Source organism: Cellvibrio sp. KY-GH-1, from assembly GCF_008806975.1.
Taxonomy (GTDB): domain Bacteria; phylum Pseudomonadota; class Gammaproteobacteria; order Pseudomonadales; family Cellvibrionaceae; genus Cellvibrio.
In genome coordinates this window covers 1,095,760-1,211,102 of sequence record NZ_CP031728.1, presented here as the reverse complement: position 1 = coordinate 1,211,102, position 115,343 = coordinate 1,095,760, and the positions used below count along the sequence as shown (strand labels likewise).

The window sequence follows — 115,343 nt, the reverse complement described above, 5'->3', positions numbered from 1 at the left end:
ACCAATCTGCCCGAAGTCTCGCGGGGAATAAATCCTATCTGCTGGGGCTTATTTATGGTCATCCCAGCGCACATTATGTGCTGGATATCCAGGAGGGTGTGCTTGAGGTTTGTCGTCCCCAGCGCTACGAGCTACTTGTGCACCCGGCTATCCATCGCGATCCTAATGTTTTAAATGAGGTAACCGATTTAATTTTAGAGAAGCGGGTAGATGGTGTCATGCTGACGCCGCCACTCTCCGACAATATGACGGTTATCAATTCCCTTAAAAAAATGAATATCCCTTTCGTCCGTGTCGCACCGACAGAAAATAAATCCTTATCTCCGTACGTTGAAACTAATGATGAGGAAGCTTCGTATGATATGACCTGTCAATTGATTGCTTGGGGGCACACACGCATTGGCTTTATTTGTGGTCACCCGGACCACCGTGCTATGTCCTTGCGCTACGAAGGGTACAAAGCTGCACTAATTGAAAATGACTTGCCCCTGATAAAAGAATTGGTAGAGCAAGGTGATAACTCATTTGAATCGGGTGAAGAGTGTGGCAAAAAACTTTTGCTGCATGCGCAGCGGCCAACCGCTATTTTTGCTGCAAATGATGATATGGCTGCGGGGGTGATGATGGTTGCCCATCAATCGGGAGTTAAAATACCGGCGCAATTATCGGTCGCAGGATTCGACGATACTCCCGTTGCACACCAATTATATCCATCGCTCACTACCATTCGGCAGCCCATTCGCCAAATGGCGAAAAAAGCTACGGATCTGCTATTAAAACAATTGAAGGGACGTGAAATTCAGCTGCCCGCCAGCATGTTGAGTTCAAGCATTATCGTGCGCGACTCTACCGGCCCAATAATCAAAGCGAAAGAAAAGCACTAACGGTCGGATCTAACCACGTCAATAAAAAATGCACCCTGGGGTGCATTTTTTATGACGGGAATGTATTGCGGGTTATGCGTTTTTTAGCGCTGGCGTATTGTTGATTAACCAAGCTGCGGAACCAACCAGTGCTGCTTTGTCGTTCACAATGAGGCGGATGGAAATGTCGCTCACATAACCAGCCATTGGGCCTTTGTTTTTGTAGCGCTCAAGGAAGTGAGATTCCGGCAAAAGCCCAACCAATTTTGGGGTGATCCCGCCGCCGATTACGACACCGCCTTTTGCGCCTAGAGATAAAGCTTTATCGCCAGCGACTTCACCCAGTACATCGCAGAAGGTTAAAACAGCTTCACGGCATAAATCATCTTCATCTGCCAAACCTTTGGTACTTACATCTGCCGGTGTATAGGCTTTTGCTTCTACGCCGGAGTTGTGTGCGAGAGCACGGTAGAGGGTTACCAAGCCACCGCCGGATAGAATATTTTCAACCGAAACATGGCTCTGTTCTTTCAATAAGAAGGATTTGATATCCAGTTCTTTTTCATTTGTGGGGGCAAAGCTGGCGTGACCACCTTCAGTTGGAATGATTTTCCAATTGCCGCCATCCGGCACAAGTGCTGCCATGCCAAAACCGGTGCCTGGCCCCATTACCACGATGGGAGCATCCGGGTTTGATTTTCCAGATTCGTATAACGTTACTAATTCATCGTCCTGTAAAAAGGGTACAGCGTACGCAAGAGAAGCAAAGTCATTGATTACGTGGAGGGTTTTCATCCCCAATTGGTCGCGCAGACCATCAATGGAAAATTTCCAGTTCAGGTTGGTCATGGCGGCCTGTCCGTTTTCAATAGGGCCAGCGATGGCGAGGCACGCGTGTGCTGGAATATCAATGCCAAACTCCGTACAACAGGCCTTGATCATAGTTGCCATGTCTGCGTAATTTGCACATTTCAGGGTGATTTGGCGTTCAGCTGTGTAGTTGATCTTGCCGCGTGCGCGATTTTTTTCCGCGTCGAATTCGACCAGACCAAAACGGCCATTGGTGCCGCCGATATCTGCAACCAGTAACAGGCTCATGTGACTCCTCAACTTCTCTTATAAAGAAGATCAAATAGTTATGGATGGTGTGTTTGTAGTAATGGTTAGGTGCGGGAGGATACCACTAATCCCAAAAGGCGGAAAATCACTTTAATGACTCGCATTCACTTCTTTTTGGTCGCACCAGTCCTTGTTTTCCATCAAGTTTTATTAATTTTGGTGCCATATGGTGTGATTTATGAGACGATTTTACTCGAATCATGCTGGGCGCTTTGCCGTCATTGACAGCGCTGTCAATAAGTAGTAGTTTGCGCCAGCCAAAAAGCGCCCGGTTACTCGTTTTCCGGTATGAATAAGAGATGTATTCGGTCAATACCGCTCAACGATGAGCGTCCCCAGCTTGCCAGGCTAGATCGCATTATGCGCGGTTTAATGTGCAGGTTTTCTCAAGGATTCTGCGGCTTTCATTTTCAAGTTGATTAATAGTGCTCATAAATGGAAAGCACCTATGCTTAGGGTTATGCCTTACAAGCGTGGGTAAATCTGATTAATGTTTTTTAGCCAAAACCTGTGGAGGTTGCAAACGTGCAGTGGCCTAGTATCACCAGCAAGCTGAAGAAAGATCCGGCGCTCGAAGCAAAAATTGAAGATTTGCTCGTGCAAATGAGTCTGGAAGAGAAGATCGGCCAACTGATTCAACCCGAAATCCGTCATCTTACCGCCGCCGATGTTAAGGAGTACCACATAGGTTCGGTACTTAATGGGGGAGGTTCTGTTCCCAATGGAAACCGCTATTCCAAAGCGGCGGACTGGCTGGCAATTGCTGATGCTTACTACACCGCGTCTATGGATGATAGCGATGGCAAGTTGGCAATCCCGATTATGTGGGGCACTGACGCTGTGCATGGCGTGGGTAATATTGTTGGTGCGACGCTGTTTCCCCACAACATTGCCTTGGGCGCAGCACGCAACCCTGAATTGATTAAGGAAATTGGCCGCATTACTGCCACTGAAATTGCTGTTACCGGGCTTGATTGGGATTTTTCACCCACCGTTGCGGTAGCGCGCGATGATCGTTGGGGGCGCACCTATGAGTCCTGGTCAGAGAGTCCTGATTTGGTTCGCGACTATGCCGGCCAAATGGTTGAAGGCTTACAAGGTGACGCTACTGGCAAAGAGTTTCTGTCGAAATACAAAGTCATTTCTACGGCAAAACATTTTATCGCAGATGGAGGTACTTTGAACGGTATCGATCGCGGTAACTGTATTGATGATGAAGAAAGCCTGTGCCGTATTCATGCGGCGGGATATTACAGCGCAATCGAAAATGGTGTGCAGACCGTAATGGCTTCTTTTAATAGTTGGCAAGGCGAGCATATGCACGGTCATCGCTATTTGTTAACGGATGTATTGAAGGAGCAAATGGGTTTTGATGGTCTTGTGGTTGGTGATTGGAATGGTCATGGCTTCGTAGCCGGAGCTACGCCTTTAAACTGCCCGCAGGCGTTAAACGCCGGTTTGGATATCTACATGGTTCCAGATCCTGAGTGGAAACAGTTGTATCGCAACACCTTGGCTCAAGCGCAAGACGGTACTATCCCGATGAGTCGCGTTGATGATGCGGTGCGTCGCGTATTGCGGGTGAAACTGCGTGCAAACCTTTGGGAAAAGGGGCTACCTTCTTCACGCCCATTGGCTGGCCGCGATGATTTATTGGGGGCAGTAGAGCATCGCGCTGTTGCTCGTCAGGCTGTGCGTGAATCCGTTGTTTTGTTAAAAAATAAAAATAATTTATTACCCCTGTCGCCCAAGGCAAAAATTCTTGTTGCAGGCGATGGCGCGGACAATATTAGTAAGCAAACCGGTGGTTGGTCGATTAACTGGCAGGGCACTGGTAATACGATGGCTGATTTTCCCGGCGCAACTACCTTGTGGATGGGGATTGAATCAGCAGTGTCAGCGGCTGGCGGCTCAGCACAATTAAGTGTGGACGGTTCGTACACTGAAAAACCTGATGTGGCAATCGTCATTTTTGGTGAAGATCCCTATGCTGAAATGCAGGGCGATATTCAACATCAATTGCTTAAGGCGGGCGACACTGCCGATTTACAGTTGCTGCAAAAATTAAAGGGCGATGGGATTCCTGTTGTTGCGTTATTCATAACTGGTCGCCCTATGTGGATTAACCGAGAGCTCAACGCGTCCGATGCTTTTGCGGTTATCTGGCAGCCGGGAACTGAAGGTGCTGGTATTGCTGACGTTATTTTTAAAGCTACCGATGGTTCGATAAATTTTCCGGTAAAAGGTCAGTTATCGTTTTCATGGCCCAAGCGTCCTGACCAAGGTCCCTTAAATGTTGGTGATAAAGATTATGACCCTTTGTTTGCCTATGGCTTTGGTTTGAAATACGGCGATAAAGATACCTTGAGCGATAGCCTTTCAGAAGAGGGCATTAGTTTTGAGGCGACCTCACACGTACTGGAATTATTCAATCGTCGTCCTCTGGGAATTTATGGGATTATTCTGGAGGGTAAAAATAATGATCGTGCAGCGCTCAATGGCAATATCGCGAGCGTATCGACACTGACTGTGACCTGTGTGGATCGCGATGTTCAAGAGGATGCTCGTCGCGCACTCTGGAATGGCGATGGGGAAGGTTTGGTGGCTATCTCGACGCCTAATCGTCAAGTGTTAAGCGATTATTATGAGTCTGATTCAGCATTGGTATTCGATATCAAAGTGGATGCCGCACCCGAGGCTCAGGCGTGGGTACGCATTGGTTGTGGCCCATCTTGCTATTCGCAAGTGGAGATTACCAAAGAGTTGACTGCGATAACCGGTAAAGGTTGGAAAACCCTGTCAGTGGATTTAAAAGATTACCCGGATGCCGGAACTGACTTCGGTTTGAAACGCACGCCGCAAGAGTTGTTTGCCTTGATTCTGGAGCCATTTACCTTGGTGGCCAATGGCAAGCTGGATGCTACTTTTTCGCAGGTCCGTATTGAGAAGGGCTTGGCAAAAGGTATTGGTGTGCAAATCGTGTAACCGTATTAGCTTTTTTTCTTGAAGGGCCATTTGCGCAAGCAAATGGCCTTTTTTGTGTGCGTAAGCCCCCCTCCGAAGAACTGCTGCTGAAAAATAATTGCTGCGCCTGCCTTCTTATAGTGCATTGCAAAAAAAAGCTGTGCATTTCTTTGCATTTAATTTGTGCGTGTTTTTTTGTGTGTTTGTTTGCAAATGACGCATGAGTCATTCGTCCATCACCACAAGTGTGCAACTCCAAAAAATGCTTAAAATCACGCAATAAAATTCCAGAAATTATATCTCCTTGATTAATAATGAATTATTCCTTAAAAAAAACCTGAAAAAAACGATTGGCATAAGCCTTGCTCAACTGGAATTAAGTCACACACCTGTTGTGCCAGTGATTTCAATAAATGTTTTTTTAGTGCATGACAAAACGTAGTTTCCAAGACCTGTTTACGTTGATGGTGTTGATGTTTAAACCACACACATTTATGCAAAAAAATTGGAGAAGGCTCTATGAAAAAAAATACACTTTATCTTTTTGTGGCTGCGGCGAGTTCGCTGGTGTGCGCGGCTCCAGGTGTTTCTGCAAAAACTTTTACTGAGTCTATGCAACAGGGTAGTGTGGTTAAAATAAATTTTCGTACTCGCTTTGAAGATGTGACAGAAGATTATTATGCGGTGGATCCAGTGACGAAAGTGCTGGGTAAAAAAGGCGAGAGAGAAGCGGATGCCTGGACTACTCGCTCACGCATTTCCTATCAGTCAGGCGCTTGGAATGGATTCGGTTTTACGGGTGAGATGGATAACATTAGTGAGATGACAAATGATGTTGACTATCGTACATCTGCGCATAGTTCAGATCCGTTGAATGGACAAAGCAAAACTGTTGCTGTAATTGCAGACCCTGTTGGTACTGAGGTTAATCAAGCGTTTATTTCCTACACCAATTTCAACAATCAGGTGAAATACGGTCGTCAACGTTTAGTGCTGGATAACTCACGTTTTATCGGCAACGTAGGTTGGAGACAGAACGAACAAACGTATGATGGTCTATCTTGGACCAATAAAACAATTCGCTACACCAATTTTACCTACGCGTACATCAAGAATGTAAATCGCGTGTTTGGTGAAGATAATCCCGCGTTAGGCGATTTGCATATGGATAGCCATGTACTCAACGCCAGTTACACTGGATTAGATGCCGGTAAACTGATTGGTTATGCTTATTTGCTGGATGTGAATGACCCAATTGCACAACTTGGTTTAACGAGTGATACCTTTGGTGTTCGTTGGCAAGGAACCGTAGGTGAGTCCTTTTTGTATAACCTTGAATATGCAAAGCAGCAAGACGCTGGCGCTGCGAAAATGTTTGAAGCAGATTACACCTTGGCTGAGGCAACGTATAACGTAAGTCGTTTCAGTTTTACCTTGGGTTATGAATTGTTGGGGTCCGATGATGGCAAATATGGTTTTGCTACACCACTGGCAACACTGCATGCGTTTCAAGGTTGGGCGGATAAATTTCTGGCAACACCTGCTGCTGGTTTGGAAGATACTTATTTGAACGTGGGTGTTACCGTGGCAGGTGCGCAAGCAGTTGTGAGCTACCACAAGTATGATTCTGATGCGGGCAGTATCGATTTCGGTGACGAAATAGATTTAAGTCTGAGCAAAAAGTTTGGTGCAGTGGTGTGGACTGCAAAATATGCCCAATACTCAATGGGCGATACTAATGCCAGCTTCACGGATACTACGAAATTTTGGTTAATGGCTGATTGGAACTTCTAATAAGAATATTAGATATCCATGTGGCTCTTTAGAAAAAGCGCCAAGGCAACACTGTAAAAAAGAATGGTTGTAAGAAGGAGGCAGTAACATATTGGGTTTCGATATTGAACTTCAATAATGTTAGCTGCTTCCTTTTTCTTCGGATTATTGCTTGCAATGCATAAAAGATATACATATGCTCTGCGCCAGTGTTTGTCCTGATGTATGTTTGTCCTCCCGCCTGTACCAGATACCCCTGTGCTAGTCGTTGTATTGATGTAACGGGTTTTTTGTACCTGCAAATGACAACGTTGACAATCGCAACCAGGTGAATGTTGCAATTAGCCAGCGACGGTGAGAGAGCCAGCTGTATTCGCCTGTTCAACTTCCAAAACCAACGATAATGAAAGGATAGGTAACTTTGATGAAGAAAATAATCCCACTGGGGGCGCTGCTTGGCGTTTCCCTGTTATCAACAGAAGCATTCGCTGTAAATTGCACTGGCTTACCGCAATGGAATAGCGCCAGTACTTACACTCAGGGAAATAAAGTTCAGCATTTGAATCGCGGTTATACCGCGAATTACTGGACTCAAGGCAACAACCCGACAACATCCTCCGGTCAGTGGCAACATTGGACCGACAATGGGGCCTGTGATGGTACTACTTCCAGCGTGGCGCCCAGCTCAGTAGCGCCGAGTTCTGTTCCATCCAGTGCGCGTTCATCCGTTCCAAGCTCGGTGGCTCCGAGTAGTGCGCCAACAACCAGTGCTGCGTCATCTGTAAAATCAAGCGTCGGTAGTTGTCCAGTCTATGTCGCAGGAACCAGCTACAGTCAGGGTGCGGTCGTCACTAACGCTGGCGGTGTTTATACCTGTCAGGTTCCGGGTTGGTGTTCATCAACCGCTACCTGGGCTTACGCACCCGGTACTGGTACCTATTGGCAACAAGCCTGGGCTGCGGGTGGTAGTTGTCCGGGTGTGAGTTCATCCAGTGTTGCAACGTCACGCTCCAGCTCTTCTGTAATAAGCAGTGTTGCGCCGAGTTCTGTCGCCTCTTCGTCGCGCTCCAGTGTTTCTTCAGTAATTAGTTCAAGTGTGAGCTCAGTAACGCCACCGACCGGAAAAGAGTTGGTTGGTTATTGGGAAAACTGGCATTGGCCATTAGAGGAAATGACCTCAATTCCTAATTACACAGTGCTGAATATTTCTTTCCCAAAAATTAATACTGATGGCTCACTCTTCCTGAGTAATGACGGTGGCTATCAAAACAATCCCACCGCACAACAAATTGCTGCCGCTAAAGCACAAGGCAAGAAAGTGTTGTTGTCGATTGGCGGAGCTAACGCGACTTTCGTATTGAATAACCAAACGCAAGAAGATAATTTCGTAAATTCTTTCATTGCGATTAAAGATCAGTATGGTTTGGACGGTATCGATATTGATACTGAAAAAGGTTTGCATACCAATCCCAATGCGCAAATTAATCTGACTAGCCCGCAATACTCTGCAGATTATCTGGCGCGCGCGATCAAGCGGTTGAAGGCGCGTTATGGCGCAAGCTTCCTGCTGACTATGGCTCCGGAAACTGCACATACCATTGGTGCAAACCTGCCCGGTAACTGGTTGGGTCAATACAACTGGGGGGTGTACTTGCCATTGATGAATGCGCTTCGTGATGATATTAGCTGGATTCAGATGCAGTACTACAATACAGGTTCAATGCCGGGTAAAAATGGCCAGTTCTACAACTCTGCCACGCAAGATGGTTTGGTTGCCTGGACCGAGGCGTTAATCGAAGGCTTTCAGATTGGCAGTACCGGTGTGAACTATCTTGGTTTGCCTGCCAGCAAAATCATCATTGGTTTGCCTGCCTCTACCGCGCCAACAGCAGCCGGCAGCGGTTATACCAATCCAACAGTTGTGAAAGCGGCAATGCGCTGCTTGCGCTCTGGCGATTGTGGTACCGGTTATAAGCCGGCAAAAACATATCCGGATTTGCGCGGCATTATGGCTTGGTCTACCTGGGAAGATAACGTCACTGGTTATGCGTTCTCCAATGCGGTTAAAGCCTGTGCGTTGAATAACCAGTGTAATTAATTGGCTGTTTAATTTTACGGTTGTTTAAAAAATCCCTGTCGATTATATCGGCGGGGATTTTTATTTGGGCGTGGTATTATTGTGCTTATTGTGCTTATTGTGTGTTTAGTTCAGGCAAGGACGGTTTTCTCAATGGCTTCCATGTAAGATCTGTAGCTGAGCGCCATAACCATTCCACTGGGCCATAATTAAAGTATTTTAACCACCAGCGACAGATAAAAATTTGTATTCCGAAAATTGCTATACAGAGCAGCGCGTTTTGGCCTGGACTGGTTAGGGTAAAGAGCCCGAACCCAATATTAAAAAACAGAAATACGCCGATAATTGATTGACTCAAATACGTCGTTAAGGCCATTTTTCCTACGCTAGCCAATGGCTTTAGTCGTGCTTCCCATTTAGGTTTTAGCATTAATAAGCTGATGCCGGTGATATAAATTAGCGTTAGGCTGGTGTTAAAAAACTCCAGGATAAATCCACCTGCCCAACCCGCGAATGGGGCGTTCTGAAAATCAATCTTCAGGATGAAGCTGCTCGCACCCAGGATTACTCCTGCGAGCAAGGCAATTACTAATACCCAACCACTTCTTTTTAACACCAGTTTAAAAAAAATGCGGTGTTGCTCAAGGTGAGAGAACCAATGCATGCGCCCGGCAAGCATGCCTATCAAAAAGAAACCAAAGGTGATAAAGCCGCGCCCACTGTTGATTTGGTAATTCAATTTCTCCGAAGCGGCGCTGATATTATGCTGAACCATTTGAGCGAAATTGCCCTGGCTGATAATTTCGTAATAGGCTGCACCGGCTGCTTTGGGGTCTTCCTGAATCAATTGCAATTGGTCGCGCACGAGTATTGAAACAAACTCTGCGAATTTGGTGGGAATGTTTAATACCAGTAGCGAACCCACTATTAACAACGTTTTATTGTTCAGATTACGAAAAAATAACAGCAGAAACCCGAGTGGGACATAAATGGTTAAAATATCCGCCCGCCAGAAAATGTGATGCAAAATGCCGATAGCGCCGAGTATCGCTAAACGCCAACCAAAGCGCATAAAGATCGGTTGGTGACGCTGCACCAGTTTGTCGATCTGGATGTAGAAGCTAAGGCCAAATAAAAATGAAAATATCGAAAAAAACTTGCTGATGATAAAAATCATGTAGATGCCCATGGCTATACCGCTGCCAGGGTCCTTGTAAAGTTGGTAGGTTGCCTCTGGCAATGGGCCGCCTGCATACCAGAAAATCATATGGGCATAGAGAATGCCAAAGAGCGCAAAACCTCTCAGTACGTCGAGCGTAACTATTCGTTCAGCATTCGGGTTAAACGGCAGGCTCATAAAAATAGTCCTTTTTGTAAATGTAAGACGGGTAAATGTGATTCAGGTAGGCGCGATACTGGAATGATGCAAAATATCGATAATTTGGACGCGTCTACGCCGCGATTGGATTCACCGCACCTTATCTTTTTTGACGAATCAGGTCTTGTTACAAATGTAAGTCTTTGGGAAGCTCCAGGTGAATAGGTTTGTTGCTAACAGGACAGCGGAACTCCAGTTTGTAGGCGAGAAGTTGCAGTGGAAGTTTACTGGCGCTGCCGTAAAGTCGATCACCGACAATAGCATGGCCTATCCCGGAAAGATGACGGCGTATCTGATGTTTGCGCCCTGTCTCAATTAACACTTCCACCAAGCTGGATGTTTTACCATCGTTAATTTTAAGGGTATTGATGATGCTGATGGAGTCTTTGCCGTCAAGCGGTTGGTCTATACGCAATTCTGTTGCATTCAGTGCGCCAGTCACATTTGCGAGATAATATTTTTTCAAATCGCGTGATTGAAAGAGTTGTGAGAGCAGGGCGGCAGCCTTTGAATCGTGCGCAATCATCATTAGGCCGGCCGCATCCGCATCCAGTCGATGAACCAGAAAGCATTCGCGTTTGTGTTCGACTTCCACCCACCGCAGCAGGCTGCAGTGGTCACCCCACTGAGAGCCCTGGGCCAACATGCCATGGGGCTTATACCAAACACTGTAGCGCCCCTGGTCGAGCATTAGTTGTCCTGCGGCTGGTGTTCGTGAAAGAACCTGGTCATCGTAATAGAGCTGTATGCGGATACCAGCGGGCAAATCCTTGCTGGCACGGCGCAGGCGCAGTTGTTTACCTTTTAGAGTCCACCAGCAGGCGCCCTTGTTCATTGCATCTTTGATGCGCGCTTTTGGAAGTCCGGTTTTTTCAGCGAGAAAATCCACAGCGGTTTGCGTGGAAGTAGTGGTGGTAAAATCAAAAGTGCTTGCCATTTTGGTAAACTGCGATCCTGGTTGGATGGCCGGATAGAGTGGCCGAATTGAATATCTACTATTGATGCGAGGCATTTGTGGCCGAAAAAGCGACAATTTATAAAGCGAACCTGACCCTGTCGGATATGGATCGCAATGTGTATGGCGATTTTAATCTGACTATCGCCCTGCATCCTTCCGAAACTGTCGAGCGCATGATGGTGCGTATTCTAGCCTTTTGTTACCGCGCGGCGGAAAATTTAACTTTTACCAAAGGGCTTTCGTCGACGGAAGAGCCGGATCTGTGGTTAAAACACGATAATGGGACTTTGCTGGAGTGGATAGAGGTTGGGCAGCCAGCGCCGGATCGCTTGAAAAAGGCATCGGGTCAATCGCAAGCAGTAAAGGTATTTAGTTATGGTCGTGGTATGGACGTCTGGTGGAAGACCAATGCCGCCGCTATTCGCGCCTTGCCCAAGGTGGAGATACATTGTTTCGCCGCCGATGAGTTACAGCAGTTAGTTACCCTCGCTGATAAAACCATGAACCTTACCGTCACTATTACCGAAACCATTGCCTATATTTCTTCCGCAACTGAAAGTCTCACCATTCATTTGCGCGAGATGGAGTAATCACGATGTTAGACGCAGTAAATAGCACGCAAACCGCTATTGTTGATATCACCCTGGAAAATGCCCAGCAGTATTTAATTGACGAATCTTTCAAGCGGCCGGTTGTGATTGATTTTTGGGCTGACTGGTGCGCGCCCTGCAAAAATTTAATGCCAATATTGGAAAAGCTTGCCAATGAATACGCGGGTGCATTTTTATTGGCGAAAGTGAATGCGGACGCCCCCCAAACTCAAATGATTGGTGCGCAATTTGGGGTGCGTAGTTTGCCAACAGTTATGATTATGCAAAATGGCCAGCCCGTAGATGGCTTTGCAGGTGCATTGCCCGAAGTGCAAGTGCGTGAAGTACTGGCCAAATATTTACCCAAGCCATGGGAAGCGGCGCTTACTCAGGCGCAGGCGCTGATGGCAGAAAATAATTTTGCTGATGCACTACCGTTATTGCGTCAGGCGTATGAGATCTCCGGGCAATTGGCCGCGATTAATTTATTAATGGCGCAGTGCTATCTGGAATTAAATCGCGTAGATAATGCGGAAGCGATTTTGTCGACGATAAAGATGGCTGATCAGGATGCACTTTATGAGCAATTGCAATCGCGCATCGCACTGATGAAGCAAGCAGCGAAAACCCCCGAGCTCGCTGCACTGGAAACAGCGCATTTAGCAGCACCGGATGATTTACAAATCCGTTTTGAGTTGGCATTGCAATACCATCAGGAAGCTCAGCATCGCCCGGCGTTGGAGCATCTCTTACATGTGTTGCGCAAAGACCGTAACTTCGCTGATGGTGAGGTGCGCAAATCGTTTAATGGCATCCTCACTGCACTGGGCAAGGGCGATGCATTGGCAATTGAGTTTCAGCGCAAGTTATTTACGTTGCTTTACTAGGTTTTACCCCTTGGTAAATGGTCGATGCAACTAAAAGCCGTTACACTGCCGAGGTGTGTAAATATAACGGGTTAGCTGTTGCCAGCGAGTTCGTTGTAATCGGTTGCCTGTAGGGCAAGTCAGTTTTCCTGGTGGTTATCGCCAGTGCCAGAGGGCCAAGATCCACAATGTTGAAATGCTATTCCCTGATTGCACTCCTGAGTCTGTGTACGGCGCTCATGGGGTGTAACAAAGACAATCAGGATCTGTCCGAGCTTCCTGCGTTTTGTAAGCAGGAAAAAGGTAAGTTGTATCTCAAGCAAGGTGCTTTGCGTATGGAGATCATGCCAGACGTGGCTGGTCGGGTCTCCTCTTTGAAATACGAGGGGCATGAACTGTTAGTGCCTATTGTTGATTTTGATAAAAATACCGATTGGGGCACCGTACTCTGGTCTAGTCCGCAGGCTGAATGGCAGTGGCCCCCAATTGATGTACTGGACAGCAAACCCTATAAACTGAGTGTGAAAGGTGATCGGGTTACCCTCACTAGTGAGATTGACCCCAAGACTGGTTATCAATTCAGCAAAACCTATATGCCTGCCGGCGATGATCGGGTGGCGGTTACCTATAGAATTTTCAATCATTCCAAACACGAGAAAAGTGTTGCTCCTCTAGAGGTGACACGCTTGCCATCGTCCGGGACTTTGTTTTATCCGCGTGGTGATACCGACCCCATTAGTGGCATTTTTTACCCGCTCGATGTTCAGGCGATTGACGAGTTGACCTGGTTTGATTACGACAAGAAAAAAATCCGCACCGATCACCATAAAATTATGCAGGACGGCAAAGAAGGTTGGGTTGCCTATGTCGACAAAGGCTACTTGTTGATGAAAGAGTTTGTCGATAATCCTCCCTCGGCGATTGCAGAAGGGGAGCGCGAGATAGAACTATTTGCCCATGTCGAACATGTTTTTATTGAAATGAAACAGCAGGGTGCGGCTGTGACCTTGAATACTGGGGAGCATTTGGAGTGGACGGTTATATGGCATGTGAAAAAATTGCCAGCAGAACTGGTGAATAACCCTGAACCCCATGCGCTGGCTAGTTACGCGCGCAGCCTTTTATAAATGCCTGTAACGTAAAATAGTGACAGAAAAATCGCCGCAATTAGCGGCGATTTTTTTTGGTTTTCAGTTTGCGAATTCGATCAGCTTCTTCTTTTTCCAGGCGCTTTTTCTCGTCATCTGCTTTGGCTTGAACGACCTCAGCTTCAGTCATTGCCGGCGTCTCCCAGCTGATTGGCCCCAGCAAGCCTGAGCGCAATTCGTTAATTAATAGTGATGAAACTTTCTGGATTTCTACTCCGCCACCTCTGCGCGTACATCCACGTTTAACGCCGATTGCATCCAGCAACTCTAAATCTGTCTCGGGCAGTTCGGTTAATCCGTAACGTGCTCTTAAGGCATCGGGATAGGCTTTTAATAAATATTCGGCGGCATAGAGGGCGATGTCGGCGTAATCAAACACCGTATCTTTTATAGCGCCGGTAATTGCCAACCGATAGCCGCACGAAGGTGGTGATAATTTTGGCCACAAAAACCCGGGGGTGTCGGTTAATAAAATACCGTTTTCCAATTTTATTTTTTGCTGCGCTTTTGTCACGCCGGCTTCATTCCCCGTTTTTGCAATCACACGGCCCGCGAGGGTATTGATAATGGTTGATTTGCCGACGTTGGGGATGCCCATAATCATGGCGCGTGCCGGGCGAACCTCTTTTTGTCTCGCACTTACCAAACTGGTGCACAGGTTGAGCAGATTGCGAATTTGCTCCGGGCGCTGCTGGCTCACGGGTAAGGCCTTAACGCCTTTTTCCGCTTCCATTTTTTCCACCCACAGGGCGGTAATTGCAGGGTCCGCCAAATCGGCCTTATTCAATAATTTAATCAGCGGTGTATCGCCTCGCAGGCTTGGAACCAACGGGTTTTCGCTAGAGAAGGGGACGCGTGCATCAATAACTTCAATCACCACATCCACGTGTGGCATAACTTCCGCAATTTCCTTGCGGGCTTTGTGCATATGGCCGGGAAACCAATTAATTGTGGACATGAATTACCTGAACAACAAAAGAGTAAATAGAATTAAAACGACTCGAGTTTTTCATTGGGGTCGAAGTGGTGGAGCAGTCGGCATTCATCTTCATTTTCATCGTCGCATATCACAACGCAAAAGGGGGCCAATTTTGGAGCGTATTCAGCGTCCGCGAATAAAGGCTGCTGGAGTTCCTGCCACAGCTGGGCGGGAAATTCGGTAAAAAAATTGAAGCTTAAAAAGAGTTTGCCTTTTTCTTCAATGGCGTCCACTTCGGGTGAGCGTACCGGCCTTACGCGGCGCAAAAACTCGGCGCGGTCAAACTCACGGGCAAATTTGGGTTGAATCTGGAAGCTGATGCAATACATGGCAAATCTCGCAGGTTTGCTGGGAATTCTGTGAATTATACGCAATAGCCGAGGTTAAGAATAATTAAACCTTGTACCGTCAATATAGAAAGAAACCGGTTTCGGCTATGATGCGCGCCTGATATTTCCCTAATTTAGACGGTCATTATTGTGTCTTCTCCACTCTTCAAGCCTTTGGCGCTGGGCATTTATGCGCTTTTTTTTACCGTTGGCTTGGTCGGGGCGCTGGTGCTGCCCACTTTCAGTTTATTTCTCGCAACGGAAATTCAAGTGCGCCCCCTAATGGTGGGAGGAGCCTTTGCTGGCCTGGCGTTGGCGAGCATTGCTTATAACCACTGGATTGGGCATTGGTCTGACCGGCTGGCAGACCGTCGTCCGTTGGTGGCGTTCTTCTGTTTATTGGGGAGTATTTCCTGCGTAATCTTTGCTCTTTCGCGTAATTATTGGCTGGTGGCTTTTACCGCGATTTTTTTATTGAGCCTTTCGATGGTTTCATTTTCCCAAATTATGGCCTACAGCCTGGATTATGCGGAGGCTGAAATTCCCACAGAACGTATTCCGCTTTTCAATGCCATTATGCGGGCACAAATTGCATTTGCCTGGGTTGCAGGGCCGCCAATGGGTTTTTTATTGGCCACTAACTTAGGCTTTGATGTGAGCTATGGTGTCGCGGCGGTTTTGTATATTTTGGTTGCGCTTGCCAGTTTCAAATTGTTACCGCGTTTACCGGCGAAGCAAAAACAGCTGGCTGAATCTGGCGAGAAGCCTTTTCTTGCACCTCTCGCTCCCTCAGTAAAACAATCATTGTGGATATGTGCAATTGGTTTTTCGTTACTCTGGGGCGTTAATAACGCCTACCTGATTAGTCTGCCAATTCACTTGAAGGACAATTTGCGCCTGGATGCACAATGGATGGGCTGGGTAATGGGAACCACAGCGGCTCTTGAAGTGCCTTTTATGTTATTGGCAGGGCATTACGCAAGCCGGTTTCGTTTAATTTCGCTGGTTCGTTGCGCGGGAATTGCTGCGTTGTTGTTGTATATCGGTGTGTATTTTGCGAATCAGCTGTGGCATTTGTTTGTGCTGCAAATTTGCAATGCCATTTTTATTGGTGTGTTGGCGGGGCTTGGAGTATCCGTCATTCAGGATTTAATGCCGGGTCGTTCTGGTGCTGCGTCCGGGCTGTATACCAACACTACTCATATTGGTAATTTGCTAAGTAGTTTAATGGTTGGGGTTGTGGCGGATTATTTTGGTTATCACCAGGTTTTCCTGGCCAATATCCTTTTGGTGTTTGTAGCAATTTGGGCCTTCGGTAAAGTGAAAACCTCGCGCGAGCTTGCGGTAGGCAATTAGTAGTTGCGCAAGTTGATTTTCAATCTTCTTCTTCGTTGAGTAGCTTTTCCAAATCATCAACGCTCATTGCAAACAGCCTATGCCGCAATTCGCGCTCGACCTGCGGCATCAGGCTTTTGAGTACATCATCAACGAGTTGTTGGCGCTGTTTGCCGGTTTTTGGGGTAATCGTCTTGGTTGCGCTGATTATTTTTTTCGCTGCTTCATATTCAAACAATGGTGGTGGATTATTCCCGTGCAGGCGCTCGCGAATATGCTGGGGAAGAAAGGGGTTTTCCCCAGTTGCTTTCACCGGTGTGCGCGCTGGATGGGAGTGAGCCGATGTCTGTATGTGTGATGCAAAGCCCTGCTTTTTAACGTTTGGGTCTGCGCTATCTGCAGTCGCGAGTGAGTCCTGTGTTTGCGAATGGTTGCTGTGCGAATGGTTGATGTGCAAGTGCGATGCGTGAGCCGCTTCATCAAATAGAGATCCCTGACCCGGCAACACTGACTCGTGTGTTGTGTAGGGGGAGGTCTGTTGTATGGTTGCTAGTGTTGCAGGATGGGCCGTTTCCTCAATGATCAGTTCGGCGTCCTGCAAAATCGGGATGTCATCTTCTTCTAATAAAAGTCCCTTGATGGATTCAAGTTCCTGCAAAATTTCGGCTTTGGTTTTATTCGTATTGGCCATGATATTTACAAGTATCCAGTTATCAGAGTTTGCGGGTTTCTATCGGGTATCCCCGGCTTTTATAAAAACTGTAGCGCTCGCGACTGGTCGCGAGCATTTGTGGCTCCTGAATAACGACTTCACTCACGCGTTCAAAGCGACTGAACGATGACGGTATTGTGTTGCTCAAGTTAAGCAATAATCCCTGATGATCGCCAGACTGCTCGTTGAAGGTTATTTCCACCGGTGCCGGTTTGCCACCATTGATCAGTTGATGAGGTACAAAACTTTCAGGCTTGAAAGTCCACAGAAGTTCATCCAGTTGCCGTGCGTCGGCTTCAGTATCCACCGCAATCAGTACGCGCATGCCCATGCGCTGTACTTTTTCTGCCAGCTTACACGCAAACAACCAGCGGGCTTCGCTGGTTGTTTCAGGCAATACGTAGAAATCAACTTTAGTCACGCCATCACGCCTGATTTAGAAGGTATTGAACCAGCAATGGAACAGGGCGACCAGTAGCCCCCTTGGCTCCTCCAGAGCGCCACGCGGTACCCGCGATGTCCAAGTGCGCCCAGGCGAATTTTTTAGTGAATCGCGACAGGAAGCAAGCAGCCGTTACACTTCCTGCTTCACGACCACCAATGTTGGCGATGTCTGCAAAATTACTGTCCAGTTGCTTTTGGTACTCGTCCCAGAGTGGCATTTGCCAAGCGCGATCAGCACTTTCTTCACCGGCTTTCAGAAGGGACTTTGCGAGATCATCATCATTGCTGAACAGGCCAGTGGCGTGGTTACCAAGGGCGATCACGCAGGCGCCGGTAAGGGTGGCGATGTCTACCACCGCTTTGGGTTTAAAACGTTCGGTATAGGTGAGGGCATCACACAGTACTAATCGGCCTTCGGCATCAGTATTCAAAATTTCAATGGTCAACCCGGACATGGAGGTCACGATGTCACCTGGTTTGGTCGCGGCTCCGCTCGGCATGTTTTCAGTCGTGGCGATAACGCCGACCACGTTAATGGGTAACTGGAGCTCAACAAGAGTCCGGAAGGTACCCAACACGCTGGCGGCACCGCACATGTCATATTTCATTTCATCCATAGCGGGGCCAGGCTTAAGGCTAATGCCGCCAGTATCAAAAGTGATGCCTTTGCCGACTAACGCTACGGGTGCATCTTTTTTGTTGCCCCCCTTGTACTCGAGCACAATGAGTTTGGCGGGTTGCTCGCTGCCGGCGGCAACAGATAAAAAAGAACCCATGCCCAACTCTTTCATCTGTTTTTCTTCAAGCACATTAACGTTGAGCTTGGCTCGGTCTTTGGCTAATTGTTTTGCTTGCTCGGCCAGATACGTTGGGGTGCAGATATTGCCCGGCAGGTCGCCCAGCTTGCGGGTTAAATTAATGCCTTGGGCAATGGCCAGGCCCAACGCCAAACCCTTGGTGGCTTTGGCAATCAGGTTCTTGGTGGTACCCACCTGTACTTTTTTCAATTGCAGACTGATTTCGGCGGGTTTGCTTTTCAGGTGATCAGCGCGATATTCCAATTGGCCCAGGCTTTCGGCGATTTGGCGTGCCTGCCAATCAGCTTCCTGACCAGTAACGCTCACGTCATCCAGGGCAACAGTGATTTCCGTGCAAGGTGTCGGTTTGAGCGATTCGCTAATTTTTTGCACGACGCGACGGAAGTTGTCGACGCTAACACTGCCATCTTTCTGGCTTCCGAAACCCAGTACCAGCAAGCGGTCCGCGGCGATGCCTTGCGGGTTCAGCAGCAGCAGGCTTTGCCCGGCTTTGCCCTGAAAGCCTTCGCGTTTTAATAGCGCAATTAGTTGGTGGGCATCTGCAGCGTCGACGCTGCTCGCTGCTGGCGATAATTTGAGCCCTTCGTAAACGCCAACCACCAAGCATTGTGTGGCGTACTTTACCGGATCAATCACTTTGGCTGAAAACTGGATTCCGGCGGTTTTGGGTGTGGGTGCATTTCTGCTGGTGGTTTTCTCAGCAGTTTTTTTGACAGCTTTTTTAGGGGAACTGGAAGCAGAGGTCATAGAGAATCCTTGAGGGTAGGGCAATCGGTAATTCGCTCAAGACAAATCGGGCGTTGTGCGTGATAATGCCATAATTTTTAGTGACTATGGCGGCGAAATTACGCTAAAAAGCGGAACCCCGTCGCTGAATGTAAGTCAGTAATGCCATTGTAGTTGATGATTCAGTTGCTATTGATCGTCATGCACAGAACCTGCTTTTTATTTGCACAATTTTAAAACAGCAAGGTTTAATCAATTTTTTAGTAAATATCAACCTGCAGGAATATGACGTTGATTATTTTTCGTTATCTCTCACGGGATTTGTTGCTCACCTGTTTTGCGGTGAGTGTGGTTCTATTGGTGATTTTTTTAACTCAGAATTTTAGCCGTTACCTCGATGATGCTGCCGAAGGAAAGTTAGCGGTTGATGTGCTTTTCAAAGTCGTCGCGTTTCGAATGCCGTACCTATTGGAGTTAATTCTCCCCTTGGGTTTTTATCTTGCGATATTGCTGGCGTACGGGCGCATGTATATTGAAAGTGAAATGGTAGTGCTGTCTGCTTGTGGAATGAGCCACTGGCAGTTACTGCGCTTAACGCTGGTTCCGGCAGCATTGGTGGCGGCAGTTGTGGCGGTATTTAGCTTTTGGTTAAGTCCTGCTGGAGCGCAGATGACCGAGCAGACATTAGCGGAGCAGCGCAACCGCAGTGAGTTTGAAAGTTTGCAGGAAGGGCGTTTTCAGGCGATAGGGCAGGGCAAGGTTATGACCTATGTTGAAAATGTCAGCGATGATAATCAGCGTTTGGATCAGGTTTTTGTCGCACAACGTGATTCGGACACTGCATCCTCTGTGGTGGTTGCCAAGACGGGTGAGCAGGCCTACATCAGCGATTATGGTCAGCGGTATTTGGTGTTGCATCAGGGCTATCGTTATGAAGGTCGCCCTGGAACACGCGAATTTAAAGTTACTCAATTCGATGAGTGGGGAAGGTACTTGCCTCCAACTACCAGTGTGGCGGAGTTTGAACGGGAGTCGGATGCAAAAACTACCGCGCAGCTATTGGGCGCTTCTGATGCAGATAGTCAGGCGACCTTGCAATGGCGCATCTCCATGCCGCTGATGGTATTTATTGCGACGTTGCTGGCGGTGCCGCTGAGTAAAACCAATCCTCGCCAGGGCCGCTATTTAAAAATGCTACCGGCTATTTTGATCTATGTGTTTTATCTGGCGTTTTTGATTAATGCGCGCGGTGCAATTGCAGAAGGTGATTTGTCTCCCGGTTTGGGTTTGTGGGTAGTGCATTTACCTTTTGCGGTGATCGCTTTGTTTATGTTGAATTGGCAGGCGTTAATGCAACTACGCAGTATGCCGGCGAAGGTGGCTCATGGATAAAATTACCCGTTATGTATCGCGCACCGTATTTACTGCCATCGCGTTAACACTGTTGGTATTTCTAGCCCTGGATTTTATTTTTGGCCTTATTAGTCAATTGGAAAAGGTCACGGAAAATTACACCGCATTTGAAGCTTTTAAATACATGGTTTTTACCATGCCGCGCCGCTTATATGATTACATTCCCTATTCCTGTTTGATTGGCTGTCTTGCTGGTTTGGGGTTGCTGGCTAGCAGTAGCGAACTCACTATTATTCGTGCTGCTGGTGTCTCGGTAAAGCGTATCGCCTGGATGGCGCTTCGCCCGGCTCTGGTATTTATTTTGATCGCGATGACAGTGGGTGAATTTGTCGCACCATACACTGAGCAAATGGCAGACAATCGGCGCAATTTCCTTCGGCATAATGCGATGCAAAAGGCGCCGCAAAATATGTGGAATCGCGAAGGTAGTGAATTTATGTATGTTAATGCGGTGTTGCCTAATGGTGTTGTCTATGGGTTAACGCGCTATCAGTTTAATGACCAACATCAATTGGAATCGGCGAGTTTTACCCGCCAGGCAACCTATCAGGATAATGTATGGCAAGAGGAAGATATTTCCATCACTTATTTGGCGGGAGATTCAATTCGTAATGAAGTTATCCCTTCGCGTCGATGGGAGACCAACCTGACGCCAAATTTATTTAATATTTTGGTGCTGGCGCCGGAAGATATTTCATTGCGCAACCTGCATTACTACATTGATTACCTAAACAAGCAAAACTTGACCTCCAGCAGTTATAGTCTCGCGTTTTGGCAAAAAACCTTGCAGCCTTTGGCTACCGCTGCTTTGGTGTTGGTGGCGATTTCGTTTATTTTTGGCCCCTTGCGTAGCGTGACTATGGGCCAAAGAATTTTTACGGGGGTCGTGTTTGGGATCGTCTTCTTATTGATGCAAAATCTATTGGGGCCGTCCAGTTTGGTGTTTGGGTTTCCTCCACTTATCGCGGTGATGATTCCTATAGTGCTTTGTGTGTCCTTGGGGATTTATTTGCTGAATCGAGCGCGCTAATGCGCGCTGCAAGATTATTTTTTGGTTTTTTCCTGCAGTAAAATCCGCGTTTTACTTAGCTTGTCGTGCAGTGTTTGACGCTCCGGATTCAGATATATCATCCAATAACCCATACCGAGTAACAGTAGCGAAAATGGTGCGTAGCAGCAACGAATAACGCATTGTGAATAGCTTGGTAATTGCATGCTGCTGGCATCATACATTTTCATTCGCCAGGTTTTCATGCCCAGTGTTTGGCCGGATTTTTTCCAGAAATAACAAAAGAAATAGCCGAGCGTAAGTATCCAGCCAATAAATACAATTATTCCGAATGCGCCCCAGCTAACTCGCTCACCGGTTGCGGGTACACCTTTAATTGCGATATTAATTCCGGTGGCGATAGCACCGTACAGAATGCTTATCGCTGCCAGCAACAGAGTGTCGTAAACCATGGCGGCAAAGCGGCGCATCAAGCTGGGTGTTGCGTATTGCGGGGTCGTTGGTTGAGCGGATGCTTTTTTGTTCATAGCAATAATCAGGCTTTAAAGCGAATAATGCAGCTGGATGCAGAGTCAATTTTTTGGCCTAGCGTAATTTGGCCTTTGCCCTGCAGAGGTAATTCTTCGCGGCGCAAATAAATCGGGTTTTGTTCTTCAAGGTACACATAAGTACCGTTGGTGGAATGGTCGATCAGTACATACTTACCGCGGCGAAATTCAATGTGGCAGTGCTCGCGTGATGCCAATTCGTTTTCAACAACCAGATGGGCTTTAACTGGATCGCGGCCAATGTGGTAAGGAGTTTGTTCTGGGAGCAAAAAAATATCGCGGTCGTTGAGGTTAAGGACTAACTGGAATTTATCAACAAAACTGGCCACATCGTGAATCGGCATCACCATGGTTGCGCGATTATCTTTACCGGAGCTTTCCCATTCCAGACGATAAATCAATGTATGTTCGGTTTCGCCCTTGATATTGATGCGGTCAAACATTTGGCAATCTTGCTTTAATGAGTTGCCGAGTGTGTCCACGATAGATTGCGTAATAACAATTTGATTGGCACGGGCAATGTGGGCAACGCAGGCCGCATCGTTAACCCGGTCCCCAAATACGTCGTTATGGGTAATCAACACATCCCCATAAGCTAGGCCAATTCTGATGCCTAAATCTTTTAGGTGAGGTTCCTTTATGCAGCGCTGCTGAATCGCTATGGCCGCTTCACAGGCCTGATAGCCCTCATTGAAGCGCGCCATAATTTCGTCGCCAATTGTTTTTACCACAGTGCCATCATTTACTATGGTAATCGCGGTCATAAAATGTACGGCTTCATCGATAATCGCTTTGGCTTGCTCATTCCCAACCCGCTTGTAAAGCGCCGAGCTGCCAGAAACATCGGCGAACATAATGGCTTGATGTTGGTTGTGTTGATTCATGCGATCCGTGACTTGATTAGTGGGCGGGATAGAGTGGTTATGATAAGCAGTTTGCGGTGCGTGGGCAAAAAATGATTGAGTAAAATATTTCCAGCTTAGCTGGGGCAATAAAAAAGGGCTTACATTGCTGTAAGCCCTTTCGGATTTGGTGCCAGTGGTCGGACTCGAACCGACACGCTTTTAAGGGCGCCGGATTTTGAATCCGGTGCGTCTACCAATTCCGCCACACTGGCGAGTGGTGCGCATTTTAATGATTTAGGCTTGGCTGTCAAACACTAATTTCGAAATTTCTTTAAATCTTTCAATAAGTAAGCAAGTTGGTCAAAAAGCGGTTTGCCAAAAGCCATAAATCCTGTGGGGGCTGTGTTTTTTAGTCAGCGTTGGCGCTGAGTGGGTGCTTGGCGTGAGGAGCAATCAAATGTCTGGTTATCGAATAGGTGCGGCAATATTCCATACATGGCCAGCGGGATCTATGATTCTGCCTACCCTGTCTCCCCAAAATTGATCTTCGGCGGGTAGAACGACTTTTGCGCCTAATGTTATTGCTCGATCCATGATTCCATCAACATCATCGTCATAGAGGTAGGTAACGACAGGTGAGCTGCCATCATCAAGTGGGGCTCGGCTGGCCAAGTGTGGGGATTCACTGTGCACCATGATCAGCGATTGATGCACCGCCAGTGTGGCATGAATAACGCTGCCGTCGTGGGCGTTGCGGCGTGATAGTTCAGTTGCGCCAAAGGCGTGGATGCAAAAGTTAAGCTCTGCTTCCGCGTCGCGACAGACAAGCATGGGAATAATCATTTTGGGTTTCACGTACGATTCCTTCAAATAGGCTAGTTTTTTCGGGTTATACGATGGCTTTATACAGTCGCGTTACATTCCCTACGCGCAACCCGTCTTCGCGCTGGATTAGATAGCGGTTATTGAGATATTCAGGTCCTATATCTTCGATAGAGGAAAATCCCGAGTTCATTAATTTTTGTGCAAGTGTTTGTGGATCAAAAAAACTTTTTAGTGGTTCGCCTTGTTTTGCGAGCTGGGCGGAGAGCAATTTCAATGCAAGCTGCTCCATTTCATTCAGCCTTTCTGGCGTAACAATATAATCGAATACCAGGGTAGAACCCCGTGCACAAGACGCGATTAATTTTAAGATGTTATTGATCGTGGGTTCATCCAGATAGGGTGCTACCCCCAGCCAGGAAAAGAAGGTCTTTTGGGCTTTATTAAAGCCTGCCGCCAACAATCTATCTTCCAGTGTATTTTCTTCAAAGTTACAGGCTACGTAGCGAGTGGGGCAGTTGGGATTAATTTCCAGTTGCTCTAGTCTGACAAGTTTTGCTGCTTGTGTTGCGGGTAGGTCAACTTCATAAACATACTCGTGTTGATGTTTGCTGCGATAAGCGTAAGTATCCAGCCCGGCGCCAAGAATGACGTACTGAGCTGCGCCTGCTAGTAAGGATTTTTCTCGCTCGTCTTCGGTAAGGCGGCTGCGCACTGCGATAGCAACGCGCATGGCTGTAGTAAGTGGATCTTTATGCGAGTCCTGCTTTTTAACTAATTCGGCTTTTGCGGTGGCGAGGATAGGTAGCGCTAGCGGATCATAAAAAATAGGCGGCTGCTCTAGCAACTGATGTGCCGCCCGCCAAACGGCAACTGCGTGACAACTGGGATTGGGTGTATCCAATTGTTCGTCGGTGCAAAACTGCTGTTGCATAACCGTGGAAATAGTTTCGTACATAAGGTTTCCTACAGGTGAGGTGGGTGGAATTCAATCGCTGCGGCCACCTTAAAACCTTACGTTACGTTAGGTTCAAGCGTTTATTGATAGGTTATCTATTGCTTGGCGAATAAATTGGAAGAGTGTCTGATCAAGTCCGGTACCTTGGATCAGCAGTGGCTCACGCTCATAAGCCTGGCGCAATCGTTCGGTGATATCGGGATCGCCGCCGGTAACAGATCTTTCGTAGAGTGTTTTCCATTGGCGAGCGAGCGGTTCGACTTCGGCGCTTGTTGCGTTAGTGCCATTGTTCATTTTTTTGCGTAGGGCCTCAATTAACGGTGGCCAGGCATCCTGATGTTGTTGGCGATTTTTATCTAGCTGCTGCATTTGTTCTGGCGAAAGATATTGCGTAAAAATATGGCGATGTAATTGGCCCATGGCTTTCAACAAGTATTCCGTCATCTGGGGGGTAATACCTCGTTGTCCTTGGATTTCTATTTCGTTGCGCGACATTGCGTAAACTTTTAGCAGCAGGTTGGGGTTATGTCCTGTTAGCCGCTCCAGCATTTCCGTCCAGCGAATAATAAAAGCGCGCACTTGCTCGTCGTCGGGTGATATTTTTTGGATCACAAAGTGTTGCAATTGCTTAACCATGTCGGGCCAATCCTGTTCCAACTCCTGTTTGGCTGCTATTGCATAGCTGTTGATTGCTTCAATTTCATCCGATGTTAAATATTTTTCATAAATATTCATAAGTGCAAGGGTGTCGAGCCAGCTAGCAGTGTCGGGCTCATGGTTCGCCTGTAGATTGCGCTGCAGCGCCTGGAGTTTGTTTTTGAGTTGTGTTGCTTGCTCTATTTCTAGATCAAGGTTTGCAATTTGCTGCGCGATGATCTCGGGCAATAGTCGTTGGTCATTTTGCAGTAGCTCACTAATTTGGTGTAACGAAATACCCAGCTGTTTGAGCGCTTGTATTCGGTGTAGGCGTGCAATATCTGCGGTGTTGTATAGGCGGTGCCCGGCCTCGGTGCGCACGGAAGGTGACAGCAAGCCAATGTCATCGTAGTGATGAAGCGTTCGCACACTTAAACAAACTTTTTTGGCCAATTGGCCGACTTTTAGCAACACACTCGCTCCCCATCGCTTAGCGCTCGTGAATACACAAATGCCAACAGGATAGATTAAGCGTTTTGGTCAGGCCAGATGGTTATCGCCATACATCATTTTGCAACTCCCCTAAATTGAGTTAACCTGCCGACCTTTTTTACGCCAACCCCCATCAAGTTGCCTATTTGTTATGCGTCGCCAGGATTTCCACTACCAATTACCCGATGAACTTATTGCGCGTGTTCCCGCTGCCCACCGGCGGGGTAGTCGGTTATTGCAGTTGGATGGTGTGACGGGGCAGTTAACCCACAGCCAATTCCCGGATTTGCTTGGTCTGATCGAACCGGGTGATTTAATGGTGTTTAACAATACCCGTGTGATACCCGCGCGCCTGTTTGGCCAAAAAACGTCAGGTGGGCAGGTGGAAATACTGGTAGAGCGGGTGCTGGATAACCGGCGTGTACTGGCTCATACCCGCGCCAGTAAAGCGCCGAAGATTGACTCTATCGTTAATCTGCAAGACGGTACTAAAGTGCGTTTGATCGCTCGCCATGATGCGTTGTTTGAGTGGGAATTCCTCGGCGATGATCCGGTGCTGACCGTGTTGGACCGAATTGGCCACATGCCGCTGCCTCCTTATATAGACAGAGACGATGCTGCCGCCGATCGCGAGCGCTACCAAACTGTGTACGGTGAAAAGCAGGGGGCTGTGGCAGCGCCTACTGCCGGGTTGCACTTTGATGAGCAGATGCTGGAAGATCTGAGAGTTAAAGGTGTGCAGGTGGCATTTGTGACCCTCCATGTGGGTGCGGGTACTTTTCAAAACATGCGCGTGGATAATATTGCCGAGCACCAAATGCATTCGGAAATCATGGATGTATCAGAAGAAGTGTGTGAATTGGTACGTGCAACCAAGGCGGCGGGCAAGCGTGTGATCGCCGTTGGTACAACGAGTGTGCGCAGCCTGGAATCTGCTGCTCAGGGCTACGCAAACCCAAGTCAACGCGGGGCAATTCATCCTTATCAGGGTGAGACAAATATCTTCATTTACCCCGGGTACGAATTTCAGGTGGTAGATGCCCTGGTAACCAATTTCCATTTGCCCGAATCCACCTTGATTATGTTGGTGTCGGCCTTTGCCGGTTTTCGTTTTACCATGAATGCCTATCAGGAGGCGGTTGCCCGACAATACCGCTTTTTCAGTTATGGCGACGCCATGTTTATTACCCGCAATCCTGTCGCTGCTTTGCAAAAAGTTGGCGCTACGCAATCAGAGAATGAATCGTGACTGATCTCGACCCAAATCAGGCTGGCCCTGATGTAAACAGTGCTGATGCAACTGGTCAGTGTTTTATGCAATTTGAGCTGGATGGTCAAATCGGGCGTGCTCGGCGCGGCCGGCTGAAGTTCCCCCGTGGTACGGTGGAGACTCCTGCATTTATGCCAGTGGGAACTTACGGGACGGTAAAAGGCCTGACCCCGCGTGATGTGGAAGATATAGGCGCGCAGATTATTCTCGGTAATACCTTTCATCTAATGTTGCGTCCCGGCACCGAGGTGGTGAAAGCCCACGGTGATCTTCATGACTTTATGCAATGGAAAGGGCCAATTTTGACGGACTCAGGTGGCTTTCAGGTGTTTAGCCTGGGTAAGTTGCGCAAAATTACGGAAGAGGGCGTTACTTTCAAATCGCCGATTAATGGTAGCAAGGTGTTTCTCGACCCTGAAACCTCGATGCAGGTGCAGCGCGATCTGGGCTCAGACATTGTAATGATTTTCGATGAGTGCACACCTTATCCAGCGAGCATCCATGAGGCCCGCGACTCAATGGAGTTATCCTTGCGCTGGGCTAAACGCTCCAAGGCTGCTCATGGCGATAATCCTTCTGCGTTGTTTGGGATTGTGCAGGGTGGCATGTATGACAATCTGCGCGGTGAGTCCTTGCGCGGCCTGACTGAAATTGGTTTTGATGGCTATGCGATCGGGGGGTTGTCGGTCGGTGAGCCGAAAGAGGATATGTTACGCATTTTGGAAAATCTGACCCCGCAAATGCCTAAATATAAGCCGCGCTATTTAATGGGTGTGGGTAAGCCGGGTGATATAGTGGAGGCGGTGCGTCGCGGTGTGGATATGTTTGACTGCGTAATGCCAACGCGCAATGCGCGCAATGGTCATCTGTTTACCAGCGAAGGTGTTGTTAAGCTGCGCAATGCCAAATACCGTGACGATACTGGCCCGCTTGATTCGTTATGTGATTGTTATACCTGCAAAAACTTCTCCCGTTCCTATCTGCATCACTTAGATAAATGCAATGAAATGCTGGGTGCGACCCTGAATACCATTCATAACTTGCGCTATTACCAGCGCATCATGGCTGATATGCGTAAGGCGCTCAGTGAAAACACCTTTGATGAGTTTTTGAACGAGTTTTATGGTCGTCAAGGGCTCGAAGTTCCACCGGCACCACCACAATGAGTGTTTCACCGTTGTTGCCGGTGAATTAAAGGGTATAATCCGGCGCCCTTGACCATACCGCAGCCAGGGTAACGGCTGTGCGCAAGTAAATTAGAAAGGCGAAGTGATCGCCGCTGACAATGGGATATCCCTATGCTAAATCGCTACCCTCTATGGAAATACTTATTGCTAATCTTCGTGACGGCAATCGGTTTTGTTTATTCCATTCCCAATATTTACGTACCCGACCCGGCAGTTCAGGTTTCTGGAGACTCCAGTGCAAAAGTGCTGGATGAAAGCGTGCTCAAAAAAATGGAGCAATCGCTGAAAGAAGCGGGCATTGAATACTTTGGTGCAGAGGTAAATCCAAAGACGGCGATGGTCAGATTGACTTCCCGCGAAGAGCAAATGCATGCGCGTGCTGCGATTCAGCGGTCGCTGGGTGATGGCTTTGTGGTTGCGTTAAATAACGCATCAACTACGCCGGGCTGGTTGCGTTCAATGGGTGCTGAGCCAATGAAGTTAGGCTTGGACTTGGCTGGCGGTGTGCATTTCCTGCTGGAGGTAGATACCGAGTCGGCGGTTGCCAAGCGTCAAGAAATTAACGCGGATGAAATGAAAACCAAACTCCGCGAAGCCAAAATTCGTTATGCGTCAATCGACGCAAATAAAGACAACCAAATTGCTGCTCGTTTTCGCTCGCTTGAGGCTCGCGATAAAGCGTTGAGCGAATTGCGCGGCGATTATCCGAATTTACTATTTAGCAAACCCGACGATAGCGAAGGTGCAACTGAATTCGAATTTAGTGCCACGTTCTCCGAAGCAGCAGTGCGTGAGATTGAAGATTATGCATTGGGCCAAAACCTGATTACGTTGCGTAATCGTGTGAACGAGTTGGGTGTTTCTGAGCCAATGGTTCAGCGTCAAGGTCGCAATCGGATCATTGTACAGCTAGCGGGCATTCAGGATCCTGCAGAAGCCAAGCGTGTGATTGGTAAAACAGCAAATCTCGAGTTCCGTTTGGGGGCTGACGCGAATACCTTAGTTTCGAACAAAGAGTCGTTCCCCTACAAAGATGAGCTTATGCAAATGCAACGCGGAAACGCGGAGCTGGAACGTAAAATTATCGTGACTGGCGATCGAGTCTCTAATGCGACCAGTAGTTTTGACCCTGAGTCAAACCAACCGCAAGTGAACATCACGTTAGACAGCATGGGCGGCACCCAAATGCATCGCGTAACACGCGACAATGTTGGGCGTTCAATGGGTATTCTGTTTATTGAGTACAAAACGCGTACCCAAGTTGTTAAAAATGCAGCGGGTGAAGAAATAGAAAAAACGTCTCAGTACGTCGAGCGTAAAGTAATTAGTTTGGCGACTATTCAAAGTGCCTTGGGCGTGCAGTTCCGTATTACCGGTTTGGATAGTCCAGCTGAAGCTTCCGAGTTGGCGCTGTTGTTGCGCGCTGGTGCTTTGGCTGCACCAATGCACTTCGTTGAAGAGCGGACTATTGGTCCATCACTCGGTGCTGAAAATATTGAAAAGGGCTTGCAAGCAACATTCTGGGGTATGGGTGTAGTTGTTCTGTTTATGGTGGTTTTCTACGGAATGTTTGGCGTGTTTGCGAATATCGCGCTTGCGCTTAACGTATTGTTAATTCTTACCGTCCTTTCGATGTTTGGTGCCACGCTCACGCTGCCAGGTATTGCCGGTATCGTACTGACGATTGGTATGGCTGTAGACGCCAACGTGTTGATCTTCTCGCGGATTCGCGAAGAGTTGAAAAATGGAGCGTCTCCGCAACAGGCCATTTACGCGGGCTATGAGCGTGCGTTTATCACCATTCTTGACTCTAACCTCACAACATTGATCGTGGCGGTAATTCTTTTCGGCATTGGTACTGGCCCTGTTAAAGGTTTTGCGATTACCCTGACCGTGGGTATTTTGACCTCCATGTTTACGGCGATTGTGGGTAGTCGAGCGATCTGTAACCTGGTTTATGGCAGTCGCAAGAATTTGCAAGCTATTGCGATCAATGCATTACCTCCTTTTAACCGTCTGCAGTAAGAGATTTCACTCATGGCTCAAGAATTAAAAATTATTGATTTTATGGGTGTGCGGAAACTGACCTCCGGCATCTCAATTTTTTTAGTGGTAGCTTCGTTGTTATCCATTTTTTTCAACGGAATTAAAGGTGGTTTGGATTTCACCGGCGGGACTCAATTGGAAGTTCTTTTCGATAAGCCGGCGGATCTGGACAAAGTTCGCCACCTGTTAGAAGAGAAGAAAATTACCAGCCCTATCGCTGTCCTGTTCGGTTCCGATAAAGAAGTCATGATTCGGACTCAGGATGAGATGAAGGTCAAAGGGCGTCATGCAGCTGAAGCCAGTTTGTCTGCCGCGGGAGGTTTGTTGGAAGCGGTGGAGCGCCCGACCCGTGAATATGAAGGTTTTGGTGATGTATTGGTAATTGCAAACCTTACTCGTGATGCCATAGAGCAAAAAGGTTTGTTTCCAACAGCGGAGTACGGCCGCATAGAGTTTGCTGTGCGCGAAGGGAAAACACTGGTGGTATTGGAAAAATCATTGGATTCAGTTTACGTAAAACACTTAATTGAAGATCTTGAACAAGCAACTGGCGCAAAAATTCAATTGCGCAGTGCTGAATTTGTTGGTCCGCAAATTGGTGATGAATTGCGCGATCAAGGTGGGTTAGGTTTGCTGACCGCCTTTGCGTTGGTATTTCTTTATGTTGCTGTTCAGTTTCAGTGGAAGTTTTCTGTGGGCGCGATAGTTGCATTGATTCATGACGTGACTATTACCTTAGGTTTTTTCTCCTTCTTCCAATGGGATTTCGATTTAACTGTGCTCGCGGCCATTCTGGCATTGATCGGTTATTCAATTAACGACACCATTGTTATTTATGATCGTATTCGCGAAAACTTCCGCGTGTTACGTAAAATGGATCCGCTCGAAGTAATCAATATTTCGATTACCCAAACCTTGGGGCGGTCGGTTATGACGTCAATGACCGTATTTATCGTTCTCGTCTGCTTGTTTGTATTTGGTGGTGAGTTGCTGCGTGGTTTTTCCACTGCCTTGATTGTCGGAGTAATCGTTGGTACTTATTCGTCAATTTATATCGCGGCGAACATTACCGTTGCCTTGGGTATCGGCAAAGAAGATTTAATGCCCAAAGCCAAAGAGGGTTCAGAGGTTGACGAAATGCCGTAAGGCCTTTTTGTTTAACTACAACAACAGCGCCTGAAGGCGCTGTTGTTGTTTTTGGGGATTGAAAAGCTAAGGCAGGCGCGATTGTTTAATCAAATAATCTGGGGTATCGTCGAGGGTATTCTGTTCAGGGTAATTTCAAATGAATAATCGCAATCCCATGATTGAACACATCAGTTTCAACCCTGCTTTGCAAAATAGTGATGATTTGGCATTGTTGCGTTCAACGGTGGGTCGCTTTCAGCGAATATTCAACGGTAGCGGTTACGGTTTTTGGGAGTGGGATTTACACAGCCAGCACATCGAATGGTCAGGTGGATTCTGGATGCGCCTCGGCTACGGGCCGGAAGATGCTGCAGATATTTGTGATGCAACCAAAGTGCTTATGTATATCCATCCGGACGACCGCGAATTTGCGATAGAGGCGACGCGCCAACATCTGCGCAGTGGCAAGCCCATGGATGTTTCCTATCGTATTAAAACCAAATATGGCGATTACATTTGGACACAGGTGCGCGCAGATTCCCTGCGCGATGACAGTGGCCAGGTGACTGTGATGTCGGGTGTAAATTTCGATATCACCGAAATTAAAAAAGTGGAAGCGGCGTTGCGTGAAAGTGAGGCGCGACAAGTTCGGATTATCCAGGCGTCAAGCGATGGTATTTGGGAGTGGTATGCCGATCGCGGTGGTTTTCATTTTTCACATCGCTGTTGGGAATTGTTGGGGTATGACGACCTGGATGACGTGCTCACCGAGGGTGAAGATCGGTTGAAAATTTGGCGCCGTCATATTTACCCGCAGGACTTAGCCAAGTTCGACAGCGCGTTGGTAGAGCACATGGCTGGGCGCGCACCTTTTGATGTGGAATATCGCCTGATTAGCGTAAAAGGCGAGGTTCGCTGGGTACGTGGCCGTGGGCGCGCGGTATTTAATGAGAAGGGTCAGCCGATCATGATGTCCGGTACCAATTTGGATATCACCGAAGTAAAACGCGCAGAAGAGCGAGTATTGCAGGCAAAAGAACAAGCTGAAAAAGCTAACCGCGCAAAATCTGAATTCCTCTCCAGTATGAGCCACGAATTGCGTACGCCACTGAATGCCATTCTCGGGTACACGCAGTTGTTTGAATATGATGGTAATTTGAAAACGCAACAAATTGAAAACGTACGCGAAATTCGCAAAGCCGGCGAACATTTATTGCAGTTGATTAACGATGTGTTGGATTTAGCCAAAATCGAATCGGGCAATATGACGGTTTCACTGGAGCCGGTGTTGGTATCGCGCTTGTTGGATGAATGTTTCACCCTGGTTCAAACGCAGGCCGATGCCCGCGGTATTCGTTTAACAGCGAGCGTCTCAACGTTTTCAAATACCTATGTCATTGCCGATCATGTGCGTTGCAAACAAGCGCTGCTGAATTTGCTGAGCAACGCGGTGAAATACAATCGTGTGGGCGGCGAAGTTGAAGTTACGCTGGTGGCGCAAGATGAAAAAAAATTGCGCATTAGTGTGCGTGATACCGGACGTGGAATTCCCCTGCAACGGCAACGTGAAGTCTTTCAGCCTTTTAATCGCTTGAGTGCCGAAAACAGCAATATTGAGGGGTCAGGTGTTGGATTGGTAATTACCAAGCAATTGGTGGAGATGATGCACGGCAAGTTGGATTTTGCCAGTACCGAAAACGTTGGAACTACCTTCTGGATGGATTTCCCAGTGGCGGCAGAATGGAATGTGGAGACCTTGCCCCAAAGCAGCAAGAAAGATTACAGCCCGGCTATGCTACAGGTTCAGCGTAAATGCAAAGTCCTTTATGTGGAGGATAATCCGAGCAATATTCGGTTGTTGCAGCAAATTTTTGCGCGCTATCCACAGTTGGAGCTGGATATTGCTGAAGAAGCTTTTTTGGGAATCTATAAAGCGCGCAGCAATAACCCCGATCTGGTGATTCTGGACATTAACTTGCCGGGTATGGACGGTTATGAAGTTCTGTCTGTATTGAAAAATGACCCATCTACCAGCAAGGTTCCGGTGATTGGCTTATCTGCCAATGCAATGCCTTATGATATCGAGCGCGGCCGTAATGCGGGCTTTTTCGATTACCTGACCAAGCCAGTTGATATCAATCAGTTAATCGACGTTTTCAATAAACTCCTGTGCGACTGAACGGGAGTTTTCGCTCAATTTCAATTACCCGCGGTGTTTTTTTCTAGTTATTTCTCAAGGTTACACAATCGTTAATTAATGAAAAGTTACTGGTTTTTCATCAGTTTGACTTTATTATGGATAAAAATGAACAAATGTTCATTATCCGTTTTCCATTGTGTCCCTGGAGTTAGTCATGAGGTCTCGCATTCGCTTTAGGTCAGTGTTGCTGGTGTCCCTGTTGGGCTTGGTGTTGTCGGCGTGTGATGAGAAAAACCAGGCAGCTAAGCCAGCAGGCGGTCCGGTAGAGGTTGGGGTAGTCCCGGTGATTCGTGGTGATGTACCGCTGGAGGCAGAACTTCCGGGTCGAACCAATGCGTTTCGCAAGGCAGAGGTTCGCCCACAAGTGAGCGGAATTATCCAGAAGCGGTTGTTTACAGAGGGTAGTGTGATCAAAGCGGGTATGCCTTTGTATCAAATAGATCCTTCTAGCTATGAGGCTGCCTTGAGCAGCGCCAAAGCAGAGCTGGCGCGCGCTGAAGCTAATTTGGCGGCCGCTGTTGCGCGTGAGTCCCGCTATAAAAGCCTGGTGGCAATCAAAGCCATTAGTCAGCAAGAGTATGACGATGCCCTGGCGACCCTTGGGCAGTCCAAAGCCGGTGTGCAAGTTGCAAAAGCAGGTGTAACTACGGCCAAAATTAATCTCGATTACACCCGCGTGCTGGCTCCGATTGACGGTGTTATTGGCAAGTCCAACGTTACTGAAGGTGCCTTGGTGAATGCTGGTCAAGCGGATGTGCTGGCGGAAATTCAACAGGTTGATCCAATTTATGTCGATGTTTCTCAATCCGCTGATCAGCTTGTACAACTTCGTCGCCAAATGGCAGAAGGAAGTGTCGCCGCTCTGAATTCGGCAAAAGTTCGTTTGTTGCTGGGCGATGGTACTGCCTATGAGCATATAGGCAGTTTGCAATTTGCCGAGGTTGGCGTGAACGAATCCACTGGCACCGTTATTTTGCGTGCGCAGTTTCCCAATCCGGATCGTCTATTGCTGCCCGGTATGTTTGTACGGACTACCTTGGAAGAAGGTATCCAGGCTAATGCTATGTTGGTTTCGCAGCGCGGCGTAACGCGCGATCGCACTGGTAACGCCACAGCCATGATTGTTAATAAAGAGCGTGTGGTTGAAGTGCGCAATATTACCGTTGCTCGTACTGTGGGGGATCAATGGCTGGTATTAACCGGATTGGATGTGGGTGACCAGGTAATTGTGGAAGGCCTGCAAAAAGCGAAGCCCGGTGCTCCCGCAAAAGCGGTTGCTGCAGCTAGTAGCAAAATCGGGGAGTAACCGATCATGGCAAAATTCTTTATTGATCGCCCGGTATTTGCGTGGGTAATTTCAATCATCATTATGTTGGCGGGGCTGCTATCAATTGCGAAGTTGCCCATTGAGCAATACCCGGAAGTTGCGCCACCGTCGGTAAGTATTAGTGCTAATTATCCTGGTGCTTCAGCGCAAACGGTGCAAGATACCGTAATTCAAATTATCGAGCAGGGTTTAACGGGTATCGATAATGTTCAGTACATGTCAGCCACCAGTGATTCTAGTGGTCGCGGTGAAGTGACGGTAACTTTTCAGGCGGGCACTGATCCCGACATCGCTCAAGTGCAAGTGCAAAATAAATTGCAAACGGCGATGCCCCTGTTGCCGCAGGAAGTGCAACAACAGGGAATTCGCGTTACCAAATCATCTGCTGGTTTTTTGATGGTAGCGGCCTTTGTATCCTCCGATGGCCGCATGGATAAATACGATATTGCCGACTATGTGGCGGCGAACGTGCAGGATCAATTAAGCCGTGTGAATGGCGTGGGCCAGATTCAATTGTTTGGTTCGCAGTACGCCATGCGCGTCTGGTTGGATGCTAACAAACTCGCCACTTATAAATTAACTACGGTAGATGTTGTTGCTGCTATACGCGCGCAAAATGCACAAATAGCCGCAGGGGAATTGGGTGGAACTCCAGCGTTACCGGGGCAGCAGATTAACGCCAGTATTGTGGTACAAACCCGATTAAACACCCCTGAGCAGTTTCGCAATATATTGCTTCGCGTTAATCAGGACGGTTCGCAAATTCGGTTGGGCGATGTTGCGCGTGTTGAGTTAGGGGGCGAGAATTATCAATTTGAGACTGAATATAATGATCGCCCAGCAACCGGTTTGGCGGTAACGCTTGCATCGGGCGCTAACGCGCTAGATACCGCTGACTCAGTTCGCAAACGCATTGGGGAATTGGAAAAATTTTTTCCGCAAGGGTTAGAAGTTGTTTATCCCTACGACACCACACCCTTTGTAAAACTCTCGATTGAAAAAGTAGTACATACACTTATCGAAGCCATAGTGTTGGTGTTTTTGGTGATGTATTTATTTTTGCAAAATTTCCGTGCAACCCTGATCCCGACCATAGCCGTGCCGGTAGTGTTATTGGGTACCTTTGCGGTATTGCAAACTTTCGGATTTTCTATCAATACGCTCACCATGTTTGCAATGGTGCTGGCTATCGGTCTGTTGGTGGACGATGCCATTGTGGTGGTGGAAAACGTCGAGCGGGTAATGGCGGAAGATGGCCTCTCGCCGCGCGAGGCAACGCGCAAATCCATGCAGCAAATTACCGGTGCATTAATTGGAATTGCTCTGGTGCTCGCCGCGGTATTTGTACCTATGGCATTTTTTGGCGGCTCGACGGGTGTTATCTACCGTCAGTTTTCTATTACGATCGTTTCGGCCATGGCGTTGTCTGTCATCGTTGCGCTTACGCTTACGCCTGCGCTTTGTGCAAGCATGTTAAAACCGGTTGATGCAGATCACTATCATAAGACCGGCTTTTTCGGCTGGTTTAATCGTAATTTCAATCGCGCAACAGATAAATATCAAACCGGTGTGAAATCTATGCTGGGGCGCACTGGCCGCTACATGTTAATTTATGTAGGGATTGTGATGGTGTTAGGGTTGCTGTTCACTCGTTTACCGGGTTCGTTTCTGCCCGACGAGGACCAGGGGGTTTTATTTACCCAAATGACTTTGCCGGTCGGTGCAACTAAAGAACGCTCCATCGGTGTGATGAATCATGTAGAGAAACATTTTTTAGAAACTGAAAAGGCCAATGTTCGGTCGGTGTTTTCGGTTATTGGTTTTAGTTTTAGCGGCCGGGGCCAAAATAATGGCATCGCGTTTGTAGGTTTGCGTGATTGGAGTGAGCGCAGTAGTGACACTCAACACGTAAAAGCGATTGCAGCTAGAGCAATGGGTGCATTCACGCAAATTAAAGATGCCATGGTGTTTCCATTTGTGCCACCCGCGATTACGCAATTGGGCACGTCATCCGGATTTAATTTGCAATTGCAGGATTTGGGTGGTTTGGGGCACGAAACCTTGATGCAAGCGCGCAATCAATTTTTGGGGGCGGCCGCACAGGATTCTCGTCTGGTGGGTGTGCGTCCCAACGGACAGGACGACAATCCGCAATTTAAACTGGATGTCGATCAGGAAAAAGCGGCCGCGTTAGGTGTTTCCCTTAGTGATATTAACAGCGTTTTTTCCACCGCGTGGGCGGCTAGCTATGTGAATGATTTTATTGATAAAGGGCGAGTGAAAAAAGTATACGTACAAGGCGAGGCTCAATATCGCATGTTACCGGAGGACGTAAAAAACTGGTACGTGCGCAACAACAAAAATGAAATGGTGCCATTTTCTGCATTTACGTCCGGTCGTTGGATTTTTGGTTCGCCGCGTCTAGAGCGCTACAACGGTGTGCCTTCAGTCAATGTTTTGGGGCAGGGGGCGCCTGGCGTAAGTTCGGGTGATGCAATGTTGGCTGCAGAAGAAATTGCTGCAAAATTGCCGGCGGGTATTGGTTATCAGTGGACAGGAATGTCATTACAGGAACGTGAATCCGGTAACCAGGCACCTATGTTGTACGCACTGTCGATTTTAATTGTGTTCCTTTGTCTTGCAGCGCTTTATGAAAGCTGGTCAGTGCCGATTTCGGTGATGCTGGTTGTGCCCTTGGGTGTGATTGGTGCGGTGCTGTTCGCGATGGCGAGAGGGTTGTCTAACGATGTGTATTTCCAGGTTGGTTTGTTAACAACAATTGGTCTTGCTGCAAAAAATGCAATCTTGATTGTTGAGTTTGCCAAAGCACTTTATGAACAGGGCATGGATTTGTTGGAGGCAACTATGGAGGCGGTACGGATGCGTTTACGTCCCATCGTTATGACCTCCCTCGCGTTTATGCTCGGTGTAACACCCTTGGTACTTAGCACGGGTGCAGGCTCAGGCAGCCAGAATGCGATTGGTACCGGCGTATTTGGCGGTATGTTTTCCGCCACTGTGTTGGCCATATTCTTTGTGCCGGTGTTTTTCGTAGTGGTATTTCGCCTGGCCAAGCGCTGGGCACCAGCGAAACACCTGGAGTAATGTAAATTGATGACTAGTAAATGCGAAATAATTTTGGCTGCAACCTTGAAACTATTGGCTAGTAAAGGTTTTCATGGGTTTTCGGTGCGCGATGTTGCTAAAGAAGCTGGTGTTGCAACCGGCACTTTGTATTTGTATTTTGACGATCGTGAAGACCTGATCAACAAATTACATGGTCAAATTATTAATCGGGTAGCGGCCGAGTTGCGCGCAACGCAACAGCATGGTTTGTCGTTAGCGGAACAGTTTAAAAATCTCGGACAAACCTTTTGGCAACTATTTATGCGAGAGCCGGAAATTTTGCTCAGTAAAGGCCAGTTTGATCATCTTCCGCCGGATTTGTTACGCAGCCTGCACGAAGTTGCGCGGCAGGAGCTCACGCCCTTATTTGAGTTTTTCTCACAAGGACGTGATCGCGCCCTGTTGAAAGACTTGCCGGACGATATTTTATTTTCTCTTGGCTTTGAACCCATTTTTGAAATCGCACGCAAGCGTCTACTGGGGTTGATTGACGTGGATGATGATATGTTGGAAAAAATTGTTGCGGCGAGTTGGGAAGCTATTGCACAAAAAAGTTTGTGATCTTTAGTGGAGGCATACGCGTCGAATTTTGAGCGAGCAACTTAATCCCACCAAAGCTCGACTCGGTTTCCTGGTGCGGTAATCATTTGCTTAATTAATTCCACATCCTCAAGGTCCATGCAAAACTCCAGAAGTTCCTGTGCAAATGCATTCAAGTCATCGGGCAAATGCAACAGCATGAACCCCACCGAGTCTGTTTCGGCGCTGTAAATGCGAATACCGAAACGGCGGTCATAATCTTGCAGGGTTTGGATAATATCTTCGGTGTCGAGATTATGGTTAACTGCGTCGGTGCGCGCGATGCGCAAACAGTCGAATTGTGACTCGGCTTGAATTGCAACCAGCTCTGCCATGCCGTCGTACTTTTCTTCTCCCAGCCAGCGCGTAGAACCGATAAAGCAGCGCCAGCCTTGGGGTAGGGCGCGTGTCAGTTTGTGTTGCAGGTGCAGTGCTTGTGTTTCTGGTACTAACACCATGCTGACGCTTTCATCACGCGCGCGGCCGAAATTGTAAGTCGCGTAGCGGTACAGTTGGCCATCCGTGACCTGTTCCATCAGCATATCTATTGTTGCGCGAGCATCGCGGGGTGGCTCACGATGTTTGTTCTCCGTAACCAATTCCAGATTGCGGCGCGCAGACTGCGTGTCGGGATGGTTTTTTCCGAGCCTTTGTTCGCGACTGGTCAATACGTTTTGCGCCATTTCTGTTGCGCGTTCGAGGTCGCCATTTTTGCAATAAATGGAGCCGAGGTTGTGTCTTGCACTTTCAAGTGAGGGGTGGCCTGCTGGTAGGTGTTTTACTTTTATTGCAAGTGCGCGCTCAAACATTTGCTGTGCCTGAGGCAGTTTGCCGAGTTGTTCAGACACTATCCCCAAACCATTGAAGCTGCTTGCGATGGTTAGAAGCGGAATTTCCGCGCCCGCTTTCTTGCTCTCCAGGACCTTTTTGTAAAGACGTCCAGCTTCCGGTAGACGCTTAAGGTTAATGAGCGTAATGGCGTAGTTGTTGAGCGTATCTGCCCATGCACTCGTTGCGACATCGTCGCCCTCTGGTGAGAGTGCCAAAGCGTCGGCATAGGTTTTTGCCGCCGCTTCGTTATCCCCTTGATTGGATTGACTGACAGCCAGGTTGTTCAACGCGTTGAAGCGCGAGCCTGTGCTTACGTGAACGCTCTGCAGTAGTTCCATCTGTTGCGCGCGCATCTTTGCAGAGTCTTCAGCTCGGCCGCATTCATCGTAAAGCAGGGCCAAGTTGTTAAACGCTGCACGAAGCCCTTCTGCGCCGTTTTCACGCTTTTCTTCTTCAGAAATTAATTGTTTGAATTGTGTTTCTGCATCTTCCAAGCGGTAATTTCGGCGCAGCATTTCTGCCAAATTACCTCGACAAACAAAGGTGGAGTCGGCATCTGCTCCGAAGGCTACCGCAGAAAGTAGCACGGCAGATTCGGCTGCTTGCCATGCAACAATTAGGCGGTTTTTGTGTAGCGCTTTTGTGAGTGTTGCATTAGCTTCGTTGGTTAATTGTGCCACTAATTCCTTATCGAGCTTTTTCGCAGTTGAAGTAATGTCCTCCCGCAGTGGTTCTGCTGCAGCTGGCTGCTCCAGATTGAGCGATAACAGCTTGCATTGCGCGCGCAATAGCGCTTGGTCGGGAATGCTGATGCGTCGGAGTTTTATTTCCCTGCGAAGCAGCTGCATGGCGTCGCGCGGTGCGTTCAATTGTATGTGCAGCTCTGCAAGTTCGCTTATCGAATTGGCGAGATCGGCACGCTGGCCTGGCAGCTTTTCTTGCAAAAGGATGCTGCGTTGTAGATAGGGCATGGCCTGAAGCGGCTGGCCAGCAATCTGGTGAAAATTGGATAAGGCGCTTAGCAGTGGCAAAATGACTTCCGGGTCATCCCCGAAATGGGTTTCAGAGAGTATCAGCATCTGTTCGCTGATCGTTATTGCTCGAATGTAATCATCCCTGTTGATAGCGTCGCCCATTTGTTGTTGGAGTGCCTGAATTTCGGCAATCACCTGTTCCATTCCTTCGTTATCTGCAGCAGCTTCCAGTTGTTCCTCGCGCGATTGCTGTGTGCCGCGATACACCCATAGCCCCCACAGCAACAAGGCGCCGACAAAGATCAGCACTGAGAGAATATCCATTCACCATTCCTGCTTATTATTTTTTGGCTATTAAATGGAAGTAATCGGGCCAGGTGAAAATCTAAATGGGGAGTTGCGTGGTGAATTTCACTTGTTTTAACGCAAACGCGGAGTTGATTGAGCCGATATTGGGCAAATGAATTAGCGTTTGCTTCATGAGGCGTTCGTAGTGCTCAACGCTCTCCACGACCACACGCAGGACGTAATCTTTCTCACCGCTGGTTGAATAGCATTCAACTACTTCGGGAATAGCTTGGACAGCTTGCTCGAAAGCTTCTAACGAACTGGCATCATGGTTTTTGATCGTAATGTACGCGTGAACTGTAACCCCGAGGTTGAGGAGTTTGGGGTCTAGCAAGGTTACCTTGCCGCGAATCACACCTTCGGTTTCCAGGCGTTTGAGCCGGCGCCAGCAGGGAGTGTGGGATAACCCAATCATATTGCCCAGGTCAGCCATGGAATAATCGGCATTTTCCTGCAGGGCGCGCAATATCTTGCGGTCGTATTCATCAAGTTCAATGGTAGTGGACATGGTCGTATCCTGATTGATTGTAGTTATCCGGTCATTCTAGGATGAAAATTTTCCATGGGCAATGAAATGAGGATGCGTTTCATAATGTTTGTGCTTATAAGCTGGTTATAAGTAAAAAATCCTTTCGAACTGGCGTTTTGCTAGGAAGATGCTTTACCCGGATATTGTGATTGGCTTTCCGGGCGTGTATCGTAACGCCTCTTTTGTAGGGCGTTTTATGCCGGTGTTTCGTGGTCAAGGGCAGCCTGAATTGCTTCTTGGTCCGATAAAAATAATGCTGAGGAGCAATCCGAGATGAGAGTAATACTGTTGGGCGCGCCAGGGGCAGGCAAGGGTACTCAAGCGCAATTGATTATGGAGAAGTTTGGTATTCCACAAATTTCTACCGGCGATATGCTGCGCGCTGCTGTAAAAGCTGGCACCACCCTGGGTTTGCAAGCCAAAGATATTATGGCAGCTGGTGGTCTTGTGCCCGATGATTTGATTATTTCCCTGGTGAAAGAGCGCATCGCTTCAAGCGATTGTTCAAACGGTTTTTTGTTTGATGGCTTTCCTCGCACTATTCCACAGGCCGAAGCGATGCTTGATGCCGGTGTCGATATTGATCACGTGATCGAAATTCATGTTCCTGATGAAGAGATAGTGTCCCGTTTAAGTGGCCGTCGTGTCCATGAAGCTTCAGGTCGTGTTTACCATGTTATCCACAACGCTCCTAAAGTTGCCGGCCATGATGATTTAACCGGCGAACCTCTGATCCAACGTCCGGACGATAAAGAAGAAACAGTGCGTAAGCGTTTAGGCGTTTACCACGATCAGACTGAGCCGTTGGTAGGCTTCTATCAGGATCTGGCTGCATCGGGCACTAGCAAAGCGCCCAAATATACTCGTATTAGCGGTATCGGCAGTGTTGACGGAATTCGCCAGCAGTTGTTGACTGTATTAGGCTAGTTTCTCCCTGCCACATTAAAAAAATAGGCTCTACGGAGCCTATTTTTTTATGGAATTTTTACTAATTTATTCATCTTAGTCTCAGTGCTAGTGCGCGGGATGTCAGATATCGATTAATGGTTTGTTATGAGTCTTATTCTCGCCCTGGATTCGTCTACCGATGCTTGTTCTGTTGCCTTGTATGCAGATGGAGCAGTGACTTCTTTGTTTGAATTGGCGGCCAAAAGCCATACCCAGCGGCTCTTGCCAATGGTAGATGAACTCTTGCGAGCGAAAGGTTGTGAACTGGGTGATCTGGACGCTATTGCTTGCGGACGTGGGCCGGGTTCATTTACCGGGTTGCGTATTTGCGCCGGCATTGTTCAGGGGTTGGCGTTTGGGGCCAATTTACCGGTAGTTCCTGTGTCCACGTTGGAAGCTATGGCCCTCGGCTTTTATCGTAATAACCAAGAGTCCTTGCCGGTGCTGGTGGCGCTGGACGCGCGCATGAATGAGGTGTACTGGGGGCTGTTTGTTCGCAATGGCGATTTGGTTTCGGTTTTAGCGGAAGAAGCCTTGATGCCTCCAGAGTTGCTGGTCGATCAACCTCAAATTCTGGATCAACAACAGCGATACGTTGGTATTGGTCCAGGTTGGCATTATCCAGCGATGCAGGTGTTGAATCCCGTTGCGCAATTTCAGGATGTGCATCCCCATGCTGAAAATATGGCCTGGATTGCGGCGGCAAAATTTAGTGAAGGACAAACTGTCTCAGCGCAGGATGCACAGCCAGTGTACCTGCGCGATTCGGTTTCCTGGCAAAAGCGGCAACGAATTCGTAACTCCAATGATTTTCTGGTGTGAGACCTATGGCAAATTCCCTTTCTCTCAATGATTTCAATGCGGGATTGATGCAATTCCTGCAGGCGTCGCCAACCCCTTTCCATGCTACGCGCAATCTCGCAAATCGGTTGTTGGCAGCCGGTTTTATCCCACTCTACGAGGGTGATTCCTGGCAGTTGGAGGTTGGCAAGCGCTACCTGGTAACCCGCAATGATTCGTCCATTATCGCGTTTGTGTATGGCAAATCGCCGTTGGTGGACAAAGGAATTCGCATGCTGGGCGCTCACACGGACAGCCCCTGTTTAAAAGTGAAACCGCGTGCAGAGTTGAATCGTCGAGGTTACTTCCAGTTAGGTGTAGAGGTTTACGGCGGAGCGCTGTTGGCACCTTGGTACGATCGTGATTTATCCATGGCGGGTAGAGTGTCATACCGTAATCAAGAGGGCGAAGTTGCCAGTGTGTTGCTGGATTTTTCTCGCGCTGTTGCCATTATTCCTAGTCTGGCGATCCATTTGGATCGCGAAGCCAATAGCGGTCGCTCTATTAACGCCCAAAAAGACATAGTTCCATTAGTACTACAACTTGCCGCCGAGGATTTGCCCTTGCCGGATTTTCGCAGTCTGCTTCATGCTGAGTTACAACAACAATTTCCGGATTTAGCCGTTGAGCAAGTACTGGATTATGAAATCAGTTTTTACGATACCCAGGGGCCCACATTTGTAGGCTTGGAGCAAGACTTTATTGCCAGTGCAAGACTGGATAATTTATTGAGTTGTTTCATTGGCTTGGAGTCGATTCTTCAAGCTGGTGATGAGGTATCGAGCCTATTGATTTGTACGGATCATGAAGAGGTTGGTAGTGCGTCTTGTTGTGGCGCCAAGGGCCCAATGTTGCAGCAGTTTTTAGAGCGACTTTTACCGGAGGTAGATACGCGAGTGAGAGTCATTGAGCGTTCCATGATGATCTCAGCCGACAATGCTCACGGTATTCATCCAAACTTTATGGACAAGCATGATGAAAATCATGGCCCCTTGCTGAATCGCGGCCCCGTCATCAAGGTTAATGCCAACCAGCGTTATGCAACCACGAGCGAAACCAGTGCCTTGTTTCGCCTGTTTTGTGAAAAAGCGGGCGTTCCCGTGCAGGCGTTTGTGGCGCGTACCGATATGGGTTGCGGCAGTACTATCGGCCCAGTCGTTGCCTCTGAAGTTGGTGTTAAAACGATTGACGTTGGGTGCCCGACCTTTGCGATGCATTCAATTCGTGAGTTGGCGGGAACTAAAGATGGTTGGTGGTTGTACCAGGCAGGAGTAGAATTTTATAACTATGCTAAAGCGCCTATCGCCTTGGTAACCTTGCCTGGATAAAGTTGCGCTTTCACACGGTATTTCGGGCGGTTGTTGGTTGTGGATGAACGCGCAATCGCTCGCATCTAGTTTGTGACCCAGTGCTAAGACTGGGTAGGAGTCTGCCCTTTGTTTCAGGGAGATGTTTATAATCGCGCCGATTTCTCTAATAAAAATGCTTTTGCCTTAGCTGATTTCTGGTTGGGGCGAGTGAGTTAGACAAGCGGAGCTGAAAAATGGCGATTAGCCTTGATGTATTAGCGTCCTTCGCACCTTTCAATACTTTGAGCCACGAGTACCTGGTTCAAGTCGCAGAGAAGGCCAATCTGCGGGAAGTCTCCAAGGGAACGATTATCTTCAAGCGCGGGCGACCATTTCCTGAAAAAGTATACCTGGTAGGTGGAACAGTCGATCTTATCGATTCCAGCTTCCAGGTAAGTACCATTAATCCGGCGAGTGAGTCCCGGCGATCCCCTTTGAATATTACCCAGCCAACCCAGGTGTCAGCGGTTGCTAAATCTGACGTGACCTTGCTTGCGGTAGATAGTGATTTTATCGATCTGGTTTTGGCTTGGAGTGAATCCAGCGATGAGGATGTGGATACCTCTGGCGTGAGTCTGCATGACGATAATGACTGGATGTCCTCACTTTTGCAGTCACCCCTTTTTAGTCGTTTGCCCCCGGCCAATATTCGCCAATTGTTTATCCGTTTTAGCGGGCACAAAGTCCAAGCGGATGAAGTGGTGATCAAGCAAGGTGAGCGGGGTGATTACTTTTACGTGCTGGAGTCCGGAAGTGCCATGGTGATGGACACAGCAGGAAAGATCTTGGCGGCGTTACGCCCAGGGAACTATTTTGGTGAAGAGGCTCTGGTGGGTGATACCACACGCAATGCCACCGTAAAAATGATTACCCCTGGCAAAATTATGCGTTTGAAAAAAGAGGATTTCCGTGAGTTGTTGCAGGAGCCAATTCTCAAGTTTGTTACAGCGGATGATCTGAAAAACCGAGCCCCTGAATTACCCGCGTATCAAATTCTGGATGTACGTTTGCCATTAGAACGGCGTATGCAATCAGTACCCGATAGCCGAAACATTCCCTTGAATCAATTGCGCAACCAGTTAAAAAATCTGGATGATGCGGTGACTTACGTCGTGACCGATGATTCCGGACGCCGCAGTGATGTCGCTGTGCATTTATTGACCCAAGCGGGTTTTGATAGCTGCGTTTTGCGCAACGCGGCACAATATTACGGCGGTATCTAGGCTTTTCCCTCGCGTCCAACACATCGGTTAAGCTGCAAATTGTTACGGCTTACCTGTATGATGTCGCCCTGAATTTTTTACCCCTTTGATCATTGGCAGACAGGGCACTATGAACAAACATCGTGTTTTAACCGGAATTACCACCACAGGCACTCCGCATTTGGGTAACTACGTAGGCGCAATCCGTCCTGCAATTCAAGCCAGTCAAAAAGCGGAGGTGCAATCGTTTTATTTTCTAGCGGATTTCCATGCATTGATCAAATGCCAGGAGCCGGATCTGGTTCATCAATCAACCCGTGAAATCGCGGCCACCTGGTTAGCGTTGGGGTTGGATACGGATAATGCGATTTTTTATCGCCAATCAGATGTACCGGAAATTCCGGAACTTTGTTGGGTGTTAACGTGTAATGCTGCCAAAGGTTTGATGAATCGCGCACATGCTTACAAAGCGTCAGTTGATGCGAATCTTGAAGCCGGTGAGGACCCTGATTACGCCATTACGATGGGTTTGTACTCGTATCCGATTTTGATGGCGGCAGACATCTTGATGTTTAACGCCCACAAGGTTCCGGTGGGGCGTGACCAAATTCAACATATTGAAATGGCTCGCGATATAGCTGCGCGCTTTAATCATCATTATGGCGAGCACTTTGTCCTACCTGAAGCTGTGGTGGACGATAATGTAGCGGCGGTATTGCAAGGGTTGGATGGCCGCAAGATGAGTAAAAGTTACGGAAATACCATCCCGTTATTTCTCCCTGAAAAACAATTAAAGAAATCGATTAATAAAATTCTTACCAATCTATTAGAGCCAGGCGAACCAAAAGATCCCGATACTTCTCCGGTATTTCAAATCTGGCAGGCATTTGCAACACCCGATCAAACCACTTACATGCGTGAGCAATTTGCTGCAGGTATTGCGTGGGGTGAAGCCAAAAAGCAATTGTTTGAGTTAATTAATGGCCAGCTTGCAGAGGCCCGTGATAAGTACGAAACATTGCTGGCCAACCCCGCTCATATTGAAGAAGTTTTACAGCAAGGGGCAGAAAAAGCGCGAGCTTACAGTAAACCGCTTCTAGAAAAAGTGCGCGAGGCTGTTGGAATTCGCAAAATCAAATAACTGTATTTGTTAATAAAAATAAACCCCGCAAATGCGGGGTTTTTTGTATTCAAAGGAACGCATATTGTTAAAGGGGAATTGCTTCAAGAAAATGTTGCTACGAAAAAGTTTTATTGCGCCTGTAGGGCGACAACTTTTAATACAGCAGAGGTCAGGCGACTTAATTGTTCGCTATTGATTACAAATGGCGGCATTAAATAGACAATTTTTCCAAACGGGCGAATCCAGACTCCATGTTCCACGAATAGCGGTAGGAGCTTGCTGGTATCTATATCGTCCGCGAGTTCAACTACGCCGATTGCGCCCAAAACCCGCACATCAGTCACGTACGAAAATTCTTTGCACGGCGCAAGCTCTTCGCGTAATTGTTGGCTGATCGCCGCTACTTTTTCCTGCCAATTGGAGTTGAGTAGTAGGTCGATACTCGCGTTGGCAACAGCACAGGCAAGTGGATTGGCCATATAGGTTGGGCCATGCATAAATGCCGGATTTTCGCCGCTACTAATTCCGTTGCTGACTTTATCGTTACACAGTGTTGCAGCGAGGGTGATGTAACCCGCGCTCATGGCTTTACCCAGGCACATAATATCGGGACTAATCCCTGCATATTCACAGGCAAATAATTTTCCAGTGCGGCCAAAGCCGGTTGCGACTTCATCCACAATCAATAAAATTTCATGTTTGTCACAAAGCTCCCGTACCCGACGCAAATAATCTGGTGAATAAAAACGCATGCCACCGGCGCCTTGAACTATCGGCTCAACAATAACCGCTGCAATTTTTTGGCGATGTTGCTGGATGAGTTGAGCAAATTTGCCAATATGGGATTCCTGAAAGGGTTCATCAAACTTACAGGCCGGGGCATCGGCAAACAAATGGTGCGCAAGTGAGTGATGAAATAAATGGTGCATTCCCGAGTGCGGATCGCATACCGACATAGCGCCAAAGGTATCACCGTGATAACCACGCTTAAGCGTAAGAAAGGTTGTCCGCTGCGGTTGGCCCTGTGCGTGCCAGTATTGGATCGCCATTTTCAGCGCAATTTCCACCGCTACTGAACCAGAGTCAGAGAAGAAAACTTTGTTTAATCCTGCTGGTGTGATTTTGGCGAGCGTGCTGGCCAGTTTTACCGCGGGTTCGTGGGTAATGCCGGCGAACATCACGTGCGCCATTTTACCTAACTGATCAATAACGGCTTGGTTCAATACCGGGTGATTGTAGCCGTGCAAGGTGCTCCACCAGGACGACATTCCGTCGATCAATACACGACCATCGGCCAAGTGCAGCTCTACCCCTTGCGCATGGCTGATCGGAGTAATTGAACCCGGCTGATTAAAATTGGTATAGGGGTGCCAGACGTGGGCACGGTCCAAGCGTAGTAAATCGTGGTGGGCAATTTCCTGATTATAAATCATGGTGGTTCCGGCAATATTCATACAGATTTCATCATAACATCACTAAGCTTAACGCCAATTATCTGAAAGACCAGAATAAGTAACGTTAATCCGCAGGCGATTAATTAAATCTGACGATCAAATCCAACTGTTTTTGCGATAGCTTTTCCATTTCACCGTTTAATTCGTCTGCGGCACCTATTTCTTGTTGGGTTTGGTTCGAAATGCTGGCAATCGATAGAGTGTTGCGTTCAATTTCCATCGCCATCGACGATTGCTCTTCGGCGGCAGCGGCGATTTGGTGGGACATTTGATCAATCGCATTAACAGAATCAGAAATAGAGGCGAGGGCGGCGTTAACATTGCCCATTTCACTAACACTGCGGTCAGCTAACGCGAGGCAGTTTTTCATATTGGCGCTTGCATCCTCAGTTGCTTTTCCCAGAGCCGCAATAATTTGCTGAATATCACCCGTAGATTCCTGGGTGCGCTGCGCGAGTGAACGAACTTCATCCGCAACCACCGCAAAGCCGCGGCCCTGTTCGCCGGCACGGGCCGCTTCGATGGCAGCATTTAACGCCAACAAATTGGTCTGTTCGGCGATTCCGCGGATGACATCGACCACACTGGCAATCCTGCTACTGTCTTCGCTCAGTTTATTCAGCACATTTCCCAGATTGCTAACGGTTTTTGAAAGATTATCTATGGCGTGGCGCGCGCCTTCAATTACTCCATTGCCTTTATTGACCTCGTTAATCGCTGTGCCCGTTGCGATGGATGTCTGATTGGCGCCACTCGCCACTTCCTGTACCGCTTGCGCCATTTGTTGCATCGCGCTGGCAACACCGGCAGTTTCCTGTTGTTGCGCGGTCATACCTTCATAAGTTTTACGCGCTTGATTGTGCGCGGCTTCGGCTTTTTGTTGCAGCTCGCGAGATGACTCGCCAAAGCGTCCAAGCGCGGTGCGTAAACGGGATTCAATCGCATGTTGGGCAAGGCTAATTTCACCCAGTGCGTCACACCGACCTGTGTAAATGTACGCGGCGAGTGGATCATGAATAATAGCTCTGGCATCTTTTAAGGCTTGGGCGATACGACTTTGTTGTAACAGCTGCGCTACCAGGCCAACAACCAACGAAACAACGACCGAGCCGATAATTCCACCGGTAGTTATCGAGCTGGAAACTGCGGCGGCTATGACTAATAAAATTAAACTGGACAGCGCCACGAGGGTGCTGTTGCCACAGCTGCTCCATAGTTTTTCGAACGTTGAATAAGCAGGCTTGCCTTGATTAAGGCGGATATAAACTGCCTCAGCACGGGCAACCACTGCTGGGTCTGCTTTTACTCGTACGGATTCGTAGCCATAGATTTGGCCATTTTGGCGCAGCGGGGTGATATAAGCATCTACCCAATAGTGATCACCGTTTTTGCAGCGGTTTTTAACAATTCCCATCCAAGGGTTGCCCGCCTTTAACGCAGTCCAGAGCATACCAAAGGCGGCTGCCGGCATATGAGGGTGACGGAGGATATTGTGTGGCTGCCCAATTAATTCATCATGGCTGTAACCGGAAATGCGGCTAAAAGTCGCGTTACAGAACTCAATATCGCCCCGCAGATTTGAGGAGGAAACAATTTCATCTTTGGTGTGCAAATGAACTTCGCGTCCGGTGACATTGCCATTGTTGCGCATAGATAGATCCTGTTGTTCAAAAGCAAAACGAGTAGCCTAGACATTAAAGGCTAGACCAAAGTCGAGAAAACTCTAGTAATTATCTGATTTTATTACTGTTTATCAGGCTGCTGCGAATCGCTCAGGTGCTTTGTGTGCTCGGCTTGGGTACGTAAATTCCGGCTCGCCGGTAGTTCGAAATTGGGATTCGAACAGAAATCGGGTCAGCGCCGCGCGCTTTTCCTCCTCCAGGTCCAAAAACTCAATACTGATTTGGGTGTGACGGTAAGGGCTCCGTCCCATACGAAACGCGCAGATGCGCGCCTTACAGCGGATCTGCAATTCATCGGTTAAGTTGACTTCACACAGCGGCAGGTGCGCGCCGTGACGCAGAAAGGGAAGTAGGTTGCCCGCGACTATTAAGCGCAGGCCGCCGCTGGAAATGTCCTGCAAGGTACCGAAGCAAGGCTCTTGTCCGAGGGTGCGAATTTTTACGCTCAGCGGCGATTGATGGCCGATGGCATAACGTGGTGCGCTACGTCTTGGAGTGTAAACAGCGAACTCAGGTAGCTCTATCGCGAAGCCTGCGGCACCATAGTTTGAACCCAGGGCGACCACCGGGGCGCGAACTACCAACTGCTCGCCGTTGCGATGGTGGCGCAGGGTGATGTCGTCGCCTGCATCCAGAATCAGTTGTTGGGGGAATAAATCATCCAGCCAGAGCAGGCCGCGATCTATATCTACCGCGAGGATCATGCTTTGGTAGACGCGGCTGGCAGAGCCAATCTTGATTTCGAGTAGCTGTCGCGTTTTTTGCAGCTCCCACAATGGTAGGTATTGATCGGGAACCTGAATGTCAGCCGATAACCCCGTTTCACCGCTGATTGAATCAGCAGGAGCAGCGATTTTCTTCTCACTGGAGTTGCGCCCAGTTTTTTTAAAGAATTTATCGAACAACGACATTACGACCTCCTCGCGGCAATTATTCTCCCCCAGACGAGCTGTTCCAGGGGGGCTAACCAGGTTAGAGCAAGCCCTGTGCCATAGAGATTTTTAATAAAAAATCAGACGATTGTGAACGGAATTTGTAGCCAAGGATCGTGATTGGTTGAGGTTCAAGGCGCATTTGCTTCAATTTTGTCCAGTTGTCCAAGTATAGACCGGCAAGCCGTTGCCGCGTGGCAGATTGATTTCCACTTGCGGGTAAAATCCGTACAATGCGCGCCTCGCCGATTTACCGCGCGGTTATGCCTTTAAACATGAGCCTTACCCCATGAAAGAGTTACACGAACGTAAAGACCGTCTTGAATTCAATAAACTGCAGAAACGCCTGCGTCGTTTGACCGGTTCGGCGATTGTCGATTACGGCATGATTGAAGAGGGCGACAAGGTAATGGTGTGCCTGTCAGGGGGTAAAGATTCCTACACTATGCTGGATATTCTGCTGAGCCTGCAAAAAACTGCGCCCATTTCGTTTGAGTTGGTGGCGGTGAATATGGATCAGAAGCAACCTGGTTTTCCTGAGCACATACTTCCTCAGTATCTCACTGAGTTGGGCGTGCCTTTTCATATTATCGAGCGCGATACCTACAGTATCGTGAAGGAAGTGGTTCCCGAAGGAAAAACTACCTGCGGACTTTGTTCGCGTTTGCGTCGTGGTACCTTATATGGATTTGCAGATGAAATTGGCGCTACCAAAATCGCCTTGGGTCATCACCGCGACGACATTATCGAAACCTTGTTTTTGAATATGTTTTATGGCGGCAAGATCAAAGCTATGCCGCCTAAACTGCTATCCGATGATAAACGCAATATTGTCATTCGTCCGCTTGCTTACTGTGCGGAAGAAGACATTGCTCATTTTGCGGAGCTGAAAGGCTTCCCGATTATTCCCTGTAATTTGTGCGGGTCTCAGGAAAATTTACAGCGGCAGGTCGTAAAAGACATGTTGCATCAGTGGGAGCGTCAGTATCCTGGTCGCACCGAAACAATTTTCTCTGCCATTCGCAATGTGCAGCCATCGCAATTGGCGGACGTGAAATTATTTGATTTCCTGAACCTTGAGTCGCAGCAAGTGAGCGATACAGAGGGTGAAGACGCCTGCGGAATTACACCTCAAGCGATGCGTCGCGATGAAGGTGTACAGTTTATGGATGTACTGGATATTCAATAAACGCCAGTGAGTTTTATGCAACCAGTTTATGGTTGTCTTCTGCATTCATTGTTGAGCAATATGTGGAAATAAATTCTTCCGCATTACGAACGCAACCTGTGCCATTGTCAAAGCACTTGGCCCAGAGTTGCGCTAAACCGTTTACGTCAACTGTTTTACCTAGCTCAGTATTGTTTGATTTATAAATCATCCAGGCTATCGCCGTTGCGTAACCCCAATTGCTAATTAATTCCTGGTGTGGATTTTTGAGAAATTGCTGCTGGCTTGCAAAGCCGCGCACCGAGGACGCCAGTTCTGGAAATTGGATTAAGTACTTATCCCACACGTCGCGATGTTTTTCCGACGTAATCCGGTAAATGCCCAGCCCCTGTCGCTCCGCATAATAGTGATGCTCACGCAACAGTGATTCCTGTGTAGCCGTTCCCAGCAGCAAATCCGCATTGCTGTCGGAGAAATCGCCCAATGCTTCCAGGCAAGGTTTAATTATTTGTGCGCGCAAATCACTCACATAAATGCTCATAACTACCTCGTTGCTCCATTTTTTGTCACAAGCCTGCCCGATTTGTCAGTTCGCTATCGATAACTGACAAGTTGCGCAAACTCTTTAACTGGAACTGTGTCAAAAAACACTCGTTAACTCTGTACCAGCATAAGTTGCGCCAACTTTGTGTTTCGCTCGGTGGTCAGCAATTTGTATAGGGCATTGCTTAAAAATTCCGTCTTCTCCTGAATTGAGTATGGATCAATCCGGCGGATTGATATAAACATTTTTTCGCGAAAAATTGGTGGTGCTAAGAGATTAAACATCTAAAAACACTGACTATACTCGATGTAATGGTGCGGACAAAAACGGGATGCAGATATGCATATTGGAGTTCCCAAAGAAATAAAAGTCGGTGAAAACCGCGTTGCTTTGACGCCAGCAGGTGCTGCTGAACTGCATTCAGCCGGGCACGACGTTTATGTGATGCGTGGTGCCGGTGTTGCAGCGGGTTTCAACGATGCTCAGTACCAGCTTGCCGGTGCGCAATTGTGTGATTCACTGGTTGATCTTTATAGCGTTGCCGAACTGATCATTAAAGTGAAAGAGCCGCAAGTGCAGGAATATACATTGTTAACCGCTCGCCACTGTTTGTTTACCTATCTGCACCTTGCTGCGAGTCGCGCATTGACGGATGCGTTGCTTGCGTCAGGCGCAACTTGCATCGCGTATGAAACCCTGACGGATGCCCAAGGGCGTTTGCCATTGTTGGCACCTATGTCTGAAATCGCGGGCCGCGTGGCGGTGCAGGCGGGGGCGCATCATCTGGAGGCGGCACAAGGCGGGAAAGGTGTCTTGCTCGGTGGAATTCCTGGTGTGGCTCCTGCCAATGTTTTAATTCTTGGCGGTGGTGTTGTGGGTGCCAATGCGGCGGCTATGGCGGTGGGATTGGGCGCGCAGGTTAGGGTGATGGATAAATCCATCGCGCGATTGCGTCAGCTGGATGATTTATGGCGTGGCCGGGTTCTTTGCGAATATGCAGTTCAGGAAAAAGTAAATGAATATGCGCGCGCGGCAGATTTGATTATTGGTAGTGTGCTAAACACCGGCGCCAGCGCGCCCCGGCTGATTGATCGTGCGCTTATTCGCACTATGGAACCCGGTAGCGTGTTGGTGGATGTTGCTATCGATCAGGGCGGTTGCTTTGAAAGCTCAAGGGCGACAACCCATCAGCAACCAACCTACGTTGAGGAAGGGGTGATCCATTATTGTGTGGCCAATATCCCCAGCGCAGTTGGGCGCACCGCAACCCTTGGATTAACCAATGCAACGCTCGCCTACGTACTTCGGTTGGCGAATGAAGGGCTTGCATGCCTGAAGGCGGATTCAGGTTTTCGCGCCGGGTTGAATATTTGTCGCGGTCAGCTTACCCATGCTGGTGTAGCTCAATCATTTGGGGTAACAGCAGTGGATCCGCTTTCGCTCTTGTAAGTTGATTTTTCTATAGAAAATAAAGCTATTGATTCGGGCGGCTTGGGCAATATTGATCTATACTCGAGTCAGGTTTGTGATGTTTTAGCTGCCAAATGGGGGGCAAGGTTGTCCCCAATAACAGTATCCAAAATTATACCCAGCTCCCGGAAATCCAACATCGATGAGAGATAAAGCCCCATCCTTTTTCAATGGCATCTCTTTCCAGCTTGCCAAAATTGGCATCATTTTGGCGTTTGTTCTCAGCTTTTTATTGAGCTCCGTCCAGCTTTACCTCGATTTTCTCAATCAGGAAAAAGAGCTCGAGTCGTTAATTGATCGCGTTGTTAAAGTGGCCACTCCGCCGGCGGTGCGCTCGGTTTCCACCTTGGACGATGAATTGTCCTATGAAGTTGTAAACGGTTTGCTGCGCTATGGATTTATTTATGAAGTGGTAATTTATGACGATACTGGCAATGTGTTGGCGCAGGGTAGTAGCACTCGCCCGGAAGTAAAAACGCGTTGGTTAACCAGCAAAATTACCGATAATACCCGTGAATATACCGAAAATCTGCTGTTGCCAGGTTATACCGATGGTACGGCCGGCAGTATTCGTTTTTCGGTGGATATGGACCTGGCGCTGGAAGGTTTCTATAACCGCTCCAAAACGGCGTTGTTTACTGGTTTGTTGCGCAACATGTTTCTGGTGCTGCTGTTGTTTGTGGTGTTTTATTACACCCTGACTAAACCTTTAGTTCGTTTATCGCGTGAAATTAACAACATCAATCCGGATCACCCCGGCGTTAATCGCCTCACGCAGCTGCCCGCTCAGCGTAGAGACGAATTGGCCCAACTCATTGCAAGCTCCAATCAATTATTGGATGTGGTTGAGCTTTCGCTCGCCAAACGTCGCGCCGTGGAATTGGCATTGCGTAAAAGTGAAGAACATTTGCGGCAGATTATTGACCATCTGCCGGTAATGATCGGCGCGCGCAATATTGCTGGCTACTATTTGTTTGCCAATAAAGCGTTGGCGACTGAGCTGGGTTATACACCTGAACAAATGCGTAATTTGCATGTACGCCAGCTGCTGAAAAACTCCGTCTTTGATATAGACACCATGCTGCAAAATGATTACCGCGTAATTCGCGGCAACGAAGAGCTGGACGTCGTCGAGGAGCGATTTGTCACGGCAACAGGCAAACAATTATTTCTGCAAACCCATATCATGCCGTTGGCGTTCTACGACGAAAAAGTTGCGCTCATTGTTTCGGTAGACATAACCGAACGCAAAAACGCGCAAGCCAAAATGGAGTTTATGGCTCACCACGATGCATTGACTGGTTTGCCCAACCGCGTGCAATTGGTAGAGCGCCTTGAACACGAACTCCGGCGCGCTGAACGCCATGGTTATTTTGGGGCTGTGCTTTTTATCGATCTCGATCAATTTAAAACGATTAACGATTCGCTTGGGCACCCCGTGGGTGACCGTGTATTGGAAGTGGTTGCATCGCGCTTGCAGCAATCGGTGCGCGAGGAGGACCTGGTGGCACGTTTGAGCGGTGATGAGTTCGTCGTTGTGCTCACAGTGCTGGATCAAAATATTGAGACGGCCGCCTTGCGTGCCGGTGAAATCAGCGAAAAAATCCGCTCAATTATTTCGCAACCCTATATGTATGACAGCATGGAGTTGCGTGTGACCTGTAGCGTAGGCGTAGTCGTATATCCGGATAAAAATAATTCTGTGCATGAATTATTGCGCTATGCCGACACTGCTATGTATCAAGTGAAAGAAAAAGGTCGCGATTCAATCGAATTTTTCAACGAAGAAATGGCAGATAAGGTTAGCCGACAATTAACGATGGAAGGTGATTTGCACCGTGCATTGGAAGAAGGGCATTTCCAGCTTTATTACCAGCCGAAAATCGATATTAAAACCAATCGTGTTGTGGGAGCAGAAGCGCTGTTGCGTTGGCATCACCCCACGAAGGGAATGGTGTCGCCGGTCGAGTTTATTCCGGTGCTGGAAACCTCGGGCATGATTATCGAAGTCGGTCAGTGGGTGCTGGAAGATGCCTGTAAAACCTTGGTGAAGTGGCATCTCGCCGGTTTGTGGCAAGATGGAATGCGCTTGAGTATCAATATTAGTCCCCGCCAATTCCGTCGTGTCGCGTTTGTGGATGATGTTATTGCTACCTTGGAAAAATACAAGATTCCAAAAGATTCATTGGATATGGAAATTACGGAGGGTATTGTTATCCAGCGCGTTGACGATGCCATCGCAACTATGACCACACTCAGTGAGCACGGAATTAGTTTTTCTTTGGACGACTTTGGCACCGGGTATTCATCAATCAGTTACTTAAAACGATTGCCTGTGAGTACGCTGAAAATCGATCGTGGTTTTGTGCGTGATATTATTGAGGATCGCAATGATCGCGTACTGGTAGAAACCATTATTACTATGGGGCGGCTGTTGGATATGGAATTGGTGGCAGAGGGTGTAGAAGAAGTTGAACAATTGGCTATTCTGAAATCGTTCGGTTGCGACTATTATCAAGGCTACTTATCCAGTCAGCCTATTCCTATTGAGCGTTTTGAAGCTTTCCTAAGCAGAGAATAAAGAACAGTTTTGCAATTCCCCTCGTGGCCGAAGTGAGGGGAACTCAAAAAAATTAAAATAATCTGCCTAATAAATAGGGAATTGCAGTTTCCACCCGCATAATCCGCTCACCCAAATGTACTGCATCAAAGCCGATTTTTTTCAGCAGATCGATTTCATACGCAATAAATCCACCTTCCGGGCCAACCGCAAGGCTTAGCGAATAATTGATACTACGCGGACACTCGGTTTCCGTGTACGGATGAGCCACCAGTGCAGTGGTATTCGCGATAATCCCGGGTAATTCATCTTCTACAAAAGGCTTGAAGCGTTTGTGCAAATGCACTTGCGGAACCCGTGTATCGCAACCTTGCTCAAGCCCTAACACCAGTTGTTCACGAATTGCTTCCTCTTCCAAAAATGGCGTTTGCCAATAGCTTTTTTCTACGCGATAGGAGTTAATCAAATGCAACTCTTTAACACCCAGCGTAGCAATCGTCTGAAAAATACGGCGCAACATTTTCGGCCGGGGTAACCCCAGAATCAGTTTCAATGGCAGAGTTTTCGGTGGGGGAGTGTGTAGCGATAGTTCAAATTCCAGTTCATTATCTGCAATGCGTACTAAGGTTCCGCTGCCCATATTTCCGTTTAGTAAACCGACTTTGTAAGTTTCCCCTTCGTTAGCGGCATGAACTTCGCGAATATGGGCGAGGCGGCGCGAGTCGCGAATCAAGGCTCGATCCGGTGCAATCAGATCGTCTGAGGTGAGCAAAATCAGATTCATAAAATATCTGGTGAATAGCAAATTGAGGTGGCTATTGTAGCGCTTAAGCATGCGACTTTGGAAACAAGGGTATGCGTCGAGAATGCCCCTTTGAAAGATGTCGGAATTTTCTTATAGTTTGTAGTCCGCCGATAAGGCAAATCGTCAATATCTAAAACAGAGAATAAATTATGAGATGGACTTGGTTGTATCAGTTGGGCTCTCCGACATGGTTTTATCAGAAAACCAGTACCTGGTTACCCTACATGTATTTTGTGTCTCTGGTTTTATTGCTGATAGGCACTGTTTGGGGGTTGGGATTCGCGCCGGTGGATTCAAAGCAGGGGAATAGCTACCGCATATTATTTATTCACGCTCCAGTGGCACATATCGCCGAAGTTGCCTATGTGGCCATGGCAATAATGGGGGCTGCGGGTCTGATTTGGAAAACAAAACTCTCCTTTATGGCGATGAAGGTCTCCGCGCCTCTAGGGGCTGTGTTTACGTTTATTGCTTTAGTGACTGGCTCCATTTGGGGAAAGCCCACCTGGGGTGCCTGGTGGGTATGGGATGCACGAATTACATCCATGTTGATTTTGTTCTTTTTATTTCTGGGTGTTTATGCCTTGCAAGAGGCGTATCAAAATAAAGATGCGGGCAATAAAGCGGCGGCTGTTTTGTCTCTGGTCGGCGTTGTAAATATTATTATCATTAAAAAATCTGTTGAGTGGTGGAATACTTTGCACCAACCTGCCTCTATTACAAAGGGAGCCATTGATATTTCTATGTTGGTGCCACTGCTTATTAATATTCTCGGCATGTACATTCTTTATTTGGCCTTATTGACGGCGTGGACTCGATTGGAAATATTGCGGCAGGAACGGAAAAAACAGTGGGTAAATGAATTGTTCAGTGCTAGCGGTCAGCGGTAGTCGCTAGTTGAATCCGATCTATAACAACATCGGCCATTCGTATTCGTCAACGAGAAGGGCGGATCCATTCATTGTCCAACAGCTAGCCGATTTACTGGGTATAAGTGCGGAAAAGCAGTTTCTGGATTTAGCCTGCGGTACCGGCAATTACACGAACGAATTGGCGTCCTTGGGCGGTCGTTGGCATGGTGTGGATATTTCCAGCGTTATGCTCGCCCAAGCTAGCGCAAAAAATGCCCGAATTAATTGGTGCTTGGCTGGCGCCCATCAATTGCCATACGTTAGTAATTTCTTTGATGGGGTAATTTGTACACTGGCGATCCATCATTTTTTTGATCTGCCTGCCGTTTTTACTGAAGTCGCGCGCGTGCTCAATTGTGGCCGATTCATTGTATTTACGGCTTTCCCCGATCAAATGAGACAGTATTGGTTGTACCACTATTTTCCTGGAATGATGAAAAAGTCGATAAGCCAAATGCCCGAGCAATTGGTAGTTATCCAGACATTACAGTCCGCTGGCTTTTCGATTGACAAGCTAATCCCATTTCACGTGACCAATCAGCTGAACGATTTATTTTTATACGCAGGGAAGGAAAGGCCGGAGCAATATTTGGACCCAAGGGTGCGTGCAAACATTTCTTCGTTTGCTTCACTGTGTGAGGCCGATGAGCTTGAACAGGGTTTGCGATTGCTGCAGGAAGATCTTTCAACAGGTAGGTTTGATCAGGTAGCGGAGCGTTACCCATCTAATACCGGAGATTATGTATTTATTTCTGCTTCAATTCGATGAGTTTATACGCTGTTTAAATGGCGTCCCCGGCGGGAATCGAACCCACATCATACGCTTAGGAGGCATACGTTCTATCCGATTAAACTACAGGGACGTCGCCGCGCATTATATTCAAAATTTCACGTAAAGAACCAATTTCTTAAGCGCTTTTAAATCTATTGGGTCACGAAGGTTGGGGATTCCCGCGGAGGGTGAAAATTGATCAGTGCCTGGGTTCGAGTTTTTACGAAGGGCAGCGGGCAGACGATAAACATCTATTAAGTGGCAAGTGATCTCAGTTACTTTTATGTGGTAGTTCCTTGGGTGAACTCACTCACATTATCGGGTTTAATCGACAAAACCTCTACGAAAAATCTGCAAAAAAACTTTAACTATTTACAGTCTAAAAGAATTCCACGGAATTCTACCAATTCCATCGCCTTGATTTTGCTACTTTCGCACCGGCTTCAATAACACAACCCTCCTTGATTCTAAAAGGTTCCGAAGCCTAAACAACGACTCTAATCCTGACGATTATCTCTAGGACTTAACCATGAATAACAATAAAAGTGGTATCTACAAGGCTTTGCTTTTATCGATTGCCGGAGCTTGTTTCGCTTGCTCCGAGGCAATAGCTCAATCGGTAAGTGTTAACGCGTCTACCGAGTATCAAACCATTACCGGGTTTGGCGGGATGAATGGCGTAGGTTGGATTGGCGATTTAACCGCCTCTCAAATTGAAACCGCGTTCGGTAACGGGGAAGGTCAGCTGGGCCTGAGCATCATGCGCCTGCGGATTGACCCAAACTCCGCGAACTGGAACCAACAAGTCACATCGGCTGTTCGCGCACGGCAGCTGGGTGCCAAACTATTGGCTACGCCTTGGTCACCACCGGCCTACATGAAGACCAACAATAGTCTGATCAATGGAGGAAAGCTTAAGCCGGAATATTACGATGAGTACGCGACTCATCTTTTAAACTTTGCGGATTTCATGTCGCGCAACGGAGCCCCACTGTATACCGTATCTGTTCAAAACGAACCGGATTGGCACCCGGACTATGAGTCTGCAGACTGGTCTGGTGATGATTTCGTAAGCTTTTTAAATTCGGAAGGCGCTCGCTTCGGTTCAAACCTGAAGGTAACTGTCGGTGAGTCTGTGGGTTTTGCAAAGCGGTTCACTGATCCGGTTTTGAACAGTGCAACCGCCGTTCAGCATGCGGATATTATTGCCGGACACCTTTATGGCGCTGTCCCGCAGGATTACCCATTGGCGCGCGCCAAGGGTAAAGAAGTATGGATGACCGAACATTACACTGATAGCAAAAATGATGCGGATGTGTGGCCGCTCGCGTTGGATGTAGGTACCGAGTTGCATCGCAGTATGGCCGCAAATTTCAACGCCTACATCTGGTGGTACATTCGCCGCTCTTACAGCTTTATTAAGGAAAACGGACAAGTGAGTAAGCGCGGCCATATCATGGCGCAGTACGCCCGTTATGTTCGTCCGGGTTTCAAGCGCATAGGTGCGACTGAGAAGCCATATTCAGATGTGGCGGTTACCGCCTTTAAAGGCCCGGACAACAAGATTGTAATGGTCGTCGTTAACACAGGTACTTCATCGCGCAGCCTTAATCTCACGTTGCAAAACGCCAGCGTAGGGAATCTTGTTAAATACAGTACCTCAGCAACCCTTAACGTTGGGTACGGCGGTACGACCAAGGTAAATAATGGCACGGCAACCGTAATAGTTGAGCCACAAAGCGTTACTACATTCGTCAGCGAAGGCACTGCGGCGTCTAGTGTTTCCAGTTCATCATCCAAAAGTTCTGTAGCACCTAGCACTTCTTCCAGAAGCTCGACGTCCTCCAGCGTGATTCGCTCAAGCGCTTCCAGCATTGCTTCTTCCGTTATTTCTTCTGCTCCTCGTTCTTCCAGTAGCAGTTCTTCTAGCCGCAGCTCTTCCCCAGCAAGCAACAATGCAAATTGTAGTTATGTGGTGACTAGCGATTGGGGGAATGGATATACCGCTGCGATTCGTATTAAAAATAATGGAACTAATGCGATTAACAGTTGGAGTGTAAATTGGAATTACACCGATGCTACGCGTATTACCGGTTCGTGGAATGCCAATCTCTCTGGTAGTAATCCTTATTCGGCGAGCGGTTTGAGTTGGAACTCTTCAATTCAGCCGGGGCAAACGGTTGAGTTTGGGTTCCAAGGCACTAAAAATGCGGGTACAGCACAAGTGCCTGCAATTACCGGCAGTGTTTGCCAATAACCCTACGACTATGTTTGGTGGGTTACGCCCAATATTTATTGTGCAATCAATAGCAAACCATGCAACGGCTTAGTTGCATGGTTTGCTGTTTGAACCCATTTATAAAAATAACGCGGTTTCAAGTAATAACGGCAATTCAAGAAATCGAGTTTTTAAAATTAGCGACGTGCTAACAAAAATTGTTGCCCTTCATTGTTAACGCTTCACTAAAGTTCCCCGCTTGAATATCAATATTTCTGCGTGGTGCCGGTCGCCATTCGCATAAAACTATCGAACGCTCTGTCGGAAAGAATCGCCTTCAAAAACAACGTGGGTTTTGTCTGAGCTGGATATGATCCGTTTCCAGAGCTTTTGAGCGGTTTTTCCGCAGCAATATCAGCCCATTCGCTGGTGATTCCGCCTCGCTTCACGACGACAACATCAATACGGAATAGCTCCACGCGATGCGTAATTAATCGCTAATAGCAATTTGAAGAAGAAAGGTGCACCGCACGGGAGGTGCGGTGCTGAGTTGGATGCCGGAGTCGTTACGCTTTGGCTACGGTATATGACGAGGAGTGTTGGGTTTGCGTGCCTTTTGCCGTGTAGAGCGAGGGTGCAGCAACTTTACCGCGCAGCAGGTTCAGTAAATGATTGAGCGTTTGCTGGGAACGAGCAATCATCTTGCCATTCACGTCGTTCATTTTTTGGCATTCTTCAAAATCGCTTACCAGGTTTTTCCACTCGTCGCGTAGGGGTAGGGTAGCCGTATTGCGCTGTAAGAAGGTATCCCAGCCGCTGGCATTGGTTGATAGACCTAGTGCGTTGAGTATTTGGTTGCGAATTCTGGCGCTGTTATTTAAATGATCGATAACTGCTGCTTTGCGCTCAATGATCTCTTGCAAGCCTTCTTGTTTGCGTTGTTCAAGCAGTTCGCGCTCGTTGGCAAGTAGTTGCTTGAGTTGAGTGAGTGCGGCGGAATCCTGCGCGAGCATTTGGCGCAGTGCGGTAATATCAAGAGACATAGCAACCTCTTTTGTGTGTCGATGAAGGGTGATAGCCAGGTGCCGGGGAAGAACCTGTCTGCCACCATTCGGTCAATAAAACGGTTTTAAACTTTTCGATTTAACCCAACAAATCCTGATTCAACATGTTTTCTGCGATGCGTTCAGGGTTAATTTCGAAACGCCCCTCGGCAATTGCACGGCGAATTTCTGCCACTTTGTCCAGGTTTACATCTGGCGCACTGTCGATCTTGCTTTGCAAGCGACCCAGAGTTTGTGCTTCCTGACTGAGTACTACCTGATCACCAGCGTTGCCGCTTGGTGCTGGAGTACTGGCAGGCGCCTTGGCTTCTGGAGCACTGCTAGTGCTGGGCTTGCTTCGAGTGCTTTTGGCACTCACGGAGTCCAGTGAATTGTTGGTGTTAAAGTTCATTTGTTTTCCCCTGTTCGCCGTGTGGCGATTTGTACAAAAATGTCACGGTTGCTATGTCGGGACACCGTGGAAGGCTCTGATTGGAGCCTCCCTAGCCAGTTTATCGGCGGTAGTCCGCTTAACTTTAGCAATATTTTAAAAAATCTTTCATCTGCGTGTAGTCTGTGTCTAGTCCAATCAGAGTGTCTGGACTAGGCCCTGACCTTTTACGATTCCCGATATAACTCTTTCCGACGAGCTGTTTTTTACCCGGATTTTTTGCCCCAAGCGACCGTCGCTCATCGCGGTACCTGAACTGCTGACTTTAATGGCGCCCGCGATGGATTCGAGCATCACCACCTCGCCCCGTCTCACAGTAGTGGGGGAATCCATTTGATTGGTTTTGAACACTTCGCCTTTGCCGATGTTGCGTTTTGCTTCCCGGCCAACGATGGCTTGGGGGTATCTGCGAACCCTTGGCGAATACTGCTGACATTGACCAGTGCGCTCGTCAGGTGTGAGCCGGAGATGGATTGGCCGCGGGGTATATCCATGGCGGCGACGGGAATTTCCCGATAAATCATCACTTGCGCTGGAATGTGTACGGTCCAGGCAATTTGCCCAACGCATTGGGCTTTCACACTGATGTTGCCGCCCAGGCCGGATTGATCCTGAGCATTAAACTTCACTGGCGTTGGGCATTGCGCTAGACGTAACCGATCATCGAGGTTGCCAACATTGATATCTATGCGTTCATGGACGGTTCTTCCGTATTCCTCCGCCAGAAAATTGGCTGCATCCTGCTTTAACTGAAGTTGGCTATACAAACCGGATGCGTAACTCTGACCCCAGGGACAAGAAACCCCTAAAAACAGCGTAAAAGCACAAATGTTTAGCGATTTGAGGGGCTTTTGAGCATTTACTGGGAATGATGTTCTTTGGCGCAAAATATTCTTCGCGAAAGTTCTATAAAAACTAGGAAGTTCCATATTTTGTCCTATCCTCAAGTTTATGAACTTGAGGTCAGCCGAAATCGAGTGGTTAACGACTAAAGTCTGACACTTTTTTGCCGCTAACCAGTTTTACTAGCACCAAAGCAAATACCATGCCGTGATCCTGACGGCTGATGCAGGTTGGTCTTCCGTATAAAAGCGACTGGATAAGAATGAGGTAATTGCATGGCCGGCGTAATGGATAGTGTCAATCAGCGCACCCAGCTGGTTGGTCAAAACCGTCTTGAACTCCTGTTGTTTCGCCTTGGTGGCCAGCAGTTATATGGCATCAATGTTTTCAAGGTGAAAGAAGTCTTGCAGTGTCCCCAATTGAACGCGATTCCGGGACGTAGTTCGGTTGTACGTGGGGTGGCCCATATTCGCGGCGGAACCTTGCCGATTATGGATATGAACCTGGCAATTGGTCGCCGCGAGTTGCCAGATATTGAAAGCTGCTTTGTCATCATCACTGAGTACAATCGTACGGCCCAAGGCTTTTTGGTTCGCTCGGTCGAACGTATCGTGAATATGAACTGGGGTGATATTCACCCGCCACCCAAAGGTGCCGGTAAGGAGCATTACCTGACCGCGGTTACTCAAGTTGATGGCCAGTTGGTGGAAATTATCGACGTCGAGAAAATTCTTGCCGAGGTTGCCCCTCCTCGCGAAGAAGTCAGTGCAGGTGTTATTGAAGACGGCATTGCTGATCGCGTAGTGCAAAAACATGTGTTGATCATTGATGACTCCACCATTGCACGTAAACAAATCCAGCGTGTGGTGGAGGGCATGGGAATTCGTACCACCTTGAAGAAAGATGGTGCAGAGGGATTCAACTACCTGCAGGATTTAATGAAAGAGGGTAAAGATCCTTACGCCGAGCTCATCATGATTATTTGTGATATCGAGATGCCGGAAATGGATGGTTACACCTTTACGGCGGAAGTTCGCAATCATCCGCAACTTAAAAACCTGCATATTGTTTTGCATACATCGTTAAGCGGTGTGTTTAATGAAGCTATGGTGCGTAAAGTGGGTGCGGATGACTTTTTGGCAAAATTCCACCCCGACGAGTTGGCTAAACGCGTGAATGATCGCGTTCTGGCGATCACTGGTGAGAGCCTCCTGCCGCCCGAGCAGGCTTGATGGAAATAGCGCAGGGGAGTGCGGTTATGAGTTGCGTTGAGTAGTTATGATTAATAAAGATTCGCCTTTTACTAAACCTGTCGCTGGTCGAGATAATCTGGATCAGCAAGAGTTTGATCAATTTCGTCAGTTCCTTGAAGATGCCTGCGGGATTTCCCTGGGTGACAACAAACAGTACCTGGTGACCAATCGGATTCGTCGTATCCTGGAAGAAAATAATATTGCTTCCTTTGGCGAGTTGGTTAAGGTACTTAAACAAGGCTTTAATCGTAAATTAAAGGACCAGGTCGTTGATTCGATGACCACCAACGAAACCTTCTGGTTTCGCGATAATTATCCCTACGATCATTTAAAAAATACGCTGCTCCCGCAATTAATGGCGCCCAACAATCGTATGTTTGGACCTATTCGCGTTTGGTCGGCTGCCTGTTCTTCCGGGCAAGAGCCTTATTCGATTAGCATGATGGTGGAGGAATATAAGCGTCAGGCTATGGGCAATTTGCCACGCGCTGTGCAAATTGTAGCAACGGATTTATCCTCGACCGTTTTGGATCAGGCAAAGCGTGGGGAATACGATAAGTTGTCAGTTATGCGTGGTTTATCGGCAGATCGTTTGGAGCGCTATTTTGACAATCCCATCCCGACAATGTGGCGGGTAAAGGGGTTTGTGAAAGAGCGAATTGATTTCCGCTCACTCAATTTAATGGATTCCTACGCGAGTCTCGGCAAGTTTGACATTGTGTTTTGCCGTAATGTGTTGATCTATTTCAATGCCGATTTAAAGCGGCAGATTCTGCAAAAAATTCACGCATCACTAAAGCCGCAGGGCTTATTATTCCTTGGTTCCTCTGAAGGTTTGGCGGGCGCAGCGGATCTATTTGAAATGGTGCGCTGCGAACCGGGAATTCTCTACAAGGCAATTTAATCTGCCCGTCTTACACGCTGAAATGCCCGCACTTTGCGGGCATTTTTGTTTATGGGTCTTTTCTGCAATAGCGCGGAAGTCGGAGCGGAAATCCTTTGCCGCTTTGCCTTTGCCGCTTTTTGAAGAACCGCTTGGCGATAATAAAAAAACTATGTAAATCATATGGATAGAGAATTTTTTGGCCGTTGGCACAGGGGTTGCTTTGGTGTTGGTAACCGTAAAAAGTGGCTGATCCAATTTGCCACCTACCAATCACCGGGTTGCTGATTATGTCTATCTCGTTCGATAAAGCCTTGGGAATTCACGAAACGGCGCTGCACTTTCGCTCTGAGCGCGCATCGGTATTAGCTAATAACCTGGCCAATATCGACACCCCAAATTTCAAGGCTAAAGATCTCGATTTTAAGCAAGCCCTGCAACAAAAAATGAATTCGTCGCAGGGGTTTGATATGTCTACTACCCAGGACCGCCATATCGAGGCACAAGGGTTTGATGCCGTTGAAGGTGATGTGTTGTATCGCACACCACAGCAACCTTCGATTGATGGAAATACGGTGGAAGATCAAATTGAACATGCTGAGTACATGAAAAACGCGTTGGCATTTCAAGCCAGTTTTCAATTTTTGAATAGCAAATTTACCGGATTGCGTAGCGCAATTCGCGGTGAATAATTTAATCGGAACCACATGGGTAAGTGATCATGGCACTTGGAAATATTTTTGATATCGCTGGTACTGGTATGAACGCGCAAAGTTTGCGCTTGAACACCACAGCCAGCAACTTGGCAAATGCGCAATCTGCCAGTTCCAGTGTAAATGAAGTTTATCGCAGTCGTCAGCCAGTGTTTGCGGCAATTCAACAACAGGCAATGCGCGATAGTGTTGTTGAAGGCACTTACAGTGACAATGAAGTGGATGCTGCCGCTGGCGTGCAAGTGCTGGGCATCGTAGAAAGTGATGCGCCGCTGCAACGCCGTTACGAGCCGGATCACCCAAAGGCCGATGAACAAGGTTATGTGTACTACCCGAATGTAAATCCGGTGGAAGAAATGGCCAATATGATTGCGTCATCACGAGCATTTCAAATGAATGTTGAAGTGATGAATTCGGCCAAGCAAATGGTTCAACGTGTATTGACCTTGGGTCAGTAATTAGCGAGGGAGAAAGATTATGACTACTGTTGGCAGCACTAATAGCAGTTCCAGCGTTACTGATAACCTGAGTATCAACAAGAAAACTGAAACCAAAAAAAATAACAACGAATTGGGACAGGCCGCATTTCTGGAGTTGATGATTACGCAAATGAATAATCAAAACCCGCTGAGTCCGCAAGATAACAGTGAGTTTGTTGCGCAGTTAGCCCAGTTCAGTTCGGTGGAAGGTTTGGAGCGTTTAAACAAAACGTTTAATAGCTTTATGTCCAATAACGCATTGCAAGCATCATCATTGGTTGGTCGCAGTGTCACCGTTGAATCAGATAAGAGCACTTTAACCAAAGGTGGAATTGTTTCAGGAAGTGCAGATCTTGCCTATTCAACCGATAATCTGAAAATGAATATTTATGACGAGAGCGGTGCTCTGGTACAAAAAATTCCAGTGGGCAAGGTTTCCCAAGGTGAAATGGTTTTCCGTTGGGATGGACAAAATTTGGAAGTGAATGGCGAATTACTGGATTGGGAGGCAGGTGATGCTGCTGCCGCTGCCGGTGAATATAAGTTTGAAATCACCGCCGATCAGAACGGTAAAAATGAAGCCCTGAAAACTTCACTGAGTGCGAATGTGAACAGTGTAACTATCGGTGAGAACGGTGCATTAATTTTGAATCTTGCCGGCGTTGGCGCAGTAGATGCCAGCAAAGTAAAACAGTTTAATTAATCGAGTTGTAATTAAAATTTTCAGCCATTAGTCCCTATGGTCGAGGTGTAATATGTCGTTCAATACAGCGTTAAGCGGAATTCGTGCAGCAAATACTGATCTGCAAGTGACCGGTAACAATATAGCCAATGCGAGCACCATTGGTTTTAAAACTTCGCGCGCTGAATTTGGCGATGTATACACAAGCACTTTATTGGGTGGTGGTTCTAATACGCCCGGTAGCGGTGTAACCATTCAAAATATTCGCCAACAATTTACCCAAGGCAATTTGAAATTCACCCAGAATGAATTGGATTTGTCGGTGAATGGCGAAGGCTTTTTTGTGGTAGAAAAAAATGGCGAACGTTTGTTTACCCGGGCAGGTACTTTTGGCTTGGATAAAGACGGGTATATCGTGAATGGTACCGGTGCGTTGCTGCAAGGCTTTGCTGCGGACGACGCGGGCAATGTGAGCGGAATTCTGGGTGATTTGCGCGTTGATGTCAGTTCGCAAGAGCCGCGTCAAACTACCGCGGTGGATGCATCATTTAATCTGGATTCGAGCGAAGTGGTGTTGGAAACCACGGGATCTCGTTTTGCCACTAACGGTTCGGGTATTAATGAGGCGCAGCTAGGTGCGAAAGTTGCCACCACCACTACCTTGAACTTGGGGGCGATAGCAACGCCACTGACGTTCAGCGCGGCAAATACAACGGCGTTTACCCTGTCGCGCACTGACCCGGTGAGCCTTGCAACCGACAGCGTTTATCTAACCCTGAATACTGGTTCTGCAACATCTTTATCGGCGCTGGCGACCTTAATTAACTCCGCGAACTTTGATTCCGCCAGCCCGGTCAACGTGGAAGCCTATGCGGACAATACCACTAATGAATTAAAATTCCGCGATTTGGCAACAGGCACACCGTCCACGGTTACTGTGACAATTGATGCTCCCAACTCTGATCCAAACGCATTGACGACTGCAGTAACTACCGTGAGCACTGCCGCGGGTACTCCACATGCAACGGCACACGATGCGGGAATTCCAGAGGTGACCAACAACTATGGATCGCATACGTTAGTCATTCGCGGGCCTAATGGAAAAGATGTGCCCTATATCAGTAAATACGGCGCAAGTGCAGACGAAACTGCGTCTGAACTCAATAAACTTGCGGGCGTTTCGGCGACCGCGCGCACCACGGCAGTTTTGTATGCGTCCGATGCGTTGGCTGTGCCTCCCAAAGTGTTTACCAATAACGGTTCTTTCCGTTTGAATGGCGTTAACTTGACCTCTACCGGTGCTCCAGACATGACTGCAATGCGCGATGAGATCAACGCGTTAAGTTCATCGACGTTGTTGGGGATTAGTGCGACGCTGGATTCAGACGGCAACCTGGAAATCGTATCTGCCAGTGGTAAAGATTTGGAATTTACCTTTGACACTGCCGGCGGCGTTGCTGAAGTACAAGGTAATCAGGGGACATCGCAAATCGTAAACAACACAACCGATGCAATTAAAATAGGTGGTGCTGTGACAGTTACTATGCAAGAAGGCTATTCGATTGCAAGTAGTGCTCCCACAGTTCCTGTATATGGCGGCAGTATGTTCGGTTCGATTAATGTGCCCAACTTTTTTACGCCTGTTCCGATTAATGCGTTTAACCCTATCGATCAAAAAACCTATAACCATGCAACCACTACGACGATTTACGACAGTTTGGGTAATGCGCATTCCATGCGTCACTTTTTCGTTAAGCAAGAATATGACCCTGCAGATCCACTGACATCACCTAATCATTGGATTATGTACGTACAAATTGATGGTCAGAATGTAGGTGATCCGGATCCATCATTGCCATCGCCACAGAATACTGAGCCAACCATGGCGTCATTCAATATTCATTTCAATTCGGACGGTACTATTGATCCATTCACCACTGACTCAATGCTGATTTCCAACTGGACGCCACTGGGTGAAGATGGCGACCCAATCGGTGCGCTAGGCCCACTCAATGTATTGCAAGGCGGTACAGTTCCCGTTGCTGAGCCGCCGGCCAGTTCCAACTTTTTAATTGATTTGGCGGGCAGTACACAGTTTAAAGGTGACTTCGCCGTTGAGCAGTTAGATCAAAATGGTTACGCCACTGGCCGCCTCGCTGGTTTGGATATCAGCAATACCGGTATCGTGTTTGCGCGTTTCACCAACGGTGAAGCTCAGGTTCTGGGGCAGGTGGCGTTGGCCAACTTCAGCAGTGTTGACGGCCTGAAACCGGTAGGCGATACCATGTGGGCACAAACCTTTGAAACGGGTGAAGCAATTATTGGTGCTCCCGGTTCCGCACAACTGGGTAACATAACAGCGGGTGCAATAGAAGAATCCAACGTAGATTTGTCCGAGCAATTGGTGAATTTGATTATCGCCCAGCGCAACTATCAAGCGAATGCGAAAACCATTGAAACCGCCAATGCGACAACACAAACCATTATCAATTTGAGGTAATAGCTGGCCGGTAATGCATGCGGACGCAATAAAAAGGGAGCAATAAATTGCGCCCCTACAGATTAAAATTACATTCACACAGCGGCAAAGAGCGGAAGCTCTTTGCCGCTTTCTATTCGATGATTTGGTTAATCATCAGGGCGCAATAAATTGCGCCCCTACGTAAGCGGAAAAAATCTTTAATTTTCAATATATTAAATCACATCCACAGATTGGCACCGCTCTTGCAGAACTTCCGGTAACGGCAAATTCGCCAAAAAACTAGCGCTAGTAGTTAGTGCTGGAAACCGGAGTAAAAATCGTGGACAGAGCCCTGTTTATTGCCATGAGCGGTGCCAAGAACAATATGTTGGCCCAGGCTAATCGCGCCAACAATTTGGCGAACCTCAGTACCACAGGTTTTCGTGCTGACTTTGAACAATCGCGCAGTATGGGTGTGTATTACGGGGAAGGTCAGCCCACTCGCGCCTATGCATTGACTGAATCACCGCGTTCAAATTTTGAGTCCGGCCCGATGATCACAACTAATAATTCGTTGGATGTCGCCATTCAGGGTAACGGCTTTATCGCGGTGCAAGCGCCGGACGGTTCAGAAGCTTACACCCGCTTTGGCAATCTCGCTGTTGATGCGAACGGCATGTTACGCACTTCCAATGGCTTGCCTGTGCTGGGCGCGGGTGGCCCCATCAATATTCCCGAAAATGAAAAGGTTCAAATTGGCTCTGATGGCACTATCTCGATTGTGGGGTTGGGCCAGGGGCCGGAAGCCATGGTGCAGGTTGGCCAATTGAAATTAGTGAATCCCGATATCAAAACCATTGAAAAAGGCGATGACGGTTTATTTCGTCAGCGCGATGGTTTGAATGCAGCGGTTGCACCTGAAGTCGTTATTCGCAGCGGCATGTACGAGGGGAGCAATGTCAACGCTGTGGAAGAATTCACGCAAATTTTGAGTCTCTCTCGCCAATATGAAATGCAAGTAAAAGTAATGAAGACGGCTGAAGAAAACTCAGCAGCGTCAGCGCAGTTATTGCAAATGTCGTAATTTTTTAATGCGTTTTGTTAATGCATTTAACCTGAGGAATAGATCATGCACGCCGCACTCTATGTCAGTAAAACCGGATTATCAGCACAGGATCGTCAGCTCACTACCATCTCCAATAACCTGGCAAATACCAGCACGATTGGTTACAAGCGCGACCGCGCTATTTTTGAGGATCTGCTGTATCAAAACCAGCGTCAGCCAGGCGCACAGCAAACGCAAGACACCGAATTGCCGTCCGGTTTGCAATTGGGTGCGGGTGTGCGTGTTGTTGCAACGCAGAAAGAGTTTACCCAGGGTAATTTACAAGTCACCGATCAGTCGCTCGATATTGCGATTGATGGCCACGGTTTTCTGCAATTTCTGCAACCGGATGGCAGCATCGTTTATTCGCGTAATGGCCAATTGCAAATTAATGGTGAAGGGCAAGTGGTGAATGCCGATGGTTTATTGCTGGAACCCGCCATCGTAATTCCTGAGGGCACCAACAAAGTCACGATTGGCACTGATGGAACTGTGAATGGTTACACAAATGGACAAGTGGACCCGCAACAATTGGGGACCATTACCATGGTGGATTTTGTTAACCACTCAGGTTTGCAACCAATTGGCGGGAACTTGTTTGTAGAAACGGTAGCCAGTGGCAACCCGGTGCAAGGTACACCCGGTGAGAATGGTATGGGTGTTATTAAGCAAGGGATGTTGGAAAATTCCAACGTGGATATCGTGGAAGAAATGGTGAACATGATTACTACCCAGCGCGCGTATGAAATGAATTCCAAAGTGGTTTCAACGGCAGACCAAATGCTGCAGTTTATCACGCAGAATCTTTAATCACGTTTTTACCTTGAGTGCCGCATCATGAACCTGCAATTTTCTTTCTCAAGCGTTCAACTTATCAGCCTGGTTGCGGCGATTGTTGTGCTGAGTGGCTGTGCTAACAGAAAACCTATGGCGGATGATCCTGCGTATGCACCGACTATCGCTGCCAATATGCCAGTTCCACAGCGCACGGAAGGTTCTTTGTATCAGGATGCGTACGGTATGAATCTATTTGATGATCGCAAAGCGCATTTCGTCGGTGATGTCATTACCGTAACCCTGAGTGAACGCACTGTGTCCAGAAAATCCTCTGGCGTAACTACCGGGAAAAAGAGCGGTGTGAATTTTAATGCAGGGCCGTTGTTGGGGGTAAATCCCACCATTAAGGGCAACGAATTAACCACGACGATGGAACAGGATCGCACCTTTGACGGCAGTGCGGATGCAGACCAGAGCAATAGTTTGCAAGGCAATATAACCGTGACAGTGGCAGAAATTCTGCCCAACGGAAATTTAATTGTGCGTGGTGAAAAGTGGATTACCTTGAATCGCGGCGATGAATTTATTCGCATCAGTGGCATTGTGCGCCCGGAAGATATTGCGCCAGACAATACTATCGTTTCTACGCGTTTAGCGAACGCCAAAATTTCCTACAGTGGCACTGGCGAATTGGCTAGCACCCAACAAATGGGTTGGTTGTCGCGCTTCTTTAACAGTGATTTGTGGCCGCTTTAATTGTACGCCTGGCGCTAATCTAATTGGTCGTAGATGTGCGAGTAACATTTTGGTTGAGGTATATATGCGTAATTTTTGTTGGTTAGTCATCGGTGTGTTGATGTGGGCGAGCACTGCTGCCAAAGCCGAGCGCATTAAAGACATTGCCAGTGTTGCCGGCGTGCGCGCGAACCAATTAGTAGGTTATGGTCTCGTGGTTGGGCTTGATGGTACCGGCGACCAAACGACGCAATCTCCGTTTACTGTGCAGTCCTTTAATTCCATGTTGAAACAATTTGGCATTACTGTACCGGAAGGTGCGCGCATGCAAATGAAGAACGTCGCAGCGGTAATGATTCAAGCTGAGCTACCGGCGTTTGCCAAACCTGGTCAAACTATTGATGTAACAGTTTCTTCCATCAGTAATGCGAAAAGTTTGCGTGGCGGTAGCTTGTTAATGACACCGTTAAAAGGTTTGGATGGAAAAGTGTATGCCGTTGCCCAAGGTAATCTGGTTGTTGGTGGCTTAAGCGCTTCGGGTAACGATGGTTCAAAAATTACCGTGAATATTCCGAGTGCAGGTCGTATTCCCAGTGGTGCAACCGTAGAGCGAATGGTGGAAACCAATTTTGCGGGAGGCCAACCGATTGTATTTAATTTACATCGCGCCGATTTCACTACCGCCAATCAATTGGCAAAAAGTATTAACGCGATGTTGGGGCCAGATGTAGCGCGTCCGTTAGATGCCGTTTCTATTATGGTGAATTCTCCGGCAAATCCTGCGCAACGCGTGGATTTTATTTCCATGCTCGAAAATGTCGAGGTAACTCCCGGTGAGGAGGTTGCCAAGGTCATTATCAATTCACGCACCGGCACAATTGTTGTTGGTAAAAATGTACGCGTGTCACCAGTCGCGGTTACGCATGGAAGTCTTACTGTTTCCGTGGCAGAAAGTTTAACCGTGAGCCAGCCAAATGCATTGGCCGGTGGTCAAACCGTTGTGGTGCCGAGTAGTAATGTTAAAGCGGATGAAGAAACTAACCCAATGTTCAAGTTTGCACCTGGCGCCAACCTGGATGACATAGTGAAATCCGTTAATAACGTGGGTGCATCACCCAGCGATTTAATGGCGATTCTGGAAGCGCTCAAAGAATCGGGTGCACTTAAAGCAGAATTAGTGGTGATCTAAAATGTTAACTGTCGATACCGGCGTAAAAACACCTCAGGTGCAGGATACTTATCTTGACGCTAACTCACTTGATTCTGTCAAGGCGATGGGGCGCGCCAAAGATCCACAGGCATTACAAGAAATCGCCAAAAAATTTGAAGCCATGTTTGTACAACAAATGCTAAAAACCATGCGCGAAGCCAATGATGTGTTTTCACAAGGCAATTACTTCGATAGCAGTACTACGCGGTTTCATCGCGATATGCTCGACCAGCAAATGGTGTTAAACCTGACCAGTGGTCGTGGTATTGGTTTGGCAGATCATTTTTATAAGCAAATGCTACACGCCTATGGCGGTAGTATGAAGCCGGATACCCGTAGTTCATCTACAGGGGGTTTATCTGCAGCCAACACTGGTGAGTTGCCTGCCGCTGTGGTTCATAAAGATTCTGCGGCGGCAGTTGCCGATGCTGAAAACGAGGTTTTCGCTAACGACCTTGAGAACCTCGAATCCTGGGTTGTTGATTTCATGCGCATGAGCGATAACTCCAATAACTCATTGTTGAACCCTGATCAAGGTGAGGTGGAAGCGCGAGATTACCCGATTCTCAACTCCGCTTATATTCCTGCGTTGTTGAGTAAGCCCCAAACGATGAATTCTCGTGCCGGGCAAAAATCCAGTGTGAGTGAAAGCCAGGAAAATTTTGTCATGATGATTAAGCCGCATGCAGAAAAAGCGGCTGCCGAATTGCAAATTAATCCCGACGTGTTAATTGCCCAGGTCGCATTGGAAACCGGTTGGGGCAAACACGTTATTCATGACCAGAAAGGGAATAACAGCTTTAATCTTTTCAATATTAAAGCTAACACTGGTTGGGAAGGTGGAAAGGTAAATATCGCGACCCTCGAATACCGCGATGGAATTGCGGCGAGTGAAAAAGCCGATTTTCGTAAATACAACGATTATTCGGAAAGTTTTTCTGATTATGTGAAGTTAATGAAAAACAATCCTCGCTATCAGGATGCGCTGGAGGCAGGAAATAATTCGTCTGCTTATGCGGAGGCTTTGCAATCGGCGGGTTACGCGACTGATCCATTGTATGCCAAAAAAATTAAAAGCCTGCTGAACTCTGACGCAATTCGCTCTGTGAGCGAAGTGGCGCAGGCGGCACAATCGTTTATTTCCAATGCGGCCGTCGCTGGCCGGAAATTAGTGGAGTAGTCCTATGTCCGGTATTCTCTCCAACGCTATTTCCGGTTTGCAGGCCAGTCAAAATGCGCTGCGTACGGCCGGTCACAATATTTCCAACGCTAACACCGCCGGTTATACTCGTCAGGAAGTTAACTACGCAACGCGACCAGAACAAAATATTGGCGCTGCTGGGTTCATAGGTTCCGGTGTTAACACGACTTCAATAGAGCGAGTGGTCAATGAGTTTGTTACCGCACAGCTGCGATTGGATACTTCTACCTATAACCAGTTAAATAAATTTAATACCAATATCGGCAAGGTCGATAAATTGTTTGCCGACATTAGTACCGGGCTTACTGGTTCGCTACAAACTTTTTTTGCTGCTATGCAAAATGGTTCCAATGACCCTGCCTCAACTCCTGCGCGCCAATTAATTGTTACTGAGGCGGAGAGTTTGAGTATTCGCTTTAACAATTTATATCAGCGCATGGATGATATCGAGAAAAGTGTTAATCGTGAGCTGGGTACAGTTACCTCACAGATGAATTCGCTGGCGAAGTCCATTGCTACATTAAACCAGGCAATTGCTGATAAACGCGCATCCGGAAATGGCAATGAACCTAACGATTTGATGGACAAACGTGATGAGGCGTTGCGTCAATTATCCGAGCTGGTTTCATTGCAAGTCGTGAAGCAGGATGACGGCGACTTGAATGTGTTTATCGGCAACGGTCAGCCCTTAGTTGTTGGTGTTGGAGTGAGTACATTCAATGTCACCAACGATGGAAAAATCCAAATTACCAGCAACGGTGTCTCCAGTGATATCAGCGGGCAAATATCTGGCGGGCAACTAGGCGGCCTGCTGGGTTTTCGCGATCAGGTGTTGTACCCATCAATGAATGAGTTGGGCCGAATAGCTCTGGCGATGGCAGATCAATTTAATACCCAGCAACAACGCGGTATCGATTTGGATGGCGATTACGGCCAGCGCATGTTTGGTGATATTAATGAGCCCGCATTGACTGCCAGCCGAGTGATGCATGGCGCAAATGCATCGCCGGATGATCGTGTGATCTCTGTGACGATTGATGATGTTAACCAATTAACGACCAGCGATTACCGCTTTGAAATCCTGCCGGGTAGCAGTAACTATTTAGTGACTCGGCTATCGGATAAAGCGGTTATTGATCAAGGCACATTAACCGGGGTTTATCCGGCTGAAGTTTCTTTTGACGGTATTACCGTTAATCTAACCAGCGGTTCTTTTCAGGGCGGCGACACTTTTACGATCCAACCGACAAAACGTGGCGCGGAGAGTATTCACGCCGAAATTCAACGCCCCGAAGACCTGGCATTTGCAGCGCCCATTCGTACGGCAGGTAATACCAGTAACTCGGGCAGCGGGTTAATTAGTGCCGGTGAAGTGTTAAGTCTCGTAGACGCTGCTGGCAACCGTTTGCCCGCGTTTAGTAAGCCGGGTACGTTAACACCGCCAATTATTATTCGTTTTACATCGGAAACCACTTACGACGTTCTGGATAACACAGACCCGGCAAATCCAAAAGATTTAGTGCCGGCCATGCGTGACCAAACCTTTGTGCCAGGGGCGAGCAACAATATTTTTACCTCCGATATTGGCGAGACCCGTGTTACCGGTAGAGGAGAGCGGGTGGGTCTTCCTGCAGGACGCACATCGCAAATTGCCACTGAACCGCCGGATTTGCCCGGGCCCATGACCGCGGCCAGTTTGCCCCAATCCAATGGTTATTTGGCGGAACAACTTCGTTTTACGTTTCGCGACCCGGAAACCGGTGCAATCACCAACAAAACTATTACCACTACGCCTGGCGCCTCTGCTGCGCAAACGGCTGCGCAAATTAGTGCGTTATCGGGTGTGTCCGCCAATGCTTACACTACGGCGACCATTACCGATATTAATTTCGATACTACGACTTATGCACCGCCCTTGCAGTTGTCGGTCAACGGCGAAAATTTATTAGAATATAATTATTCCAATACGGCGTTTGCCGCAGATGTACCTAATCCCAATGTCAGCGAATCCGAGTTCAATGACTATCTCGCTGAACGAATTAATTCCAATGAAAATTTGAAAGCATTGGGTATTCGCGCACAAAGCGCAAATAACCCGATTACTGGTGCGCCTGAGTTACGCTTGGTGGCTTCGTCAGGTGTTAATTTGGATATTCGCCTGTCTGCGTCCAACGCGGGCGTTAACTCTATTGATGTCAATGACGGCAGTGGCAATCCGAATGTGCGGTTAATCGGCCAGGATGATCCGCTTACTGTGGGCACCGTTGAGCAGAGTACGGTTACTGTTGGCGGGCGTATAGATATTACGATGGCAAACGGTATTAGCCTGCAAACATCGCCAACCAACAGCCCCTATTTTGGTGATAGTAGTCTGCCAGGTTTTGCGGCGTCTTCGTTTATTGGTTATCAGGTAGCTGTCAGCGGTCAACCTAAAGCGGGTGATGTATTTACAGTCGGTTTTAATACCAATGGCAGTAATGATAACCGCAACGCACTCGCAATGACGGCATTAGAGTCGGCCAAAACCTTGCAAGACGGCAGTCTGAGTTTTGCCGATGGTTATGCAAAAATGGTTGAAGAGGTTGGAACGAAAAGTAACCTCTCAAAAATCAATACTGAAGCCAGTAAAAGTCTGCTAGAGCAAACAAACACCATGCGAGAGGGAATTTCGGGTGTAAACCTGGATGAAGAGGCGGCGGATTTAATTAAGTTCCAGCAACTTTATCAGGCCAATGCGCAAGTGATATCTGTTGCGCGAGAATTGTTTGATACGTTATTAAATTCTCTGTGACAAACTATTAAAACGTGGCTGCTTCCGCGTCGATCGCGGCCACACTTTTCACCATCACACCAGTCTCGCAATTCCGTCAATTAACTAAAAAATAGTTTCCTCATATTTTTCATAGTTGGAACACTTTGTGCGTTGAATATCCTATCAGCAAGATACTGGCAAGTTGTTGCCGCTTGTTGCCGGAAAAGAGGATTTCATTATGCGCGTATCCACGACACAAATTTATAATATTGCCAACCTCGGTATTGGTCAGGCGCAAGCGGCGATTACCAAAACCCAGGAGCAAATTGCAACTGGAAAACGCGTGTTGACTCCGGCGGATGACCCGGTAGCGGCGGCGACTATTTTGCAATTGAATCTGGAGTTGGCGCGTACTGAGCAGTACAAAAAAAATATTGATGTGGCTGAAAACAGCTTGAATCTGGAAGAAACTAACCTGCAAAGTATTGTTGGTCTCGTGCATCGCATGCGTGAGCAAGCGGTTTATGCCGGTAACACGGCGGTAATGACCGCGTCAAACTACGATGCCCTGGCAGCCGAAGTAGAAACTCGCATTCAGGAACTATTGAATTTACAAAATACGCGCAACGCCTCAGGGCAATATATTTTTGCGGGATATCAAAGTAACACTAAACCTTTTGTAGGTGATGGTGGTGGAAACTTTAATTATCTGGGCGACGAAGGTCAGTTGCGGTTGCAGGCATCTGCATCGGTGAGTGTTGCGGTGAGTGATTCCGGTAAGAAAGCATTTGTCGATATTCCCAGCGGCCATAATACGTTTAATACTTCTGCGAGTGCTGCCAATAAATCAAATCCCCCTGCGATTATTACCGTCGGACAAGTATTTGATCAGGCGGAATTCGATAAGCTTTACCCTGATGACATGGTGGTTACCTTCACCAAAACAGCGTCGGCCACTAATTACACGGTAACGCAAAAGTCTAATGGTAAACAATTGTTGGTGAATCAACCCTACGTGGCGGGTGTTGACATTGAAGTGGCCGGCGCACGCTTTAAAATTTTAGGAAATCCCCATCCGGGAGAGGCAGCGATAGCCGCGGATTTGAATTTTGGTGCTGTAGGTGCGTTTGACTTTTCCCTGACGCCGACCAACATTTCAATTTCGGTTGGTGGAAAGACCGAAACGCTATTGTTGGATCAAAACGTTACTAATGCAACGGACTTGGCAGCGGCATTTAACAGTGTCGTGGGTGCACCTAATAGTAATGCGGATAAATTAGCGAATTTAGGGTTAACTGTTGATGCGACCGGATTCCATTCAGCCAGCGGCCAAAATATCAACATCAATAGCGGTACGTTAAATACAGACACTGCATTGGGTTTTGCGACCCAAGGGGCAGGTACCACATCGGTTAATTTACCGTTTGCGTTTACTGCAGCCCATGATTTTAGTGTGTCGCCCTTAACCTTCCAGCTAGAAGTGAATGGCAAAGTAGAATCGATTACTTTTAATCAAAACATAACCAATGCGACCGATTTAGCGAATGCATTTAATGATCCTGCCAATGCAGCGCAATTGGCGCGCTTGGGTTTAACGGTCACCGATCAGGGAATTATTTCTAATTCAAATGCCAAGGTTACTATCAAGGGGGGCAACGCATTTTTAGATGATGTAACGGGCTTGAAGACCCAGGGTTTAGGTACGTCATCTACTCGCGGGCTGTTGATCCAGCCGGGAGACAGTTTTTTTATTGAGTCCACGGATAAACAAGGTTTGTTAACTACCTTGTCGCGCTTTGCGGATGTCATGCGTAATGTGCAGGATACGCCGGAGAGTAAAGCAGAATTAGCAAAGTTAGTTGCTAAAACACTGACCAATCTTGAAAACACTATTACGAATTTAGTTGCGGTGCAGGGTGAGGTGGGTGCAAGAGCTAATACCTTGGAAAGCGCGAAAGACTTGAATATGGACATTACTTTATCGAGTAAAACCGTATTGGCTAGCTTGGAAAGCGTCGATGTGAGCGAAGCAAGCATTCAATTGTCCATGCAGACGTTGATTCTGAATGCCTCTCATCAGAGCTTTGCCAAGGTCAGTCAGCTGACGCTTTTTTCCTATCTATAATCGGCTTTTCCAGATTTTGTGGAATACGTCTAATGGTAATGTGCTCTTACTCTCGTTTTGGCGCGGCAAACTTCTGCGCCAAACCGATAATCTTTTGCTAATCTTGCTGTATAGAGTTAGTCTGCGTTTATTCCATTACAAAGAGTTGTTCTATGGAAACCAATCCCCTGTTAGACCCCCTGGCACGTGCACTGAGTCAATCCCAAGCGCTTTTATCTCTTGCTCAAGCTGGCGATTGGGAATCTTTTGAAACCCTGGTACAACAACGTCAGCAAGGTCTACTGTCTATAAATGACCCCGAATACCTGGAATCTCTGGCGGAAGCTAATCTTGAGGCGAAAGCGGCGGGTGTTATTCAGGAGATCAAAGGGATTAATAAGCAGCTGTCGGTACTTGCCGAGGAAAATCGCGACAAAGCAACGACAGAGTTACGTCAGCACGTAATTGCCAGCAAGGCAATGGATGCTTACGGTCGGTAAATTGACGTTTTTCCGCTCTATATAACCAGACGAAATATTTTTTTGCCTTTCTTGTTGTAAATAGTTGGTTCCCGCCATAAAAAATTTCTAAAGCTCCTCTTGGATGTGTCGATAACCTGATTAGAAGTGCTGATTAGTCCGTTGTGCTCAGACTTCATCAACCGACATGTCGCAGCAAAGCCAGCCACTCGCAGCTACTGCAACAGATTATTAATCCAGGAGATTCATCATGGCTTTAGTCATTAACACAAACGTCGCCTCTCTGAATGCTCAGCGTCAGTTGATGAGTTCAGGCAACGCGCTTGACCGCGCGACCGAACGTTTGTCTTCAGGTGCACGTATTAACTCAGCAAAAGACGACGCAGCAGGTTTGGCGATTTCTAACCGCATGACCTCTCAAGTACGCGGTCTTGATCAAGCAATCCGTAACGCTAACGACGGTGTGTCTTTGATTCAAACCGCTGAAGGTGCGCTGTCAGAATCCACTAACATCCTGCAACGTATGCGCGAACTGTCTGTACAGTCTGCGAACGGTATCTATAGCTCTGGCGACCGCGCAACATTGAATGCCGAGGTACAACAACTGGTAAAAGAGTTGGACCGTATCGCAGATACCACCTCATTCAACGGTCAAAAACTGTTGGACGGCAAGTTGGGCAATGTAAGTCTGCAAGTAGGCTCCAGCGCCAACCAAACTATCGAATTTAAAGTTCAGGCGATGGATGCAAAAACCCTGGGTATGGGCTCAACCAGTGTGGATTTGTTAGGTTCTGAATTCTCATCACTGAGCTTGTTAGCCGGTGCCAATGACCTGAAAGATGGCGACGTGCTGATTAATGGCCAAACCATCGGTGACTTTGCGGGTTCAGTAGATACCCTTAGTGACCTGATCGGAAACATCAACGAGAAAGTGGGTGGTGTAACTGCATCGGCAATTACCCAATTGAATGGTTCGCGCGTTGGTAGCGGTATTATCGATAATGATGCTGGCCAGGGCTTGAACATTACTGTTACTGAATTGAATGGCGCTGTTCAGACTTATCAACTGCGTGAAAATACCACCACCATTGATGAGCTGGCTGAGGCGATTAATCGCGTGTCTGGCGGTGCAGTTAATGCGTCTGTTGGCGATGATGGCGTACTGACACTTGCCAACAACACGGGCGCTACTATTGCGGTTGCTGCCAGCGGTGGTCTGGATCTGGCTACCTCCATTGGTATGGTTTCCTCTGTAGGTGATGGTGTGTCCCAAACGGGTCAAATGGTGTTGACCTCTAATGATGACCGTCCAATTACCATTACTCGCGGCAACACTGGTACCTTGCAAGATCTCCACAGACTTGGCTTCCGCGAGAGCGGTAAAGGCGGGGTTATCGAGGGTGCTGGAATTACTACCGCAAACGCGGATACCGCTTGGGGTGTAGGTGATTTGACCATCAATGGTACGGTGATCAGCAACAAAGACACTGATAGCTTGTTGGGCAAAATTGACGCGATTAACAAGGCGACTGCGGAAACTGGCGTTACTGCCAATGCGTTTTCTACGGTTGCCATTGAAACTAGCGGTATGGATCTTAAAACTGCATTTGCGGGTACTGCAGATACCTTGACCTTGAATGGTGTGGATATCGACCTTTCTTCTGTAACTACCTTGCAGGGCTTGGTAGATACTCTGAATGGTGCGAGCAACACCACTGGTGTACGCGCCAGCGTTCAGGGTACCAAAGTTGTATTGGAGTCCGATCAAGGCGCAATGCGCTTCAACAACAATACTGCTGGCGCTGGTGTGTTCGGTGGTACGTCGGCTGGAGCGGGTTTTGTTGGGGCGACATTTACTGAATTCATGGCCGATGGTTCGGTGGTAAACACCACGGGCAGCGCGGGCACATCATTCAAAGTAGAGGCGGGTATCAAGTTAACAAGCTCGAGCGGCAACCCCATCAGTGTTGAGCTGGGTGTAAATGCTACTGCGGCAGAAATTGGTATCCTTGAAGCTAACTCAACTGCTGGAGGTGCCTTCGGTTCCGCAATCGCCTCAATCAGTATTGATACCCAGGCGAACGCGCAGAAAGCCATCAAGGTGATCGACAATGCCTTGACGACTATCAACGATGTACGTTCGAACCTCGGTGCGATCAACAACCGTTTGGACTTTACTGTATCCAACCTGGCGAACATTTCTGAGAAGACTTCTACTGCAAGGTCACGTATTACCGATGCTGACTTCGCGGCGGAAACCGCTAACCTCAGTCGTGCGCAAGTGTTACAACAAGCGGCCTCGGCGATGTTGGCTCAATCTAATGCGCGTCCACAACAAGTATTGTCTCTGTTGAGATAATAACTGGCTCTCTCCGGGTAAGCTGATTACAGCAAGCCCGGGGAAATTTTAGTGAGGATAAAGTTATGAATGACATCACTAAAGTTGCTTCGAACCCGGTTCCGGCGAAAGCCGTACCGGTTTCGTCGTTGCCAGGTAGCGCTAAAGGTCAAAAAACCGGCAATGATTTGCCGCCTGCCGCCGAAGCGGCAAGATCTTTACCACAAGATCCTGTCAATTCGCAGGCGGTACAAGAGCAAGTTCAGGCTGCTGTAGCGAAAATGAATGAATATATTCAGTCGACACAGCGCGATTTAAACTTCAGTTATGACCCTGAATCGGGTGAGACAGTGGTGAAAGTTTTGGATAGATCAACGCAAGAAGTTATTCGTCAGATACCTGATGAAATATTCTTGCGTTTGGCCCAAACACATAACCCGGAGGAACCTGGGCAGTTGTTTAGTGCGCAAGCATAAATTGCTGTAAAAGAAGGGTTTTTTTGATTTTTAAGGTTTTTTGGTAAACGAAAAAGAGAGTCGCGTGAGCGGCTCTCTTTTTTTGTTTTTCTGTTGTTATTTTTATTTTTTGTTTGGTGTTTTTTTAATTTAAATAAGAAAAAATTTGTGCAATTTAGCAGCGTTCATTTTTGCCTGAATAACACGCTAATTCTCTCGTTACAAATCTCCTGAATATTTTTTGGCACAGTCTGTGCAAAACCCGACTTAGGCGACCCGTATAGAAATCCTGTTTGTAGCAACCTGTCTTTAACAAGCTGGCTGGTTCAAGAATTGGTAGCGAATTTCTTACAAGTCTTGCCACGAAGTTCTGACGGTCCATGCAAGTCGATTAGTCGATGGCTATGAACTTCATTAGTCGACTTGTCACAGCAATAGCAACTGTGAACAGGAACAATCATTAGGAGATTCATTATGCCTTTAGTCATTAACACCAATGTCGCTTCCTTGAATTCACAGCGCCAATTGATGAACTCAGGAAATGCGCTGGACCGCGCTACCGAGCGCTTGTCCTCTGGTCAACGTATTAATTCTGCCAAAGATGACGCTGCGGGTTTGGCAATTTCCAACCGCATGACCTCGCAAATTCGCGGCCTCGATCAAGCGATCCGCAATGCGAATGATGGTGTGTCGCTCATTCAAACTGCGGAAGGTGCATTGCAAGAAACCACCAATATTTTGCAGCGTATGCGCGAACTGTCGATTCAATCTGCTAACGGAATCTACTCAGATGCTGATCGCGCAACATTGGATGCGGAAGTCCAACAACTCATCCTGGAGTTGGATCGTATTGCAAAAAGCACATCCTTCAACGGCCAAAAACTGTTAGATGGTTCACTCGGTAAAGTGCAGCTGCAAGTGGGGTCTGACGCTAACCAAACTATCGAATTGAAAGTTCAAGCGATGGATGCCAAAACACTGGGGATGGGATCAGTCAGCGTGGATGTGCTGGGTGCAGAATTCAGTTTGTCGCTGTTTAGTTCAACGGCTGGCGCAGATATTCGTGATGGTGACGTCCTGATTAATGGTCAATCCATCGGCGAGTTTGATTCGGCAGCTACCGCAGAAACCAATACCATGGCTGAGTTCCTGGTGATTATGAATGAGCGGCTCAGCGGTGTTACTGCCTCGGCGTTGACGCAGTTAAAAGGGTCGCAATTAGGTAGTGGCGTTATCGACAACGATGCCGGGCAAGGTTTGGACATTACCGTAGCTTCATTAAACGGTGCGACCCAAACCTATCAGATTCGTGAGAACACCACGAGTATGGAGCAGCTGATTGAAACTATCGGTCGTATTACCGGCGGAACAGTACGTGCAGAAGTAAATGACCAAGGAGTTTTGTCGCTGAGCAACAACACCGGGGCAACGATTTCCGTTGCGGCAGCCGGTGGTTTGGATTTGCAATCGACGGTGGGGATGGCTGCTTCAGTCGGAGACGGTCTATCGCAACGAGGCCAAATCGTACTCACTTCCGATGATGACAAGCCGATCAAGATTACCCGTGGCAACACAGGCACGCTTTCTGATCTGCACAACCTGGGTTTCCGCGAAAATCAGGGTGGTGGCGTTATTGAAGGAGCGGGAATCACGACGGCCGCTGCAGAAACCGCATGGGGAGTTGGGGATTTAACCATCAACGGCACCGTCATAAGCAACAAAAACACTGATAGCTTGATTGGCAAGGTAAATGCTATTAACGCTGCCACGAATGAAACAGGTGTTACAGCCAATGCTTTCTCCACGGTAACCATCGATTTGACCCGGGTTGATGTCGGTACAGCCTTTGCCGCCGCAGCGGGTGCTAACGTCCTGACAATGAATGGTGTCAATCTCGATTTCAGTTTGGTGACTACCACTCAAGGTCTTGTAGATGCCTTCAACGGCGCGAGCAATCTGACTGGTGTGCGAGCAACCTTACTCGGGAACAGCGTTGTGCTTGAATCCGATCAGGGTGCAATTCGATTTGCTACCAATACGCTTGCTGATATTTTCAGTGGTACCGGAGATGCCGGGTTTGAGGGAGCCATCTTTAACGAGTTTATGGCCGATGGTACCAACGTAGTCACCACAGTTACGTCTGGTTTTGCCGCCTCTTTGGTTGCAGCATTGCGAGTAGAGGCGGGTATTAAGTTAACCAGCGCCAACGGTAATCCAATCAGTGTCGAGCTCGGCGATAATGCAACGGCGGCGGAGATTGGCTTGCTTGAAGCTAACTCAACGGCCGGCGGCGCATTTGGTACCGCCATCGCATCGATAAGTATTGATACTGCAGCCAAGGCCCAGAAGGCGATTGGGGTAATCGATAAAGCGCTAACGACGATTAACGATACGCGCTCACAACTCGGTGCGATCAACAACCGGCTGGATTTCACCATGTCCAACCTGGCGAACGTATCTGAAAAAACCTCGGCGTCGCGCTCGCGGATTGTAGATGCGGACTTTGCGGCGGAAACGGCGGCACTAAGTAGGGCGCAAGTCTTACAGCAAGCAGCCCAGGCGATGTTGGCACAGTCGAACGCGCGCCCAGAGCAGGTGTTGCAGTTACTGAGATAATCGGATTGATCGTTAATGTGTTAAAAAACCGCAGCTTGCTGCGGTTTTTTTATGTGCCTTAACAACTGCGGGCGATGAATTGAGAAACATCAGCTAGGCTTAGGAAAGAATAACGATGCTACCAGGCAGTCTTAGACGGGCTCTACTCAATGATTGAACTTGCACGCTCACCTGCAACCAATACGGTGTTGCGCATTATGTGGCTGACCTTGGCGTATGTGATCGCCGGGCGTTTGTCGTTGTTGTTGGCGATTCCTCCGGGATTTGTGACCGGCTTATTTTTGCCGATGGGGATCGCACTGGGAGCGGTGTTGATTTGGGGAATGCCCATGTTGTTGGGTGTTTTTTTGGGGTCAACGCTATTAAATATTTCCGTCGCTCTCAGCGGCGGCCAGCCACTTTCCGGCGCTGTGGTGTTGGTGGCTGCAGAAATTGCTGCAGGAAGTTCGTTAGCGAGTGCGGCCGGAGCCTGGTTGATTCGTCATTTCGTTGGTTTCCCCGATAAATTAACCGATGAGCGAAAGATTTTCGCATTCTTTATTTTGGGCGGGCCAATCGCAACCAGTTTGAGTGCGAGCTGTGGTTCATTGGTGTTGTATTTCAACGGCATTATTCATTTTAAACAAATGCTGTTTACCTGGTGGTCGTGGTGGATAGGTGATGCCATTGGCGTGCTCATTGCCACGCCTCTGATGTGTATATTTTTCGCATCGCCCCGACATTTTTGGCAAGCGCGGCGTTATACGGTCGGTATGCCAATCGTTGTGAGTAGCCTGGCGGTCGTAGTTGTATTTGTGTTGGCGAGTAACAACGAGCAAAAAAAGTTGGAGGATCAGTTTAAGCAGCAAGCGGAACTCATCACCACCTCTATTGAATCGCAGTTATCCGCTGTCGCTTATAGTCTTGCAACATTACGCGGGTTATTTATTGCATCTGATCATGTAACTCGAGATGAGTTTGCTAATTATGTGAACAGTGTAATTCCGGGAATTGACGGTGTTTCCGGTTTTTCCTGGAATCAGTTTGTTCCCCATCACCAGCGTGTGCAGTTTGAAGAACAAATGCGATCTGAGGGATATGAAAATTTTTTTATAAAGGAAAAAAATGCAGCGGGGGATTTTATACAGGCGCCGGTACGTTCTGATTACACCGTTATTACCTATGTTGAGCCTTGGTTAGATAATCTGGGCTTGATCGGGATTAACTCGGCTGCAGATTCAATCCGTGCGGTAGCGCAAGAGCGGGCTCGCGACACGGGTGCATTAGCAATGACCAACCCTTTGCATTTGTATCGCGATACCCAATATTCCCCTGGGGTAATTGTGTTTTACCCGGTTTTTCGCGATGGCGACCAAGCGTTGACCGCTGAGTTACGGCAAAAAAATTTATTGGGTTACGCGACTGCAATCGTGCGAATCAATACACTAATTCCGACTGCGTTAAAGTCATTTCGCACATCTGAGATCGATCTTTTAATTACCGATACCACTGATGCGGCAACTCCCTTGGAGTTTTACGCGGCTATATCCAATGGCGGATCTGCATATGCCCACTCGTTGTCGGTAACACGCGATATTTCTTTTGCTGGTCATCGGTTGTCCGTCAAAATAATGCCCTCAGAATCCTTTTTGCTAAGGCATCGAGGCCTGCAATCCTGGTTTGTGTTGGCCGGTGGGTTGCTGTTTTGTAGCTTTCTCGGGGGGTTCCTGCTTTTGATTAGTGGGCGTACCCAGCATGTGCGTGATTTGGTGGAGCAGCGGACCAAGGAGTTAACTGCAATTCTGGAGAATGCAGTAGAAACTATCTTGGTAGTTGATGAGCGAGGTTTAATTATTCGTGCTAACCCGGCAGCTGCACAATTATTTGGTTATGTTTTTGATCCACAGAAGCTGTTGCTGATAGGTGATTTGATTCCCGACCTGGATTCCTTTTTCTCGCAGGATGGACAATATTTGGAAACCATAAGCTGGCGTGAAGGCGTTGCGTTGCGCAGCGATGGCAATCAATTGCCGATCGAATTAAGTTTAAGTCCGGTCGCGCTACAAGATCGAAATCTCTTTACTCTAATTATTCATGACGCTTCTGCAAAACGAAAAGTGGATAAGCTTAAAACGGAATTTATTTCTACGGTAAGTCATGAGTTACGTACACCCTTAACCTCAATCAAAGGTGCGTTGGGTATTGTTTTGAGTGGTGATTTAGGTGCGTTGGAGATTCGCTCCAGAGATTTACTGACCATCGCCAGCAACAACGTGGATCGGTTAACGCGTTTGGTTAACGACATTTTGGATATCGATAAACTGGAGTTCGGCAACGTGCAGTTGCACAACCAGCGCAAGCCTGTTTATCCCTTGCTACAGCAATCAATTGAGCAAAACCAGGGATATGCTACGCGCTATGGCGTAGAGTTAATTCTGAGTGGCGTAGATGAGGGTTCACAGCAGCTCAGTGCCAATCTGGATGTCGATCGCTTTTTGCAGGTGATGTCGAACCTTTTATCCAACGCGATCAAATATTCACATTTGGGTGGCAAAGTTTATGTAGAACTCGTGCGCATCGATGCCACGCTAAAAATTTCGGTAATTGATCAGGGACAGGGAATTCCTGCTGAGTTTCGTCAACGAATTTTCCGCAAGTTCGCGCAGGTGGATTCATCGGATACCAAGCGGCGTGACGGCACAGGTCTTGGCTTAAGTATTACCAAAGTTATTGTGGAGCGCTTCGGGGGCAAAATAGATTATCAATCTGTAGAAGGGCAGGGCTCTACGTTTTATTTCACCTTACCTGTCGCCGAATAAAGGCATTTGGTGAGGGTTCTTTACATCCTTTGCTTATACCGCTTTTCCATGAATTGGCTCGCTTTGTGCTCAAAGCGTTATTGAGAGTATTTTTGGCAGTTTATTTTCAATAAAAGCGGCAAAACCGGCTAAAGTTTACCCATAGGTTGCCGCTAACCTTGAAGCAAGCACTCATCCGATGAGGCGAGCGGCAATTTTGTGGCGTGAGGGTATTATGGTGAGCTCAACATCAAGCACAACCAACAGCAATGCATCGACAGGTTCCAGCATTATTAGTGCGTTGGGGACCGGGTCAGGTATTGATACCAACAAGCTCGCGGATCAACTCACTGAAGCCAACAAAATGGTTCAGGCTGAGCGCTTGACCACCAAAAAGACCCTGTTGGAAACCCAGATATCCGATTTTGGTCTCTTGCGCAGCTCCCTCTCGAAACTGGAAACCGCTGCGACAGCGCTGGGTAGTTCGGACACGTTTAACGCCAAATCGTTGTCTATTCCAGATACCAAATTGTTAAGCATCACCAAGCTGGATGCCAAGGCCGCCGCGGGTGCTTATCAGTTGAAAGTAGAGCAGGTTGCGCAGTCGCAATCACTGAGTTCTACCACGTTCACGTCCATGACCGATCCGATAGGTAAGGGGACTCTCACCATTCGTCTGGGCGAGTGGAATGCGGCACTGAATGATTTTACCGTTGATTCCACTAAAACCGGCGGCACAATTACCATCGACGATTCCAACAATTCCCTATCGGGTTTGCGCGATGCCATTAACAAAGCAAACATCGGGGTTTCTGCAAGTATCGTAGGTGACGGTTCCTCCTATCGTTTGTTGTTGACCTCCAAGTCAGGTGCCAAAAACGAAATTGAAATTACCGCGGCGGAAACCGCGGGTTCCCCGGGATTGGCCAGTTTTAATTTTAACGAAACCACGCGCAACCTCTCGCAGCAACAAGAGGGGCTTGATGCGAAAGTCCGTGTAAACGGCCTGTTAGTTTCGCGTGAGACCAACCAAATTAAAGACGTGGTTGATGGATTGGAATTTGATTTGTTTGCGGCGTCCCTTACCGAAACGGTAAGCGTGACTATCAACGAAGATAAGTCAATTGCTGAAAAAGCAATTCGCGATTTTGTTACTGCTTACAACACATTTAAAACTGAGGTGGAAAAGCTGGTTGGTTATGATACAGAGAAAAAGGACTACGGCAGTTTACACCGCGATTCACTGTCCAATAACTTGATGCGTGGTATTCGAAGTACGCTTTCTGCCGCTGTACCTGGCCTGAGCGGTGGCTTCACCAGCTTATCCAACTTGGGGATACGGACAGAACTGGATGGCTCGTTAAAAATTGTTGAAACAGAAGGCAATACCGGATTTCGCGCGGCAATCGATAACAACTTCTCGTTTGTGCGCGATCTGTTTGTGCCCAAGACTTCTTCTACAGTTACCAATATCGACGTCACCAAGTTTTCAGCGAAAAGCCAGGCGGGTTCTTATGATGTTGTGATTACCCAACAGCCATCCAAGGGTAAATATACCGGTGCGGCAATGGTTGCGACATTCCCTCTGGATACCACTGGCAAAGATTACAACTTCAAAGTGAAAGTGGATGGTACTGAGTCTGCGCTGATTACAATTCCTGCCGGCAAAACCTATGCGTCTGCCAGTGAATTGGCAACTGAAATACAAAGCCTTATTAATCTCGATACTAACGTCAAAGCGGCCAAATCCACTGTAGCGGTTAGCGTGGATGCGGGAAAATTGGTATTCACCTCCGATGCCTATGGCTCGTCCAGTAAAGTAGAAATTTCTGCTATTTCTACTGATATGGCGGATTTGGGCATTGCGCTTGGGGCCGGTACTGCAGGAACCAATGTCGGTGGTACTGTGAATGGCGAAGCGGCCTTTGGCTACGGAAATGTGCTTTTGCCGGCGTTAGGTAGTAAGGCGGAAGGTTTGAGTATGTCTGTTCGCCCGGGTGCAACCTCAGGAACTATCACGTTTTCACGCGGTTTTGCGGGTGCAATGACTAATCTGGTTAACGACTATGTTAAGTCTTCCGGGTTGATCAAAGAGCGCGAAACAAGCGTTAACAAGGATATTGATAAGGTGGAAAAAGATGAGGAAGCCTTGAATCGTCGCAGTGAGGCGTACCGTGCGCGCCTGATGTCGCAATTTCAGGCAATGGAATCAATTGTTCGCGCACTCAATTCTACGGGTGATTTTTTAGATGGCATCCTTGATCGCCTGCCCTTCACCGCAAAAAGTAGTTGATCCGCAGTGAGGCTCGTCACTCGGGCCTTCCGTTATTCCTGCCTGTTTTTTATACCAAATTGTTTTTTCTCAATTATTCCATGGGGCTTTCGTGACCTTTGGCAGATCCTTTGCTATATAACTAATTACCATTGAAACCGTCAAAAACCGGACAGACTATGCAAAAAGTATTTGCGCTCCTACCTGCTCGCGGTGGATCAAAAGGCATATTGCAGAAAAATATTGCTCCATTACTGGATCAGCCTCTCATTGCTTATAGCATTCAGGCTGCTCAGGCTTCCGGTGTTATTGATGATATTTATGTCTCATCGGATGACGATCAAATTCTATCGGTAGCCCATTACTACAAGGCTGAGCGATTAAAACGCGATCCGCATCTGGCGCGCGACGATTCTCCGACCGATCCGGTTATTGCAGAATTTATTCATCGTGTTAAACCAGCAGCAAAAGACATAATTGTTTTGTTGCAACCTACCTCGCCATTACGCACCGGTGAGCATATTCGTGAAGCGCTGGCTGAATTCAATGATTTTCCCACATGCCACAGCTTGATCAGTGTTTATGAAATTAGTAATAAATTTATGAAGGCCTATGTCGGGGGCGGGGAGTTTTTGCATCCCCTGGCGGGCGAGCACACCTCCTATACGCGCCGGCAGGACTTGCCCTCGCTCTATATGCCCAATGGTGCAATCTATATTTTTAAAGTGGACGATTTTTTGCGCGAAGAGAAAATTCCACGCACACATATTATTCCCTATTTAATGTCTGACGATGACAGCTTGGATATTGATACACCTGATGATTTAGCGATTGCAGCGCAGCGCCTGCGTGAGAGGTTAGAAGATGGCAAGAAATGTAATTAATATCGGCGGTCGTTTGGTTGGGCCGGATTATCCTCCGCTGGTAATTGCGGAAATTGGTATCAATCACAATGGCTCGTTGGAGATTGCCAAGCAAATGGTCGATGCCGCCGTTGCAGCGGGCGCAGAAGTTATTAAGCATCAAACGCACATAGTGGAAGATGAAATGGCCGGTGAGGCGAAGCGCATCAAGCCGGGGAATTCTGATAAGCCTATTTATAAAATCATGGAAGAATGTGCGCTTAACGAAGCAGATGAAATTGCTTTGCAGCAATATGTTATGGCCAAGGGGGCAGTATTTATTAGCACCCCGTTTTCACGCGCTGCCGCTGAGCGCCTGGAGCGCATGAATGTTCCCGCATATAAAATCGGTTCAGGTGAATGCAATAATTACCCGTTAATTAAACATATTGCCCAAAAAGGTAAGCCAATTATTTTAAGCACCGGCATGAATACCATTGAAAGTATTCGCAAGGCAGTGGCGATATTTCGCGAATACAAGGTGCCGTATGCGTTGATGCACTGTACCAATATTTATCCCACCCCACCGGAATTAGTAAGGCTTGAGGCAGTACGCGAATTACAGCAGGAGTTTCCTGATGCGGTTGTGGGATTGTCTGATCATACGTTAGGAAATTATGCATGCCTGGGTGCTGTTGCGCTTGGAGCGGATATTTTGGAGCGTCACTTTACTGACTCCATGTCCCGCGAAGGGCCGGACATTGTGTGCTCAATGGACCCGGCTGCATTAAACGAACTTATTACTGGTGCAGCGCTGTTGCACAAAATGCGTGGAGGCCGTAAAGGCATAGTGAAAGAGGAACAACCAACGATTAATTTTGCCTACGCTACGGTAGTTACTATCAAACCCGTTAAAAAAGGTGAACTATTTAGTGCCGAAAATATTTGGGTAAAGCGCCCTGGCACCGGAGAGATATTGGCTGAGTTTTATGATGATGTGATAGGCAAACCTGCGTCTGAGGACATTGCTGCAGATGAATTGGTGGCATATCGTCAAGTTGTCGGCCTGCCTCCACGTGCTTGACGATTAATTGGGTATCGTAATGAGAAAAAAAATTGTATTCCTCACAGGTACTCGCGCTGATTTCGGGAAAATACGTTCGCTGCTGGATGTGATGGATAAGGCAAGTCAGTTTGAAATTCATGTGTTTGTGACGGGCATGCACATGCTTCGCAAATACGGTCTGACTTGCATGGAGGTTGAAAATCGCGGGTATAAAAATATTTATAAATTCATCAATCAGAATTACAGCGATACGATGGATTCTATACTCGCTAAAACCATCGCGGGGCTTTCAGATTACGTAAAAGAAATTAAGCCGGATATGATCGTGGTTCACGGTGACAGGGTAGAAGCTATGGCGGGCGCCATTGTTGGAAGTCTCAATAATATCCTGGTTGCACATATCGAGGGTGGTGAAGTCTCCGGTACCATTGATGACTTGATTCGCCACTCCGTAAGTAAGCTTTCTCACTTGCATTTCGTCTCTAATGAACGAGCAATGCAGCGTCTTATTCAGTTAGGCGAAAATCGCAACAATGTTTATCCTATTGGGTCCCCTGATGTGGACGCGTTGTTTTCTCCCGACTTACCCAGTCTTGAGCAAGTAAAGGAATGGTATGGCATTCCGTTTGAGCAATACGCCATTATGCTTTTTCACCCGGTCACTACCGAGGTGGATGACATGCGCAGGCAAGTGAAGTGTTTGGTCGATGCGGTAGTCGAGTCTGGAGAAAACTACGTCGTTATCTATCCCAATAATGATAGCGGCAGTGCTGCTATTATTCATGAATATTCGCGCATAGAAAGCAATACCTTGCATTTTAAAGTTTACCCCTCAATGCGTTTTGATTACTTCCTGACACTGTTAAAACATGCCAGCTACATGATTGGCAATTCCAGTTCCGCATTAATGGAGGCACCTTACTATGGTGTGCCGGCTATTAACATTGGAACCCGGCAAACGGATCGTGCTGACTTGCCAAGTGTTATTAATTGCCTTAGTCAAAAAGATGAAATAGACGCGGCAATTTACGCAATAAAAAACCTTACGGTCGAACCTGTTCAGCATTTTGGCGAAGGGAATAGCTGTATGCGTTTTTTAGATATTCTGCGTGATGAAGATGTGTGGAAAACCAGCAATCAGAAAAAGTTTGTTGATTGGGCAGGTACCGCGTGAGAGTTATTTCCCGAATCGATATTAAAAATGAGTTTGTGATCAAGGGAATCCATTTAGAGGGGCTCAGGAAAGTGGGTAACCCTAACGAAATGGCGCTCCGCTATTACCAGAGTGGAATAGATGAGATCCTTTTTATGGATGCAGTTGCCAGTCTTTATGATCGCAACAATTTATTTCATATTGTTGAAGCGGCCTGTAAGGAAATTTTTATACCTATCACCATGGGCGGTGGTATTCGTACTCTGGATGACATTCACCAGTGTTTGCAATCGGGTGCGGATAAAGTCGCGATCAACACCGCAGCCGTGCACAACCCGGAGATTATTCAGAAGGCTTCCCAACGTTTTGGTAACCAGTGTGTAGTTGCCTCAATCGAGGCTAAACGCGTGGGCAGTTCCTGGGAGGCCTACATCGATAATGGTCGTGAACCGACGCAACTAAATGCAATCGATTGGGCAAAAAAATTAGAGAGCCTTGGTGCAGGCGAATTATTGATAACTTCGATTGATCAGGAAGGTACAAAACGGGGCTTTGACAATCAATTGATTGCCGCAGTAAATCGCGCGGTTTCTATTCCCGTAATAGCCTGCGGCGGAATGGGTAAAGTGAGCGATATCGCGAGCCTTTTAAATACGACTGTTCCCAGTGCTATTGCTTGTGCGAGCATATTTCATTATGACCTGATTTCTATTGGCAACGTAAAAGTGGCAATCGCGGATGCAGGATATCCAGTGAGACGCGAGGTCAGTGTATGAAGCTCGTGATTGTTGATTATGGTGTAGGCAATATCCGCAGTTTGACGAACGCGTTTGAATTTATTGGTTGTGAAGTGGAATTGACTCGCGATCCTGAGCGTATTATTGCGGCAGATCGATTAGTTTTACCTGGCGTTGGTTCCTTTCCATATTGTATGCAAAAGTTAAAGGAATATTCGCTGGATAATGCGATCAAAACCTATGTATCCCAGGGTAAGCCCATGTTGGGCATTTGTGTTGGGATGCAAATGTTGTTTGATTTTGGCGAGGAGCATGGCGGGGCAAAAGGGTTAGGGATAATCCCGGGTAGGGTTATTCATTTCTCCCGTTATGCAGAGGAAAAGCAATTGCCAGTTCCCGCCAGGTTACCGCACATTGAATGGAGTGCGGTTAGCTGGAATAAAAACGCTGATGCTGACGCCGTGTTTGCATCTACTGCATTGGATGGATTTTATTACTTTGTGCATAGTTTTGTATGTGTACCGGATAAGCCAGAGCATTTACTGGCAACCACGACTTACGCGGGAATCGACTATTGCTCCATGGCGATAAACGGTCGAGTTTGTGGTGTGCAATTTCATCCAGAGAAAAGCGGTGCATTAGGCTTATCTTTGCTTAAATCATTTGTTTTCAATTAACAAAATGAAGATAAATAAACCTAATTTTTTACTGTGTCGAATGACTAAGTGAGTCTGATTATGGAAACTTTTTTTGGTCTCCCTCCACAAGTTACGTTTTGTAAGCGATGTGTAATTTCCAATCAGCGCCCTAATTCTACCGTTGAGTTCAAACATACGGCCACGGAAAAAAAATCAGTAATTGATTTTGACGATGACGGTATTTGCAGTGCTTGCCGTTTCGCCGAGCAGAAAGATCAGGGGATTGATTGGAAACAGAAAGAGGATGAATTAAAAGCATTGTTAGCCCGCTTTAAGCGCAACGATGGCGGTTACGATGTAATAGTTCCTGGTAGTGGAGGAAAGGACAGTGCGTTCACCGCGCATGTTTTGAAATATAAATACGGAATGAACCCATTGACGGTAACCTGGTCCCCGCACCTGTACACTGATATTGGTTGGAAAAACATGCAAAATTGGATGCATGTTGGAGGATTGGACAATGTGTTATTTACACCCAATGGTAAGCTGCACCGCCTGTTAACGCGCCTCGCGTTTATTAATCTTCTGCATCCATTTCAACCGTTTATTGTTGGCCAGCGAATTATTGGGCCATTAATGGCTGCAAAATTTAATGTTCCGTTAGTCATGTATGGCGAGAATCAGGCGGAGTATGGCAATAAAGTTGATGAGAACGCTAAGCCAACAATGGATCCCAAGTTCTTCTCTACCGATGATCCATTAGACATGCGTTTGGGTGGCGTGACTGTGCGCGAAATTATTGACCAATATGATTTTACGTTGAATGATTTTACTCCGTATATCGCGCCGCGCCCGGAGCTATTGGCAGAAAAAAATATTGAAGTTCACTACCTTGGCTATTACCTGAAATGGGATCCCCAGGAATGTTATTACTATGCGGCTGAGCATACCGGCTTCCAGGCGAACCCCGATCGCACCGAAGGTTCCTATTCAAAATACAGTAGTATCGACGATAAGATCGACCCATTTCACTATTTCACTACCTTGATCAAATTTGGCATTGGCCGAGCAACCTATGATGCTGCTCAGGAGGTTCGAAATGGGAAAATTACCCGGGAAGAGGCTGTGCATCTGGTTAAAAAATATGATCAGGAATTTCCCAAAAAATATTTCCATGAGTTTCTAGACTACATTAGTTCGAGTGAACAGGAATTTTGGCAATCAGTTGATAAATTCCGTTCACCGCATTTATGGGTTAGGGATGAATATGGCCAATGGCGATTACGCCATACTGTGTGGCAAAGTGAGGCCTAATGCTACGACATTTAAAAGTTCTTCACCTGGCAAGCTTTTCCGGCAATATAGGCGACAATGCGAATCACGCAGGTGCTCGGGCACAGTTTGCGCAAAACCTTTCATTTCAGCTGAACTTTACCGAACTGGAAATTCGGGAGTTCTATTGGAAACAGCGATTTTTTGATGACGACTTTATTAGTTACGCCAATCAATTTGATCTTTTGTTGATAGGCGGTGGCAATTATTTCGAACTTTGGGTTGAGAGTTCGCGTACCGGATGTTCGATTGATTTGCCGCCCGAACTCTTGGCTAAAATTCGTTGCCCGGTGCTTTTTTACGGATTGGGTGTTGACGCAGGTCAGGGGGTGCCGGACATCTGTTTGCAGCGCTTTCGGGCGTTTATGGATTGTATCCTGGCAGACGATAGATTTTTTGTGGCGGTGCGCAATGATGGCGCTGTGGATACCCTGGAAAAATATCTCGGTGAGTATTACTCGCGAGCGGTGTCTGCTGTTCCAGATGGTGGTTTTTTTGTGACGCCAGCGGCGCACAGCCTTCCCGAATTGGAAAATTCTCCCCGGAATATTGTTATAAATTTGGCGGGAGATATGTTGGATACTCGTTTCAAAGGCGGGCAAAACTTTTTGTCAGCTGAAGGTTTTTTTAAAGAGTTTGCTGGCTGCCTTGAACAGCTGCTTACCGCCAATCATGATTTGAACCTCGTGTTTGTTCCGCATATTTTTCGCGATTATGCGCCTATATCTTCAGTAATAGAATTTTTACCGGATAACTTGCGTCGTCGTCGAGTTGCTGTTGCGCCATATTTGGTAGGAACCGTCGGCGGCGATAGGCAATTTTCACTGTATCAGCAGGCTAGTCTGGTTTTGGCAATGCGTTTTCACGCTAACGTATGCCCTTTAGGAATGGGTGTGCCGACATTGGGATTGGTTTGTTATCCGCAGATTAGTCATTTATATCGAGAACTTAATTTAAGTGCGTTAGCGGTTGATGTAACGGCAGCGGGATTTTCCGCGACTTTGTTTGATCAGTCTCAGTTGGCTTTATCAGGTCAGCATGTTGACGGTCATGTAATTACGGCGGCGCTTTTGTCGAATATTAAAGCGACTCATAAAAAAATTGACGCCTGGTTGCTGCGTCAATTTTGATGTTTCTGCATTTGTGGGTAGGACCAGATCAGTGCAATTTGTTTTGCGGTTTGACTTTTTCTGCCAGGTTGCGTGTGCGTGCGTCAGTCTTTAAAAGTTCATTGCGAAGCTTTTGCTCTGCATGGTCCATGAACTCAAGGTAATATTTTTTTGCTTGATTAAATATTTCAATACCTTCCTTTTCGCTTGCTCCGTTATAGAGTGATTTCGCCAGTACAAAGTTAAATGAATGAACACTGCCTTTGATGAGTGAGTAGGCGTACTGTTTTATTTTGTCTAAGCCAGCATTCAGCGCAATGTGGTGATGTTCGCTTAGCATTAGAAACGCTTCGCTTCGGCTTGTAGCATTCCTGGCAAAAATTGCCCTGAATTGATCGAATAGTTCCAGTGCGGGAGAGAACTTTTTCATCACTTCTTCGTTGTCATGAATTTTCTTAAGCCCATTCATGTTGAAATGTTTGTTGAAGAGGCTGCGGGCATATGGTTTTTTATCAATGGTTGGTAGGTTGCTAAAATCTATATCATTGTAGCGAATAGGCGTGCTTCCTCGAATTAATACACCCTCGCTCGTGTTGAAGCAGTTAATCTTTTTGTTTTGTATTAGCAAGGTTTCAACAGCGAGTCGCGCATGCGAATAAACAGACGTACTCACTATTTTATTTCCAAAGTTTCCATCGAGAAGGATGTTTCCTTCAGCATCATGTTTATAGAGGTGCAGGTCTTCCTGGTGCTCGTCGCCAATGTCATAATGCGTACTCAGTTCAGAGTGATGCTTTCCTTCTGCGGGAAAGCCGAAGTCCATGCCAAAAATATAAATATTGGAAAAGCCCAGAGCGGCTGCGAATGCCATACCGGTGTTACCAACTGTTGGGTTGGACAATGCCATGTTTATGACAAACTGATCTTCGCCGATATATTGGCAAATAAAATGTGTCCCCACGTCGTTGCTTTTCATGCCCATTCCAATGGTGTTGAATAACCCAAAGGTGTCGGGGTGAATTGTGTTTAAACCGAGCAAAATAATGTCTTTGCGGAATTCTTCCGTCGTAGAGGTTTCAATCCATTCAACCACCGGCCGCGTGCGTTCCATTTCGATATGAAAGTCTGGTTTTATCCCGAGTTTCGCGAGTGAGCCTAGTGCCGTTCCACAAGAAAAAATAATGGCTTTGTCGCGATTGGACAACAGAAAATCCTTTGCTTTATCCAGTGATGGGCCATTCGCAATGACAAATGCAGGTTTGTCCGTGTAACTGTTGGTTAGTAGCGCGTGATTTCGCAGTATTGGTGTGTTGTTTCGATAGTTGGCTACGGAATGTGAAAGGCTGATTTGCTCATCGTCGAAGTAGCCCATTGCACCGATAAGGGTGGGAAGCTTTTCGAAGAACATCGATGTGGTTGCTTTCATCTCCGGGCTGCTTAAATGATCGAATACATTCGGTCTCGCGGCATTAAATAACCCGATTTGATTCAGGTAAACTCGTATCTGGTCGTAACATGCGCTTGGCGTTTGGCCAACAATCAAATTAAACGTTGTGTATTGTCGATCAAAGTGTTCATAGAGTTTAAGCCAATCTAATGTATGCAAAGCCGCAAAAAAAATATCTTCATGGGGTTCAATAATGCATAGATGTTTGATGTCAGTGTATTTCAACAGTTGATTAATATGGTGGCCAAGGCCAATGCCCATCACCAACATAAATTGTGTTTCTTTTTCTAAAGGAATAATGACGTTAGTTACTTCTTTGGAGTTGATGAAGTCGATCAGCGGGTTCATGGTACTTATGTGCGCGTCGCTTTCAACATCCAATGCCTGTGTTGTGCGCGCGAGGACGCGGTAGCGCGAAGGAAGGAGTTTGTATTGGTCGACATACTCCTGGCAGAAGGCAACCGGGTCTTTGTTGAATACCGGTGAGTTGTCCAAGTCCACATTAACAAGATTGATGTAGCCTTCCGACGCAAGCATCATCTTGATTTTGGTGGGGTTGTAGTCGCGATATTTGTTGTAAATATTGGGTTCGGCTTGGCGAAAAAACTCCATGTTTCGCTGAAATACCATTTCCAGTTCCAGACTTTTTTGTTTTAGTTCTGCCTGGCGAAGAAGTTCTTGCAGCTGATCCATAGTGAGGCCTCAATAAAATGAATCGCCAAAAAAATGACGAAAAGGAATAATTTACTCTGAGGGAGCAGTATTTATGCCAGAAGTATAGTTGCGATAAGGTTTCCTGCCGGTTTTTGTTATGGTTAATTAGGGTGAAAATTGTGGCAAAAAAAAGCCCGCTATGCAGCGGGCTTTTTTTGTAACACGAAGGTTTTGTCTGGCAAATTTAACCAGAGCACCTTACTAAACGGCAACAGTTTGAATCTCTACCGCTGCAATACGTTTGCCTTCGTTGGCCGCGTCTTGGTAGGCCTCAATTTCATTGAAGTTGAGGTAACGGTAAATATCGGCCGACATGCTGTCAATCTTCTGCGCGTAGCTCAGGTATTCCTCTGGCGTTGGCAGCTTGCCAAGAATAGCAGCGATTGCCGCCAGCTCAGCAGAGGCCAAATACACATCTGCACCTTCACCCAAACGGTTAGGGAAGTTACGGGTGGAGGTAGATACCACAGTAGAGTTTTTCGCAACGCGTGCCTGGTTGCCCATGCACAGCGAGCAACCTGGCATTTCGGTGCGGGCACCTTTCACGCCGTAAATGCTGTAGTAGCCTTCTTCCATCAGCTGATGCGCATCCATCTTGGTCGGTGGGGCGATCCACAAACGGGTGGTCAGAGCTTCTTTGGTGGCGGCCAGCAGTTTTCCGGCTGCACGGAAGTGACCAATGTTGGTCATACAAGAACCGATAAACACTTCATCAATCTTCGCGCCTTGCACGTCTGACAATACTTTCACATCGTCCGGATCGTTCGGGCAAGCCAGGATTGGCTCTTTGATGTCGGCCAGATCGATGTCGATGATCGCTGCGTATTCTGCGTCAGCATCAGCTTCCATCAACACCGGGTTAGCCAGCCACTCTTCCATTTTGCGTGCACGACGTTCAATGGTGCGAACATCACCGTAACCTTGTTCGATCATCCAGCGCAGCATAGTGATGTTGGATTTCAGGTATTCAATGATCGGCTCTTTGTCGAGCTTGATAGTACAGCCAGCCGCTGAACGCTCTGCTGATGCGTCAGAAATTTCGAATGCTTGTTCTACTTTCAGGTTTGGCAGGCCTTCTACTTCCAGGATGCGACCAGAGAAAATGTTCTTTTTGCCTTTTTTCTCTACGGTCAACAAACCTTGTTTGATAGCGTACAGCGGAATCGCGTTCACCAAGTCACGCAGAGTGATACCTGGTTGCAACTCGCCTTTGAAACGAACCAGCACTGACTCAGGCATATCCAGTGGCATAACGCCGGTAGCTGCTGCGAAGGCAACCAAGCCAGAACCGGCTGGGAAGGAGATGCCGATTGGGAAGCGGGTGTGAGAGTCACCACCGGTACCTACGGTGTCAGGCAGCAACATACGGTTCAACCATGAGTGGATGATGCCGTCGCCTGGACGCAGCGAAACGCCGCCACGAGTCATGATGAAGTCGGGCAATGTGTGTTGGGTTTCGATATCAACCGGCTTTGGATAAGCAGCGGTGTGACAGAATGACTGCATGGTCAGGTCGGCAGAGAAGCCCAAACAAGCCAGATCTTTCAGTTCGTCACGAGTCATCGGGCCAGTGGTGTCCTGAGAGCCAACGGTAGTCATCTTTGGTTCACAGTAAGTGCCAGGACGAATTCCGGTGGTGCCGCAGGCTTTACCGACCATCTTCTGAGCCAGAGTGTAGCCTTTACCGGTGTCAGCAGGTGCTTGTGGCAAGCGGAACAGGGTGCTCGGCGGCAAACCTAATGATTCGCGCGCTTTGCTGGTCAGCCCGCGACCAACGATCAATGGAATGCGACCGCCTGCTTGAACTTCGTCCAGCAGTACTTCGGATTTCAATTCAAATTCAGAGATTACTGCACCGGTGGTGCCGTTCAGAATTTTGCCGTCGTAAGGACGAATCTCAATCACATCGCCCATGTTCAGGTCGTCAACCGGAGCTTCAAATACCAATGCGCCAGCATCTTCCATGGTGTTGTAGAAAATTGGAGCTACTTTGCCGCCGATACACACACCGCCGGTGCGCTTGTTGGGTACGCCGGGGATGTCGTCACCGATGAACCAGAGCACAGAGTTGGTAGCGGATTTACGTGAAGAACCGGTACCGACAACGTCACCGACGAATACCAGCGGGAAGCCTTTGGTTTTCAGTGCTTCGATTTGCTTGATCGGGCCGATTGAGCCTTGTTGATCAGGAGTAATGCCGTCGCGTGCCATTTTGAACATGGCCAGTGCGTGCAGTGGGATATCCGGGCGCGACCATGCATCAGGTGCAGGTGACAGGTCATCGGTATTGGTTTCACCAGTGACTTTGAATACGGTGAGTTTGGTGCTTTCTGCAACTTTTGGTTTGCTGGTGAACCACTCGCCATCAGCCCAGGATTGCATCAAGGCTTTTGCATGCGCATTGCCTGCTTTTACTTTCTCTTCCACGTCGTGGAATGCGTCAAACATCAACAGGGTGTGTTTGAGTTCTTCAGCAGCCAAGGGAGCCAGAGTTGGGTCGTCGAGCAGGTTTACCAAAGGTTCGATGTTGTAACCGCCGAGCATCATGCCGAGCAGTTTAATCGCGAGGGGCTTATCAATGAGGGGAGAGCTTGCTTCGTTTTTGAGTATCGCGCTTAAGAAAGCGGCTTTTACATAGGCGGCTTCATCAACGCCGGGCGGAACGCGGTTGGTGATCAAATCAAGGAGTACTTCGTTTTCACCAGCGGGGGGATTCTTCAGCAACTCAACCAATCCGGCAACTTGTTCTGCGTTTAGTGGTTTTGGTGGAATACCTTCTGCGGCGCGTTCTGCGACCTGTTTACGATAGGCTTCAAGCACGGTTTTATCCTCATTAGTGTAAGAGTTACTCCCTCTGCAGGATCTCTGCGTCAGGAGACTATCCATGACCTTCATGGATGCGAAAGGGCGTTAAAAACTAAACGCTCTTGGGTTGCTCGCGAGAGAGCGGTAAATCGGGCGCAAAGTATACCTGAAGCAATTAAGCCTGTTAATGGTAGAGCGATTAGCTTTGCTGACTTCGGATTTTGCTGTCGCTTGTGATAAGGTGGCGTGCCTGTTTGGTCGATCAAAACAATGCGGTGAGAGGCTGTCTGGTAAACCAGACATAACAATAACGACTCTGCAGCAACAAGCGCCCAATTAAAGACCACCCGGATGAGGACATTATGAATACCAAAAAGCATCACCTCATGATTTCCGGCCTTATGGCCAGCTTATTAGTGATAGCTGGTTGCGGCCAAAAACAAGAGGCAGCAACACCCGCAACTCAAGCCAAGGTTGAATCTCCAGCAGCCCCGGTAGCGAGTGCAGCAACTGCCAATACAACTCCAAATGCAGCCACCTGTAGTGGTACAGCACCCTCAGGTGAATTAATGCCGGTGCGTATCGAAGCGGCTAACACCACTCGCACGGAAGATGGTCTTTATGAAGGCCCTGTGTGGATTAAGGATTCACTGTATTTTTCAGATTTCACCTTCAGCGCCGGATTTCCATCACGTATTCAAAAGTTGGATGCCAATGGTGCTGTAACAACAGCAATTGACGATACCGGTAGTAACGGTTTGGCGGTCGATAACAACGGCTTCCTAATTGCGGGCACTCACAAATACAAAGGTCTGTCGCGCTTTAACCCGGCAACCGGTGAGCGCAGTGCCGTCGCAGAGCAATACAATGGCAACGTATTTAATTCGCCCAACGATATTGCCGTTGCCAAAGACGGGACTATTTATTTTACCGATCCCGCCTTTCAGCGCGATGCGGCACCTGGCGGTCAGGAAAAAACCGGGGTCTATCGGGTGGCTACCGATGGTACGGTGACGTTAGTCGACGACACCATCACTAACCCGAATGGCATCGCATTGTCGCCGACGGAAAGTGCGCTTTATGTTAATGGCGGTGGTGAACAAGGTATATTGCGCGCCTATCCTATTGTTGATGGTGTACCGCAAAAAGGGATAGATCTCGTTACTGGCTTAACCATTCCTGATGGTATGGCGATTGACTGTTTGGGTAATATTTATTTGACCGAGCACATCGCGCGCAAGTTGCGTGTATATGACCCGCAAGGTCAGCAGATTGCCCAAGCCACTACGGATGCAAACTTAACGAACGTTGCGTTTGGTGGTGCCGACGGAAAAACATTATTCCTGACGGGTGCCGGTGCACTGTGGAAAATTGATTTGGCCATCACCGGCACTCCCTATTAAATGGTCGGAACACCTGACTAAATTTTTCTTAACTGTTTTAAAAGATGTAAACCTGAGCGGGCCGAGTCATCGGCCCGCTGCGTTAAAAAAACTATGCTTGTATTAAAACCTGTAAAAACACCCTGCGTAGGCATTTGCTCCACCGGCATTGGCGACAGTGTCTGTCGTGGCTGCAAACGTTTTGCTCACGAAGTTATCGATTGGAACTCCTATACCCATGAGCAAAAATTATTGATTGCCCAACGGCTGGAGCATTTTCTCGCGCAAATCGTGCAGAACATGATTCAAATCAATGATGAAAAGTTGCTGCTCACCCAAATTAAGCACCAGCAAATTCAATTTAAGCCGGAACAAAATCCCTATTGCTGGGTATTTGATTTGTTGCGAGCGGGTGCCAGCCAGATTCAAGATTTGTCCCTTTATGGTTTGGAGTTACAGCCGGCCTGGCAGGGGGAGTCGCTAGGTGTTATTCGCGATAATATCGACAAAGACTTTTTTGCCTTGAGTTGTGCGCACTACGAGCGCTATATATCTCCGTGTTTTGTTACTGCCGAAACAATTAATTACCACAAATAGTTATTCCTGAATATTTATGAACGCACTCGCCCGAATCCACGAATTTCTTCACTGCGAAACTCCCGATGCCTGGATTAAAAATGCATTGGATAATCAAGCGCTATTATTGCTTGATCACGCTAATTGCGAAAAGAAGGCAGCCTCCACGGCAATAACATTAATGTTTCGCTACGTTGGTGATTTCGACATGATGCAAAAAATGTCGCGCCTCGCGCGTGAAGAGTTGCGTCATTACGAACAAGTAATGGATATCATGGAGGCGCGCGGCGTTCCTTACGATCAAATCACGCCGGGTAACTATGCTGGCGAACTGCGCAAACTCGTCCGCACCTCAGAGCCCGGTCGCTATATAGATACACTCATCGTCGGCGCCATCATCGAAGCCCGCTCCTGCGAACGCTTCGCCAAACTTGCTCCCCATCTCGATGAAGAATTACAAAAATTCTATCTCTCCTTACTCAAATCCGAAGCCCGCCACTACGAAGACTACTTAACCCTCGCCAAACGTGCCGCCGAAGGCAAAGATATTTCTGCTCGCGTACAGGAATTTCTTGCTTTGGAAAAAACCTTGATTGAAGGGACGGATGCGGAGTTTCGGTTTCATTCGGGTGTGGTTAGTTGGCCAGATAAAAACTCTTGTTTTGCTTTTGATAAGTAGTCCCTTTCGCCCCGGGCGGGCTATTCATACTGAGCAAAAAAACTGCATTCAAGGTTGAATATTTAATAAGCTGTCGATATAGTGGCAGCAAAATTTGCACAGGCCATGGACGCATAATTTAAAAAATTAGTACCGGGAATGATTTTCCTACCCGTTACTTTCTGTCTTTTTTTCATCTTCTTTATTCCCCTTATCCCTCTGCATAAAGCAGCTTGGGTTTGTGCTGCGTATTTATTTTTATCAGGAGCTATTTGTTAATGATTAACTCATTGCGTAAATCATCTATATCTAGAATTATTAAAACTCTAGTGTTGTCTGTGTGCTTACTGGAAGTCGTAAGCGTAAATGCTCAAACTCCCCCGGCCACACCAAGTCTGTGGAGTTCGAACAGTGGCGGTGTTGTTACGATTCATTGGAGTAAGCCTTCTGCTGACATAACTCGATTTAAATTGGCAGAGGATGCGGGCACAAGGGAGTATGAGTTTTCTGGGAGTGTGCAAAGTTTTACGCCAAGTCTAACAGGAAATAATATTTGGTATGAGATTAAGGCTTGTAACGGACCAAGTCCGAGTAACTGTAGCCCGTATTCACCATACCTTGTTGTGAATATTTTACCTCGTTCATCCAGTAGTGCGTCTATTTCAAGTATACGTTCCAGTACCCCAGTCACACCGTCTAGCCAGCCAATTTTAAGTTCTTCCAGTGCTGCTCAGCAACCGGTGCCAGCTATACCCACTTCAGCGACACTGATCGCAGATAGCACAAGTAATAAATTTAATATTAGCTGGGGTAATGTAGGTGCATATAAATATGTGCTCGAATACAGCGCGTCTGATAGTGTTGATTCGCTTGGCTCCAGCTGGTTACCTTCCTCAGTTGTTAGTGGCTCTACTTCCGTCTCGATAAACCGAAGTGCGGTCGCAGCAGTTAATTTTTATGTATGGCGGATAAAGGCCTGTAACTCAGTTGATCAATGCTCTGGGTGGATTAACACAAGAAACGCTACTTTTCATCAGCCAATTACACCTTCCACTACTTCATTAATCAGCCCGAGCAACGGTAGTAGTGTAAGTACATTGCCATGTTTTAATTGGCAACCTGACTCAACGGCAGCCAGTATTACTGTTACTGTTAGTCCAATATCAGATTTTCCGGACAAACGTTGGGCTATTGATTTGGGGGCAGGTGCATCGCAAGTTTGCTTTCATTCAGGCTGGTATGCCGGAGGTGCAAACAAATATGAAATGGGTGCAGCTAATTTAGTTACTGGTCAAACCTATTACTGGCGAGTGGTATCTGTATTTCCGGGGAATAAATATGGTTTTACGGAAACCCGTAGTTTTACAGTCAGCAACTCACCTGGCGCGCCAACATTGGATGCAAAAGTTATCAATAATTCATACTGGCAGTTGGAGTGGAACAAACCTGATTCTTCAGTAACTCGCTATGAATTGACTGAAACAGCGAATGGGCAAACCAAAGTACTATCGGTTTCTGGAAATACCTACGTACCAACGGTAACTGGTTCGGCTACTTATAAAGTTGTTGCTTGCAATAGCAATGGTTGCGGGGCTACACAGTCCAATACTCGTACGCTCAATATCGAACCCACTCCTCAAGCATCGTCAGTAACGGCATCCACAGATGTTTACAGCCAACATTTTTCGCTCACTATTGGTGCCAGCACCGGTGCTGCCAAGTATGAGTTGGAATATAACGGCTCTAGTACGGATACTGGATTTTCTTCTGCAAATTGGAAGTCAGTGTCGAAGGATTCAACATTAAGCAGAACCATTTCTATGGCATCAGTAAAGGACTATGCGTATGTTCTGTGGCGAGTACGTGCTTGTAACACAGCTGATATTTGTTCAGGTTGGGTAGAATCTCGAATTAAAGCTAATCAGTATGATGCACTTAGTACTAGTGCTATTTTAATTTCACCGGCAAGTGGTGCGTTGATTGAAAAGGCGAACGGAGCCCCTTGTTTTGAATGGCAGGTAGATCCTGCTGCTCAGCAATATGCTGTGACTATTAGCGACTCAACAGAGTTTACCGATAAGCGTTGGATTAACACGGTCAGCGGGACTCGTGCATGCTGGGATGCGGGGTGGGGCACCGCTGGTATTTATAGAAATGAACTGCCTGTCCAGTTAAGCCCGTCTACGACCTATTATTGGCGAGTGGTTTCTATTGCAGGTGGTGGCCGTTACGGCTTTTCTCCCATTCGTACTTTTAGCATTAGCCCCTTTCCAGCGGCTCCAATACTGGATGCCAAATTTATCAATAATAATTATTGGCAATTGGAGTGGAATAAACCAGATGCATCAGTTACTGGTTATGAATTAAGTGAAACCATTAATGGAACAACGGTTAAAAAATCTCTAGCTAATGTTAATAGCTATCAACCAGCTGTATTGGGATCTGTTTCTTATGAGATTGCTGCGTGTAACGCAAATGGTTGTGGTAGTGCATCCAATATCAAATCGATAACAATTGAGCCGGCTCCAGATGCGCCTTCTATCAGCGTATCGACCGATGTGTATAGCCAAACATTTTCTTTATCCTGGGTGAATGTTGGCGCAGCAAAATATGAGTTGCAATTTAAGGGGGCATCCTCACAGGACGGATTAGCTTCTGCAGGATGGCAGCCAGTTTCTAAAGATGCCAGCATATCTAAAACCATTACAATGGGCTCCTTGCAGGCGTATAGCTATTTATTATGGCAAGTTAGGTCATGCAACTCGGCAGATAATTGCTCAGCGTGGCAACTGTCACGCATTAAAACTAATCAGTTTAATCCGCTTCCTGGCAGCGCGAATTTAGTTGCACCGGCTAATGGCGCGGTGGTTTCCAACACTGTGGGGGCGCCATGCTTTGAATGGCAAGCTGATGCTAGTGCAGCTCATTATGTTGTAACGGTTAGCAATACTACGGAGTTTACAGAGAAGCGTTGGGCAATCACCGTTATTGCTGATACCAAGGTATGTTGGAATAATGGTTGGGCAAAGGCAGGGCCATATGCTAATGAGTTATCTAACCAATTGTCATTCGCAGAACCCTATTACTGGCGAGTGGTTTCTGTTTCATATGATGGGCGATATGGCTTTTCTCCTATCCGTAGTTTCTCTATGTCTAGTACGCCTGGCGTTCCTACGTTAACAGCGAAGTTAACTGATGACAAAACTGGTTGGTTATTACAGTGGGTAAAACCTATTGGCAATGTCTTTAAATATGAACTTGAAGAAGATAATGTCAATGAATCGGGTGGCAGATGGATTGAGCATCGCGTTCCACTAGCGACAGATGTAACCTATCTTTCAAAAGTGATGGGAGAAACTAAATACAAAATTCGTGCGTGCAATGCGCAAAATGAGTGTAGTGCCTATTCAAATACAGTAATTACATTATTGGAAACGGTTCCAGCAGCTCCGGCCCAGTTTGCTGCTGTTCAAAACCTTGAGTTGCAACGTTTTGACCTGAGCTGGCAGCCAGTTAATAGGACAACTGGCTATAAAATTCAATATTCCGTTAGTGATAGCGCAGAGGAGGCCAAGCTCAGTACGAGTTGGATTCCTCTGATCGAAACAGATCAGCTAAACATTTCGTTTACAGATGCCGTTATATATAAGCACTATAAATGGCGAGTCGCTGCGTGTAAAAAATCAGGTGTGTGCTCTGAATGGGTAGAAACCCCTGTTAAAGTGTTACAGCCAAAGCCTACCTTAATATCTCCTTTGTTGTTAGGTCCTTCAAATGCTGCGCAAACCTATATCAACAGCATTAATCATCCTTGTTTTCGGTGGACATTGACGACGGAAGAGGAAGCGAGAAAAATTAGTAAATACGTCGTCACTGTGAGTACCACACCAGATTTTTCTGACAGGCGTTGGAGCATAGATATTGGAGTTTCATCTGGCCAGTCTGTTTGTTGGTCAAATGGGACAGGTTGGGAAAGAAAAGGAACTTATGCTGAGCTATTGCCAAATGGATTGGAAATTGGTGGTACTTACTACTGGCGTGTCGTTGCGGTAAACGGTGGTGGTGAGCTGGGTTTTTCTGAGACGAGAAGCTTTACCCTAACCGACAATGCTTCTGGTGCTGAATCTGCTGCACAGGTAGTTAACCATTTTTACGAAGCTGAAACAGCAGAGTTATTTGGTGTCGTAAAGGCTTCAGAAAACGAAGGATTTTCTGGGGCAGGATTTGGCGATTACAACTCTGCTGTGGGTAGTTACATAGAATGGACCCATGTGAGCCAGGCGGCTACTCAAGCAGTACTTTCAGTTCGCTACTCAAATGGGAATGCGCCTGCACGCCCAATGAATTTGTTTGTAAACGGTGTTTTGGTTTCACAAAACAATTTTCAAACTACAAGCTCTTGGAAGAAATGGGTTAGCGTTCATTTTTCAGTGCCCCTAAATGCGGGTAGTAATAAAATTAAGCTGGTTGCGACTACAGCAAATGGTGGTCCGAATGTTGATTACATCGATGTTGCAACAGGCGCGATAGTTTCTCCCGCTGAAATTAGTGTGCCCACACCTTCATTGGTGTCAAGTTCAGATGGCAAAGGGCTGATATTAAATTGGACCGCGTCGACCGGTGCAGTAGATTATTATCAAGTCTTTGCGTCGGAACCTTTAGGTACCACTTATTCGATAAAAAATACCAGTTTCAATATTCCAAGTGTTTATTCCGCTACTTATAAAATCAGAGGATGCAGAGTTACAGGTACTTGTGGCGTTTATTCGGAGCCAATATTTATTTCTAATTCGATCTACGAAGCTGAGGTGGCGACTGGGAAAGTCAATGTTCAGATTGTAAATACGATACCTGGATACTACGGAACTGGTTTTGCCAGCTTTAATGCCGGCGGGCATTTGGAGTGGAATGTTTATCGGACTGCATCAGAGCAGGGCGTTCTACTATTTTCTTACTTAAATACCGGTGCTAGTGCACTTACTGTCCCTGTTAACAAAAACGGTGTTTCTATCGGCTCTGTTTCGTTAGCACCAACAAATGGTGCAGTATGGAAGACTGTGGGGCTGCCGATAAACCTGGCGTTGGGTAACAATTATGTGAAGTTCGCCCCAACAGGCGATGCAAGCGGCATTTATATTGATCGACTGGTAACACAAACTCGTACCGTTAATAGTCCTGGTGTGCCAAGTAATGCAGTTCCAGAAATATCCAATGTAATTTTTAATTTAACATCGGACAGTAACGGAGATATTCACGTTTCCTGGAGTGGTGCTCGGTCTTATGCCGACCTCTACGAAAAAGTAGGCAATTCCTTGAATTGGCTGAAGAAGGGAGAGGGGGCTGGCAATTATTCGTATATTGCGAAAAATAAACAGGCTGGTAAGTATACTTTTGTTTTAAAAGAGTGTTATCAATCAGCTGCTGCTGCCAATTGTCTCGAATTTGAGCGTGCAATAAATATTGGTAATGGTTCCTCTGGTGGTTCTGTGTCTGCCGGTTCATCCTCATCAATTTCAGCAAACCTTAGTCCTTATCTTGTCGGGCCTGACGTTAATTCTCCTCCACCGGAAGGTCTACCCGAAGGAGCTGTGGTTGGCAGCACATCGGGCCAATTCCGTGTTAGTGAATCTGGTGCTGCTACCTATTCAGTTCCTCTTGAGTTACCGGATGGTGTTGCAGGTGTTGCTCCGCAATTGTCTTTTGATTATTCGAGTATGTCAGGCAATGGATTGTTGGGGCAGGGCTGGTCTTTGTCGGGCTTATCCGCAATTACGCGTTGTCGTCAAACATTGGTTCAGGATAACCAATCGCTTCCCATTCGCTGGAGTGGCGATGATCGCTTCTGTTTTGATGGGCAGCGATTGATGCTGGTATCCGGTGTGTATGGAGCATCGGACAGCGAATATAGAACCGAAATCGACAGTGGGGTCTATGTCACTGCTAAAGGTGGCTCAATTGGTCATCCGGATTATTTTGAAGTAAGAGCAAAGGACGGGTCTATCTCATATTTTGGTTTTACCAATGATTCAAAACTAACTGGTGTTGCCGCGAATACTACCTTGACCTGGTCTATAAATCGCTTTCAAGATAACGTTGGTAATGGCATAGATTTTATTTACAGCACTGCTTCTGGTGGCGGGCAATATATTGATGAGATCCGCTATGCATTCCCCAGTGTTAACACCGAGCAGCCGTCCGCGTCGCGAACAGACTTTAATGCAAAAGTTCGCTTCAATTATGTTGATAGAAAAGACAAAACAGAAGCGTTTATTGCTGGGCAAAAGTTTGTCCAGGCTAAAAAGCTGGATTCAGTTAGCGTATTTAACGCTGATTCTTCTACTGGTTTCGCAGTACAAAAACTTGTTAAGCACTACCGCCTAAAATACATGGGAGATGCTACTGCTGACGCCCGTTATGAAAATACTCTTACTCGCCTCACGCAGATTTTTGAATGCAGAGCAGAAACCGAAAATGTAACTGATGGCAGTTGCCTGGCTCCGCTAAGTTTTACCTGGGGAGGTGGCAGCCATGTTGCTTTTGATAAGGCGATGACATCTCTGGCATTCCCGACTGTAGAAGAGGGACGTTACTTATTGAATCATCAATTTGCAGATGTGAATGGCGATGGTAAGCAAGACTTGATTTATCTAACCATCGAGAAGCTTTTTGATGAAACAACTGCCGATGTCAATATCAATATTGCTTATGCTGACAGCAATAAAAATGGCTTGAATAATCAAACCACAATCAATTTGTATCGGAGGCCGTATGAAAATTTACGTATTGCCGCGTTAGATTACAATGCGGATGGCCGTCAGGATTTGGCGCTATATACCGGGGAGTATTGGAGGGTTTACCTGTCCACAGTTAACGCTAGCAGCGGATGGTATTTGGATGGCGGGGGTGAAGTAGAGAACCTGCAAGAGTTTACTGACCCTGATATGTTGTTTATGGATGTTAATGGTGATGGTCTTGCAGATGCCGTCACCTCTACAGGTTATTACAAATTACAGCGTAATAGTAATTCGGTGGGATCAAGCCGGGCGTATTCGTTTGCCAACCAGATAAACAGTTTTCAGTGGCGACCCCGTTCTGAGTTCACGCAAGTGAATGAGCCTCTACCGACCAACGCGACAAATTTTTCAGATTGCCACGAAACTGCGGCGCAAACAAAAATACAGCAGGATACTGCCGCTGACTTTAATGGCGACGGCGTCATGGACTTCCTTGGTTCTTACGTGCGAAAGCTGTCGTGCAGCACATCGGCCGGTCCTACCTCTATAGATGCTACTTACCGCTATGCGTTGGTTAATCTTGGCGGAGTGTTGCAGATTTACTCTGGCGCGGCATTACAAACGCCTTCGATATTGCCAGGTGGCAGCACGGATCGTTTGTTCGTTGTGGATGTGAACGGTGATGGATTAACGGATGTTGTTTCGCTCGGCTATGATAAAAAGCTTGTTATCAAGATGAGTAATGGATTGGGATTTAACGCGGCGCAAGAATGGATCACACTTTCCGGCTTAGATGGAAGCGCGTCGCCACAATTTATGGATTACAACGGCGATGGAATTGTTGATGTGATTTGGAGGGATCTAAATGAAGGCAAGATGAAGGTTCAATATGGCGGACTCAGCAGTTTGCCTCAAGCCATTTTCAACACATCAGTGGATAAGAAAGAGAGCTATTTGCTGGCGGATGTGAGCGGAGACGGGGTTGCGGATTACGTGCACGTCGATTCCGATTCACTCAGTGGGCGTCTTGGTCAAATGGCCGTCAAAGGTCAGCCTGCATGCTACATTCAATATCATCAAGGTGGTTCAACGGAAGTATGTCCTGATCCTTCCTATGCATTAATGGAAGAGCAGCAGCATAATTTTATTTACAAAATCGAAAATGGTTTCGGTAATGCCACTCTCATTGCGTATGGCACATTGTCGAATAGCGGTCGCTACGCCACCATGGATGTTAAACCGGAAACAGTTTCCAGGACATACAGTAATAATTGTCCGTCAAATGCTCCGATTCATTGTTCTCCATCGAATACGTACGATGAATTGGATAGTTCCAGTTTCTATAGACGTTTGAACAGTGGTTGGGAGCTTCCTGCAGGTCATAGGGTTTTTGATCCAACGACCGAGACTTTTGTAAATGCATCAGGTTTGCCATCAAAAGGTAATCCAGTGTTGGAAGTTAATGGTGCTATGCAGGTAGTAACGTCAGTGAAAAGTAGTGCGCCTTTGCCGACGGATGGCAACGCGATGAGTCGTATTGATTACTACTATGCCGAAGCCAAATTACAGGCGATGGGGCGTGGTTTCCTGGGGTTCGGTCGATTGAAAACTGTGGACGCCCAGACAAAGGTTGCCACCGTTACTACCTATCGTCAGGATTTCCCATTTAGTGGTAGCCCGCTCACAACAACCGTTTATAAAGATGACACAGCAGGTTCGCCGATTTTGAGTTATGCCGTTAACCAATGGGATTCCCGTCTCCTAAAAAATCAGGGTACCAGAGTGTTTCAGCCGTACTTGAAACAATCTCAAGAGTTTACATATGTATTGGATTCTGATGGAAATGTCAGCGCACTACCGCTGCAAAAAATTACTACAGATACAGCGATGTATCCGTTTGATTCAGATACTGCAGATTCTTTAGGTAATGTCCGTGAAGTCGTTGTGACTACAGAAGGCAGTGGCAAAACGTTAATTAAAAAAACCATTAACCAATACAGCAGTGATAGCTGGGCATTGCGTATGGGGCGCTTAAAGCGCAGTGAGGTAGAGACGACCCTTCACGGTGAAACCAATAAACGTGTTGCTGAGTTCAAGTATTATGGAGTTGATGGTGAAGATGTAAGTGGCGGTGCAAGAGGTTTGCTGAAAGAGGAAAAAGTTATCTCTGAAAAAGCGAGCGATCAACTTGTTACTGAATATACCTATGATGGACGAGGCAATAAAAATAGCGTTAAGGTAAGAGGACTGGTTGACGGAGGTAATGTTCAGGAGCGCACCACAGCGCATAATTACGATACTCTAGGGCGTTATCTGGTGTCCTCTGTAAATGGAGCTAGCCATCAGTCGGTTATTTCAGGCTATGACGAATATGGTCAGCCGCACCAGATTACAGATGCTAATAACATTTCGACTGAGGTGAAATACGATTCATTTGGAAATGAATACCTGCGTAAAGAAGTTTTCGCGGGGGGGCAAACCGGTGCCTGGACTCGTAAAGATACCCTTTATTGTGATTCCGGTTCTGCATGTCCTGTCGGAGCGAAATTTTTCACTCGGCAGCGTGTTTCAGGTGGCGGTGAAACCATTGCGTATTTCGACATCCTGGGCCGCAGTATTCGCGCGGGTAAAAAAGGTTTTGATGGTATCTGGATTTATACAGATTCGGAGTATGACAACCTTGGTCGTATTAAACGGCAAAGCATGCCCTATTTTTCCAATTCATCTCCTGTAGGTTGGACGGAAAACTTTTATGATTCTTTGGGGCGTATAGTTCGTATTGAAGCACCCGATGAGTCAGGCACTATCAAAACTGAAACGGCCTACAGTTGGGACTCAACAACTGGTGCCCTGTTAACAACTATAACAAACCCCAAGGGACAAGTTCGCAAAGAGCATCACAATGGTTTGGGGCAACTGATCCACGTGGAGGATCAACTCAAAGGCACTATTGTTTATGAGTACTCACCTTTGGGTGAAATTTTGTCGGTTACAACCGATGCGCCTGATGTTAATGAGGCAACCATTAAAATGTGTTACGACAAGCAAGGGCGTAAGTCCGGCATGTTTGATCCGGATAAAGGGGGATTCAACGGTACATCGGCAAGCTGTTCACAAATTAATAACTGGGCTGGCGGTAGTTCAAACATTACGGCGGGTTGGTGGCATTATCGCTACAACGCGTTTGGCGAATTAA

General features: G+C 47.3%; 85 protein-coding genes and 2 tRNA genes (2 of these 87 only partly in view). 59 read left to right on the top strand and 28 right to left on the bottom strand.

Annotated features, from left to right (window positions below; genetic code table 11):
• A protein-coding gene (locus D0C16_RS05075) for a LacI family DNA-binding transcriptional regulator (protein WP_151031308.1) crosses the window boundary here: on the top strand, nt 1-884 show its 3' portion. 148 nt of this gene lie to the left of the window's left edge; only the last 884 of its 1,032 coding nucleotides appear in the window; its start codon lies beyond the left edge, outside the window; its stop codon occupies nt 882-884.
• Nucleotides 885-956: 72 nt separating this feature from the next.
• On the opposite strand, the gene glk is transcribed toward D0C16_RS05075, so the two are convergent.
• Nucleotides 957-1,961 carry a glucokinase gene (gene glk, locus D0C16_RS05070; RefSeq protein WP_151031307.1) on the bottom strand — a complete coding sequence of 335 codons (1,005 nt, stop codon included), beginning with the start codon at nt 1,959-1,961 and terminating at the stop codon, nt 957-959.
• 546 nt (nt 1,962-2,507) lie between these two features.
• Here glk and D0C16_RS05065 point away from each other — a divergent pair.
• From D0C16_RS05065 to D0C16_RS05055, 3 genes are all read left to right on the top strand, one after another.
• On the top strand, nt 2,508-4,967 hold the full coding sequence (locus D0C16_RS05065) for an exo 1,3/1,4-beta-D-glucan glucohydrolase (RefSeq protein ID WP_151031306.1): 2,460 nt from the start codon (nt 2,508-2,510) through the stop codon (nt 4,965-4,967).
• Between the two features lie 498 nt (nt 4,968-5,465).
• Nucleotides 5,466-6,740, top strand: a complete 1,275-nt coding sequence (locus D0C16_RS05060) for an alginate export family protein (RefSeq protein WP_151031305.1) — start codon at nt 5,466-5,468, stop codon at nt 6,738-6,740.
• 403 nt (nt 6,741-7,143) lie between these two features.
• A complete protein-coding gene (locus D0C16_RS05055) occupies nt 7,144-8,817 on the top strand; it encodes a glycosyl hydrolase family 18 protein (RefSeq protein WP_151031304.1) in 1,674 nt (557 codons plus the stop codon).
• Between the two features lie 94 nt (nt 8,818-8,911).
• On the opposite strand, the gene D0C16_RS05050 is transcribed toward D0C16_RS05055, so the two are convergent.
• Nucleotides 8,912-10,153, bottom strand: a complete 1,242-nt coding sequence (locus tag D0C16_RS05050) for a DUF418 domain-containing protein (RefSeq protein ID WP_151031303.1) — start codon at nt 10,151-10,153, stop codon at nt 8,912-8,914.
• 148 nt (nt 10,154-10,301) lie between these two features.
• Nucleotides 10,302-11,111 carry an RluA family pseudouridine synthase gene (locus D0C16_RS05045; RefSeq protein WP_151031302.1) on the bottom strand — a complete coding sequence of 270 codons (810 nt, stop codon included), beginning with the start codon at nt 11,109-11,111 and terminating at the stop codon, nt 10,302-10,304.
• Nucleotides 11,112-11,188: 77 nt separating this feature from the next.
• On the opposite strand from D0C16_RS05045, the gene D0C16_RS05040 reads away from it, so the two are divergent.
• From D0C16_RS05040 to D0C16_RS05030, 3 genes are all read left to right on the top strand, one after another.
• The gene (locus D0C16_RS05040; RefSeq protein WP_151031301.1) at nt 11,189-11,722 is read left to right on the top strand and encodes a YaeQ family protein; all 534 of its coding nucleotides are present in this window, start codon (nt 11,189-11,191) and stop codon (nt 11,720-11,722) included.
• A gap of 5 nt (nt 11,723-11,727) precedes the next feature.
• Nucleotides 11,728-12,609: a co-chaperone YbbN gene (locus D0C16_RS05035; RefSeq protein ID WP_151031300.1), complete on the top strand. Its 882-nt coding sequence runs from the start codon at nt 11,728-11,730 to the stop codon at nt 12,607-12,609.
• A gap of 167 nt (nt 12,610-12,776) precedes the next feature.
• A complete protein-coding gene (locus tag D0C16_RS05030; protein WP_151031299.1) occupies nt 12,777-13,715 on the top strand; it encodes a DUF4380 domain-containing protein in 939 nt (312 codons plus the stop codon).
• A gap of 40 nt (nt 13,716-13,755) precedes the next feature.
• On the opposite strand, the gene ylqF is transcribed toward D0C16_RS05030, so the two are convergent.
• Both ylqF and D0C16_RS05020 read right to left on the bottom strand, forming a co-directional pair.
• Entirely contained in the window at nt 13,756-14,694 is a 939-nt protein-coding gene (ylqF, locus tag D0C16_RS05025; protein WP_151031298.1) for a ribosome biogenesis GTPase YlqF, read from the bottom strand.
• Nucleotides 14,695-14,726: 32 nt separating this feature from the next.
• Nucleotides 14,727-15,044: a hypothetical protein gene (locus D0C16_RS05020; RefSeq protein ID WP_151031297.1), complete on the bottom strand. Its 318-nt coding sequence runs from the start codon at nt 15,042-15,044 to the stop codon at nt 14,727-14,729.
• A 150-nt stretch (nt 15,045-15,194) separates the two neighbouring features.
• Here D0C16_RS05020 and D0C16_RS05015 point away from each other — a divergent pair, with 150 nt between their 5' ends.
• The gene (locus D0C16_RS05015; protein ID WP_151031296.1) at nt 15,195-16,400 is read left to right on the top strand and encodes a sugar efflux transporter; all 1,206 of its coding nucleotides are present in this window, start codon (nt 15,195-15,197) and stop codon (nt 16,398-16,400) included.
• A 19-nt stretch (nt 16,401-16,419) separates the two neighbouring features.
• Here the strand turns inward: D0C16_RS05015 and D0C16_RS05010 are convergent, their stop codons facing one another.
• From D0C16_RS05010 to D0C16_RS05000, 3 genes are read right to left on the bottom strand one after another with little or no spacing between them, the layout of a single operon-like run.
• The gene (locus tag D0C16_RS05010; RefSeq protein WP_151031295.1) at nt 16,420-17,070 is read right to left on the bottom strand and encodes a hypothetical protein; all 651 of its coding nucleotides are present in this window, start codon (nt 17,068-17,070) and stop codon (nt 16,420-16,422) included.
• A gap of 22 nt (nt 17,071-17,092) precedes the next feature.
• Nucleotides 17,093-17,512, bottom strand: a complete 420-nt coding sequence (locus tag D0C16_RS05005; RefSeq protein WP_151031294.1) for a DNA polymerase III subunit chi — start codon at nt 17,510-17,512, stop codon at nt 17,093-17,095.
• 4 nt (nt 17,513-17,516) lie between these two features.
• Nucleotides 17,517-19,100, bottom strand: coding sequence for a leucyl aminopeptidase (locus D0C16_RS05000; RefSeq protein ID WP_191968647.1), 1,584 nt, complete (start codon nt 19,098-19,100; stop codon nt 17,517-17,519).
• A 264-nt stretch (nt 19,101-19,364) separates the two neighbouring features.
• Here D0C16_RS05000 and lptF point away from each other — a divergent pair, with 264 nt between their 5' ends.
• Both lptF and lptG read left to right on the top strand, forming a co-directional pair.
• Entirely contained in the window at nt 19,365-20,471 is a 1,107-nt protein-coding gene (gene lptF, locus D0C16_RS04995; RefSeq protein WP_225318908.1) for an LPS export ABC transporter permease LptF, read from the top strand.
• A complete protein-coding gene (lptG, locus tag D0C16_RS04990; protein WP_151031293.1) occupies nt 20,464-21,522 on the top strand; it encodes an LPS export ABC transporter permease LptG in 1,059 nt (352 codons plus the stop codon). The genes lptF and lptG overlap by 8 nt, the downstream gene beginning before the upstream one ends.
• A gap of 14 nt (nt 21,523-21,536) precedes the next feature.
• Here lptG and D0C16_RS04985 read toward each other — a convergent pair whose 3' ends face one another.
• The 6 genes from D0C16_RS04985 to D0C16_RS04960 all read right to left on the bottom strand — a co-directional run bounded on the left by D0C16_RS04985 (nt 21,537) and on the right by D0C16_RS04960 (nt 25,784).
• On the bottom strand, nt 21,537-22,028 hold the full coding sequence (locus D0C16_RS04985; RefSeq protein ID WP_151031292.1) for an RDD family protein: 492 nt from the start codon (nt 22,026-22,028) through the stop codon (nt 21,537-21,539).
• A gap of 8 nt (nt 22,029-22,036) precedes the next feature.
• Nucleotides 22,037-22,933 carry an adenylate/guanylate cyclase domain-containing protein gene (locus tag D0C16_RS04980; protein ID WP_151031291.1) on the bottom strand — a complete coding sequence of 299 codons (897 nt, stop codon included), beginning with the start codon at nt 22,931-22,933 and terminating at the stop codon, nt 22,037-22,039.
• Nucleotides 22,934-23,079: 146 nt separating this feature from the next.
• A tRNA-Leu gene (locus tag D0C16_RS04975) sits at nt 23,080-23,166 on the bottom strand.
• 193 nt (nt 23,167-23,359) lie between these two features.
• On the bottom strand, nt 23,360-23,749 hold the full coding sequence (locus D0C16_RS04970) for a VOC family protein (protein WP_151031290.1): 390 nt from the start codon (nt 23,747-23,749) through the stop codon (nt 23,360-23,362).
• A gap of 34 nt (nt 23,750-23,783) precedes the next feature.
• Nucleotides 23,784-24,674, bottom strand: a complete 891-nt coding sequence (locus D0C16_RS04965) for an SAM-dependent methyltransferase (RefSeq protein WP_151031289.1) — start codon at nt 24,672-24,674, stop codon at nt 23,784-23,786.
• 72 nt (nt 24,675-24,746) lie between these two features.
• Nucleotides 24,747-25,784 carry a MerR family transcriptional regulator gene (locus D0C16_RS04960; RefSeq protein ID WP_151031288.1) on the bottom strand — a complete coding sequence of 346 codons (1,038 nt, stop codon included), beginning with the start codon at nt 25,782-25,784 and terminating at the stop codon, nt 24,747-24,749.
• 169 nt (nt 25,785-25,953) lie between these two features.
• Between D0C16_RS04960 and queA the strand changes: the two genes are divergently transcribed.
• From queA to D0C16_RS04920, 8 genes are all read left to right on the top strand, one after another.
• The gene (gene queA, locus D0C16_RS04955; protein WP_151031287.1) at nt 25,954-27,051 is read left to right on the top strand and encodes a tRNA preQ1(34) S-adenosylmethionine ribosyltransferase-isomerase QueA; all 1,098 of its coding nucleotides are present in this window, start codon (nt 25,954-25,956) and stop codon (nt 27,049-27,051) included.
• Between the two features lie 65 nt (nt 27,052-27,116).
• Entirely contained in the window at nt 27,117-28,238 is a 1,122-nt protein-coding gene (tgt, locus tag D0C16_RS04950) for a tRNA guanosine(34) transglycosylase Tgt (protein ID WP_151034809.1), read from the top strand.
• Nucleotides 28,239-28,370: 132 nt separating this feature from the next.
• On the top strand, nt 28,371-30,284 hold the full coding sequence (gene secD, locus D0C16_RS04945; RefSeq protein WP_151031286.1) for a protein translocase subunit SecD: 1,914 nt from the start codon (nt 28,371-28,373) through the stop codon (nt 30,282-30,284).
• 12 nt (nt 30,285-30,296) lie between these two features.
• Nucleotides 30,297-31,451, top strand: a complete 1,155-nt coding sequence (secF, locus tag D0C16_RS04940) for a protein translocase subunit SecF (protein WP_151031285.1) — start codon at nt 30,297-30,299, stop codon at nt 31,449-31,451.
• A gap of 139 nt (nt 31,452-31,590) precedes the next feature.
• The gene (locus D0C16_RS04935; RefSeq protein ID WP_225318907.1) at nt 31,591-33,612 is read left to right on the top strand and encodes a PAS domain-containing protein; all 2,022 of its coding nucleotides are present in this window, start codon (nt 31,591-31,593) and stop codon (nt 33,610-33,612) included.
• 175 nt (nt 33,613-33,787) lie between these two features.
• Nucleotides 33,788-34,939 carry an efflux RND transporter periplasmic adaptor subunit gene (locus D0C16_RS04930; RefSeq protein ID WP_151031284.1) on the top strand — a complete coding sequence of 384 codons (1,152 nt, stop codon included), beginning with the start codon at nt 33,788-33,790 and terminating at the stop codon, nt 34,937-34,939.
• 6 nt (nt 34,940-34,945) lie between these two features.
• Nucleotides 34,946-38,065, top strand: a complete 3,120-nt coding sequence (locus D0C16_RS04925) for an efflux RND transporter permease subunit (protein WP_151031283.1) — start codon at nt 34,946-34,948, stop codon at nt 38,063-38,065.
• A gap of 9 nt (nt 38,066-38,074) precedes the next feature.
• Complete coding sequence (locus tag D0C16_RS04920; protein WP_151031282.1) at nt 38,075-38,647, top strand: TetR/AcrR family transcriptional regulator; 573 nt, start codon at nt 38,075-38,077, stop codon at nt 38,645-38,647.
• A gap of 41 nt (nt 38,648-38,688) precedes the next feature.
• Here the strand turns inward: D0C16_RS04920 and D0C16_RS04915 are convergent, their stop codons facing one another.
• The gene (locus tag D0C16_RS04915; protein ID WP_151031281.1) at nt 38,689-40,794 is read right to left on the bottom strand and encodes a tetratricopeptide repeat protein; all 2,106 of its coding nucleotides are present in this window, start codon (nt 40,792-40,794) and stop codon (nt 38,689-38,691) included.
• A gap of 61 nt (nt 40,795-40,855) precedes the next feature.
• Nucleotides 40,856-41,326 carry an Lrp/AsnC family transcriptional regulator gene (locus tag D0C16_RS04910; protein WP_151031280.1) on the bottom strand — a complete coding sequence of 157 codons (471 nt, stop codon included), beginning with the start codon at nt 41,324-41,326 and terminating at the stop codon, nt 40,856-40,858.
• A gap of 294 nt (nt 41,327-41,620) precedes the next feature.
• Here D0C16_RS04910 and adk point away from each other — a divergent pair, with 294 nt between their 5' ends.
• The 5 genes from adk (at nt 41,621) to D0C16_RS04885 (ending at nt 46,827) form a co-directional block, all read left to right on the top strand.
• Nucleotides 41,621-42,274, top strand: a complete 654-nt coding sequence (adk, locus tag D0C16_RS04905) for an adenylate kinase (RefSeq protein WP_151031279.1) — start codon at nt 41,621-41,623, stop codon at nt 42,272-42,274.
• A gap of 126 nt (nt 42,275-42,400) precedes the next feature.
• Nucleotides 42,401-43,117, top strand: coding sequence for a tRNA (adenosine(37)-N6)-threonylcarbamoyltransferase complex dimerization subunit type 1 TsaB (tsaB, locus tag D0C16_RS04900; protein ID WP_151031278.1), 717 nt, complete (start codon nt 42,401-42,403; stop codon nt 43,115-43,117).
• Nucleotides 43,118-43,122: 5 nt separating this feature from the next.
• Nucleotides 43,123-44,463, top strand: coding sequence for a M18 family aminopeptidase (locus D0C16_RS04895; protein ID WP_151031277.1), 1,341 nt, complete (start codon nt 43,123-43,125; stop codon nt 44,461-44,463).
• A 215-nt stretch (nt 44,464-44,678) separates the two neighbouring features.
• A complete protein-coding gene (locus D0C16_RS04890; protein WP_151031276.1) occupies nt 44,679-45,707 on the top strand; it encodes a cyclic nucleotide-binding domain-containing protein in 1,029 nt (342 codons plus the stop codon).
• A gap of 109 nt (nt 45,708-45,816) precedes the next feature.
• Nucleotides 45,817-46,827: a tryptophan--tRNA ligase gene (locus D0C16_RS04885; protein ID WP_151031275.1), complete on the top strand. Its 1,011-nt coding sequence runs from the start codon at nt 45,817-45,819 to the stop codon at nt 46,825-46,827.
• A gap of 110 nt (nt 46,828-46,937) precedes the next feature.
• On the opposite strand, the gene bioA is transcribed toward D0C16_RS04885, so the two are convergent.
• The 3 genes from bioA to D0C16_RS04870 form a co-directional block, all read right to left on the bottom strand.
• On the bottom strand, nt 46,938-48,263 hold the full coding sequence (gene bioA / locus D0C16_RS04880; RefSeq protein ID WP_225318906.1) for an adenosylmethionine--8-amino-7-oxononanoate transaminase: 1,326 nt from the start codon (nt 48,261-48,263) through the stop codon (nt 46,938-46,940).
• 79 nt (nt 48,264-48,342) lie between these two features.
• Nucleotides 48,343-49,914, bottom strand: a complete 1,572-nt coding sequence (locus tag D0C16_RS04875) for a PAS domain-containing methyl-accepting chemotaxis protein (RefSeq protein WP_151031274.1) — start codon at nt 49,912-49,914, stop codon at nt 48,343-48,345.
• Between the two features lie 102 nt (nt 49,915-50,016).
• A complete protein-coding gene (locus tag D0C16_RS04870; protein WP_151031273.1) occupies nt 50,017-50,856 on the bottom strand; it encodes a flagellar brake protein in 840 nt (279 codons plus the stop codon).
• A gap of 310 nt (nt 50,857-51,166) precedes the next feature.
• On the opposite strand from D0C16_RS04870, the gene ttcA reads away from it, so the two are divergent.
• Entirely contained in the window at nt 51,167-52,066 is a 900-nt protein-coding gene (gene ttcA / locus D0C16_RS04865) for a tRNA 2-thiocytidine(32) synthetase TtcA (RefSeq protein ID WP_151031272.1), read from the top strand.
• Nucleotides 52,067-52,079: 13 nt separating this feature from the next.
• On the opposite strand, the gene D0C16_RS04860 is transcribed toward ttcA, so the two are convergent.
• A complete protein-coding gene (locus D0C16_RS04860) occupies nt 52,080-52,586 on the bottom strand; it encodes a hypothetical protein (RefSeq protein ID WP_151031271.1) in 507 nt (168 codons plus the stop codon).
• 342 nt (nt 52,587-52,928) lie between these two features.
• Here D0C16_RS04860 and ald point away from each other — a divergent pair, with 342 nt between their 5' ends.
• Nucleotides 52,929-54,038, top strand: coding sequence for an alanine dehydrogenase (gene ald / locus D0C16_RS04855; protein WP_151031270.1), 1,110 nt, complete (start codon nt 52,929-52,931; stop codon nt 54,036-54,038).
• 163 nt (nt 54,039-54,201) lie between these two features.
• Nucleotides 54,202-56,640, top strand: coding sequence for a bifunctional diguanylate cyclase/phosphodiesterase (locus D0C16_RS04850; protein WP_151031269.1), 2,439 nt, complete (start codon nt 54,202-54,204; stop codon nt 56,638-56,640).
• 52 nt (nt 56,641-56,692) lie between these two features.
• On the opposite strand, the gene D0C16_RS04845 is transcribed toward D0C16_RS04850, so the two are convergent.
• Nucleotides 56,693-57,403, bottom strand: coding sequence for a 16S rRNA (uracil(1498)-N(3))-methyltransferase (locus D0C16_RS04845; RefSeq protein ID WP_151031268.1), 711 nt, complete (start codon nt 57,401-57,403; stop codon nt 56,693-56,695).
• Between the two features lie 170 nt (nt 57,404-57,573).
• Here D0C16_RS04845 and D0C16_RS04840 point away from each other — a divergent pair, with 170 nt between their 5' ends.
• Both D0C16_RS04840 and D0C16_RS04835 read left to right on the top strand, forming a co-directional pair.
• Nucleotides 57,574-58,314 carry a heme ABC transporter permease gene (locus D0C16_RS04840; protein ID WP_151031267.1) on the top strand — a complete coding sequence of 247 codons (741 nt, stop codon included), beginning with the start codon at nt 57,574-57,576 and terminating at the stop codon, nt 58,312-58,314.
• 7 nt (nt 58,315-58,321) lie between these two features.
• Nucleotides 58,322-59,104, top strand: a complete 783-nt coding sequence (locus tag D0C16_RS04835) for a class I SAM-dependent methyltransferase (RefSeq protein ID WP_151031266.1) — start codon at nt 58,322-58,324, stop codon at nt 59,102-59,104.
• Between the two features lie 18 nt (nt 59,105-59,122).
• Here D0C16_RS04835 and D0C16_RS04830 read toward each other — a convergent pair.
• A tRNA-Arg gene (locus D0C16_RS04830) sits at nt 59,123-59,198 on the bottom strand.
• A gap of 438 nt (nt 59,199-59,636) precedes the next feature.
• Here D0C16_RS04830 and D0C16_RS04825 point away from each other — a divergent pair.
• Nucleotides 59,637-61,364, top strand: a complete 1,728-nt coding sequence (locus tag D0C16_RS04825) for a cellulose binding domain-containing protein (RefSeq protein ID WP_151031265.1) — start codon at nt 59,637-59,639, stop codon at nt 61,362-61,364.
• 527 nt (nt 61,365-61,891) lie between these two features.
• Here the strand turns inward: D0C16_RS04825 and D0C16_RS04820 are convergent.
• The 4 genes from D0C16_RS04820 to D0C16_RS23970 form a co-directional block, all read right to left on the bottom strand.
• Nucleotides 61,892-62,368, bottom strand: a complete 477-nt coding sequence (locus D0C16_RS04820) for a flagella synthesis protein FlgN (RefSeq protein ID WP_151031264.1) — start codon at nt 62,366-62,368, stop codon at nt 61,892-61,894.
• 100 nt (nt 62,369-62,468) lie between these two features.
• On the bottom strand, nt 62,469-62,780 hold the full coding sequence (gene flgM / locus D0C16_RS04815) for a flagellar biosynthesis anti-sigma factor FlgM (RefSeq protein ID WP_151031263.1): 312 nt from the start codon (nt 62,778-62,780) through the stop codon (nt 62,469-62,471).
• Nucleotides 62,781-62,957: 177 nt separating this feature from the next.
• Entirely contained in the window at nt 62,958-63,212 is a 255-nt protein-coding gene (gene flgA / locus D0C16_RS24375; protein ID WP_225319022.1) for a flagellar basal body P-ring formation chaperone FlgA, read from the bottom strand.
• Complete coding sequence (locus tag D0C16_RS23970; RefSeq protein ID WP_191968646.1) at nt 63,131-63,586, bottom strand: hypothetical protein; 456 nt, start codon at nt 63,584-63,586, stop codon at nt 63,131-63,133. Before D0C16_RS23970 ends, flgA begins: the two co-directional genes overlap by 82 nt.
• 351 nt (nt 63,587-63,937) lie before the next feature.
• Between D0C16_RS23970 and D0C16_RS04805 the strand changes: the two genes are divergently transcribed.
• The 26 genes from D0C16_RS04805 to D0C16_RS04680 all read left to right on the top strand — a co-directional run bounded on the left by D0C16_RS04805 (nt 63,938) and on the right by D0C16_RS04680 (nt 97,852).
• On the top strand, nt 63,938-64,894 hold the full coding sequence (locus D0C16_RS04805; protein WP_151031261.1) for a chemotaxis protein CheV: 957 nt from the start codon (nt 63,938-63,940) through the stop codon (nt 64,892-64,894).
• 46 nt (nt 64,895-64,940) lie between these two features.
• Nucleotides 64,941-65,819, top strand: a complete 879-nt coding sequence (locus D0C16_RS04800; RefSeq protein WP_151031260.1) for a protein-glutamate O-methyltransferase CheR — start codon at nt 64,941-64,943, stop codon at nt 65,817-65,819.
• A gap of 269 nt (nt 65,820-66,088) precedes the next feature.
• Nucleotides 66,089-66,490: a flagellar basal body rod protein FlgB gene (gene flgB, locus D0C16_RS04795; RefSeq protein WP_151031259.1), complete on the top strand. Its 402-nt coding sequence runs from the start codon at nt 66,089-66,091 to the stop codon at nt 66,488-66,490.
• A 29-nt stretch (nt 66,491-66,519) separates the two neighbouring features.
• On the top strand, nt 66,520-66,969 hold the full coding sequence (gene flgC / locus D0C16_RS04790) for a flagellar basal body rod protein FlgC (protein WP_151031258.1): 450 nt from the start codon (nt 66,520-66,522) through the stop codon (nt 66,967-66,969).
• A gap of 19 nt (nt 66,970-66,988) precedes the next feature.
• Entirely contained in the window at nt 66,989-67,693 is a 705-nt protein-coding gene (locus D0C16_RS04785) for a flagellar hook assembly protein FlgD (protein ID WP_151031257.1), read from the top strand.
• 52 nt (nt 67,694-67,745) lie between these two features.
• Nucleotides 67,746-70,172: a flagellar hook-basal body complex protein gene (locus D0C16_RS04780; protein WP_151031256.1), complete on the top strand. Its 2,427-nt coding sequence runs from the start codon at nt 67,746-67,748 to the stop codon at nt 70,170-70,172.
• Nucleotides 70,173-70,473: 301 nt separating this feature from the next.
• On the top strand, nt 70,474-71,217 hold the full coding sequence (gene flgF / locus D0C16_RS04775; RefSeq protein ID WP_151031255.1) for a flagellar basal-body rod protein FlgF: 744 nt from the start codon (nt 70,474-70,476) through the stop codon (nt 71,215-71,217).
• 45 nt (nt 71,218-71,262) lie between these two features.
• Entirely contained in the window at nt 71,263-72,048 is a 786-nt protein-coding gene (gene flgG / locus D0C16_RS04770) for a flagellar basal-body rod protein FlgG (RefSeq protein ID WP_151031254.1), read from the top strand.
• A 27-nt stretch (nt 72,049-72,075) separates the two neighbouring features.
• On the top strand, nt 72,076-72,771 hold the full coding sequence (flgH, locus tag D0C16_RS04765; RefSeq protein WP_151031253.1) for a flagellar basal body L-ring protein FlgH: 696 nt from the start codon (nt 72,076-72,078) through the stop codon (nt 72,769-72,771).
• Between the two features lie 64 nt (nt 72,772-72,835).
• A complete protein-coding gene (locus tag D0C16_RS04760; protein WP_151031252.1) occupies nt 72,836-73,939 on the top strand; it encodes a flagellar basal body P-ring protein FlgI in 1,104 nt (367 codons plus the stop codon).
• 1 nt (nt 73,940) lies between these two features.
• Complete coding sequence (gene flgJ / locus D0C16_RS04755) at nt 73,941-75,140, top strand: flagellar assembly peptidoglycan hydrolase FlgJ (protein ID WP_151031251.1); 1,200 nt, start codon at nt 73,941-73,943, stop codon at nt 75,138-75,140.
• A 4-nt stretch (nt 75,141-75,144) separates the two neighbouring features.
• Nucleotides 75,145-77,952, top strand: a complete 2,808-nt coding sequence (gene flgK, locus D0C16_RS04750; RefSeq protein ID WP_151031250.1) for a flagellar hook-associated protein FlgK — start codon at nt 75,145-75,147, stop codon at nt 77,950-77,952.
• A gap of 199 nt (nt 77,953-78,151) precedes the next feature.
• The gene (flgL, locus tag D0C16_RS04745; protein WP_151031249.1) at nt 78,152-80,038 is read left to right on the top strand and encodes a flagellar hook-associated protein FlgL; all 1,887 of its coding nucleotides are present in this window, start codon (nt 78,152-78,154) and stop codon (nt 80,036-80,038) included.
• Nucleotides 80,039-80,190: 152 nt separating this feature from the next.
• Nucleotides 80,191-80,517, top strand: coding sequence for a flagellar protein FliT (locus tag D0C16_RS04740; RefSeq protein WP_151031248.1), 327 nt, complete (start codon nt 80,191-80,193; stop codon nt 80,515-80,517).
• Between the two features lie 229 nt (nt 80,518-80,746).
• Nucleotides 80,747-82,855 carry a flagellin gene (locus D0C16_RS24675; protein ID WP_151031247.1) on the top strand — a complete coding sequence of 703 codons (2,109 nt, stop codon included), beginning with the start codon at nt 80,747-80,749 and terminating at the stop codon, nt 82,853-82,855.
• Nucleotides 82,856-82,920: 65 nt separating this feature from the next.
• Entirely contained in the window at nt 82,921-83,310 is a 390-nt protein-coding gene (locus tag D0C16_RS04730) for a flagellar protein FlaG (protein WP_151031246.1), read from the top strand.
• A 453-nt stretch (nt 83,311-83,763) separates the two neighbouring features.
• Complete coding sequence (locus D0C16_RS24670; RefSeq protein WP_151031245.1) at nt 83,764-85,905, top strand: flagellin; 2,142 nt, start codon at nt 83,764-83,766, stop codon at nt 85,903-85,905.
• Nucleotides 85,906-86,054: 149 nt separating this feature from the next.
• Nucleotides 86,055-88,703: a CHASE domain-containing protein gene (locus D0C16_RS04720; protein ID WP_151031244.1), complete on the top strand. Its 2,649-nt coding sequence runs from the start codon at nt 86,055-86,057 to the stop codon at nt 88,701-88,703.
• Nucleotides 88,704-88,917: 214 nt separating this feature from the next.
• On the top strand, nt 88,918-90,975 hold the full coding sequence (gene fliD, locus D0C16_RS04715) for a flagellar filament capping protein FliD (protein ID WP_151031243.1): 2,058 nt from the start codon (nt 88,918-88,920) through the stop codon (nt 90,973-90,975).
• Nucleotides 90,976-91,133: 158 nt separating this feature from the next.
• Entirely contained in the window at nt 91,134-91,838 is a 705-nt protein-coding gene (locus D0C16_RS04710; protein WP_151031242.1) for a cytidylyltransferase domain-containing protein, read from the top strand.
• Nucleotides 91,819-92,880: an N-acetylneuraminate synthase family protein gene (locus D0C16_RS04705; RefSeq protein WP_151031241.1), complete on the top strand. Its 1,062-nt coding sequence runs from the start codon at nt 91,819-91,821 to the stop codon at nt 92,878-92,880. Before D0C16_RS04710 ends, D0C16_RS04705 begins: the two co-directional genes overlap by 20 nt.
• 19 nt (nt 92,881-92,899) lie before the next feature.
• Nucleotides 92,900-94,036: a UDP-N-acetylglucosamine 2-epimerase gene (neuC, locus tag D0C16_RS04700; protein WP_151031240.1), complete on the top strand. Its 1,137-nt coding sequence runs from the start codon at nt 92,900-92,902 to the stop codon at nt 94,034-94,036.
• Complete coding sequence (gene hisF, locus D0C16_RS04695; protein ID WP_151031239.1) at nt 94,033-94,791, top strand: imidazole glycerol phosphate synthase subunit HisF; 759 nt, start codon at nt 94,033-94,035, stop codon at nt 94,789-94,791. Before neuC ends, hisF begins: the two co-directional genes overlap by 4 nt.
• Nucleotides 94,788-95,429, top strand: coding sequence for an imidazole glycerol phosphate synthase subunit HisH (hisH, locus tag D0C16_RS04690; protein ID WP_151031238.1), 642 nt, complete (start codon nt 94,788-94,790; stop codon nt 95,427-95,429). The genes hisF and hisH overlap by 4 nt, the downstream gene beginning before the upstream one ends.
• Nucleotides 95,430-95,489: 60 nt before the next feature.
• Nucleotides 95,490-96,704 (top strand): N-acetyl sugar amidotransferase, encoded by a 1,215-nt coding sequence (locus D0C16_RS04685; RefSeq protein ID WP_225318905.1) that lies wholly within the window; start codon nt 95,490-95,492, stop codon nt 96,702-96,704.
• Entirely contained in the window at nt 96,704-97,852 is a 1,149-nt protein-coding gene (locus D0C16_RS04680; RefSeq protein ID WP_151031236.1) for a polysaccharide pyruvyl transferase family protein, read from the top strand. Before D0C16_RS04685 ends, D0C16_RS04680 begins: the two co-directional genes overlap by 1 nt.
• Before the next feature lie 28 nt (nt 97,853-97,880).
• Here D0C16_RS04680 and D0C16_RS04675 read toward each other — a convergent pair whose 3' ends face one another.
• Both D0C16_RS04675 and acnB read right to left on the bottom strand, forming a co-directional pair.
• On the bottom strand, nt 97,881-99,971 hold the full coding sequence (locus tag D0C16_RS04675; protein WP_151031235.1) for a 6-hydroxymethylpterin diphosphokinase MptE-like protein: 2,091 nt from the start codon (nt 99,969-99,971) through the stop codon (nt 97,881-97,883).
• 222 nt (nt 99,972-100,193) lie between these two features.
• Entirely contained in the window at nt 100,194-102,812 is a 2,619-nt protein-coding gene (gene acnB, locus D0C16_RS04670; RefSeq protein ID WP_151031234.1) for a bifunctional aconitate hydratase 2/2-methylisocitrate dehydratase, read from the bottom strand.
• A 347-nt stretch (nt 102,813-103,159) separates the two neighbouring features.
• Here acnB and D0C16_RS04665 point away from each other — a divergent pair, with 347 nt between their 5' ends.
• The 4 genes from D0C16_RS04665 to D0C16_RS04650 all read left to right on the top strand — a co-directional run.
• The gene (locus D0C16_RS04665; RefSeq protein WP_151031233.1) at nt 103,160-104,200 is read left to right on the top strand and encodes an SMP-30/gluconolactonase/LRE family protein; all 1,041 of its coding nucleotides are present in this window, start codon (nt 103,160-103,162) and stop codon (nt 104,198-104,200) included.
• A gap of 93 nt (nt 104,201-104,293) precedes the next feature.
• Nucleotides 104,294-104,776 carry a DUF1289 domain-containing protein gene (locus tag D0C16_RS04660; protein WP_151031232.1) on the top strand — a complete coding sequence of 161 codons (483 nt, stop codon included), beginning with the start codon at nt 104,294-104,296 and terminating at the stop codon, nt 104,774-104,776.
• A 16-nt stretch (nt 104,777-104,792) separates the two neighbouring features.
• Nucleotides 104,793-105,434, top strand: coding sequence for a tRNA-(ms[2]io[6]A)-hydroxylase (locus D0C16_RS04655; protein ID WP_151031231.1), 642 nt, complete (start codon nt 104,793-104,795; stop codon nt 105,432-105,434).
• Between the two features lie 602 nt (nt 105,435-106,036).
• Nucleotides 106,037-115,343, top strand: the 5' portion of a protein-coding gene (locus D0C16_RS04650) for an RHS repeat-associated core domain-containing protein (protein WP_191968645.1). The gene runs 2,669 nt beyond the window's last position; 9,307 of the gene's 11,976 nt are visible here — the first part of the coding sequence; the start codon lies at nt 106,037-106,039; its stop codon lies beyond the right edge, outside the window.

Coding starts and splice junctions, on each gene's coding strand:
- D0C16_RS04655 (WP_151031231.1), top strand. CDS start 104,793: ATGAACGCACTCGCCCGAATCCACGAATTTCTTCACTGCGAAACTCCC.
- D0C16_RS04890 (WP_151031276.1), top strand. CDS start 44,679: ATGGCGATTAGCCTTGATGTATTAGCGTCCTTCGCACCTTTCAATACT.
- D0C16_RS04925 (WP_151031283.1), top strand. CDS start 34,946: ATGGCAAAATTCTTTATTGATCGCCCGGTATTTGCGTGGGTAATTTCA.
- flgH (WP_151031253.1), top strand. CDS start 72,076: ATGAACCTGCAATTTTCTTTCTCAAGCGTTCAACTTATCAGCCTGGTT.
- D0C16_RS04760 (WP_151031252.1), top strand. CDS start 72,836: ATGCGTAATTTTTGTTGGTTAGTCATCGGTGTGTTGATGTGGGCGAGC.
- flgK (WP_151031250.1), top strand. CDS start 75,145: ATGTCCGGTATTCTCTCCAACGCTATTTCCGGTTTGCAGGCCAGTCAA.
- secF (WP_151031285.1), top strand. CDS start 30,297: ATGGCTCAAGAATTAAAAATTATTGATTTTATGGGTGTGCGGAAACTG.
- D0C16_RS04840 (WP_151031267.1), top strand. CDS start 57,574: ATGAGATGGACTTGGTTGTATCAGTTGGGCTCTCCGACATGGTTTTAT.
- lptF (WP_225318908.1), top strand. CDS start 19,365: ATGACGTTGATTATTTTTCGTTATCTCTCACGGGATTTGTTGCTCACC.
- D0C16_RS04885 (WP_151031275.1), top strand. CDS start 45,817: ATGAACAAACATCGTGTTTTAACCGGAATTACCACCACAGGCACTCCG.
- hisH (WP_151031238.1), top strand. CDS start 94,788: ATGAAGCTCGTGATTGTTGATTATGGTGTAGGCAATATCCGCAGTTTG.
- D0C16_RS04875 (WP_151031274.1), bottom strand. CDS start 49,914: ATGCGCAACAATGGCAATGTCACCGGACGCGAAGTTCATTTGCACACC.
- tsaB (WP_151031278.1), top strand. CDS start 42,401: ATGAGTCTTATTCTCGCCCTGGATTCGTCTACCGATGCTTGTTCTGTT.
- D0C16_RS04820 (WP_151031264.1), bottom strand. CDS start 62,368: ATGTCTCTTGATATTACCGCACTGCGCCAAATGCTCGCGCAGGATTCC.
- D0C16_RS05020 (WP_151031297.1), bottom strand. CDS start 15,044: ATGTATTGCATCAGCTTCCAGATTCAACCCAAATTTGCCCGTGAGTTT.
- D0C16_RS05035 (WP_151031300.1), top strand. CDS start 11,728: ATGTTAGACGCAGTAAATAGCACGCAAACCGCTATTGTTGATATCACC.
- D0C16_RS04920 (WP_151031282.1), top strand. CDS start 38,075: ATGACTAGTAAATGCGAAATAATTTTGGCTGCAACCTTGAAACTATTG.
- lptG (WP_151031293.1), top strand. CDS start 20,464: ATGGATAAAATTACCCGTTATGTATCGCGCACCGTATTTACTGCCATC.
- glk (WP_151031307.1), bottom strand. CDS start 1,961: ATGAGCCTGTTACTGGTTGCAGATATCGGCGGCACCAATGGCCGTTTT.
- D0C16_RS24675 (WP_151031247.1), top strand. CDS start 80,747: ATGGCTTTAGTCATTAACACAAACGTCGCCTCTCTGAATGCTCAGCGT.
- D0C16_RS05050 (WP_151031303.1), bottom strand. CDS start 10,153: ATGAGCCTGCCGTTTAACCCGAATGCTGAACGAATAGTTACGCTCGAC.
- flgC (WP_151031258.1), top strand. CDS start 66,520: ATGGCACTTGGAAATATTTTTGATATCGCTGGTACTGGTATGAACGCG.
- ylqF (WP_151031298.1), bottom strand. CDS start 14,694: ATGTCCACAATTAATTGGTTTCCCGGCCATATGCACAAAGCCCGCAAG.
- D0C16_RS04685 (WP_225318905.1), top strand. CDS start 95,490: ATGGAAACTTTTTTTGGTCTCCCTCCACAAGTTACGTTTTGTAAGCGA.
- D0C16_RS04985 (WP_151031292.1), bottom strand. CDS start 22,028: ATGAACAAAAAAGCATCCGCTCAACCAACGACCCCGCAATACGCAACA.
- D0C16_RS04800 (WP_151031260.1), top strand. CDS start 64,941: ATGATTAATAAAGATTCGCCTTTTACTAAACCTGTCGCTGGTCGAGAT.
- D0C16_RS05060 (WP_151031305.1), top strand. CDS start 5,466: ATGAAAAAAAATACACTTTATCTTTTTGTGGCTGCGGCGAGTTCGCTG.
- D0C16_RS04785 (WP_151031257.1), top strand. CDS start 66,989: ATGACTACTGTTGGCAGCACTAATAGCAGTTCCAGCGTTACTGATAAC.
- tgt (WP_151034809.1), top strand. CDS start 27,117: ATGCAATTTGAGCTGGATGGTCAAATCGGGCGTGCTCGGCGCGGCCGG.
- ttcA (WP_151031272.1), top strand. CDS start 51,167: ATGAAAGAGTTACACGAACGTAAAGACCGTCTTGAATTCAATAAACTG.
- D0C16_RS04915 (WP_151031281.1), bottom strand. CDS start 40,794: ATGGATATTCTCTCAGTGCTGATCTTTGTCGGCGCCTTGTTGCTGTGG.
- D0C16_RS04705 (WP_151031241.1), top strand. CDS start 91,819: ATGGCAAGAAATGTAATTAATATCGGCGGTCGTTTGGTTGGGCCGGAT.
- flgJ (WP_151031251.1), top strand. CDS start 73,941: ATGTTAACTGTCGATACCGGCGTAAAAACACCTCAGGTGCAGGATACT.
- D0C16_RS04895 (WP_151031277.1), top strand. CDS start 43,123: ATGGCAAATTCCCTTTCTCTCAATGATTTCAATGCGGGATTGATGCAA.
- D0C16_RS05030 (WP_151031299.1), top strand. CDS start 12,777: ATGTTGAAATGCTATTCCCTGATTGCACTCCTGAGTCTGTGTACGGCG.
- D0C16_RS05045 (WP_151031302.1), bottom strand. CDS start 11,111: ATGGCAAGCACTTTTGATTTTACCACCACTACTTCCACGCAAACCGCT.
- flgL (WP_151031249.1), top strand. CDS start 78,152: ATGCGCGTATCCACGACACAAATTTATAATATTGCCAACCTCGGTATT.
- D0C16_RS24670 (WP_151031245.1), top strand. CDS start 83,764: ATGCCTTTAGTCATTAACACCAATGTCGCTTCCTTGAATTCACAGCGC.
- D0C16_RS04805 (WP_151031261.1), top strand. CDS start 63,938: ATGGCCGGCGTAATGGATAGTGTCAATCAGCGCACCCAGCTGGTTGGT.
- D0C16_RS04720 (WP_151031244.1), top strand. CDS start 86,055: ATGATTGAACTTGCACGCTCACCTGCAACCAATACGGTGTTGCGCATT.
- D0C16_RS05000 (WP_191968647.1), bottom strand. CDS start 19,100: ATGACCTCTGCTTCCAGTTCCCCTAAAAAAGCTGTCAAAAAAACTGCT.
- D0C16_RS05010 (WP_151031295.1), bottom strand. CDS start 17,070: ATGGCCAATACGAATAAAACCAAAGCCGAAATTTTGCAGGAACTTGAA.
- D0C16_RS04845 (WP_151031268.1), bottom strand. CDS start 57,403: ATGAATCTGATTTTGCTCACCTCAGACGATCTGATTGCACCGGATCGA.
- bioA (WP_225318906.1), bottom strand. CDS start 48,263: ATGAATATTGCCGGAACCACCATGATTTATAATCAGGAAATTGCCCAC.
- D0C16_RS04730 (WP_151031246.1), top strand. CDS start 82,921: ATGAATGACATCACTAAAGTTGCTTCGAACCCGGTTCCGGCGAAAGCC.
- neuC (WP_151031240.1), top strand. CDS start 92,900: ATGAGAAAAAAAATTGTATTCCTCACAGGTACTCGCGCTGATTTCGGG.
- D0C16_RS04740 (WP_151031248.1), top strand. CDS start 80,191: ATGGAAACCAATCCCCTGTTAGACCCCCTGGCACGTGCACTGAGTCAA.
- adk (WP_151031279.1), top strand. CDS start 41,621: ATGAGAGTAATACTGTTGGGCGCGCCAGGGGCAGGCAAGGGTACTCAA.
- ald (WP_151031270.1), top strand. CDS start 52,929: ATGCATATTGGAGTTCCCAAAGAAATAAAAGTCGGTGAAAACCGCGTT.
- D0C16_RS04870 (WP_151031273.1), bottom strand. CDS start 50,856: ATGTCGTTGTTCGATAAATTCTTTAAAAAAACTGGGCGCAACTCCAGT.
- fliD (WP_151031243.1), top strand. CDS start 88,918: ATGGTGAGCTCAACATCAAGCACAACCAACAGCAATGCATCGACAGGT.
- D0C16_RS04680 (WP_151031236.1), top strand. CDS start 96,704: ATGCTACGACATTTAAAAGTTCTTCACCTGGCAAGCTTTTCCGGCAAT.
- flgG (WP_151031254.1), top strand. CDS start 71,263: ATGCACGCCGCACTCTATGTCAGTAAAACCGGATTATCAGCACAGGAT.
- D0C16_RS04825 (WP_151031265.1), top strand. CDS start 59,637: ATGAATAACAATAAAAGTGGTATCTACAAGGCTTTGCTTTTATCGATT.
- D0C16_RS04675 (WP_151031235.1), bottom strand. CDS start 99,971: ATGGATCAGCTGCAAGAACTTCTTCGCCAGGCAGAACTAAAACAAAAA.
- secD (WP_151031286.1), top strand. CDS start 28,371: ATGCTAAATCGCTACCCTCTATGGAAATACTTATTGCTAATCTTCGTG.
- D0C16_RS04710 (WP_151031242.1), top strand. CDS start 91,134: ATGCAAAAAGTATTTGCGCTCCTACCTGCTCGCGGTGGATCAAAAGGC.
- D0C16_RS04665 (WP_151031233.1), top strand. CDS start 103,160: ATGAATACCAAAAAGCATCACCTCATGATTTCCGGCCTTATGGCCAGC.
- D0C16_RS04660 (WP_151031232.1), top strand. CDS start 104,294: ATGCTTGTATTAAAACCTGTAAAAACACCCTGCGTAGGCATTTGCTCC.
- D0C16_RS04980 (WP_151031291.1), bottom strand. CDS start 22,933: ATGAATCAACACAACCAACATCAAGCCATTATGTTCGCCGATGTTTCT.
- D0C16_RS04780 (WP_151031256.1), top strand. CDS start 67,746: ATGTCGTTCAATACAGCGTTAAGCGGAATTCGTGCAGCAAATACTGAT.
- D0C16_RS04965 (WP_151031289.1), bottom strand. CDS start 24,674: ATGTACGAAACTATTTCCACGGTTATGCAACAGCAGTTTTGCACCGAC.
- D0C16_RS04935 (WP_225318907.1), top strand. CDS start 31,591: ATGAATAATCGCAATCCCATGATTGAACACATCAGTTTCAACCCTGCT.
- D0C16_RS04910 (WP_151031280.1), bottom strand. CDS start 41,326: ATGTCCACTACCATTGAACTTGATGAATACGACCGCAAGATATTGCGC.
- D0C16_RS04930 (WP_151031284.1), top strand. CDS start 33,788: ATGAGGTCTCGCATTCGCTTTAGGTCAGTGTTGCTGGTGTCCCTGTTG.
- D0C16_RS04850 (WP_151031269.1), top strand. CDS start 54,202: ATGAGAGATAAAGCCCCATCCTTTTTCAATGGCATCTCTTTCCAGCTT.
- flgM (WP_151031263.1), bottom strand. CDS start 62,780: ATGAACTTTAACACCAACAATTCACTGGACTCCGTGAGTGCCAAAAGC.
- D0C16_RS04860 (WP_151031271.1), bottom strand. CDS start 52,586: ATGAGCATTTATGTGAGTGATTTGCGCGCACAAATAATTAAACCTTGC.
- flgB (WP_151031259.1), top strand. CDS start 66,089: ATGTCTATCTCGTTCGATAAAGCCTTGGGAATTCACGAAACGGCGCTG.
- queA (WP_151031287.1), top strand. CDS start 25,954: ATGCGTCGCCAGGATTTCCACTACCAATTACCCGATGAACTTATTGCG.
- D0C16_RS05055 (WP_151031304.1), top strand. CDS start 7,144: ATGAAGAAAATAATCCCACTGGGGGCGCTGCTTGGCGTTTCCCTGTTA.